This window comes from Pseudomonas sp. NFACC45 (assembly GCF_900113505.1).
Classification (GTDB): domain Bacteria; phylum Pseudomonadota; class Gammaproteobacteria; order Pseudomonadales; family Pseudomonadaceae; genus Aquipseudomonas; species Aquipseudomonas tehranensis.
In genome coordinates this window covers 1-87,823 of sequence record NZ_FOPO01000003.1, presented here as the reverse complement: position 1 = coordinate 87,823, position 87,823 = coordinate 1, and the positions used below count along the sequence as shown (strand labels likewise).

The window sequence follows — 87,823 nt, the reverse complement described above, 5'->3', positions numbered from 1 at the left end:
TGAACACCGCGATCAAAAACTGTGGGAGCGAGCCTGCTCGCGATAGCGGTCCGTCTGAAACGGTGATGTTGGATGGGCCGCCGTCTTCGCGAGCAGGCTCGCTCCCACAGGGGGATTTGTGGCTGGCATAGAATCTGTGAACACCGCTCCCACAGGGGATGTGTGGTGGGCTTTCGTTTATAGCGTTCCAATACAAAATCCGTATTCACTTACTTCAATCAGGTCTTGGCGACTGTCAGATATGACAGTGGTCCTCACTGCGGCTCACTTCTAACCTGATCCAGCCTCGCAAGTACGCGAAGCCAATCTTCGATGACCCGCAAGGAGTTCATGATGAACACTAAATACAGCCGCACCCAACCGACCCTGCTGACTCTTTCCCTATTATTGAGCGGCATGACTTTTCAAGCTTTCGCAGCGCAGGGCGAGCCTTGCAACGCGGACAAAGTCGCGCAAGCCAAGGAGTTGAAACCAGGGGGGATGAGTGAAACGGCTCTGTCCGAAGAAGACTACGTAAAGCAGCTGAACCTGGAAGCGGTCAGGGTCACCGGAGTGGCCATGAGCAAAGACACTAAAGATTTCCGTCTCACCGTCGTGACTGACGCAAACAAGAAAGTGATCAATATGTTCTGCGACTGAACGTCATGAATGGCCCACCACAGACCGCTCATTGGAGTGGTCTGTGTAAGTCACCTCGCCTATGGGCGAATGATCCAGTGCTCAACTCTCCAACTTCACCCTCCGAGTTTTCGTATTCATCCTGGGTCTGCTGACATCAGGTCAGGAGGTGTCTGGAGATCAGTTTGGAGATTTCAACAATGCCCGTCTTGCCGGTGAATTCGAACTTCACCTTGCCCAGGGATGAAAAGTAAATCTCCAGTTCCGAATCCAGGTCGAAGGTGCCGGAGGTTTCTACCGAGTAGGCCACGATGTTTTTATAAGGCAGAGAGGTGAAGTCCTTTTTGCTGCCGGTGATGCCTTGCACGTTCACCGCGATGATACGTTTGTTGGTGAAGACTACGCCGTCACGCATGGACTTATAGGCGTCGATGACCTGTTCGCCCTCCAGCAGCAGGGCTGTTACGCGTTCGGCGTACTCATCGTTTTGCTTGAGCTTGAAGAAGCCTTTGTTGTTGAAATCGATCATCCGTAAATCCTTGTGGGGTTGAAAAGCGCTCCAGGCTTCCTGGGCCCATATCAAGACTGGCGCAGGGATTCTGGCGCAGCCAGGAGTAACATCACAAGGCCATGACCGAGCATTTCGCCATCTCACCGGCTAAATCCTCCAGCACCCGATGCGAGACTAGCGAACAGGCCAGTAGCCATTATTTCGCTTTTATGGTTTCCTGACCCCGTTACGGTTGCAGGCTGAAACCTTTCGCCCTGTTTCGGTCCCGATGGTTGTCGCCCCAGCCCTGGAAGGCTCTAACGCACCCTTTTGAGGCGTTAGCCAATACTCGCGATTTTTCCCGCATTGACCGTCACAATCCCCCGGCAAACTGTTTTTCTGCCTAGACTTGCAACTGTCCGCCGTGCGCTGTGTTTTGAATGAGCCCGCACGATAAATACAAAAACAAAGAGGAAACCCCACAATGTTCAAACCTATCTGGAAAGCGCTCGCCTGTACGCTGGCACTCAGTGCGTTGAGCACGGCCATGGCGGCGGATCCTGTCGTCATCAAGTTCTCCCACGTGGTAGCCGAACAAACGCCCAAGGGCCAGGGCGCGCTGATGTTCAAGAAGCTCGTGGAAGAGCGTCTGCCAGGCAAAGTGAAGGTTGAGGTGTACCCCAACTCCTCGCTGTTCGGCGATGGCAAGGAAATGGAAGCGCTGCTGCTGGGTGACGTGCAGATGATTGCGCCGTCGCTGGCCAAGTTCGAGCACTACACCAAGTCCGTGCAACTGTTCGACTTGCCGTTTCTGTTCGATGACATCTCCGCCGTGGACCGCTTCCAGCTGAGCCCTGAAGGCCAGAAGCTGCTCAAGTCCATGGAAAGCAAGAACATCACCGGCCTGGCCTATTGGCACAACGGCATGAAGCAGTTGTCGGCCAACAAGCCGCTGCGTGAACCCAAGGATGCCCGTGGTCTGAAGTTCCGTGTGCAGGCCTCGGCCGTGCTGGAAGAGCAGTTCAAGGCGGTGAACGCCAACCCGCGCAAAATGAGTTTCGCCGAGGTGTACCAAGGCCTGCAGACTGGCGTGGTCAACGGTGCGGAAAACCCGTACTCGAACATCTACAGCCAGAAAATGCATGAAGTGCAGAAGTACATCACCGAGTCCAACCACGGTGTACTCGACTACATGCTGATCACCAACACCAAGTTCTGGAACGGTCTGTCACCCGACATTCGTACCGAGCTGGACAAGATCCTGGTTGAAGTCACCACCCACGTGAACAACGAGGCGGCGCAACTGAACCAGAAAGACAAACAGCGCATCCTCGATGCCAAGACCACCGAGATCATCACCCTCACGCCTGAAGAACGCGGCGAGTGGCGCGACAAGATGAAGCCGGTGTGGAAGAAGTTTGAAGGTGACATCGGTGCTGATCTGATCAAAGCCGCCGAAGCCTCCAACAAGGCTCAGTAATGGGTTGGCCGGTGCTGCCGCCCTGGCAGCGCCGGCCTGTCGTCCCCCCTGCAGGAGATGTCATCCATGAACGCCCTTCGGCGCATCTGGGAACACTTCGAGGAAGGTTTCATTGCCTTTCTTCTGGCCGCCATGACGCTGGTTACTTTCGTCTACGTGGTACTCAACAACCTCTACACCGTTTTCTACAGCCTCGGCGATAACTGGCCTGCCGCCAGCACGCCGGCGTTCGCCATTGGCGACAGCATCATGGGTATGGCCCAGGCCATGACCTGGAGCAGCTCGTTGACCAAGGCTCTGTTTGGCTGGCTGATCTTTTTTGGTTTGTCGTACGGCGTGCGCACGGCCGGGCACATCGGCGTGGATGCGCTGGTGAAACTGGCGAGCAAGCCGGTACAACGCATTATCGGCGTCATCGCTTGCCTGTGCTGCCTGACCTACGCCGGGCTGCTGGCCGTTGCTAGTTTTGAGTGGATCAACACCCTGATGATCGCGCAGATCGGCGCAGAGGACCTGGGCCACTTCGGCATCATGCAATGGCACATCGGCCTGATCGTGCCGGTGGGTTTTGCGTTGGTGTTTATCCGTTTCGCGGAAATTCTCGTGCGCATCCTGATGAATCGTCAGACCGGCCTGGGCCTGGCCGATGAAGCAGCCGAAGCCATCAAACTGACCGAACACGAGGAAGACAAGCCATGACCATTGCCTTCCTGTTCATCGCGCTGTTCGTGCTGATGTTCATCGGCGTGCCCATCGCCATTTCGTTGGGACTGGCCGGTTCGCTGACGATCATTTACTTCAGCCCGGACTCGGTGCGCTCCCTGGCGATCAAGCTGTTCGAAACCTCTGAACACTACACGCTGCTGGCGATTCCGTTCTTCCTGCTGGCCGGTGCGTTCATGACCACTGGCGGTGTGGCGCGACGGTTGATCGACTTTGCCAACGCTTGCGTCGGCCACATCCGTGGCGGCCTGGCGATTGCCGCAGTGCTGGCGTGCATGCTGTTTGCCGCGTTGTCGGGTTCAAGCCCCGCGACGGTAGCGGCCGTCGGCTCCATTGCCATTGCCGGTATGGTGCGCTCGGGTTATCCACAGGCGTTCGGCGCCGGCATCGTCTGCAACGCCGGTACCTTGGGCATCCTGATTCCGCCGTCGATCGTGATGGTGGTGTACGCCGCCGCGACCGAAACCTCGGTGGGCAAGCTGTTCATGGCCGGGGTAATCCCTGGCGTGTTGCTGGGGTTATCGTTGATGGTGGCGATCTACATCGTTGCCGTGAAGAAAAACCTGCCTGCACTGCCCCGGGCGACGTTTCGTGAATGGCTGTCCACGGCGCGCAAAGCCCTTTGGGGTCTGCTGCTGATGGTGATCATCCTCGGCGGGATTTACTCCGGGATGTTCACCCCCACTGAAGCGGCTGCCGTTGCGGCGGTGTATTCGGCATTCATCGCACTGTTCGTCTACAAGGACCTCACGTTCCGTGAGACGCCCAAGGTGCTGCTCGAATCGGCCAAGCTGAGCATCATGCTGATGTTCATCATCGCCAACGCCATGCTCTTCGCCCATGTGCTGACCACCGAGCAACTGCCGCAGCAAATCACCGCTTGGGTGATCGAGGCCGGGCTGACGCCGGTGACCTTCCTGCTGGTGGTGAACATCGTGCTGCTGATTGCCGGTGCGTTCATGGAGCCGTCGGCCATCATCCTGATCCTGGCGCCGATCCTGTTCCCTATTGCCATGCAACTGGGCATCGACCCGATCCACCTGGGCATCATCATGGTGGTGAACCTGGAGATCGGCCTGATCACGCCGCCGGTGGGGCTGAACCTGTTCGTCACCTCGGCGGTGACCGGCATGTCGCTGCCCGCCACCATCCGCGCAGCCATGCCATGGCTGATGATCCTGCTGACATTCCTGATGCTGATTACCTATGTGCCATGGATCTCGCTGGCCTTGCCGAACTGGCTGGGGATGAACTAGCCCGGTCAAGACATGCGCAGTGGCGAGGGCATTTGCTCCCTCGCCCCTGCGCTGTCGGGCTAAGCCTGCGTGTCGCACCGTCGACCAATAAAAGGGAAGCCTCACCATGCTAAAACCTCTTTGCAAAGCGCTCGTCTGTACCTTGAGCTTCAGCCTGCTGGGCTCAGCCATGGCGGCTGAACCGATCGTGATCAAGTTTTCCCATGTTGTGGCCGAGCAAACGCCCAAGGGCCAGGGCGCGTTGATGTTCAAGAAACTGGCGGATGAACGATTGCCAGGCCGGGTGAAGGTCGAGGTGTATCCCAACTCCACGTTGTTTGGCGATGACAAGGAGATGGAAGCGCTGCTGCTGGGTGACGTGCAGATCATTGCACGCTCGCTGGCCAAGTTCGATCAGTACACCCGATCCGTGCAGCTGTTCGACTTGCCGTTTCTGTTCAACGACATTGCTGCAGTGGACCGCTTCCAGCAGAGCCCGGAAGGCCAGAAACTGCTCAAATCCATGGAAAGCAAAAACATCACGGGGCTGGCTTATTGGCACAACGGCATGAAGCAGTTGTCGGCCAACAAACCCCTGCGTGTCCCCGAGGATGCCCGTGGCCTGAAGTTTCGGGTACAGAGCTCGGCCGTGCTGGAAGAACAATTCAAGGCGGTGGGCGCCAAGCCCCAACCGATGATTTTCTCTGTGGTGTACCAGGGCCTGCGCACCGGCTTGGTCAACGGTACGGAAAACACCTACTCAAACTTCTACAACCAGAAACAGCATCAAGTGCAGAAGTACATCACCGAATCCAACCACGGCATTCTCGACTACATGTTGATCGCCTCATCCGACTTCTGGAATGGCCTGCCGCCGGATATCCGTACCGAACTGGACAAGATCGTGACCGAGGCCACCGCCTATGCAAACAGTGAGGCGGACCGACTGAACCAACAGGACAAGCAGTTCATCCTCGACGCCGGGACCACCGAGATCATCAGCCTCACGCCCCAGCAGCGCAACGCCTGGCGCGACAGTATGAAACCGGTGTGGGCAAGGTTCGAAAAAGAGATTGGGCCGGATTTAATTAAAGCCGCTGAAGCGTCCAACCAGGCGCAGTGATGCAGCAAAGCCCAGTGAACTCCGTGGCGAGGGAGCTTGCTCCCGCTGGGGTGCGAAGCCCCCCAAAAATCTGACTCTGCGGTGTGTCAGGTTAAAGGTTGGGGCTGCTGCGCAGCCCAGCGGGAGCAAGCTCCCTCGCCACAAGAGCTGGAGTACATCGCCTTTTCAGCGAATCCCAGCTACGCAGCGCATTGCGTTATGATCCCCGCCTCCATCGGAGCCAGAGCTTTACCCGCGAATGTTGCCGTCCTCATCTGACATCTCCCGTGCCCTGCCCCCTGTCCTGGTCGGCCCGCTGCTGCGGCGGCTGGAGCCGACGCGGCTGGTGATGTGGCTGGTGGGTACACGCCCCCTCACGTTGACCCTGCGCGTAGACGGGCTGAGCGATCTGCCCCTGGACGCCCCGCGTTGCACCGTCGTGCCGGTGGGGCAGCAGGCTTTTGTGCACCTGATCGATGTACGACTCGACACCGCCCTGCCCCAGGACGTGGCGATTGACTACGACCTGCTGGTGGACGGCACCCCCATTGCCGAATGGGCGCCCCATCTGTTGTATGGCCAGGCGCAGTGTCCGAACTTCGTCCTGCATTCGCGTATCGATCAATTGGTTCATGGCTCCTGCCGCAAACCCCACTACCCGACCCACGACGGCTTGCTCTGCGTCGACCGGCTGTTGGCACAAGCCCCACAGCAGCGTCCTGCGCTGTTGATGATGAGCGGTGATCAGGTCTACGCCGATGATGTCGCCGGGCCGACACTGCGGGCGATTCATGCGTTGATCGAACGGCTGGGGCTGTTCGAGGAATGCCTGGACGGCGCGGTGGTGGAAGACAGCGCCAAGCTCTATGAACACCCAGCCAGTTACTACCACCGCGCCGATTTATTACCAGCGCTGGAAAGCAACGAAACCCTGCGCGAACGTTTTTTCGGCGGAGCCCGCAAGCCGATTTTCACCAGCAGCAGCGCCGACAATCATCTGGTGACCCTCGCTGAAGTCATGGCGATGTACCTGTTGGTGTGGTCACCTGTGCCGTGGACGCTGATCGACCCGCAACCGCCGCAACTGACCGCCGAGCGGCGCCAGCGCTACGACCTGGAACAGCAACGCATCGAGGGTTTCAAGACAGGTCTTGGGGGCGCGGCGCGGGTGTTTGCACACCTGTCGTGCCTGATGATTTTCGACGATCACGACATCACCGATGACTGGAATTTATCCGCGCAGTGGGAAGAAACGGCCTACGGCCACCCGTTCTCCAAGCGCATCATCGGCAACGCACTGATCGCCTACATGCTCTGCCAGGGCTGGGGCAACAACCCGGACGCGTTCGATGACGTAATCCAGCAAACCCTGGCCCTGAGCGACACCGCCCGGGACCGCTACCTGGACAGCGGCCCGCAGGACAAACTGATCGACACACTGCTGGGTTTCCAGCAATGGCACTATGTGCTGCCGACCACCCCGGCCCTGGTGGTGCTCGACACCCGCACCCGCCGCTGGCGCAGCGAGCGCAACCTCAAGCAGCCTTCGGGACTGCTCGATTGGGAAGCCCTGAGCGAACTTCAGCAGGAACTGCTGGATCATCCCTCGGCGATCATCGTTTCACCGGCGCCGATCTTCGGTGTGAAGTTGATCGAAACCGTGCAGCGGGTGTTCAGTTGGTGCGGTTATCCGCTGCTGGTGGACGCGGAAAACTGGATGGCCCATCGCGGCGCGGCGCAAGTGATCCTGAATATTTTCCGGCACTCGCGCACACCCGGCAATTACGTGGTGCTGTCCGGGGATGTGCATTATTCCTTCGTCTATGAGGTGCTGATCCCACACCGCAAGGGCGGCCCGCGCATCTGGCAGATCACCAGCAGCGGCATCAAGAATGAGTTCCCGCCGGCGCTGCTGGAATGGTTCGATCGCTTGAACCGTTGGCTCTACTCGCCCCGCTCGCCCCTGAACTGGTTCACCAAGCGGCGCAGCATGCGCATCATTCCTCACACCCCCGAACACGCCGAGGCTGGAGAGCGGTTGTGGAACTCGGCGGGGATCGGGCAGGTGTTCTTCAATGAACAGGGGCAGCCGACGCAGATATTCCAGCACAACGCCAACGGCAAACCGCCGACGCGCATGCGGGCGCCGCAAGAGCCTTCGGCCTGAACCGAGTGGGCACTGCACACAATTTGTGGGAGCGAGCCTGCTCGCGATGGCTCTGGTACAGCCAGCATTTTTGCAAGCTGACACTCCGCTATCGCGAGCAGGCTCGCTCCCACAGGGTTTAGTGGCGCTCCACAATTAAGCATTCAAAACACCAACTGCAGCGTCTGCTGACCTTCCAGGCTCAGGAGGAACTGTTTGGCCGCAAGGCCGCCCGCAAAGCCAGTGAGGCTGCCGGAGGTGCCGATGACGCGGTGGCAGGGGGCGATGATGGAGATGGGGTTGCGGCCGTTGGCGGCACCTACCGCCCGCACAGCCGTGGGCTGGCCGATCTGGATGGCGATGTCGCGGTAACTGCGGGTTTCACCAAAGGGAATCGTCAGCAGTGCCTGCCAGACCCGGACCTGGAATTCGGTGCCGGCAAAGTCCAGTTCCAGATCGAAGTGCCTTCGCTGGCCGGCGAAATACTCCATGAGCTGGCGTTCGGTTTCCTTGAGGATCGGGTGCTGACTGTCCTCTTCCAAAGGGCCCAGGCGCACGCGGTTGAGACGCTCGTTTTCCCAGAGGATGGCCGCCAACTTTCTATCCCGGGCGACGAGGATCAACTCGCCCACGGGGGATGGGATGGTTTTGTACAGGGGTAACATCAGGTATTGACCTCTGACTGGCTTTTTGTGGCGAGGGGATTTATCCCCTCTGGGCTGCGTAGCAGCCCTAAGACCTGCCGCCTCGATGTGTCAGACTGATTGGTTAACTGCTTTGGGGCTGCTGCGCACCCCAGCGGGGATAAATCCCCTCGCCACAGGGACCTCATGTCATGCCACTTTACCTCTAGCCCAATAACCCCAACACCTTCGCTCGCGCAACGGCCTGGGTGCGGCGCTCCACGCCAAGTTTACTGTTGATGTGGCTGGCGTGGGTCTTGACCGTGTGCAGCGAGATGAACAACTGTTCACTGATTTCCTGGTTCGAACAGCCTTGGGCAATCAATTGCAGTACCGCACGCTCGCGACTGCTGAGGGTTTCGACGGGGGCCGATGAATCGGCAGCCACCGTCGACGGCAGGCGCTCGAGCAGGTTCTGGCGCAAGGGACTGGGTGGTGCGCGCAACAGTTGCTCGCGCAGCCACTCCCGATGTTCGCCCAGCAACCATTCGAACGGCTGCAGCACACCGCCAGCGGCGGCTTCGAGGGCTTGGGCCAGGGTACTGCGGGCTTCGGGTTCGCGACCGACGCTCAGCAGCAAGGCGATCTTCTGGTTGAGCGCCATCACACTGAGCATCTGCCGGCCGGTTTGCTGGCCGTGTTCAAGCAAGGCATTGAGCCGTCCTTCGGCCAACATGGGCTGGCCCCGGATGGACTCCAGCACCGCCTGTTGCAGTTCGACATGCAGCGGCAGTTGCGGGTGGAATTCCGGCGGCGCGGCGGCCCGTTCACCGGTGTAGGTCTGCCCCAACCGCGCCAGCCAGGCTTCGGCCAGGTCGGTACGGCCCTGGGCCAGCCAGAGTTCGCATTTGACCAGGGTGATCATCGCCAGGTAATAAATCGGCGGAACGTCCCAGATATGCATCAGGCGCTCGGCTTCGGCCAGTTCGGCAAAGGCCCGGGCGAATTCGCGAGCGTGGCCTTCAATCCGCGCGATCACGCAGTGGCCGATCAACACGCTGATGTCGCGGCACGCCCGCGCTTCGGTGAGACCGGCCTGTAAGCGCGCCAATCCGGCCTGGGGCTGCATGCGCAAGGTCAGCAGGAACCCTTCGTACAGAATCAATCGCGCCCGCACGGCGTACAGCCGCTGCGGCGAGAGCGCGTGCAAACGTTGCAGGCCCTGATGCACTTCATCGAGCGCCCGCAGGATCTCCCCTCGCGCTTGCAAAACCCGAGCCCGGTCGTAATGGGCCAGAGCCTCGAACAACGGGTTACCAACGCGCTGCGCCAGCTCCAGGGAATCGCGGTTCAAGGCCCGGGCGCGCCACAGGTCACCGTCGGCAATCGCCAGGTTCGACAGCGTGGACAAGCACATCAGACGTTGGCCATAACGCTTTTGCGGCAGGCTCTCCAGGGCTTCGGTGCAGTAACGCACAGTGGCCTCGCGATCGCCACGGCCACGGGCAATGATCCCGCTCAGGGCCAGCCATTGGGCAAGCATGGATTTTTGCGCAGTGGCCGAAGGCGCCGGCAGGAACCGGCTCAGGTGGGCGGCCAGTTCTTCAGCGGCGTCCAACTGGCAGGCCAGCCCCAGCGCCCAGCTGTACAGCACGATCAAGCGCGGTGTGCTGATGAGCAGGCTGTCGGGCAAGTCCATTTTCCAGCGCAGCAACATGCCGACGTTCTGCTCGGCCAGCAATTGCTCCTCCGAGAGGTTCTGCACCAGGTTCGCCGCCACATCCAGATGCCCGGCCCGCAGCGCCTGTTCCACGGCCTCGTCGATCAGGCCCTGGGCATTGAACCAGCGGCAGGCCCGCAAGTGCAGGGTCGCAGCCGGCACCATGGCCGGCGCGCTGGGACGGCTGCGCAGCAAATCGGAAAACAGATGGTGGTAACGGTACCAGTGGCCATGCTCGTCCAGCGGCACCAGGAACACCTGGTGCGCCGCCAGATACTCCAGGATTTCGGCGCTGTCATGGGCTTCGCGCACGGCATCACACAGTTCGCTGCAGAAACGCTCCTGGGATGCGGTGTCGTAGAGAAACGCCTGCACTTCAGCGGGTAGACAGTCGATGACTTCCTCAAGCAGGTAATCGCGAATCAGCCCTTCGCCGCCATGCAGAGCCTGGGGCATGCGGCCCTCAGTCCCGGCCTCGGAAGCGGCCAGCAACCAAAAGCGCAGCCCGGCCACCCAGCCTTCACTGCGCTGGATCAGGCTCTCCAGGGCTTCCCCGCGCAACGAACTGCTGTGGTGCTGCAGCAGGGTCTGGGCTTCTTCATGAGTCAGGCGCAAGTCCTGCTCGTTCAGTTCGAGCAATTGGCGTGACAGACGCAGGCGCGCCAGATGCCAGTCCGGGCGCTGTCGACTGGTGACCAGCACCAGCAAACCTTCGGGCAGATGATTAAGGAAAAATTGCAGGCAACGGTCCAGCACCGGGCTTTGGGCCAAGTGGTAGTCGTCGAGCACCAGCAGCAAGGGTGTATCCGGCGACAGATGCGCGGACAGTTCATCCAGCAGGCCGTCGAGCCACTCTTCGAATGCGAAAGGTTGGTGGCGCTGGCGCATTTTCAGCAGCCCCAACGCCCGACCTCCCAACTGCGGGAAGAACGCCTGGAGCCCTTCGAGCAGCCGCTCCAGAAAGCGTCCCGGGTCGTTGTCCCTGGCACTGAGCCCCAGCCAGAGGCTTTGCCAATGGGCCGGCAGGCTCTGGCAGAACTCCACCGCCAGTGAACTTTTGCCGAACCCGGCCGGGGCGCTCACCAACAGCAAGCGGCCTCCCAACCCCGCACTCAAACGCTCGCACAACCGCGGCCGCACGACGTGACCATCGGGCAAGGGCGGGCGGTAGAAACGCCCGTCCTGAACCGCGACGGCAGTGCGGGCAGAACCCGGAAGTGAAGACAGATCAGTCATGGCCGGCTCTTGTTGGAGTGCGGGTGGCGGCGTTGCCGATGTCCGCAGACTAGCGGTAAACGAGGAGGTATTGAAGGGAGCTGCTACAAATGGCTACAAAAAGGCTACAAGCCGACCGACTCGAAAAATTCAGGCAGCCACCGCTCTTGTGGCGAGGGAGCTTGCTCCCGCCGCGCTTTCGCTTTGTAGGAGCTGGCGAAGCCTGCGATCTTTTGATCTTTCGCTTGGGATTCAAGCGTCAGGGGAAAGATCGCAGCCTCGTTGCACTCGACAGCTCCTACGCAGCTCCTAAAAGGCTCATTCAGCGGGAGCAAGCTTCCTCGCCACAGGGGATTTGTGTTGGTCAAAAAAAACGCCCCGAACCAGTCGGGGCGTTTTTCGAGGATGCGGCCTCGGGTGAAGCTGTTTAGCGGATACCCTCCTGGCGCAATGCGTTGGGAGTGAACTCGGCGGTGCTGGCAGTGAAGCCGAAGTCATAGGCCGATTTCTCTTCGTTCTTCATGCCCAGCGCCAGATAGCGGCCGGACTGCAGATCGTAGAGGGTTTCCAGGGCATACCACGGCACTTGCTTGTCGTAGTAGTTCTCGGCATGGGCCTCGGCAACGCGCCACAGTTGGCCACGACCGTCGTAATGGTCGATCACCGCGGCTTGCCAGGTGTCTTCGTCGATGTAGAAGTCACGCTTGGCGTAGATGTGGCGTTGGCCTTCCTTCAGGGTCGCGGTCACATGCCAGACACGACGCAGCTCGTAGCGAGCCAGGTCCTGGTTGATATGGCCGGCCTTGATGATGTCGGCGTACTTGAGCTGAGGCGAATCGATCTTGTAGCTGTTGGAGGCAATGTACAGTTCTTTCTTGCCCACCAGTTTCCAGTCGTAGCGATCCGGCGCGCCGTTGTACATGTCCAGGTTGTCGGAGGTACGCAGGCCGTCGGCGGCGGTGCCCGGGCCGTCATAGGAGACCTGTGGCGCACGGCGCACACGGCGCTGGCCGGCGTTGTAGACCCACGCAGAACGCGGTTCCTTCACCTGGTCGAGGGTTTCGTGCACCAGCAGTACACCACCGGCCAGACGCGCCGGTGCGGTGACTTGCTGCTTGAAGTAGAACAGGATGTTGCCAGGGTTGGCCGGATCGAAATCCTTCATTTTGTCGCGGAACACGAACTGGTCCCGGAAGTACACCAGGCTGTAGGAGCCGTTTGGCTGCGGCGTGGCCTGGGTCACCAGGCGGGTCACGCTGCCGCCGCGATAGCGGGTGATGTGGTTCCAGATCACTTCCACGCCGCTCTGGGGAATCGGGAACGGCACCGCCGTCTCGAAATTCTCCAGACCGTTACCGCCGGACACCAGCTTGGTGTTCACCGCGTTTTTCTTGATGGAGGCATACACGTCATCCGGCACGGTGGCGCCGCGATGGGATGGGTAGACCGGCATCTTGAAGGACTCCGGGTAACGCTTGAACATCGCGTACTGGCCCGGCGCGAGCTTGTCTTTGTACTGGTCGACGTTCTGCGCAGTGATTGTGAACAGCGGTTGTTCACTGGCAAACGGGTCGGACAGGAAACCCTTACTGTCCACGCTGCCGGCGTTCTTGGCCATGGGTTTCCAGGCCGGAATCGAACCGTCGGCATTGCCGGCCATTTCGGCGCCCATCGGCGTCAGGCTTTTGCCCAGTTTGTCGGCTTCGGCGGCAGGCACAGCCGCCATGACGCTGGCAGCCAGCAGGGATAGCCCCAGAACACCGACCTGCAACAGACTCTTTGTTATTTTCATAGTGTGTCGTCCTGAAATACTGTGCTTAGAAGGTCACGCCGACGCTGAGCGCCAGGAAGTCGCGATCGTCCACGGTGCTGAAGTCACCACCAAAGAAGTTGGTGTAGGCCAGGCTCGCGTTGTAGGTGTTCTGGTACTCGGCATCCAGTCCGAGGCTGACGGCTTTGCGGCCTTCTTCAAAGTTGGCGCCCGGGCCTGGCGAGTAGCCTTTGACGTCATGGGACCAAGCCACGTTGGGCTTGAGGTTCACGCCGGCGAACACGTCCGGGTATTCCCAGATGGCGCGGGCACGGTAGCCCCAGGAAGTGGAGGTGGTGAAGCCGTCGTTGTTGCAGTTGCTGTTCACATCGGCACTGGTCTGGCCGCCACCTGCCGCGGTCGAGCCATTGAGCACGTTACAGAAATTGTTAGGCAGTTCGCCTGGGCCAAACACCGGGTCGCGGCCATAACGAGCGTCGGATTTGCTTTCCAGGCCGCCCACGTAGGTCACGCCGACTTCGCCTACCAGGGTCAGACGGCTGGCGCCCATGACCTGATCCAGGAAGTGGGTGAACGTGGTCTGGAACTGAGTGATCTCTTTGCGGTTATAGCCATGCAGGTCCTGACCTGGGGAGCCAGGGAGTACCGAAGCATTGCCAAGACCGGGAAGTGGCGTCACACCGGCGAAAAGAATGTCCGTGGTGCTCAGTTGCACCGGGGCGTTCGGACGATAGCTCAGTTCACCGCTCCACGCCGTACCGGTAGGCAAGGTGGTGGAGAAACTCAAACCGTAGAGACGGATGTCTTCAGGGTATTCGATGAAGTAGTTCGAGTTACCCGCCACCAGCAGAGGTGACAGCGCGGCGAACGCAGGCGGCAAGCTGGCAGCCAGGTCAAAGATGGACTGCGGAGCACCGGTGGCACTGAAAATCGGCGCACGGCTGTGGTAGTTCATGAAGTAGGCACCGAACTCGGTGTCCAGCGGCTCGAACATGTACTTGAACGACACGCCCCATTGGCCGCTGTCGCGAGCATCGCGATCCGGACCGCGACGCACCAGCACGCCTTCTTCGTTGACGTCGACGCCGAGAGCCTCCGCTGGACCGAGTGCGGCCGCCGGCAGCGTAGAGCGCTTGTTCAGTACCCGCAGGTTATCGTTGCAACCATCGGCAACCACGTCCGGCTGCGAGAAGAACGTACCGCAGTTGTCCACCACGGTCTGGTCCCACTCCAACTGGTAGAACGCCTCGGCCGACAGGTTGTCGGTCAGGCTCTGGGACACATAGAACATGTTGACCGGAATCAGGCCTTCCTTGACCTCGGCACCAGGACGACGGAACGCCGACACGTCGACCGGGTTGATCGAGTTGATCCCGCCCTGGATGAAGGTGCTTTCACCCCAGCTGACCACCTGTTTGCCCAGGCGAACCGAACCTGGCTGATCGCCAATGGCGTAGTTGTGGTAGATGAAGGCATCGAGGATCTGCCCGCCGGAAGACTTGGCGCCTTCCTTGCGGTTGCTGTCGCTGATGTCCTTGTACAGGCGATGTTCGTCCTTGAGTTCGAAGTCGTACCAGTACTTGCCGCGCACAAACACGCCGGTATCGCCGTACTTGAGTTCCAGATCGTGGATACCCTTGAAGATCTTCGAAAAGGTTTCCCCGCGCTTGAAGTTCAAGTGACCGTCGTCGGAGGTCTGGGACAGGCCCTTGCCGCCGTTGTTGACGCCGATCAGGTCCCGGTTGGCCTTGGCCGTGGACCAGCTTGCGCCCACCGACAGGGACGAGTCGAACTGGCCCTCGATTTCACCGATGTTGAAACTGACGCCGAATGCTGGCCCGGCGAGCGAAGAGGCGAGACTGACCGCCAGAGGCAGTTTTGCCCGGCGCCAGAACGTGTTTGCTGAGGTCATCGACGCTACTCCATGTGCTTTTATTTTTATGGCAGTCAGTATTTTTCAAAAACACTTTCAACGGCTGGGAATGGCAACGTTCCCCCCCGTTCAAAGTCGCATCGCCCGTTTAGTGCGTGCGCCCCGTTCTTGAAAATCCTTAAACGGACTATAGCCAGCAGGTAGTACGGCTTGATCCCTCTAAAGTGTGATTTGCAGCCCGCGACCACTCTGGAACAGTCCTTTCGCCAGGCCGACAGATGTCGGCACGGCAAGGATGGCTGAAATTTTCGGTTTGACAAGGCAAGCGCTTGCTTGGTGGGGCTGCCGTGCCCTTTTGGGCACGGCAAAAACGTTTAAAGCGTCGACAGGAAGGTGCTGTTATTGCTCTGCCATTCGGTGATGTCGATGCGGATACGCTTCTTGTCGAGCTTGCCGACGCTGGTCTTGGGAATTTCCGTAACAAGGGCGATCTGGCTCGGGATCGCCCACTTGCTCAGGTGCCCCAATTCGACGAACGGCTTGAGATGTTCCTTGAGCTCGCGAGCCCCGATCTGATGCCCTTCGCGGATGACAAGCAAGGCAAATGGGCGCTCGCCCCACTGCGGATCGGGAATACCCACCACTGCTACTTCGCGTACCGCCACGTGACGGCTGATGAGGTCTTCCAGGTCCAGGGACGAAATCCATTCACCGCCAGTCTTGATCACGTCCTTGATGCGGTCACGAATATCGATCACGCCCATGCTGTCCAGCGTGGCGACATCGCCGGTGTGCAGCCAGCCGCCGGCCCAGAGCTCGGCGCCCTTCTGCGGCTCGTTGAAATAACCCTCGGTGAGCCACGGTGCGCGCAGCACCAGCTCGCCCTGGGTCTCGCCGTCAGCGGGCAGAAAACGCCCCTCGGAGTCGACAATTGCCGCTTCCACCAATGGCCCTGGTACGCCGGCCTTGATCCGGTAGGTGATGCGTTCGTCTTCGCTGCCGGCCATCAATTCGTCGTTGAGGTGGGCGCAAGACACCAGCGGGCCGGTTTCCGACATGCCATAGGCGGCGGTGAGCTGGATGCCCCTGGCCTTGGCCGCTTCGTAAAGACTTCGGTTCAGGGCGCTGCCGCCAATGACGATTTTCCAGCCGCCAAAATCGGTGTCCTGAGCGCCCTTGGCATTGAGGACCATTTGCAGAATGGTCGGCACGCAATGGGAAAAGGTGACTTTCTCCTTGCGCCACAACTGGACCAGGAATTCGGGGTCATAACGGCCGGGGTAGACCTGCTTGAGCCCGAGCATGGTCGCCACGTACGGCAGGCCCCAGGCATGGACATGGAACATCGGCGTGATCGGCATGTACACGTCGTTGGTGCCCAGCAGCCGCACGCTGTCGATGGCGCCCATGATGGTCGACACGCCCATGGTGTGCAGCACCAGTTGCCGATGAGTGAAATACACGCCCTTGGGGTTGCCGGTAGTGCCGGTGGTATAGAACGTGGTGGCGACCGAGTTTTCGTCGAAGTCCTGGAAATCGTAGGCGGGGCTGGCAGCGGCGAGCAGTTGTTCGTATTCGCCCACCAGGTTCGGCAGGTCGGCGGTTTTTTCAGGCAGGTCGGTCAGCAGGAGAGTTTTTTCTACGGTCGTCAGGTGCCCGGCAATCGCCTGGTACAAACCGACGAACTCGCTGTTGACCAGCACGAAGCGGTCTTCAGCATGATTCATGGTGTAGAGGATCTGTTCCGGTGACAGGCGCACGTTGATGGTGTGGATCACCGCGCCGATCATCGGGATCGCAAACATGCATTCCAGGTAACGGTGGCTGTCCCAGTCCATCACTGCCACGGTGTCACCGGCCTTGACTCCGGCCTCGGTCAACACGTTGGCCAACCGCGCGACGCGTTCGATCAGGGTCGGATAGCTGTAGCGCAACTGGTCGCGGTAGATGATCTCGCGGGTTTTCTCGTAACGCGCACCGGACATCAGCAGCCGCTTGATCAGCAGCGGGTATTGATAAGCGCCTTCGGCTGGAGGAATAACGCGAGTCTGCAACATAAGAGTCCCTTTTCTGACTGCACGGTCGTGGCTGGAAGTGAGCACTTTAGAGCGCTGTTACGCGGATCAAATCAGCCAAAGGAATGATTTGATCCGCCCGCAAATACTAGCCTTGAGCCACCTAACCGCAGGTTTTGCACGGTTTATGTGGGTTAAACCTTGTCAGAGTTGGATCCAGCAGCGAGCATAGGTGTCAACGTCGTTACAAAAGCCCGTGGGGAAGTGCTCTCACAGGCTCACCCGACTCCACCCGCTTTTTGCAGAGAATCATGAACACCGACCTGACTTCTTCCCCGGCCATCGCGCCACAGAGTGAGCCGCTCGTGTCGATCGTGGCCCCTTGCTACAACGCCGAGAAATACCTGGAAGAAGCGATCCACAGCATCTTTGCCCAGGATTATCCGAACATTGAGGTCATCGTGGTCGATGACGGCTCCACCGACAACAGCCTCGCCATGCTCCGGCAGTTGCAACAGACCTACGACTTCCAGCTGTACTCCCAGGAAAATCAGGGTGTCAGCGCGGCGCTCAACCACGGGCTGAAGTACGCCAAGGGCGATTACATCTCGACCCCGGACCTTGACGACATCATGTTGCCCCACTCCGTCGGGCTCCGTGTCCAGTACCTGAACGAGCATCCGCAGGTCGGTTGTGTCGGCGCGCTGATCATCTACATGGACAGCGAAGGCCAGACCATCAAGGAGCAACAGCGCGACCATATTCAGGTGCATACCTTCGACGATCTTCTACGCAGCGCTGCGGTAATCGGCGCGCCAACGGCGCTGTATCGCATGAGCGCACTGCGCGACGCCGGTTTTTATGATCCGCTGCTGCGGGTCCAGGATTTCCAGATCACTTTGCGGATCGCCCACAAAGGTTATGAAATTCATGAATTGCCGGTTTGTGTGACACGCTATCGACGCCACCCCAATAACCTGTCGAGAAAATACCGGTTGATGCTCAAGGCCGACCTGCAGGCTATCGAGCCCTATCGAGCCCACCCTGCCTACGGTGCAGCTCGCACGGTGCTGGTCCACAAAGCGCTGAAGTACGCGGTGGTCGAAGACCGCAAAGAAGCCTGGCGGCTGCTGCGCAGCATCCCGTGGCGCCACCTGAACGCAACCAGCCTGAAGCGCTTCAAGCGACTGGTCTTGCGACGCCCGACAGCGAGGCCTCGTCCTTGAATTTTTTGAAAAAACTCAAAGAGCGCAAAGTACGCAAGCATCTCAAGCGCCTGGAGAAACTCGAGAGAGCGCCGGAAAAAATCCGTTTGCGCTATCCGAAATACCAGATTGGTGTGGGCACATATGGCATTCCCGAAGTCATGGAGTTCGGCGACGACACGATCCTCAAAGTCGGCTCTTATACCTCGATCGCTCAAGGCGTGAAAATTCTGCTGGGTGGCGGGCATCGCACCGACTGGGTCAGCACCTTTCCGTTCCCGCTGATGATCGAACAGGCCCAGGGTATTCCGGGCTGCAACCCGACCAAGGGCGACGTGGTGATTGGCAGCGACTGCTGGATCTGCGCCGAAGCGATGATTCTGTCCGGGGTGACCATCGGCCATGGCGCCGTGGTCGCGGCCGGCGCCGTGGTGACGCGTGATGTCGCGCCATACGCCATCGTCGGCGGCAACCCGTGCCGGTTCATTCGCTGGCGCTTTGAGGAACCGGTGCGTCAGGCCTTGCTTGAATCAGCCTGGTGGGACTGGCCGATGGAGGAGGTCAAAGCGGTGTCGCCACTGCTGTGCAGTGACAACATCGACGCCTTTCTGGAGTACGTTCGTCAACGCCGTTGACCGTCCCCTGGCGGGTGTGGAGACGATCACATCAAAACCGATCAGTGAGACTCGGTAAACGCCAGCTTTACGCCAATGGCAATGAGGACAGCGCCCATGGTCCGGTCGAACCAGTGGCCCATGCGGGCAAACCCGGCGCGCACTCGCTGTTGGCTGAACAGCATGGCCACCAGGCAGAACCACACTGCCGTCGCCACCGCCAGGTACACGCCGTAGCCGGCCTGGACTGCCAGGGGCGTATGAGGGTTGATTACCACGGTGAACAGCGACAGGAAAAACAGCGTCGCCTTGGGGTTCAGGCCATTGGTGACGAAACCCGAGGTGAACGCGCCACGGGCGGTACGTTCACCAACCTCTTTGTGCAGATTGTCCGCCGTCGGCTTGACCGGTTGCGCTCGCAGGGCCTTGAAGCCGATGTACAGCAGGTAGGCGGCGGCAGCCCATTTCAGCGCGTTGAACAACACGATCGATTGCGACACGATCAGGCCAATACCCAGCAGCGAATACCCCACATGCAGGAAAATCGCCGTGCCCACACCCAGCGCCGTCCAGGTGCCGGCGCGGCGGCCATGGGTCACGCTCTCGCGCACCACCACGGCAAAATCCGGCCCGGGGCTGGCCACGGCCAGCAGGTGGATCAGGGCGACGGTGAGGAATTCGGTGAGGTACATGGGGGCTCCTGGAGAGTAGGCCTTTGTAAAATGAATACCGTGGCAAGGGTGCTTGCTCGCGCTGACGCTGTAGGAGCTGACGAGCGAAGCGAGGCTGCGAGCTTTTTACGGTCCATTGAGTCTTGAGCGAAAGATCAAGAGATCGCAGGCTTCGCCAGCTCCTACAGGTCCAGCGGGAGCAAGCTCCCTCGCCACGGGTGTTCGGCGCCTGGGCCGCCATTCATCTGATAGGCTCGCCACATTACGCCTTCGATTCCTCAGATAAAAGGTACAGCTGATGACAAACACCGGCCGCGCAGTTTTCCTCGATCACCCTTCCCTGGACCTCGGCGATCTGGACCTGGGACCGCTGCGCAACTGTTTCAGCGAACTGCAACTGTTCGCCCGCACGAGCCGGGATGAAGTGAGCGAGCGGCTCAAGGGCGCCACGGTGGCGATCACCAACAAGGTCGTGATCGATGCGACTGCCATGACCGCCAACCCCGAACTGAAATTGATCCTGATCAGCGCCACCGGTACCAACAATGTCGACTTGGAGGCGGCTCGGCGCCACGGCATCACGGTCTGCAACTGTCAGGGTTACGGCACGCCGTCGGTGGCCCAGCACACGATCATGCTGTTGCTGAATCTGGCGACCCGCCTGGGCGACTACCAAAAGGCGGTGGCCGAGGGCCGTTGGCAGCAGGCGTCGCAGTTTTGTCTGCTGGACTACCCCATCGTCGAACTGGAAGGCAAAACCATCGGGTTGCTGGGTCATGGCGAACTGGGCAGCGCCGTCGGGCGATTGGCCGAAGCCTTCGGCATGCGCGTGCTGTTGGGGCAGATCCCCGGCCGCCCTGCCCGTCCCGACCGCTTGCCGCTGGATCAACTGTTGCCGCAGATCGATGCCCTGACCTTGCACTGTCCGCTCAACGAACACACGCGCAATTTCATCGGCGCGCGGCAACTGGCGCTGCTCAAACCCGGCGCCTTTGTGCTCAACACCGCCCGCGGTGGCCTGATCGACGAACAGGCCCTGGCCGATGCCCTGCGCAGCGGTCATTTGGGCGGCGCGGCCACCGATGTGCTGAGCGTGGAGCCACCCACCCAGGGCAACCCGCTGCTGGCCGCCGACATTCCACGGTTGATCGTCACGCCCCACAACGCCTGGGGCAGCCGCGAGGCGCGGCAACGGATCGTCGGCCAACTGACGGAAAACGCCCTGGGCTTTTTCAGTGGTACAGCGCAGCGGGTCGTCAGTTGATAAACTGCCGCACTTTTTTTCAAGGAGCAGACCATGGATCCGCGCAGTGAAGTACTGCTTCGTCAGGCCGAGTTATTTCAGGGTTCAGTCTTGCTGGCCGGCTTGCCCGCCGACGATCTGCTCGGTCGCTTGCCCCAAGCCCATGGCTGGTGCTGGCACGCCGGTGATCAGGCCGCGCTGGATGCCCGTTTCCCCGAGCGCAGCCACTTTGGCGTGAACGTGCCGGCCCGTGAGTTCGAGACCGCCGTGGTCTTCCTGCCCAAGGCCAAGGACCTGACCGATTACATCCTCAATGCCGTGGCCTCGCGCCTGGCCGGTCGCGAGGTGTATCTGGTGGGGGAAAAGCGCAGCGGCATCGAAGGCGCGTCCAAGCAGCTCAACGCCTTCGGCAAACCGCGCAAGCTCGACAGCGCGCGCCATTGTCAGCTATGGCAGGTCACCGTCGCCGACGCCCCCGAGGCCAAACCTTTGGAAAGCCTGGCCCAAACCTACGAACTGCCCCTGGCCGAAGGCGCGCTGAAGGTCATCAGCCTGCCGGGGGTGTTCAGCCACGGTCGCCTGGATCGCGGCAGTGCGCTGTTGCTGGAACACCTGGACAAACTGCCCAGCGGCCACCTGCTGGACTTCGGTTGTGGCGCCGGCGTGCTGGGAGCAGTGGTCAAGCGTCGCTATCCGCACAACACCGTCACGCTGCTGGACGTGGATGCGTTCGCCGCCGCCAGCAGCCGCCTGACCCTGGCCGCCAATGGTCTGGAGGCCGAGGTGCTGACCGGCGACGGTATCGATGCCGCACCCATGGGATTAAGCGCGATTCTGAGTAACCCGCCGTTCCATGTCGGCGTGCACACCGACTACCACGCCACGGAAAATCTGCTGCGAAAAGCAGCAAAACATCTGAAAAACGGCGGCGAACTGCGCTTGGTGGCAAACAGTTTCCTCAAGTATCAGCCGCTGATCGAAGAGCATCTGGGCGTGTGCGCGATCAAGGCCGAAGGCCAGGGTTTCCGCATCTACCGGGCCAAGCGCGGCTGAAGCCAATTTAAGAAACAGCACTTGCCCAATCGGATTTGCCTAGGCAGAATCCGCTCCGTCCTAGGGGAGTAGTCTCCCGCGAGCGCCATGCTCGCCCGGCATACGTCAACATACTTGGTCAGCAGACCATGGCGTATGCGGCCCAAGCGTCCACGCAGATGGTCGCTGGGTTTGACAAGACCTATGACACGCACACCTTACCCGGGGCGGGAAGGCTGTACGTGTCATAGCCGTGTCGACCCGCCCCTCTAGGAATCACCTGATGCTGGACTCTTTCCTCGTACCTACCGCTATCGTTGCGCTGGCCGAAATCGGCGACAAGACGCAACTGCTCGCGCTTATTCTCGCGGCTCGCTTTCGCAAACCCTGGCCCATCATTGCCGGCATCGTTGCCGCGACCTTGGCCAACCATGCGGCAGCCGGAGCGGTGGGAGCCTGGGTCGGTAGTATTTTCTCGGACGCGGTCCTGCACTGGATCCTGGCGGTGAGCTTTGCCGCCACAGCGCTGTGGACGTTGGTGCCGGACAAACTGGACGATGATGAAGCCAGTACGGCCCGCAAGTTCGGACCTTTCCTGACCACGCTGATCGCGTTCTTCCTGGCGGAAATCGGCGACAAGACCCAGATCGCCACAGTGATGCTCGCCGCGCAGTACCCGGAACTGTGGCTGGTGATCATCGGCACCACCGTGGGCATGCTGATTGCCAACGTGCCGGTGGTATTGGCCGGTAACTTCGCCGCTGAAAAGCTCCCCCTGACGCTGATCCGCCGCCTAGCCGCCTCGGCATTTTTTGTCCTGGCAGTCGTGGCGGTCTATAAGGCGATGCAGAGCAGTGGGTGGGTTTGATCGGTAGGTGAGTAATACCGCGTTATCGTTCATCGCGAGCAGGCTCGCTCCCACACTGGCTGCGGGTGTTCACAAGAATATCGAACACGGCAAATCCCTTGTGGGAGCGAGCCTGCTCGCGATAAACGATGACGCGGTCTGGTTTAGACCTGCGTCGCCCCTGTCGCGAGCAAGCTTTGCTCCCACAACACTGCCTACTTCCTGGCCTACTTCTTGGCCTGCTGATAAAGCGGCATTACCTTCGGAATCGCCGCCTGCAACGAAGCGATCCGGCTGCTGGACGACGGGTGGGTGCTCATGAACTCCGGCGGCGCGCCTTCCGAAGCCTTGGCCATTTTGTTCCACAAGGTGATCGCGGCATTCGGGTCGTAGCCGGCACGAGCGGCCAGTTCCAGGCCGATCAGGTCGGCTTCGTTCTCATTGCCGCGACTGTTGGGCAGGGTCATGCCGTAGTTGGCCACGGTATCGGCCAGCGCTAGGCTGTCCTGGCCCAGACCGAACAATGCACCGGCGCCCTGCTTGGCCATTTCGATGCCGTAGGCCTTGGACATCGCTTCGCGGCCGTGCTCGCGCAGGGCGTGGGCGATTTCATGGCCGATGATCGCGGCGATTTCATCGTCAGTGAGCTTGAGCTTGTTGATCAAACCGGTATAGAAAATGATTTTGCCGCCGGGGCCGCAACTGGCGTTGAGCTCATCGCTTTTGATCAGGTTCACTTCCCAGTTCCATTGCGCCGAATCCGGGCGGAACACCGGTGCCTGAGCGATCAGCCGACTGGAAATGGCCTGGACGCGCTTGGCATCGCTACTCGTCTTGTCCAATACACCCTTGGCGCTCGCTTCGCCCATGGTCTTTTGGTAGGACTGGGCATACATCTGATTGACCTGGTCGGTGGACAGCATGCTGAACATGTATTGCTTGCGCTCCACGCCCACGGCTCCGCCGCTGGTGGTGTTGACCGACTGGCAACCGGCAAGCAGCAAGCCCACACTCAGTGCACTCACCATCAATATCTTGTTCATGTAAGAAGCTCCCTGGAAACGTGGGCGTATCCTAGGCGCTGATTTGTATCGGCGCCAGATACATAGCGTGGGATTACAGTTTTTTCAGACAGACCCTACTCCAGTCCATTTACGACACCCATAAAGCCAAAACAGTCATCCGACGAACAGCGCCTCATGCCGGGCCAAAGAAACGCCGATACAGGCTCAGACGTCATTCCCGCGTCCGGAGCCTTTATGAAATTCAAATCGATCCAGTTTTCCGTGGCCGCTCTGGCCGGCGCCATCATCCTCAGTGTGGTCGGCGCCCTGGTGCTGTACGCGCTGTTTGCCGGCGCCCGAACCCAGGAGATGGTGCAACAGCGGACCAAGGCGCAGTTCGAGCATCTGATCGAACAACGCCTCGACGCGCTGGCCCGCACCCAGGCGAGCCTGATCCAGCGGGAACTGGAGGCGCCGCTGTTGCTTGCCCGGGGCCTGGCGACCACCAATGCCTTGATGGGTATGAATGGCACGGACGGCAACGCGCAATTGAAGGTGCCGCGCGAGCAGATGATCAGCCTGCTGCGCGAAACCGTGGTGCGCAACCCGAAGATTCTCGGCGCCTACATCGCCTGGGAACCGAACGCTATTGACCACGATGACGCCAATTACGTGAACAGCCCGGTGCTGGGCATGGAAACCGATGGGCGCTTCCTGCCCTGGTGGTTTCGCAACCAGGACGGCACCCTGGGCCTGGAAAAGCTCGCCGATGTGACGGACCAGAAACTGCTGTCCACCGGTATTCGCGCCAGTGAGTACTACCTGTGCTCGCGGGACAGCAAGAAAGCCTGCGTGATCGACCCGGCGCCATATCGCGTCGGCGATACCATGACCATGCTCGCCTCGTTCATCGAGCCAATCATGGTCGATGGTCAGTTCCAGGGCATCGTCGGCGCCGATCTGTCGGTGAACTTCATCCAGGACATGCTCGTCGCTGCCGACCGCCAGCTGTATGAGGGCGCCGGGGAAATGGCGTTGCTCTCCAGCAATAACCGCTTGGTGGCCTTCACGAAGGACCCGTCCAAACTGGGAGAGAAGGCCAGCGACCTGCTGGACGCCAATGAGCTGGACAACCTGTCCAAGCTCAGCGTCGGCCAGGTGCGTTACGACGTCGATGAAGCCCATGGGCACATCGAGGTGTACATGCCGTTCGGCATCGGTGAGACCGAAGCCCGTTGGACGCTGATGCTGCAACTGCCGCTCAATGCGGTGATGGCCGAACTGCAAGCGTTGCAGAAAGACCTGGACGCGCAACGCCAGACCGACATCTTCGGCATGGCCATGGTGGGCCTGGTGATTGCCGGCATCGGCCTGCTGGTGATCTGGCTGGTGGCCCACGGCATTGCCCGTCCCCTCAAGCAAATGGTGGCGATGCTCGATGACATCGCCCAGGGCGAAGGCGACCTGACCCGTCGTCTGGTGAGCGACCGCGCGGATGAACTCGGCGCAATCGCCAAGGGCTTCAATACCTTCCTGAGCAAGTTGCAAGGGATGATCACCCAAGTCGTCACCTCGGTGCAGAGCGTCAGCGATTCCTCGGAGCACACTGCCGACATCGCCATCCGCACCAACCAGGGCGTGCACAAGCAAATGGTGGAGATCGATCAGGTCGCCACCGCCGTGCACGAGATGACCGCCACCGCCCAGGACGTGGCCCGCAACGCGACCCAGGCCGCCCAGGCTGCTGGTCACGCAGACCAGGCCGCCAGCCAGGGCATGCAGATCGTGCGGGACACTTCCACCTCCATCGGCGCCCTGGCCGTGGAAATCGGCAAGGCCGTGAGCGTGGTGCAGGCTCTGGCCAAGGACAGTGAGAACATCAACGCAATTCTCATCGCCATCCGCGGGATCGCCGAACAGACCAACCTGCTGGCCCTCAACGCGGCCATCGAAGCGGCTCGTGCCGGTGAACAGGGGCGTGGATTTGCGGTGGTGGCCGATGAGGTGCGCAACCTGGCGCAGAAAACGCAGCAGGCCACTGAAGAAATCCAGACGATGATCCAACAGTTGCAACAAGGCACCCGGGACGTGGTGCGGGTGATGGAAGACAGCCAGCACCGCACTGACGAAAGCGTGCAACATGCGGCGAAAGCGGCCCAGGCCCTGGAGACCATCACCCAGGCGGTGTCGGTGATCAACGACATGAACACCCAGATCGCCAGCGCCGCCGAGGAACAAAGCGCGGTGGCCGATGACATCAACCGTAACGTGATCAACATCGGGCAGGTGGCAAATGAAGTGGCGGGCGGCGCGGACGAATCCAGCGCGGCCAGTGCGGACTTGACCAAACTGGCGGAGCAGCAGCGGCGGTTGATCAATCAGTTCAAGGTCTGATCCAAAGGCCCCATCGCGAGCAGGCTCGCTCCCACAAGGAATTGGCGGTGAGCCCACTGTGGGAGCGAGCCTGCTCGCGATGAGGCCAGCACAGGCGCCTCAACACTCAAGCCGGCGTCAGGCACTCCGGTCCATTGAGCTTCGGATCATTGACCATGTTGGCCAGCACCCGCTCGCGCAACTGCGCCGGTTCGCTCGCCAGCAGCCCTTGCAAGGCATGCAGCGGCGTTTCGGGGTCTAGCCACAGGCGCTGCCCCTCTTCATCCAGAATCAACGGCCGGCGCTGCCCCGCCGCTGGCTGGGTGATGACGGCGGTGCTCAGCCACACCTGTTCCTGCACGGGATAGGCTTCCCAGATCGCGGCGAAAAACAACGAAGAGCCCTCACCCGGCGTCAACCAGTAAGGGCGTTTGCGCGTACCACCGCGCCATTCATAGAAGCCGTTGGCCGGCAGCAGGCAGCGGCGCAGGCGCAGGGCTTCACGAAACATGGGCTGCTCGGCCACGGTTTCGGCCCGGGCGTGAGCCGGAGTACGGGACAGGTCGGTCAGCCACGGCGGCGTGAGGCCCCAGCGGGCCCGGGCCAGTTCGCGCTGCCCCTCAGCGCCGGCGCGTAGCATCAGCACCGAATCGTTGGGCGAAATATTCCATTGGGCCTTCTGGTCGGCGGGGAAGCCGGGCAAGGCCGCAAAGGCGGGGTTCCAGCGAAACAGGGCATAACGTCCACACATGGGGTAACACGACTCTTGATCAAACGGTCGCCAGCCTAACAGACCAATGTGCCGGGGTAACTGTCCGGCTCATCGCCGGGCAATGGCAGCGCGGCATTGTAGGCGGCGATCAGCTCCCGGGCGTATTGCGCCTGGTCGTCCTCCACCGCCAGTCCCAGCAGGCCATGCATCGGCAACTCTCCCGCACCGCCCACCAGGTCACGGCCCACCAAATGGGCAGTGATGCCTTCACTGGCGAGCATGCCCTGGAGCAGTTCGCCTTCCATCAGGTTTTCCAGCTCGTAGATTCGCTGCATGGACGTCCCCCATCATTCGTTTTCACTGAAGACTTCCAGATGCCATTCTTCATCGTGGACCTGCAGGACGAAGGTTATCGGTCGGCAACAGACCTGACAGTCCTCGATATAGGTCTGATCACCGCCGGACAGGTCCACCAACGTTTCGACTTCCTCACCACAATACGGACATTCATACGGAGCGGTTTCCAGCATCGCGGTCTCCCGGGTGACTTGTGCGTATAATCGCCGGTCTATTTGCAGGGCTATTTTTGTCTGGCTGATCTTTCAGACCGTGCCCTGTCGTTTTTTTCGATCGAACCTTTACTTACCCTAGCCGTTTCCTACAAGAGAGCATGATGGGCGAATTCGATGCCATCCGACCTTACGACGACAGCGAAGTCCCAGCGGTGCTGGCACGGCTGCTCGGCGACAAGGCGTTTCTAGATATCCTCACCCACTTCCGCTTCCCACGCCTGGCCGGGGCTTTGGGCTGGATGCTCAAGCCTCTTATAGCGCAAAGGTTGCGCCGTGAGTTCGCCGGCGTGACGTCGGTCGCCACTTTGCAGGACAAAGTGGAGTTCTATGTCGACCACACGATCGAGCGTGCCACCGATGGCGTGACCTACACCGGGGTGGAGCAATTCAAATCCGGTAGCGCGTACCTGTTCATCGCCAACCACCGCGACATCGTGATGGACCCGGCTTTCGTCAACTACGCCGTGTACCACGCCGGCTTGCCGACGCCACGCATCGCCATCGGCGACAACCTGCTGCAGAAGCCCTTTGTCAGCGATCTGATGCGCCTGAACAAAAGCTTCATCGTGCACCGCTCCATCACCGGACGGCGGGAAAAAATGGCCGCGTACCAGTTGCTCTCGGCCTACATCAATCACTCGATCCGCAACGACTGCGCCTCGATCTGGATTGCCCAGGCCGAGGGCCGGGCCAAGGACGGTGACGACCGCACCGAATCGGCGATCCTCAAGATGTTCCACATGAGCCGCAAGGACGAACCGTTCGGCGAGGTCATCCAGTCGCTGAACCTCACGCCGGTCTCCATCAGCTACGAATACGACCCGTGCGACCAGGCCAAGGCTCGCGAGCTGTACATCCGCGCCACCACCGGCACCTACACCAAGGCACCGGGCGAGGACGACGTGAGCATTGCCAAGGGTATTACCGGCTACAAGGGTCGGGTCCACGTGAACTTCGCCGCGCCGATCACCGAGCTGTTCGAGGACACCAAGCAACTGGCTCAGGAAATGGATCGGCAGATTCTCGGCGGCTACCGTCTGTTCCCGGTGCATTACCTGGCTTACGCCCAATGGGCCGACGCCGACCCACAGTTGCAGGTGCCAACAGCGGCCCAGGTATTCGACGCCGACGAACTGGCCAAGGCCCAGGAGGAATGGCAACGCCGACTGGACGCTTGCCCGGCGGAGCACCGGCCATTCCTGGTGCTGCAATATGCGACGCCGGTGCGTAATCAGTATCGGGTCAAGGCGGGGTTGGCGCTTTAAGCGATGGACACCGGTTCCCTGTGACGAGGGCGCTTGCTCTCGCTGGGTTTGTGTAGTCGCTGCCGAAGGCTCGGGCCGCGTTCGGACGATCTTTTGATCTTTCGTTTGGGGTTCGTGCCTGGGGGAAGATCGCAGCCTCGTTGCACTCGTCAGCTCCTACAGGGCGCAGCCCAGCAGGAGCAAGCGCCCTCGCCACGGGCTATTTCATCAGAACTGCGTGCTGATCCAAGACACCAGCAGCGCCAGCGCCAGGCAAGCAAAACCAAAACGATAGAAAAACCGGTTCATGCGCTGGGTCGCCAGATCCAGCAGCGCTTCGAATCGCTCGTTGCCTTCGCGATTACGCGCTTCCAGGCAGGCCCGCGCCCGTTGCTCACGGCGGCGCGTGGCATGCAGCACCCAACCGCCCGGGCAGGCAAACAACAATGCCAGCAGGTTGATCAGTTTGGCGGGGTGAGCAGCGAACAACGAAAACAAATGCAGCGACATCACAAACCTCAAGCAATAAACGGACGGGACGCGCCCGGGACCTACGAACGGCGTGAATTCTACCGAAAGCCTGCGCCCCTACCGCACTTTTTCCGACCAATAACGATCAGTTGGGAGGATGGCGCGCAGACTTTGTGGCGAGGGGATTTATCCCCGCTCGAGTGCGCAGCGCTCGCAAACGCTTAAGCAAGGCAGACGTCCCAGGGGCCGCTTCGCGACCCAACGGGGATAAATCCCCTCGCCACAGATTCAATCCGGCTAATTTCAGGCGTCACGGTTTCGTCATCTGAATAGGCCACCCTGTCGCCCTTCAAACCTGCCCGGAACCCACCATGCTCCACGCCGAAAACCAGGATCGTCTCTATCTCATCAGCCCGAGCGACGAACAACAGAACCTCGTCGGCAGCCTGTCCTTCAACGTGCAGGATCGGCATTGGCTGGTGTATTGCGCCCTTGGCGGTCATCAACATGCCGACCTTCCGGAGACCGATCTGCTGACTGGGATCAGCGTGCTGGAGCTGTATTCCCAGGCTGCATGAAGGTTTCTTGCTCGCAAAAAAAAACCTGCTCGCGATAGCGGAGTGTCAGTCAACTGAATGTTGACTGATCCGTCATCGCGAGCAGGCTCGCTCCCACAGGATTATGGGTCGTACTACTTACTCAGCCAGCACCTGACCAATGGTCGGGTCCTTGAACAGGCGTGTCAGGGCATCGCTCAACACGTCGCTGACCAGCTTGGTGTTGGTGTCCTGGTTAGGCGCCATGCCGAAGCGCTGGTCCAGCGAAGCACCGTAACGACCGCTGTAGCGACGATTGGCGTTCTGCACCTCGGAACGGAAGGTCGCGCCGATGGTGGCTTCGGTCACATACATGCCTTCCTTGGGCGACTGGTACTTCAATTCGGCCAGGGTGACGGTCAGTTGCGGTGCATTCATCGCGTTGGCGGTAGGGGTGAAGCCCAGCAAACGTACCGCCGCTTCGGCCTGGGCCTGCAGCTTGGGCAGGATCTGCGCGCCCTGCACCGTGATCACACTGGTTTCCGGGTACAGCCCACCGCGGGTGCCGAGGGTTGGCGAGGGACGACCATCCACCACCCGCACCACCACCGGCTGGCCGCGGCCCACGGGCGCCAGCTGGGCGTTGAGCTTGGGCTCCGGGTTAAGTTGTTGCGGGCTGTGGGCGCAGCCGACGAGGGCCAGACTGGTCACAGCGATCAAACCGAACAACAGGCGTTGCAACATGCTCTTCTCTCCAGAATCGGGCACAAACAGGCCCGCAGTATAGCGGTGCGCCATGGCGGTGAACTAGCGCTGCACGATGAATACTCAAATGTCTGACACCCCATGGGAAAACCGCTTCGTGTCATGCCATTGTCATGCTCCTTACACCGGCATGTCATGGCCTCCTGTCAGCCTTGGCACAAGCTCCCCGACACGGTGTCCGACCATGCGTTTTCTCATTTCCCTGTTCACCCCGCGCCCACAGCACCGCTGCTTCGCCCTGCTGGACCGCAACGGCCGTTGCCAGGCATTCAAGCAATGCAGCCTGCAGCCCATGGGTGAAGGTTGGGTGGAAATCGAAGAGATTCGGCTGAACTGGCTGCACCAGCCATTGCCCGCCAGCGCCCGCGTGCAAACCCTTGGCGCTCGCCCACGCAACCGTCAACTGTTGGCCGTCTGACCGGATGGCTAATAAAAGTCATTAAACACGACCATTTCCCTGCGTTTCTTCGATACAATCTGCCCCCGATTATAAGGACGTCTCCTGATCGGGCCTCGCAACACCGCTAATGCGCTGGTATTGGCACCCCGCACCGCCCACAGAGAGCCGCCCACACAGATCGAGTGAAGCTGGCGCGCTTGCTGTTTTTCAAGCAAATCACCACTTTTCGCGAATCTGCAGAGCTGTCATTACGCTCGGTCACTGAGCTGTCTGCCCGTTTTGTCTGTCATGTATTACATGGGGGCAAACCAAACCGGGCGCGGTGCCAGGCTGGGACAGCCCTTTTTTGAGGTTCACGTCTTCAAAAGAGCGTGAAAAAACGGGTTTTCACAACTTCACGAGAGTGTGGCGAGCAAATGAATAGTTTTGCGTCTGAACAAGCACCATTAGCGTCTGAAACAGCCCAACGACACAGGACCGCCTATCGCTCAAGAAACGGCGCCTGAAGCCTGTCCGCTACGGATTTGGTTGCACGAACGGATGTCTCGGCCATAAGTCGAATTGCCTGCCCGGCGCTTAAATGAGTTCATGGGACTCTGAGGCCAGGCTGCATGCATCCGCGGTAGTTGCGAAAAATTGCGAAGATTCGGACATGGCGATCCTGGCCATGGATACCTGGGGCGCAACTGACCTGCCCCGCCACTCCCTGGCCGCCATGCCGACAATTTGGTGCTGCAGATTTTGGAGACGCGTTAAATGGCGCATAACGAAGCAGTCGATGTAGTTCTGGTAGGGGCCGGCATCATGAGTGCCACCCTGGCCGTGCTGCTCAAGGAACTCGACCCCGCGATCTCGCTGGAAGTCGTCGAGTTGATGGATTCCGGTGCCGCGGAGAGTTCCAACCCGTGGAACAACGCCGGCACCGGCCACGCCGGGCTGTGCGAGCTGAACTACACGCCCCAGGCGGCCGATGGCAGTGTCGACATCAAGAAAGCCGTGCACATCAACACCCAGTTCGAGGTGTCGAAGCAGTTCTGGACGTACCTGACCAAAAAAGGCACGTTCGGCTCATCCAAATCCTTCATTGCCCCCGTCCCGCACCTGAGCTTCGTGCAGGGTGAAAAAGGCGTGTCGTTCCTGAAAAAGCGCTTTGAACTGATGCGCCAGCATCACGCCTTCGCGGACATGGAATACACCGAGGACAAGGCCCTGATGGCCGAGTGGATGCCGCTGATGATGCCGGGCCGGCCAGCTGACGAAGTCATCGCCGCCACCCGCGTCATGAATGGCACCGACGTCAACTTCGGCGCCCTGACCAACCAGTTGCTCAAGCACCTGACCAGCGCCCCGGACACCCAGGTCAAGTATTGCAAGCGCGTCACCGGCCTCAAGCGCAATGGCGCTGGCTGGACCGTCAGCATCAAGGACGTCAATTCCGGCAGCAGCCGTGAAGTCGATGCCAAATTCGTCTTCCTGGGTGCCGGTGGTGCGGCGTTGCCGCTGCTGCAAGCGTCGGGTATCGAAGAAAGCAAAGGCTTCGGTGGCTTCCCGGTCAGCGGCCAGTGGCTGCGTTGCGACAACCCGGAAGTGGTCAAGCATCACCAGGCCAAGGTCTACAGCCAGGCCGCCGTGGGCTCGCCACCGATGTCCGTGCCGCATTTGGACACCCGCGTGGTCGATGGCAAGAAATCCCTGCTGTTTGGGCCATACGCCGGTTTCACCACCAAGTTCCTCAAGCATGGTTCGCTCATGGATCTGCCGCTGTCGGTACGTGCCGGCAACATCGGCCCGATGCTGGCCGTGGCCCGGGACAACATGGACCTGACCAAGTACCTGATCAGCGAAGTGATGCAGTCCATGGAGCAGCGCCTGGAATCCCTGCGTCGCTTCTATCCCGAGGCGAAAGCCGAGGACTGGCGCCTGGAAGTGGCCGGCCAACGGGTTCAGATCATCAAGAAAGACCCGAAGAAAGGCGGTGTCCTGCAGTTCGGCACCGAACTGGTGGCGGCCAAGGACGGCACCCTCGCCGCCTTGCTCGGCGCATCGCCCGGTGCTTCGGTGACCGTCTCGATCATGCTGGACCTGATCGAGCGCTGCTTCCCGGACAAAGCCAAGGGAGAATGGGCGAGCAAACTCGCAGAGATCTTCCCGGCGCGGGAAAAAGTGCTGGAAACCGACGCGGCGCTGTATCGCAAGGTCAATGCGCAGAACAACGTCGCCCTGGAACTGGTTGAACAAAGCAGCGAGACACCCAGCTTCGCTTGATTCCACCGCATAAAAAAACGCCCCGTTCTTTCTGAGAGCGGGGCGTTTTTGTTTAACAGATCGCAGGCTTCGCCAGCTCCTACAGGAAATCGCATGCCCCTGAAGGAGCTGGCGAAGCCTGCGATCTTTTGACCTAACCGCGAGCCTTGTTGATCAACTCGATGTATTCCTCGGCATTACGCTGGTCCTGGATCAGCGCCACGAAATCGTTGCCGTGCTCATCCTTGCCATTGAGGTCGTAGCCGGCCTCGACGAAAAACGTCAGAAAGCGCTCGAAGTCGTCGACCCGCAGGCCACGGTAGGCCTTGATCAGTTTGTGCAGCGACGGCGAAGTGGCATCGACCGGATCGAAATTGAGGAACAGCTTGATCTGCTCATCGCCAATCTCGTCACCAATCACTTGTTTCTTGTCTTTACGCATTGCCGGGCTCCAGCTCGCACAGTTCACGGGGGCGGGCAGTTTACCCCCGGCAGGCCTCGGGGCTCAACGCGGGCGTACAGCGCCGGTGTGCAGGTCGGCCCAGATATGGCCGTTGGCATAGCTGAGGAACTGCACGTACACCGTGTCGCTGCGCAGCAGATCGATCACCACTTGATACTGGGCCTGTGGATAAGACAGCGTCAGAGTCTTGCTCGCCTCGTCGAAGGCAGGTTTTTTCAGGCTTTTGCTTTCGCCATCGAAGTTCAGGATCACCTGGTTGAGAGTGGCGCCTTTATTCAGGGGTTTGCCTTTGAGGCGCACCAGCAACGGCGATGTAACGGGTATCGGTTGCTGGTTGGACTGACGCTGATTGCCCAGCACTACCGAATACTCGGTGACTTGGAGCAATTGCTGGTGTTCGGGTTGTTCCTGACGTACCGCCAGATCATCGGGGGGCAGAAATTGACTGTGCATCGGCGCGCCAACGGCTGCCCACGACAGGCTGGACATCAGCAGCAGAGCGGCGCAGCGGCGGGTCAGTACACTCATGACAGGCTCCAGGGGCTTGGCCCGGCACTCTAGCACGGGCCCAGGCGCTAAAAATAACGATCCAGGTCAATACATCCGCGCCACGAGCACGGCATACTCAAGGAGCCATCAGCCCTGGCATCACATGATGCCCCTTGTGGCGAGGGGATTTATCCCCGCTGGGCTGCGCAGCAGACCTGAACCGGATACTAGGTGAATCAGACAGATCACCCCACCCGACGGGGGCTGCTATGCAGCCCAACGGGAATAAATCCCCTCGCCACGGGTTAGGTGTTTGCCGTGAATTCGGTATTTGCCCCGCTCATTTCGTGGAGTGCCCATGTCTTTCTCCGCCCCACCCTTATTCGCTGCCTGGCGCCAAGCCTGGCGCGCCGGTTATACCCTTGAACGCCTGCGCGGCGATCTGGTGGCCGGGCTGACCGTCGGCATCATTGCCATCCCCTTGGCCATGGCCCTGGCCATTGCCGTCGGTGTCCCGCCGCAGCATGGCTTGTACACGGTGCTGGTGGCCGCCCCCCTGATCGCCCTCACTGGCGGCTCGCGTTTCAACGTGAGCGGGCCGACAGCGGCGTTCGTGGTGATCCTGCTGCCCATCACCCAGCAATACGGCCTGGGTGGCCTGCTGCTGTGCACGATGCTGGCGGGCATGATCCTGATCGCGCTCGGCCTGATGCGGGCCGGGCGGCTGATCCAGTACATTCCTTATCCGGTCATTCTCGGCTTTACCGCAGGCATCGGCGTGGTCATTGCCACCCTGCAACTCAAAGACCTGCTGGGCCTGACCACGGTCGGCAACGCCGAGCATTACATCGAGCAACTGGGCGCCTTGATCACGGCACTGCCCAGTGCCCGGCTCGGCGACGGCCTGATCGGCCTCATCTGCCTGGCGGTATTGATTATCTGGCCGCGCTTCGTCCCCCGCATTCCTGGTCATCTGGTAGCCCTGCTGGTGGGTGCGCTGTTGGGGCTGGCGCTGGAAAGGGGCGGATGGCAGATCGCGACACTGGGCGAACGTTTCAGCTACGTGGTCGACGGCATCAGTTACCCCGGCATCCCGCCATTTTTACCGAGTTTCGACTGGCCTTGGAACCTGGCGGACAGTCAGGGTCGCCCCTTGGGACTGTCCTACGATCTGATCCGCCAATTGCTGGCGCCAGCCTTCGCCATTGCCATGCTCGGCGCCATTGAATCGCTGTTGTGCGCGGTGGTGGCCGACGGCATGACCGGCAGCAAACACGACCCCAACGCCGAACTGATCGGCCAGGGCCTGGGCAATCTGGTGGCGCCACTGTTCGGCGGCATCACTGCCACGGCGGCGATTGCCCGCAGCGCCACCAATGTGCGCAGCGGCGCGTCTTCGCCATTGGCCGCGATCATTCACAGCCTCGTGGTGCTGGGAGCCATTGTGCTGCTGGCGCCGTTGTTCAGCTATCTGCCCATGGCAGCGCTGGCGGCGTTGCTGGTGATGGTGGCCTGGAACATGAGCGAAGCCGGACACGTGCTGCACACCTTGCGTATCGCCCCACGCAGTGACGTGCTGGTGCTACTGACCTGCCTGAGCCTGACCGTACTGTTCGACATGGTCCTGGCGGTCGCCGTAGGCCTGCTGCTGGCCGCCGGGCTGTTCATCAAACGCATGAGCGAGCTGACGGACACCGCCGAACTGCCGCGCCAGTTCCATCAGGCCTTGCTGGAGATGCCCGAGCACGTTCGCTGCTACGCCATTCGCGGACCGCTGTTTTTCGGCGCGGCAGAAAAGGCCCTGGATGTGCTGCGCAAATTCGATCCGGGGATTCGGGTGATGGTGGTGGAAATGAGCGCCGTGCCGATGCTGGACATGACTGCGCTGGCGGCTTTTGAAAGTATCCTCAAGGACTACCGCAAGCAGGGCATCGGCCTGATTCTGGTGGCAACCGCGCCACGGGTACGCCTGAAGTTGCGCCGCGCCGGCATCCATCGCGAGCAGCGTCAACTGGCGTATGTGCAGACCCTGGAGCAGGCACGGGTCAAGAGCGAGCAATGGCTGGCCGGTAGCCCAGCTCACTCGAGGCCGGCCTGATTGATCTGTGGCCTTGGAGCTTTTTGTGGCGAGGGAGCTTGCTCCCGCTTGGGTGCGTAGCACCCACCTGCAACTGGGGCTGCTGCGCAGCCCAGCGGGAGCAAGCTCCCTCGCCACAGAAGCCTCGCTACCGCACCGCTCAGTCGAACTGCGCGCGCATCCAGGCTTGATATTCAGCCACCCCCACCTCGCCTTCGCGGGGTGCCCAATGGGCCAGTTCACCGTCGCCTACCGGGCGGTAAGGGCCGGCCTTGCACTCGAACATCAGGCTGTCGGCTTCCAGCACCACTAAACCGTGGTACACGCCCGCCGGCAGGTCGACACCGAGGCAATCGCCACCGGCCTGCAGGATACGCTTGTCCACCACCGTGCCGGTTTCATCGAAGATCAACACACCGAGCCGGCCCTTGAGTACCAGCAAGGTTTCAGCCTTGTCGGCACTGAGGTGGCGATGAGGTGGAATGTAGGTGCAAGGCTGCAAGCCAACCGCCATGCGGTGGCAAGGCTCGTCCATCTGATGAAAGTTATGGTGTTGCCGCCCGCGAGGACTGGCCGTGGCTTTCTCGGCCAGTTCGTTGAACAGCGCTTGATCCAGAAAGCCCGGTTGGTTCATCGATTACATTCCTTTGACGGCGAAAATACCGTTGGCGTTGCGCCAGTAACCTTTGTAGTCCATGCCGTAGCCGAAGATGTAGCGGTCGATGCACGGCAGACCGACGAAATCGGCTTTCAGGTCCGGACGAGCCTTGCGGTCGTGGTCCTTGTCGATCAGCACGGCGGTGTGCACAGCGCGGGCACCGGCGTGTTTGCAGAAGTCGATGATGGCGCCCAGGGTGTGACCTTCGTCGAGGATGTCATCGATGATCAGCACGTCGCGGTCGATGAATGAAACTTCCGGTTTGGCTTTCCAGAACAGGTCGCCACCGCTGGTTTCGTTACGGTAACGGGTGGCGTGCAGGTAGGACGCTTCCAGCGGGAAGTTCAGGTAGGTCAGCAGCTTGCCGGAGAAAATCAGCCCACCGTTCATGACGCAGAACACCACCGGGTTGGAATCGGCCAACTGGTCGTTGATTTGCGCACCGACACGGGCGATGGCCGCTTCGACTTCGGCTTCGGTGTACAGGCAGTCAGCCTCTCGCATGATTTGACGGATATGCTCGAGATCAGCGGACATGGCGCTCTCCAGGGGAGGTTGAGGGAGGGACGGGTTCGGAAAAACGGGCAAAGGTACGCATCCCGCCCGGCCAGATCAAGCGTTTGTGGACTAACGTTCTGTATTGTCTATAGGACAACACCCTCGGATAGATTAATCTAGGCCGGTTTTTTTGCCCGCCGCCGGAGCTTTCCCCATGCCCATCCTCGAGATCCGCCACCCGCTGATCAGACATAAACTCGGCCTGATGCGCCGCGCCGACATTAGCACGAAGAACTTCCGCGAACTTGCCCAGGAAGTCGGTGCACTGCTCACCTATGAAGCCACCAAGGACCTGCCGCTGGAGTCCTATGAAATCGACGGTTGGGCCGGCACGGTCCAGGTGGAAAAAATCGCCGGCAAGAAGATTACCGTGGTGCCGATCCTGCGTGCTGGCATTGGCATGCTCGAAGGCGTGCTGAGCCTGATCCCGGGCGCCAAGGTCAGCGCCGTGGGCGTGGCCCGCAACGAGCAGACCCTGCAGGCTCACACCTACCTGGAAAAACTGGTGCCGGAAATCGACGAGCGCCTGGCGATGATCATCGACCCGATGCTCGCCACCGGCAGCTCCATGGTCGCCACCATCGACCTGCTGAAAAAAGCCGGTTGCCGTGACATCCGCGCCATGGTGCTGGTCGCGGCCCCCGAAGGCATCAAGGCGGTGGAAGACGCTCACCCCGACGTCACCATCTACACCGCTTCGATCGACCAGAAACTCAATGAACATGGCTACATCATCCCCGGCCTGGGCGATGCCGGCGACAAGATTTTCGGCACCAAGCAGAAGGACGCTTGAGCATGCAGGATGAGTTCAACGATCCGCTCTGGCGCCAGGTTTTGTCCGGCGCGCAGATGCTGTTCGTCGCCTTCGGCGCGCTGGTACTGATGCCGCTGATCACCGGGCTGGACCCTAACGTAGCGCTGTTCACGGCGGGCCTGGGGACAATCCTGTTCCAGATCGTCACCGGGCGTCAGGTGCCGGTATTTCTGGCATCGAGCTTTGCCTTCATCACCCCGATCATTCTCGCCAAGGGCCAGTTCGGCCTGGCCGCGACCATGGGCGGCGTGATGGCGGCCGGTTTCGTCTACACCTTCCTGGGCCTGGCGGTGAAGGTCAAGGGCACCGGGTTCATCGACCGCTTGCTGCCGCCGGTGGTGATTGGGCCGGTGATCATTTCCATCGGCCTGGCCATGGCACCGATTGCCGCCAACATGGCCATGGGCAAGGCCGGTGACGGTACCGAGCTGATTGCCTACCAGACGGCGATGCTGATATCGATGCCGGCGCTGCTCACCACCCTGATCGTCGCGGTGTTCGGCAAAGGCATTTTCCGCCTGGTGCCGATCATTTCCGGCGTGCTGGTGGGGTTTGCCATGGCGTTTTATTTTGGGGTGGTGGACACCGCCAAGATCGCCGCCGCACCGTGGTTCGCCCTGCCGGCCTTCACCGCGCCGGAATTCAACTGGCAAGCGATCCTGTTCATCGTACCGGTAGCCCTGGCGCCAGCCATCGAGCACATCGGTGGGGTCATCGCCGTGGGCAGCGTGACCGGTCGCGACTACCTGAAAAAACCCGGCCTGCACCGCACCCTGCTCGGCGATGGCGTCGCCACCACGGCAGCTGGCCTGTTCGGCGGCCCGCCCAACACCACTTACGCCGAAGTCACTGGCGCGGTGATGCTGACCAAAAACTACAACCCGAAAATCATGACCTGGGCGGCGATCTTCGCCATCAGCCTGGCCTTCATCGGCAAGTTCGGCGCGCTGCTGCAAAGCATCCCGGTGCCGGTGATGGGCGGGATCCTGTGCCTGTTGTTCGGTTCGATCGCGGCGGTGGGCATGAACACGCTGATCCGCCACAAGATCGACCTGAGCGAAGCGCGCAACCTGGTGATCGTTTCGGTGACGCTGGTGTTTGGTATCGGCGGTGTGCTGGTGGGCACCGGCACCGGCCCGGACGACTTCGGCCTCAAAGGCATCGCGTTATGCGCGGTGGTGGCGATCGCCCTGAACCTGATCCTGCCGGGCAATGACGGCTGGAAGCACAAGAAGGCGGATGAGCCGCTGCTATAAATCAGCCTGTACATAATGTGGCGAGGGAGCTTGCTCCCGCTCGAGTGCGAAGCGCTCGCTAAGTTTGGGGTCGCTGCGCAACCCAGCGGGAGCAAGCTCCCTCGCCACAGGCTGGTATTACAACGCGATCGGCGCCCGCTCACACAGGGTGCTCAACGCCTGCGCCCACTGCGCATCATCATTGAGACATGGCACCAGCACTAACTCCTCCCCGCCCGCCTCACGAAATTGCTCGCGCCCGCGATCACCGATTTCTTCCAGGGTTTCGATGCAGTCGGCCACGAACGCCGGGCACATCACCAACACTTTTTTCACGCCACTTTTAGCCAGTTCATCCAGGCGCGCTTCGGTGTAGGGTTCGATCCACTTGGCGCGCCCCAGGCGCGACTGGAACGACACCGACCACTGCCCATCCTTGAGCCCCATGCGCTGGGCGAACAGGTCGGCGGTGCGAATGCATTGTGCGCGGTAACACGTCGCCATGACCTCAGGCGGTGCATTTTTGCAGCACTCGGCGTCCTTGAAGCAATGGAAACCCGTGGGGTCGAGCTTGGTCAGGTGCCGCTCCGGCAAGCCATGGAAGCTCAACAGCAGATGGTCGTAATCCTGCATCAGATACGGCTTGGCGCTGGCAACCAGGGCGTCGAGGTATTCCGGCTGCTCGTAGAACGGCTGGAGAATCGAGAACTGCAGATCAAGCTTCTTCTCGCGCACCACCCGCTTGGCTTCTTCGATCACCGTGGTGACCGTGCTGTCGGCAAATTGCGGATACAACGGCGCCAACGTGATCTTCTTGTGACCCTGGCTTGCCAGGCGCACCAGGGTCGACTCAATGGACGGCTCGCCATAACGCATCGCCAACTCAACCGGCCCCTGGGTCCATTGCGCAGTCATGGCTTGTTGCAAGCGACGGCTGAGCACCACCAGCGGCGAGCCTTCGTCCCACCAGATCGACGCATAGGCATGGGCCGATTGCTCGGGGCGCTTGATCAGGATCAGCGATACCAGCAAGCGCCGCACCGGCCACGGCAGGTCGATGACGTAAGGGTCCATCAGAAACTGATTGAGGTAGCGGCGCACATCGGCCACCGAAGTAGAAGCAGGCGAACCCAGATTCACCAGAAGCAACGCGTGATCGGTCATGCAACGTCCTATTTCAAAGGCGGTCCGACAAATCGTCGAGAGCCGCATGCAAATCAGTGAACCGGAAAGTGAAACCCGCCGCCTGTAATCGGGCCGGCGTTGCGCGCTGGCCGCCCAGCAACAACAGTGACAATTCGCCGAGTGCAACCTTCAGCACCAGCTCCGGCATCGGCACCACGGCCGGCCGATGCAACACGCCCCCCAGGGCCTTGGCAAAATCGCGGTTACGCACCGGGTTCGGCGCGCAGGCATTATAAGGACCGCTGGCCTCATCGCGGTGCAGAAGAAAATCAATCAGAGCGATTTGATCGGCGATGTGAATCCACGGCATCCACTGCCGACCATTGCCAATACGCCCGCCCAGCGCCAGTTTGAACGGCGGCAGCAGGCGCGACAAAAAGCCGCCTTCGGCCGACAGGACCAGGCCAGTGCGAACCAGTACCACGCGTATACCCATGGCCTCGGCCCGCTGCGCGGTTTCCTCCCAGGCGATGCACAACTGGCTGGCAAAGTCCTCGCTCACCGGTCCCGAGTCTTCGGTCAGCTCACGCTCGCCACCGTCGCCGTACCACCCCACCGCAGAACCGGAAATCAATACCCCGGGTTTGTGCTCGCAACGCTCCAGCCATGCCAACAACACTTCTGTCAGGGTGATGCGACTGCTCCACAACAACATTTTGCGTTTGTGGCTCCAGGGTCGATCCGCTATCGGCGCCCCCGCGAGGTTGACCACCGCATCCACCGGCTCGGCAATCTCCTCGAGCCTGGCGATACCCCGCACTTGCGCGCCGCAGATCTTCGCCACTTCTTCGGGGCGACGACTCCACACCGTCAAGCGATGGCCCTGCTCCAACCAGTGGCGGCAGAGCTGACGTCCGATCAAACCAGTACCGCCGGTCAGCAATATGTGCATGAAGTGTTCCTCGCATCGCGTTTTACCCAGCCCATTAGTCTATTTTTATAAGCAGGGATTTTTCGTATCAGGCAGGGTCTGTGTTTAACAATAGGTCACCCTGTCAAAACGCGAACGGTAAAACTTATACCAAAAACCCTAATTGTACAGGTTTAAACGACGGCGTAGTCTGTACAGAAAGGTAAACGAGGCCCTCATGACTGTACCTATCGCAATCATCGGCACCGGCATCGCCGGACTTTCAGCCGCCCAGGCCCTGACGGAGGCCGGGCATGTCGTTCAACTCTTCGATAAAAGCCATGGCAGTGGCGGACGCATGTCCAGCAAGCGCAGTGATGCCGGCGCACTGGACATGGGCGCGCAGTATTTCACCGCCCGCGATCGCCGCTTCGTGATGGAAGTCCAGCGTTGGCAAGCCCAGGGCTGGGCGGCGGAATGGACACCTCAGCTTTATCATTTCAAGGATGGGCAACTGAGCCCGTCGCCGGATGAGCAGACCCGCTGGGTCGGCACCCCGCGCATGAGCGCCATCACCCGCGCCCTGCTTGGCGAGTTGCAGGTGCAGTTCTCCTGCCGCATCACCGAGGTGTACCGCGGTCAGGAACATTGGCACTTGCAGGACGCGGAAGGCTTCACCCACGGACCCTTCGGCCAGGTGGTGATCGCCACGCCCGCGCCCCAGGCCACTGCATTGCTGGCGGCTGTGCCAAAGCTGGCCGCAGTGGCGGCGGGCGTGAAGATGGACCCGACCTGGGCCGTGGCCCTGGCCTTCGAAACAGCGCTGGATACCTCCATGGAAGGCTGCTTCATCCAGGACAGCCCCCTCGACTGGCTGGCTCGCAACCGCAGCAAACCGGGGCGCGACAGCACGCTCGACACCTGGGTGCTGCACGCCACCAGCGACTGGAGTCGCCAACACATCGACATGGCCAAGGAGGCGGTGATCGAACACCTACATGGCGCGTTCGCCGAGCTGCTGCACAGTGCAATGCCTGCTCCCAGCTTCAGCGTGGCCCACCGTTGGCTTTACGCACGCCCCGCAGGCACCCACGAGTGGGGCGCCCTGGCCGATGCCGACCTGGGTATGTATGTCTGTGGCGACTGGTGCCTGTCCGGCCGTGTCGAAGGTGCTTGGCTAAGCGGTCAGGAAGCCGCCCGCCGTCTGCACGCCAGCCTGCAATAAAACCTGCGATCGCGCGTCACCCGCTGCTGTCGAACCAGGCAGCAGCCTGTCTGCGACAAAACCACATCGCCTCCACACGCAAAAGCGGTTGACTTGTGCTCGTTCGGATCTATGATGAAAATATTGTACACAAATGTTATTTTGTACAAGATTTGAAATCAGAGGTCGCCCATGTCCCAGGATGCCGTCGCCAAACCGAAAATCGCTATCAGCGCCTGCCTGATGGGCGCTGAAGTTCGCTTCAACGGCGGACACAAGCAATCGCAGCTATGCAGCCGCACCTTGGTTGAATACTTCGACTTCGTGCCGGTCTGCCCTGAAGTCGCCATTGGCCTGGGCATCCCTCGCGAGCCGATCCGACTGGTGGGCAATCCCGAACGACCCGACGCGGTTGGTACGGTCCGGCATGAGCTCAATGTAACCCGGCCATTGGCCGACTACGGACACCAGATGGCCGAGGAACTGGATGACATCTGCGGCTACATCTTCATGCAGAAGTCGCCGTCCTGCGGACTGGAGCGGGTCAAGGTCTACGATCACAACAGCGTGCCACAGGACGGCGGCGGACGCGGCATCTATGCCCAGGCGTTTTGCGAGCGCCATCCCGACTTGCCGGTGGAGGAAGACGGGCGCCTGAACGACCCGGTGCTGCGGGAAAATTTCCTGACCCGGGTATTTGCCTACGCGGCGTGGCAAGCGCTACGCCGCCAAGGCTTGACACGCCATGACCTGATCCACTTCCACTCGCGCTACAAGTATCTGTTGATGGCCCATAACCCGGTGCAATACAAGGCCTTGGGCAATCTGCTCGGTAATATGGGCAAGGCCGACCCTGACGAACTGGGCGCGCGCTACTTCAGCGCCCTGATGGCTGCCTTGAAGAAATGCGCCACCCGGCGCACTCACACCAATGTGCTGCAACACCTGAGCGGTTACCTCAAACGCGCCATTAACGCCGGGGACAAACAGGAAGTGCAGCACCTCATCGGGCAATACCGACTCGGCATCGTACCGTTGGTGGTGCCGCTGACCTTGCTCAAGCATCACTTGCGCCTGCATCCCGATCCCTATTTGGCGCAGCAAGTCTACCTGCAGCCGCACCCGGAAAACCTCAGTCTGCGAAATGCCATTTGATGAAAAGCGAACCTGATTCCAGCGCCAGCGAAGACCTGGGGGCCGACTTCGCCCAAGCCCTGGCGCAGGGCTGGCTGCCCATACGCGAAGTCGCCCGCCAAACCGGTGTCAATGCCGTCACGCTAAGAGCCTGGGAGCGCCGCTACGGCCTGATCGTGCCGCACCGAACCCCCAAGGGCCACCGGCTGTTCAACGCCGAACATGTGCAACGCATTTTGAGCATCCTCACCTGGATTGATCGCGGGGTGGCGGTGAGCAAGATAAAACCGCTGCTCGACATGCCGCAGCCACCCAGCGAACCGTTGGAAAACGATTGGCAGCGCCAGCGCCACGCCCTGTTGCTGGCAGTCACGCAACTGGCTGAGCGTCAGGTCGATGACTTGGTCAACCAGGCCATGGCGCTTTATCCACCCTGGACGGTTTGCGAACAGTTGCTGCTGCCGTTGCTGGCCGAGCTGCAATTGCGCTGGCAAGGCCAGTTCGGTGCGCAGTTGGAGCGGGTGTTTTTATACTCCTGGCTGCGCAGCAAATTCGGCAGTCGGATCTACCACAACAATCGTCAGTTGCGCGGTGCGCCATTGCTTCTGGTCAACCATTCGGACCTGCCCCTGGAGCCCCAATTGTGGCTTAGCGCCTGGCTGGCCAGCAGCGCTGATTGCCCCGTGGAAGTGTTCGATGGGCCGATACCCGCAGGCGAACTGGCCTTGGCCGTCGAACGCCTCAAAGCCCGCGGGGTGCTGCTGTATTCCAGTAACGCGCTGAACCTGTCCCAACTGCCCAAGCTGATCAGTGGGGTGGATTGCCCGATCATCATCGCCGGCCCGGCCGCATCGATCCATCACGCCCGGTTATCCACAGGCATCTCGACCGATAACCTGACGTGGGCCGAAGATCCGTTATCGGCTTACCGCGAACTGAGTCGCAGAGAACTTATTTGAATGAAAAACCCCACGCAACTGATCTGGCTGCGCAGCGACCTGCGCCTGCACGACAACACCGCCCTCGCCACCGCAGCGGCCTGCGGGGCATGTGTGGCGGTGTACCTGCCGAGCCCGGAACAATGGCGGGCCCATGACGATGCGCCATGCAAGATCGACTTTTGGCTGCGTAACCTCACCTCGTTGAGCACTGCCCTGGGGGCGTTGAACATCCCGCTGCTGATCCGCCACGCTACGCGCTGGGATCAGGCACCGCAGATTCTGCTCTCGCTGTGCCGCGAACTGAAAATCGACGCCGTCCATGTCAATGAAGAATACGGCTTGAACGAAACCCACCGAGATGCCGAAGTTGCCCGGACGTTACAGGGCCAGGGCATCGAATTTCATAGCCATCTCGACCAGTTGCTGTTCAAGCCCGGCAGTGTGCTGACCAAAACCGGCACCTATTTCCAGGTGTTCAGCCAGTTCCGCAAGGTCTGTTACAACCGCCTGCACGTGTCCCTGCCAAGCCTGGTCGCCAAACCGGCCCGGCAGGCACCCACCGGCATTGTCAGCGACCCGGTGCCCACGCAAGTCGAAGGCTTCTCGCCGGCGAGTGAAACGCTGCGCGCCCTCTGGCCAGCCGGTGAAAACGAAGCCCAGCGGCGCCTGGACACCTTCGCTGAGCAACACCTCGATGATTACCAGAGCGAGCGCGACTTTCCCGCCAGGCCTGGCACCAGCCAGCTCTCGGCGTACCTGGTGGCCGGCGTAATCTCGCCGCGCCAATGCCTGCATGCGGCGCTGCAGGCCAACCAGGGTGAATTCGAGAGCGGAAATGTCGGTGTTATGACATGGATCAATGAATTGCTCTGGCGTGAGTTCTATAAACACATTCTAGTGGGCTATCCACGTGTGTCTCGCCATCGCGCGTTCCGCCCGGAAACCGAAGCGCTGCCCTGGCGCAACGCCCCTGAAGAACTGGCGGCCTGGAAGCAGGCACGCACTGGCTTGCCGATCATCGACGCGGCCATGCGCCAATTGCTGGAAACCGGGTGGATGCACAACCGTTTGCGGATGGTGGTGGCGATGTTTCTGACCAAAAACCTGCTGATCGACTGGCGCGAGGGTGAGCGCTTTTTCATGCAACACCTGATCGACGGCGACCTGGCCGCCAACAACGGCGGCTGGCAGTGGAGCGCCTCGACCGGGACGGACGCGGCGCCCTGGTTCCGGATCTTCAACCCCTTGAGTCAATCGGAAAAATTCGACAGCCAGGGATTGTTCATCAAACGCTGGTTACCTGAACTGAACGATCTCGACAAGCAACAGGTCCATAACCCAAACATGCAGGGCGGATTGTTTGGTGTGGCGGATTATCCTCCCGCGATTGTCGACTTGAGTCAGTCCCGGGCGCGCGCACTGCAGGCGTTCAGGAACCTGCCAACTCGATAAGTGTAAAATCAAGAAACCGTGCGATCAGCGAACAGAAAAAAACTGACCGTGAGATGCAATTTCAACACTGCGGCCATACAGTCTTACACCACACTCGCGCACTCTGCTCGGTCGAAGGAAGTATGGAATGGGTCTAGAAGCTCGAAAACGATATTGGCTGACTGGTGCGGGCAACGGAATCGGCGTTTCGTTGGCCGAAGCGATACTCAAAACCGGCGCACACCTGGCCGTTAGCTCGCGCTCGTCGCGCTTGAGTGAAGACCTTTCGGCACGTTATCCGGGACAAGTACTGGCGGTGCCCGGCAACTTGACCGACAGCCAGACCGTCCGCGAGATCGGCGAACAGATTGCCCGGCAGTGGGGCTCGCTGGATACCGTGATTCTCAATGCCGGAACGGCCGAATACATCGATGGCCAGCCCGCCGCCCCTTTGATCATCGAACACATCGTGCGCAGCAACCTGATGGCGGCCAGCCTCTGCATTCGTACCGCCTTGCCACTGCTGCGCGCAGGCAACCTGTCCCATCTGGTGGGTATCGCCAGCCCGGTGACTTACCTGCCGCCGTCGTATACCGAAGCCGACGGCAAAGGGATGCGTTTTGTGTTCGAGTCGGCTCGCGTCGACCTGGCGGCCGAAGGCATCGACGTGACGCTGGTTCACCCCGGCTTCGACAGCCCTTCGCGCAGCCCCGACGACTGCTTTCCGGCCCCAGTCCAGTGGACGGCCGAAACAGCGGCACAGCACGTGCTGACACAACTGGTCGCGCGCCCCCCTGAGGTGGCGCTCGCCGTTTCGTCCATGACCGCACTCTGGCCGCTACCTTCATCGACCGAGTCGATGCCCACTGACGTCGACTCGCATAAAGCGGGTAACGGGTGCCCGATCAAGGGACAACCCTGAGGAGCCCGGTTGCCTTACACTGCGCGCCATGAAAACCATCCCAGTCCATCAAATCCCCCAGCCTGCCGTCACTTGTTCGACGTGCGCGGCGTGCTGTTGCCAGCTGGAAGTGATGCTGATCACTGACACTGGCGTGCCCGAACGCTTTATCGACACGGACGAATGGGGCGGGGAAGTGATGTTGCGGCTCGATGATGGCTGGTGCGCGGCGCTGGATCGCGACAGCATGATGTGCACGATCTACGAAAAGCGTCCGCTGATCTGCCGCGAGTTTGAGATGGGCGCACCGGAATGTATTGAGGAACGCAAAGGGATTGCGACGGCGTATCAGTAGCCAATCAAGGCACTGACTGTGGGAGCGGGCTTGCTCGCGAAAGCGTTGGGTCAGGCACGCTCCTATTGACTGACCCACCGCTTTCGCGAGCAAGCCCGCTCTCACAGGACCGAGGTGTTACAGCGGCATCGTGTAGTGCAGCGCGTAACTTTCGACACCGTCGTTGGTCGACTTGATGCCTGCGTTGGAGTAATGAGTGGCGCGAATACCCACTTCATGTCCACCGTTGAAGCGCAGGCCCAGGCCAATGCGATCCTCGAACTGGAAAGCAGTCCCCAGTTGGTTGTTTTCCACTTGGGTGTTCTCGAATAACGCCACACCGATACCCGCTTCGATGTAGGGTCTTACGTTCTGACCGGCAAACTCATACACAAACACGGGCGAGAATGAGAGGCTGTGGTTGCTGGACGCCTCATCCCCTTCCCAGTATGTATAGGCGCCACTCCAGTAGCCGGTCAGGCGACCGACGTCACTCTGCCACCAGCTCTTGTCCCAGTCGAACTGCATGCCCAAGCGATAGGTCATGGTCGACTCGCCGGTCTGCCCTACCCCAAACTCCACACCTGCCGCTTGTGCGGTGTAAGTGTGCCCCAACAATGCAGCCGCAAGTGCAGCCAAACAGAATAAACGCTTCATTAGAAACATCCTTTTCCGAACAGACTTAGTTAGTTTTGTTACAAACAGACAAAGCTATAGAAATCCGCGTTAAAACAGAAGTTCAGCCCGATTTAGGCATTTTTTATGTTTTTTTACAGACTGAAGCTTCGCACAATGCCAGACGAATTCCATAGCGCGGGTAGGATATTTCTTAAATGTATCGGATCAGCGCTACTCCAGAACCGCGTTTCGCTGGCGGGCCCGGCAGCCAGGAGCCCGCGCTCAGCGAGCAGGCGTTGAAGTTGCCGGGCAACGGCGGCACCGGTGTCGATCAGACTGATGTGCGCGGGGACCATTTGCTTGAGCAATGGCCTGAGGAAGGGATAGTGCGTACAACCCAGGATCAACGTGTCGCAGCCGGCGGCCAGCAACGGTTCGACATAGCCCAGCAGCAATTGACGCAGGGCCGGACTATCGAGATCGCCGGCTTCAATCAGCTCAACCAGCCCGGGACATGGTTGGGTGATCACCCGCACATCGGTGGCAAAGCGATCCAGTAATGCGGCGAATTTGGCGCTTTGTAATGTGCCGGTGGTTGCCAGCACCCCGACAATGCCGCTACGGGTGGCGGCGGCCGCCGGTTTGACCGCCGGCTCCATGCCGACAATGGGCCAGTGGGGATAATCGCGACGCAAATCGGCGACGCCGGCGACCGTCGCGGTATTACAAGCCACCACCAGCGCCTTGGCGCCTTGATGATGGAGAAAGTCGGCGATGATTGCACACCGCTGCCGGATGAACTCCGGGGTTTTCTCGCCGTAGGGAATATGCCCACAGTCTGCAACGTAGAGCAGTGACTCATTGGGTAACAACCGGCGGATCTCGCCCAGTACCGACAGGCCGCCGACACCCGAATCGAACACACCGACCGGCGCTTCACTCATGCTGGCTGCCACCACAGACGCTGCACCCCGGATCACGCTTGACCCTCAGCTCACGAAAACGGCTGCCCAGGGCGTCGATCAACAGCAGGCGGCCCACCAATGGCTCGCCGAAACCGGCCAACAGCTTCAAGGCTTCAAGGGCTTGCAGACTGCCTACCAACCCCACCAGCGGCCCGAGCACGCCGGCTTCGCTGCAGGTCAATTCGGCTTCACTGCCGTGGCCGTAGAGACAGTGATAGCAGGGGCTTTCCGAGCGGCGCGGATCAAACACGGATAACTGCCCTTCCAGGCGAATTGCCGCACCGCTGACCAGCGGTTTGCCCGCTGCGACACACGCCGCGTTTACCGCTTCGCGGGTGGAGAAATTGTCGGAACAGTCCAGCACCACATCCACCGCCGCGACGGTAGCAGACAGACTGTCTTCGTCCATCGCCTGCGGGTGAGGCACCAGCGTGATCTCGGGGTTGAGTGCCGTCAGGCGGCGCATCGCCGAATCGACCTTGCTCAGGCCCACACTGTCGGTGTCGTGGATGATCTGGCGTTGCAGGTTGGTCAGGTCGACCGTGTCGAAATCCGCCAGGTGCAATTCACCGACGCCAGCAGCAGCCAGGTACAGCGCCACCGGAGCCCCGAGTCCGCCGAGGCCGACGATCAATGCACGGCTGTGCTTGAGTCGCAGTTGCCCGTCGATGTCGACGTGCTGCAACAGAATCTGCCGGCTATAACGCAACAGCTCCTGATCGTTCAGCACGGCAGGCGCCCCAGGCTGATACGCTCATGCCCGCCCAGGTCCTTGCGGCTGTGGACTTCAGTAAACCCTTGGGTTTGCAGCAGATCACGCACCGCGTCGGCCTGATCGTAACCGTGCTCGAGCATCAACCAGCCACCCGCTTTTAGATGATCGGGGGCCTGGGCAATGATCGTGCGCAAATCATCAAGCCCGTCGTGTCCTGCCACCAGGGCACTGGCCGGCTCGAACCGCACGTCGCCCTCGGCCAGGTGAGGATCGGTCGCGGCTATATAGGGGGGGTTGCTGATGATCAGCTCAAAACGCTCGCCGTCCAAAGCGCTGAACCAATGGCTGCTCAGTACCGTGACGTTGCGCAGGTCCAGGCGCTGGCGATTGCGTTCGGCCAGGGCCACCGCCTCCAGCACACGGTCGACCGCGCTGACTGCCCAGGTTGGGCGCTCGCTGGCCAATGCCAGGGCAATCGCGCCGCTGCCGGTGCCCAAATCCAGAACCCTGGCCGGTGTAGCCGGCAGCAAGGCCAGCGCGGTTTCCACCAGCAGTTCGGTGTCGGGGCGCGGAATCAAGGTGTGGGGCGCCACTTCCAGGTCGAGGTTCCAGAAGCCTTGTTGCCCGAGGATATAAGCCACTGGCTCGCCAGAACGACGGCGGCGCAGATATTCAGAGAACAACAACGCCGCTTCGCTTGGTACGATTCGCTCGGGCCAGGTGTGCAGGAAGCTGCGGGACTTGCCCAGTGCCGCGGCCAGCAGCAATTCGGCATCCAGTCGGGACGTGGGCGAATCCGGCAGCTCGGCGGCGCGTAACAAACTGGCGATGATGGTCATATGTTCACCTGTGCTTACTCGCCAATCGCGGCCAATTGGTCGGCCTGGTATTCGGCCAGCAACGGTTCGATGACCGCATCGACGCCACCGGCGAGAATTTCGTCGAGCGAATACAACGTCAGGTTGACGCGATGGTCGGTGACCCGGCCCTGGGCAAAGTTGTAGGTACGAATCCGCTCCGAGCGATCTCCCGAGCCCACCAACAGCTTGCGTTCGCTGGCGATGGCGTTGGCCGCAGCGCTGGTCTGTTGATCGTTGAGCTTGGCCGACAACCAGGACATGGCGCGCGCACGGTTCTTGTGCTGGGAACGTTCTTCCTGGCACTCGACCACAATGCCCGAAGGCAGGTGAGTGATACGGATCGCCGAATCGGTCTTGTTGACGTGTTGACCGCCCGCCCCCGAGGAGCGGTAGGTGTCGACCCGCAGGTCCGCCGGGTTGATCTCGATGGCTTCCTGCTCGTCGGGCTCAGGCAAAACCGCCACGGTGCAGGCCGACGTGTGGATACGCCCTTGGGATTCAGTGGCCGGGACACGCTGCACGCGGTGGGCGCCGGATTCGAATTTCAGCTTGCCGTAGACGTTGTCACCTTCGACCCGGGCGATGACTTCTTTATAGCCGCCGTGTTCGCCTTCGTTCTCCGAGAGGATCTCCACCCGCCAACCGCGACGCTCGGCGTAACGCGAATACATGCGGAACAGGTCCCCGGAGAATATCGCCGCCTCGTCGCCGCCGGTGCCGGCACGGATCTCGAGAAACACATTGCGACCGTCATTCGGATCCTTGGGCAACAACATGCGTTGCAGGTTGCTTTCAAGCTCGAGCAACTGCTCCTTGGCTTCACGGACTTCCTCGACCGCCATTTCGCGCATGTCCGGATCGCTGTCCTTGAGCAACGCCTGGGCGCCTTCAAGGTCGTCCTGCACTTTGAGCAACTGTTTATAGGTGGCGACGATCGGCTCGACTTCGGCGTATTCCTTGGAATACGTACGGAACTTGTTCTGGTCGGAAATGACCTCACCATCGCCCAGCAAGGCGGTCAGTTCCTCGAAACGATCCTGGAGAATGTCCAGTTTATTGAGCAGTGACGCTTTCATTGCGATTTTTTATCCGAAAAGCTATCCGGTGAACCCTCACCGAGGGCAAAGAGTTCCTGGGCCATGGCCAACGCATCGAGGCGGCCTTCGGCGGTCAGCTTCTTGAGCTGGACACTGGGAGCGTGAAGCAATTTATTGGTCAAGCCACGAGCCAGCTGTACCAGCACCTCATCGGCACTGCCACCGTTTGCCAGCAGGCGCCGGGCCTTCTGCAGCTCTTCGTCGCGCAGGCGTTCGCTCTGCTGACGATAAGCCTTGAGCACGTCCACCGCCGCCAGCTCGCGCAGGCGGACCATGAAATCCTCGGCGCCGATGGTGATCATCTCTTCAGCTGCCTGGGCCGCGCCTTGCCGGCTCTTGAGGTTCTCGGCGACCACTTCGTGCAGGTCGTCGACACTGTAGAGATAAACATCGTCCAGCTCGCCCACTTCCGGCTCGATGTCTCGAGGAACGGCAATGTCCACCATGAAAATCGGTTTGTGCTTGCGCAGCTTCAAGGCGCTTTCCACCGCGCCTTTGCCCAGGATCGGCAACTGGCTGGCGGTGGAGCTGATGACGATGTCACTGTGCACCAGCTCGGCCGGGATGTCCGACAGCAGCACGGCATGGGCGCCGAACTGCTCGGCCAGGGTACTGGCGCGCTCCAGGGTACGGTTGGCGACGACGATACGCTTGACCCCCAGGTCGTGCAGGTGGCGGGCAACCAGGGTGATGGTCTCTCCCGCGCCGATCAACAGCGCCTGGCTGCGTTGCAGATCGCTGAAAATCTGTTTCGCCAGGCTGACCGCGGCAAATGCCACCGACACCGGGTTTTCGCCGATGGCCGTGTCGGTGCGCACCTGTTTGGCGGCATTGAACGTGGCCTGGAACAGGCGCCCCAGTAGGGGCCCGACCGTGCCGGCTTCGCGGGCCACGGCGTAGGCCGACTTCATCTGGCCGAGAATCTGCGGCTCGCCCAGCACCAGCGAATCGAGCCCGGAGGCAACACGCATCATGTGACGAACGGCCGCATCATCTTCATGCACATAGGCACTGGCGCGCAGCTCTTCAAGACTCAGATCGTGATATTCGGCCAGCCAGCGCAGCACGGTATCGGCCGAAATGTGATCCTGCTCTATATAAAGCTCGCTGCGATTGCAGGTGGAGAGGATGGCAGCCTCGCGGCTCTCGGTGAGTCGGCAAAGCTGCTGCAGGGCCTCAACCAGTTGCTCAGGCGTAAAGGCCACGCGCTCGCGGACGTCTACGGAAGCAGTCTTGTGGTTAATACCAAGTGCAAGGAAGGCCATTCAAGGTCGCTGATAGTGACGTGAAGCCGGCAATTGTCCTACTTCGCCAGATTCAGAACAACCACTCGATATCTATCGCCCTGCCCCGTGCCGTAAATCGACGGGCCGGTTATGTTTGACCGAAGGCTTGTGTCATGATGATCCGACCGCAGGTTAGTCGTCCTTTTCCTATATGAATAGATCTTCCGCGTTGCTCCTCGCTTTTGCCTTGCTCGGCGGCTGTCAGTCCATGGCCCCCGTGTCGACAGACGGTACGCCGCCGGTCGAAGACAGCACCCAGGCCCCTGAAAAGCCCAAGGTCTACAGCTCATTCAGCGAAGAAACCATTTTCAGCCTGTTGAGCGCCGAACTGGCAGGCCAGCGCAATCGCTTCGACATTGCGCTGGACAACTATGTCACCCAGGCCATCAACACGCAGGACCCGGGCATTTCCGAGCGGGCGTTTCGCATTGCCGAATACCTGGGTGCCGACCAGCCCGCCCTGGATACCGCACTGATCTGGGCCAAAAACGCCCCGCAAGACCTCGAAGCGCAACGCGCCGCCGCCGTGCAACTGGCGCGGGCCGGACGCTACGACGACTCCATGGTGTATATGGAGAAAGTCCTGCTGGGCAAGGGCGACACCCATTTCGACTTCCTTGCGCTATCAGCGGCCGATACTGACCAGGAAACCCGCGACGGCCTGACTAAAAGCTTCGATCGACTGCTGCAGCGCCATCCCGATAACGGTCAGCTGATTTTCGGCAAGGCCCTGCTGCTGCAACAGGATGGTGACATCCAGGGCGCCCTTACCCTGCTGGAAGACAACCCGCCGCAAGCGGGCGAAGTGGCGCCGATTCTGCTGCGCGCTCGCTTGCTGCAAGGCGCGAACCGCGGCGACGAAGCCCTGCCGTTGCTGGAAAAAGGCATCAGGCAATACCCGGACGACAAGCGCCTGCGTCTCACCTACGCGCGCATGCTGGTGGAAAACGACCGCATGGACGACGCCAAGGTGGAGTTTTCCAGCCTGGTCCAGCAGTACCCTGAAGACGATGAATTGCGCTATTCCCTGGCATTGGTATGCCTGGAAGCCAAAGCGTGGGAAGAAGCCAAGGGTCACCTGGAAGACCTGATTGCGCGGGGAACGCATGTCGACTCCGCCCACTTGAACCTGGGCCGCATCGCCGAAGAACGCAACGACCCCGAGAGTGCACTGCTCGAGTACGCCCAGGTCGGCCCAGGCAACGATTATCTGCCAGCCCAGTTGCGCCAGGCCGATATCCTGATGAGCAACGGCAAAACGGCCGAGGCCCAGAGTCGCCTCGCCGTGCAGCGGGACACCCAGCCGGACTACGGCATCCAGTTGTATCTGATCGAGGCAGAAACCCTGTCGGCCAATAATCAGGGCGACAAAGCCTGGACCGTGCTCGATCGGGCGTTGAAGCAGTACCCGGACGACCTGAACCTGTTGTATACCCGCGCCATGCTGGCGGAAAAACGCAATGACCTGGCCCAGATGGAGAAAGACCTGCGCCTGATCATCCAGCGCGATCCCAACAATGCCATGGCCCTCAATGCCCTGGGCTACACCTTGTCCGATCGCACCACCCGATACGCCGAAGCCAAGGTGCTGATCGAACAGGCCCACCAGCTCAACCCGGAAGACCCGGCGGTGCTCGACAGTCTTGGCTGGGTGCATTTTCGCCTGGGCAACCTCGACGAGGCCGAACGCCTGCTGCGCCAGGCCCTGGAGCGCTTCCCCGACCAGGAGGTCGCCGCGCACCTGGGCGAAGTCCTGTGGGCCAACGGCAAACAGCGCGAAGCCCGGCAGATCTGGAGCAAATTCCTCAAGGAACAGCCCGACAGCCCCATCCTGCGCAGCACCATCAAACGCCTGACCGGATCAGAGACCCTTTAAAATCATGTTTTTGCGCCACTTCATCGTTTTCAGCTTTATCGCCCTGCTCGCCGGTTGCGCCGGCTTCGGCGCCCGAGAATCCGTCCAGGGTCACGGCAACACGGCCCAATGGCGAGAGCACAAGGAACAACTGAGCGGTCTCGACGGCTGGCAGATCGACGGCAAGATCGGCATACGCGCCCCGAAAGACTCGGGCAGCGGCACGCTGTTCTGGCTGCAACGCCAGGACTACTACGACATTCGCCTGTCCGGCCCGCTGGGACGTGGCGCGGCGCGCCTGACCGGCCGCCCAGGCCAGGTTTCGCTGGAAGTGGCCAATCAGGGTCGCTACGAGTCACCCTCGCCGGAAGCCTTGCTGGAAGAACAACTGGGCTGGAAGCTGCCCGTATCCCATCTGACCTGGTGGGTTCGGGGCCTGCCGGCACCGGACAGCAAAAGCCGCCTGACCCTCGATGCCGACAGTCGCCTGTCCAACCTGGAGCAGGACGACTGGCAGATCGAATACTTAAGCTACGCCGAGCAAAACGGTTACTGGCTGCCCGAGCGCATCAAACTGCATGGCAGCAACCTGGACGTCACGCTGGTGATCAAGCAATGGCAGCCGCGCAAGCTGGGGCAATGACATGACCGCTGCGCGTCTGACCCTGCCCTCCCCGGCCAAGCTCAACCTGATGTTGCACATCCTGGGCCGTCGCCCGGACGGTTATCACGAGTTGCAGACGATTTTTCAGTTTCTCGACTACGGCGATGAAATCACCTTTGCCGTGCGTGACGACGGTGTGATTCATCTGCACACCGAGTTCGAAGGTGTTCCTCACGACAGCAACCTGATCGTCAAAGCCGCGAAAAAACTTCAGGAGCAATCCGGGTGTTCGCTGGGCATTGATATCTGGATCGAAAAAATCCTGCCCATGGGCGGCGGCATCGGCGGCGGCAGCTCAAACGCGGCGACGACTTTGCTGGGGCTCAACCATCTGTGGCAGCTGGGTTGGGACGCCGATCGCCTGGCCGCATTGGGCCTGACGCTGGGCGCCGACGTGCCGGTTTTCGTACGGGGCCACGCGGCTTTTGCCGAGGGCGTCGGGGAAAAACTCACACCGGTAGAGCCCGAGGAACCCTGGTACTTGGTGCTGGTGCCGCAAGTATCTGTAAGTACAGCAGAAATTTTTTCAGATCCACTGTTGACACGTAACTCTCCTCCCATTAAAGTGCGCCCCGTTCCCAAGGGAAACAGTCGAAATGACTGCTTACCGGTGGTAGCAAAGCGTTATCCAGATGTACGTAACGCTTTGAATTTGTTAGGTAAATTTACCGAAGCAAAACTCACCGGAACTGGAAGTTGTGTGTTTGGGGGCTTCCCAAGCAAAGCTGAAGCTGATAAAGTCTCGGCCCTTCTGACAGAGACCCTTACAGGGTTTGTAGCGAAAGGAAGCAACGTTTCGATGTTGCATCGCAAGCTGCAAAGTCTGCTCTAAAAGGAATCGAGTGCTGGGCACTCGCAGCAACAGATACAGGGGCGTCGCCAAGCGGTAAGGCAGCAGGTTTTGATCCTGCCATGCGTTGGTTCGAATCCAGCCGCCCCTGCCATTTTCCTATACTCATCCAGGTATACCCTCAGCCTTCAGGTACTGCGCGTGTCCAAGATGATGGTCTTTACGGGGAACGCTAACCCCGATCTGGCTCGGCGTGTTGTACGTCAGCTGCATATCCCTCTCGGTGACATCTCTGTCGGTAAGTTTTCCGACGGCGAAATCACTGCCGAGATCAATGAAAACGTTCGCGGTAAAGACGTCTTCATTATTCAGCCGACTTGCGCTCCGACCAACGATAACCTGATGGAACTCGTCGTGATGGCTGATGCCTTCCGTCGCTCCTCAGCTACTCGTATTACTGCTGTTATTCCTTACTTTGGTTATGCCCGTCAGGATCGCCGTCCGCGTTCCGCACGTGTGGCAATCAGCGCGAAAGTCGTGGCTGACATGCTTACCGTAGTCGGCATCGATCGTGTACTCACGGTCGATCTGCATGCTGACCAGATTCAGGGCTTCTTCGATATTCCCGTGGATAACATCTACGGCTCCCCGGTTCTGGTGGATGACATTGAAGATCAGCGCTTCGAAAACCTGATGATCGTGTCCCCGGACATTGGCGGCGTCGTGCGTGCACGGGCCGTTGCCAAATCCCTGGGCGTTGATCTGGGTATCATCGACAAACGCCGTGAGAAAGCCAATCACTCCGAAGTGATGCATATCATCGGCGACGTCGAAGGGCGTACCTGTATTCTGGTCGACGACATGGTCGATACCGCCGGCACCCTGTGCCACGCGGCCAAGGCCCTGAAAGAGCATGGCGCTGCCAAGGTCTTTGCCTACTGCACACACCCTGTGCTGTCGGGTCGAGCGATCGAAAACATTGAAAATTCCGTGCTGGACGAGCTGGTGGTCACTAACACCATCCCGCTGTCCGCTGCAGCACAAGCCTGTGCGCGTATCCGCCAACTGGATATCGCACCGGTTGTTGCCGAGGCGGTTCGCCGCATCAGCAATGAAGAATCGATCAGTGCGATGTTCCGTTAAGGGCCCTGCCCTTTCCATTACATCTCGTTGACGAAAAGCGCCCCGCCCCGACATTACCTGCCGGGGCGGGGCTTTTTTGCCCATATCGCCTTTAGCGCTGGTCGCAAACGCTGGGGCGAATGTGGTTATTTTGGAGATACAACATGAACGATTTTACTCTGAATGCTGAAGTGCGTTCCGACCTGGGGAAAGGTGCGAGCCGCCGCCTGCGTCGTCTCGCAAGCCTGGTTCCAGCTGTAGTCTACGGTGGCGACAAAGCCCCTGAGTCCATCAGCATGCTGGCCAAAGAAGTTGCCAAACTGCTCGAAAACGAAGCGGCCTACAGCCACATCATCGAGCTGAACGTTGGCGGCACCAAGCAAAACGTCGTGATCAAAGCCCTGCAGCGTCACCCGGCCAAAGGCCACGTGATGCACGCTGACTTCGTACGCGTTATTGCCGGTCAGAAGCTGACTGCTGTTGTTCCAGTGCACTTCATCAACGAAGCTGCTCCGGTCAAGAAAGGCGGCGAAATCTCGCACGTGACTTCCGAGCTGGAAGTTTCCTGCCTGCCGAAAGACCTGCCTGAATTCATCGAAGTCGACCTGGCTGACGCCGAAATCGGCACGATCATTCACCTGTCCGACCTCAAGGCTCCTAAAGGCGTTGAGTTTGTTGCCCTGGCGCACGGCGATGACAAGGCTGTTGCCAACGTCCACGCTCCACGTGTTGCTCCAGAAGCGACTGAAGAAGAAGCTGCAGAGTAATTTCACTCTGTCGCCGGAGTGACCGGAAACATCGCGGACTGGAACGTAGCGAGACAGCGGGCGAGAACGCGAAGTTTACTTAACGGTAGATCCGCCATTTTCGTCCCACTGTCGCCACACCGTTTGAGCGCGACGTTGTTATCCACACTCCAGGAAGGGCCCCTATCGTGACTGCCATTAAACTGATCGTTGGCCTGGGAAATCCAGGCGCTGAATACGAACAGACCCGGCATAACGCAGGGGCCCTTTTTGTTGAGCGCATCGCGCACGCCCAAGGCGTCAGCCTGGCGGCCGATCGCAAATATTTCGGCCTGACCGGGCGTTTTTCACATCAGGGTCAGGATGTTCGTCTGTTGATTCCCACCACCTACATGAACCGCAGCGGCCAGGCCGTGGCGGCGTTGGCCGGTTTCTTTCGCATCAAACCTGAAGAAATCCTGGTGGCCCACGACGAACTCGACCTGCCTCCGGGCGTCGCCAAACTCAAGCAGGGCGGCGGCCATGGCGGTCACAACGGGTTGCGCGACATCATCGCGCAACTGGGTAATCAGAATACCTTTCACCGCCTGCGGCTCGGCATCGGCCACCCGGGCGTTGCCAGCATGGTTTCAAATTTTGTCCTGGGTCGTGCGCCTCGCGCCGAACAGGAAAAACTCGATGCCAGCATCGACTTTGCCCTCGGCGTGCTGCCGGATATCCTCGCCGGTGAATGGAACCGCGCGATGAAAAACCTGCACAGCCAGAAGGCCTGACTCTACTCCGAGGGGAAACACCATGGGATTCAATTGCGGCATCGTCGGCCTGCCTAACGTCGGCAAGTCCACCCTGTTCAACGCCCTGACCAAGTCCGGTATCGCGGCCGAGAACTTCCCCTTCTGCACCATCGAGCCAAACACCGGCATCGTACCGATGCCCGACCCACGCCTGGATGCCCTGGCGGCCATCGTGATCCCGGAGCGCGTACTGCCGACCACCATGGAGTTCGTCGACATCGCCGGCCTGGTGGCCGGCGCATCGAAAGGTGAAGGCCTGGGCAACAAGTTCCTGGCCAACATCCGCGAAACCGATGCCATCGCCCACGTGGTGCGCTGCTTCGAAGACGAAAACGTGATTCACGTCTCCAACAGCGTCGATCCGAAACGCGATATCGAGATCATCGACCTGGAACTGATCTTTGCCGACCTCGACAGCTGCGAGAAGCAACTGCAAAAAGTCGCTCGCAATGCCAAGGGTGGTGACAAAGACGCCGTCGCCCAGAAAGCCTTGCTCGAGCAGTTGATCGCCCACTTCACCTTAGGCAAGCCGGCACGCAGCCTGATCAAGAACATGGGCGCCGATGAGAAGCAGATCATTCGCGGCTTCCACCTGCTGACCACCAAACCGGTCATGTACATCGCCAACGTGGCCGAAGATGGCTTCGAGAACAACCCGCTGCTGGACGTGGTAAAGGCCATCGCTGAAGAAGAAGGCGCAATGGTCGTACCGGTCTGCAACAAGATCGAAGCGGAAATCGCCGAGCTTGAAGACGGCGAAGAAAAGGACATGTTCCTGGAGGCCCTGGGCCTGGAAGAGCCTGGTCTGAACCGTGTAATCCGCGCGGGCTATGAAATGCTCAACTTGCAGACTTACTTCACCGCTGGCGTAAAAGAAGTCCGCGCCTGGACCGTTCGCGTCGGTGCCACCGCGCCGCAAGCCGCGGCCGTGATCCACACCGACTTCGAAAAAGGTTTCATCCGCGCCGAAGTCATTGCCTACGACGATTTCATCCAGTTCAAGGGCGAAGCCGGCGCCAAGGAAGCCGGTAAATGGCGCCTGGAAGGCAAGGAATACATCGTCAAGGATGGCGACGTGATGCACTTCCGCTTTAACGTCTAACGAATCCCACGGATCTCGACAGACAAAAAAATCCCCGTAATCATTAGCTGATACGGGGATTTTTTTCGTCTTGAGACCGGTGTTGCGCCGGCACTTTCTACGTTTGAGCTTTACGCAACAACACCCTCGTCACCCGACGCTCTTCAACCTCGACAACGGTCATGCTCCACTCCTGCCAATCGAGTTTGTCTCCGATGATCGGCAAGCGGTCCAGCAAGCTCATGACCAACCCGGCGAGCGTCTGATAGTCATCCGTCGCTTTTGCCTGGAAGCCGATGTGTTCGCGAACCTGGCTGAGATTCAGCGCACCGCTGACCAGAAAGCCGTCATCCTGGGCCACGATGTTCGGACCTTCTATTTCACTGGCATCGGGCAGTTCACCGGCGATGGATTCGAGAATATCGGTCATGGTGAGAAGACCAATGAAATCACCGAACTCGTTCACCACGAAGGCGATGTGGGTCGACTCTTTGCGCATCTGTTCCAGCGCGTTGAGAATGGTAAAGTTGTCCAGCAGGTTGATGGCCGTGCGCGCCATGGCTTCCAGATTCGGCTGGTTGCCCGCCAACAGCTCCTTGAGCAACTCCTTCTTGTGGATGAACCCCAAGGGTTCATCCACCCGGCCTTCGCGGATCAACGGCAACCTGGAATACGACGAGTGCATCAGCCGGGTGCGGATCTCGTCTGGGGAATCGGCCAGGTCGATGTGATCGATTTCTGCACGATGAGTCATGACGCTGCGTATTGGGCGCTCCGCCAACTGCAGCACGCCACTGATCATGACCCGTTCGCGTCGATGGAAGACCTGTTCGGCTTCATCGCCTGACAGCATGTCAGCGATCTCTTCACCGACTTCATCAGCCCCCAGCTTTTGGCCACCCAGCAAGCGCAAAACCGCATGGGCGGTACGCTCACGCATGGGTCGATGACCTTGCACGCTCTTCTTGCGGCGAGAGCGCGCCAGTTGGTTGAACAGTTCGATCAGGATCGAGAAACCGATCGCGGCATAGAGGTAGCCTTTCGGAATGTGGAAGCCCAGGCCCTCGGCCGTGAGGCTGAAGCCAATCATCATCAAAAAGCCCAGGCAGAGCATGATGACGGTGGGGTGCCCGTTGACGAAGTTGGTCAGAGGCTTGCTCGCGATGATCATCAAGCCGATGGAGAAGATCACCGCGATCATCATGACCGACAGGTGTTCCACCATGCCCACGGCAGTGATCACAGCGTCCAGCGAGAAGACCGCATCCAGCACCACAATCTGCGCGACGATCGGCCAGAACATCGCATAGGCCGCATTGCCCGAACGTTCTGTCACATGGCCCTCGAGTCGCTCATGCAACTCCATGGTGGCCTTGAACAACAGGAACACGCCACCGAACAGCATGATCAGGTCCCGGCCCGAGAACGTCTTGTCGAAGACCTCGAACAGCGGCTCGGTCAGGGTGACCATCCAGGAAATACTGGCCAACAGGCCAAGACGCATCAGTAACGCGAGGGACAGGCCAATGATACGGGCACGATCGCGCTGCTCCGGCGGCAGCTTGTCAGCCAGGATGGCGATGAACACAAGGTTATCAATGCCGAGCACCAGCTCCAGCACGATCAGGGTCAGCAGGCCGAGCCATGCCGTCGGATCAGCAATCCATTCCATAAGGTCATTTAACCTCTCGTAGAGTCGGAGCGAAAGGCGCGAGGGGGAAAAGCCCTATCGGGCGGGTGGCGCGAGGCATGACTTGGCAGAGCGGAGGGGTACAGGGCGCGGGAGGGGAAAAACGACTGGGAGGCTCCTGAAGGGTGTTCATATAGACCTGAAAATAATTGGGGAGGTGATCCTATAATGTTTCCGAACGCGTCATACAGATCGAATTATTACAGAATCTGACATCCCAGAACGGCCCCCGCCCGGAGCCGCATTCAGTCCTGGCACGAGAGGTCTTAGATGAACAGCGTGGCCGTCAATCCAGGGATATCGCTTGATCAAACTCCGGGCGGGCGCCTGACGCCGGCCCGCCCCCCCTTACCCCTTTACCCCTTTACCCCTTTACCCCCTTTTGACTTTGAAGCGCCCCAGCACGCGCTGCATCAAAGATGCTCGCTCCGAAAGATCCTTGGCCGCCACTGCGCACTCTTGTGAGTTGGACTGGTTTTTCTGCGTCACTTCATCGATCTGTTCCAACCCGATGCTGGCCTGTTGCAAGCCTGAGGCTTGCTCGCTGGAAGCTTGATAGATCAATGAAACCAGGTTGGATACCGCACTGGTTCCGCTGACGATGTTTTTCAGCGATTCGGCTGTCCGGCCTGCGATGATCATGCCGCGTTGCGTTTTGCTCGAAGAGTCGGCGATCAGTGCAGCCGTCTGCTGGGCGGCCTCGGCGCTGCGGGCGGCCAGGCTGCGTACCTCATCCGCCACCACAGCAAAACCACGCCCCAGCTCACCTGCCCTGGCGGCTTCGATAGCCGCGTTCAACGCCAACAGGTTGGTTTGTGCGGCGATGTTATCGATGGTGGTGATGATTGCAGTAATGTCCTTGCCCGAATTGTCGATTTCGGCCATGGCGGCAATCAGTTCACTCATCAATTTGTCGCTTTCCCCCGCGTCGGCCCGTGAGGCCTGGGATTGCTCGTCGGCTTTCTTGGCGTTTTCGGCGTTGTCCCGGGTCTGTGCGGCCATTTGCGTCATCACCGCGCTGATTTCAGTGATGGACGAGGCAGAATTGGAAGCCCCATCGGACAATGACTGGCTCAGGTCGGTAACCTGCGCCGAGCTGCCTGTGATCTGGGTGGCGCTGGCCTGAACTTCGCCAATCAGTTGGTTCAGATTACCCACCATCTTCTCCAGTGACTTGCCAAGGGTATCGTGGGGTGAGGACAACCGGACCTCCAGGTCCAGATCACCTTCGGAGATGCGCTCGGCTACCCTGACCTGCCGTTGCAGGCTTTCAGACATGTCGTTGAGCGCGGCAGACAACTGGCCCACTTCGTCCTCGGATTTCTGCACCAGGCGACGCGAGAAATCCCCCAGGCTGATGTTGGCTGCCAAGGCGGCGGCTTCGCGAATCGGCCCAACGATTTTTGCGGCGGCAAACCACAGGGCAACCAGCGCCAACAACGAAATGCCCAGGCCAACCGACACCTGCCAGATGCTGTTGCTGATACTGCGCGCCTGTAGCTCCTGCTCCAGGGCAATGGCCTGAGTCATGACCACAGCCTTTGGCAGACGAATCAGCACTGCCCAGGGTTTGCCTGTACGCCCCAGCTCAATGGGCATCAGCACTTCGATATGCTGGGTTTGTGGATTGAGCAGGCCGTCACCACGACCACTCTGGATATCGCGCAGCACTTTCTCCCAAGAGTCAGGCAACAAGGCCTTGATGGGCTGGCCAATCAGGTCGGTCCGCTGACTGTCCGCGACCACCAGCCCCTGGTTACTCAGGATCGATACCGTGCCCTTGCCACCGTAGAGATCGGCCGACATCTGCTCGCTGAGTTTCTGGATAAAGTCGATGTCGAAGTCAGCTCCGACCACACCGTAGAACTTGCCGTTGGATACGATCGGAACCGACAACGTGGTCAACCATACGTTTTTGCCCTGAACCACATAAGGAATGGGGTCCAGCACGCTTTCCTTCAGCGTGTCACGAGGGCCGCTGTACCACCCCCCTTTGGGTACACCGTTGGGATGACGATCCGGAGAGTCATACTCGACCAAGGGTTGTACCGCCACATGTCCGCCAGCGCTGCGCGTCCAGTAAGGCGTGAAGCGCCCGGTCAACGGATTACTGCCGTCCGGTACATTGCGGAACACAAGATCCTGGCCATCCAGCGCGTCCGGCTCCCAGCAGGAATAAGTGCCATTGAAGTCCGGGTTATCTTTGAGAACGCTGAGCAATACCGTGTTGATCTGTTCACGTCCCAACGCCAAAGGGCTTTGCGCGGCCTTGCTGGAGGCAAAGGTATTGGCCATGGTGCGGGCCGCATCCAGCGCATTTTGCAACTTGGCCTGAATGGCGTTGGCACGCGATTCGGCCAGGTTCTGAATCTCCCGGATCGTTGATTTTTCAACCAATGCCGAGACTTCGGTCGCCACATATTGCTCATTGGCCCTGGCGGTAAAGAGCCCGTAAATCACCAGGCTGGTTGATGAAACAAACAGGCATACGCCTGCCGTGACACAAATGCGTGCCTGCAACGACTTGAACTTCATATCTTCCCCTGCCTGATTCTTTTTATTGCCAACGTTTAAGACGACCGCCTCAAACTTGTGCACGACACGGCAAATAACAATCGATCACGGCTGTTTCCACCGTCCACGGGGCAATCGCCTTCACGGGCACGGCGATACAGCTACTTTTATAAGTATTTGAAGCGTGGCAGGTTGGGGCGTGAGTCACTTCACCAGAAGGGTGAAGGTCTTCAGATCAAGAGCCGAAGGCCTTATGTCCCAGGACAATAAGAGCGGCGGGTGGAAAGAATGTGGAAAGCTGCTTTCCGGTCACCCCAGCGGACTCCCTTGAAGATTGCCGCTGCGTCCATTCAATCCATCAACCACAGCAGCAAATTAACATGGCCGACTTTTATCCAAAATCAAACTTAAGACTTATACAAAACGCTACTTTAGTCGCGACTCCAAGCAACTGATCAAATCGCTCTGGTTGGCGGGTATTTTTCAATGCTTTGAAATTCAGTTGTTTTGCAACGACCGGCGGGGCGAACTCGCCTCCGCCGGCTGGGTACACGTCAGTTTTTTCTGCTTTTGGGCAGAAAAATCGCCAGGACCCCAAACAACGGCAAAAACGAGCACAACCAATACACATACTCGATGCCACGGATGTCGGCCAGGTGCCCCAGCAGCGCAGCGCCAATCCCGCCGAAGCCGAACATCAAACCAAAGAACACGCCGGCAATCATGCCGACGTTGCCCGGCACCAGTTCCTGGGCATACACCACGATGGCCGAGAATGCCGAAGCCAGGATGAAGCCGATGACCACGCTGAGAATGCTGGTCCACAGCAGGTCAACGTGAGGCAGGATCAGCGTGAACGGTGCCACGCCAAGGATCGAGAACCAGATCACCGCCTTACGCCCGATCCTGTCGCCTATCGGACCGCCAAAAAAGGTCCCCGCCGCCACAGCGCCGAGGAACAGGAACAGATACAACTGTGACGACGCCACCGACAGGTCGAACTTCTCGATCAGGTAGAAGGTGAAGTAGCTGGTGAAACTGGCCATGTAGAAATACTTGGAGAACACCAGCAAACCCAGCACCGCCAATGCACTCAAGACCCGGCCCCGGGATAAACCGTGAGTGGCCGCCTGGCCTTGCTTGAGCTTGAACAGGTTCAGGTGATTGGCGTACCAGCGGCTGATGCGGTACAGCACGAACAGCGCAAACAGTGCGAACAGCCCGAACCAGGCCACATGGCCTTGCCCGTAAGGAACGATGATCGCCGCCGCCAGCAACGGGCCGAAAGCAGAGCCGGCGTTACCGCCGACCTGGAACGTCGACTGCGCCAACCCATAACGCCCGCCCGACGCCAAACGTGCGACTCGCGAAGCTTCAGGGTGAAAGGTCGAGGAGCCAATACCGATCAGACCGGCGGCCAGCAGAATCATGGCGAAACTGCCAACCATCGACATCATCACGATCCCGATCAGCGTGCATACCGTACCGGCCGGCAACAGCCAGGGCTTGGGGTGTCGGTCCGTGTGATAACCCACCCAGGGCTGCAGCAGAGATGCCGTCAACTGGAAGGTCAGCGTAATCAAGCCAACCTGGGTGAAGGTCAGCCCATAACTGGCCTTGAGCATCGGGTAAATAGACGGCAGTACCGCCTGGATAAGGTCGTTGATCAAATGCGCCAACGCCACGGCACCGATGATGCGCATGACCAACGGACTGCTTTGGGGTGTGGCAGGGATAGACGCGGTATCGACCTGGGTATCGCTGATAGCCATGGGAGTTTCCATACGGGGTTTGCACGGGAAGCGGGTTCATCAATGTGCCATTTTTCGGTGCAGCAAGGCTATCCCCTTAGCTTGCTATCGACTTGAAATATTGTCAGCGGGCCCGGTAATAGCGCAAAGCCATGGTCTGAATCTTGCCTTGTTAACGGTCTACAACGCGGCCCCTTACAAAGGGGACCGAGAATGGGAAGTTTCGCTACAGAGCCAGCCTACAGAGCGGGCCTGGACAAACTTTCGAGGCCTTTTAAAAGGGCACCTGTTTCGGCATTGTGTCGAAACGCACAAAAATAGTGCAAGGGTGTTCAGGGGAGTATGGGCATGCAGGCTTTTCTATCACCGGGAATCAGGTTGCTGGGGCGTTTCGGCTTTGCCCGCAAATTTCAGTTGCTGTTCCTGCTTTTCATCCTGCCACTGATGGGCAGCCTGTGGATCATTGGCCAGGACTATCGCGACAAACTCAGCCTGATTTCCGAAGAACGCGCCGGGGTTCGCCAGTTGCTGGCCCTGGATAACCTGGACAACCTGCTCGCCGCCCAGCGCAACCGCGCGGCCCGTTGGCGAGCCACGGAAACCAATCGCCAGGCAACACCGGCGACGCTTGCCGCGATGGCGGCTTTCGATGCCGTGCAGCCGGCCCTCAACCAGGCCGCCAATGACCTGGGTAGCACCTTGCAAACCGAAGGTGCCGGAGCCGACACCCTCGCCCGCTTCCAAACGCTGCAAACCAGTCTCAATGGTCTTGATTCGAAAAGCCTGGGCACCGTCGGTTGGTGGCCGGACGGCTATGACCGCTTCACTGCGGCCTTAAGTGCCTTGCAAGCCTTGCGCGAACAAATCGTCATGGACAATCGCCTGACCCTCGCCTCCTGGCTGGAAACCTACCTGCTGATCCAGATCTCGACCCAGCAGACACCGGACCTGATCGAACGGGTCGCGCGCTTGACCAGCGTTGGCCAGGCCTCTGTTGTGTCGGGTCAATTCACCCTGCAAAGCCGCCTGCAATTGCGCGACCTGCGCAGCCGGATCGGCGATGCCCGGGATCAACTGGTCAAAACCGGCGGGGTGCTGCAAGCCCGCCTGCCCAGCGAACTGCAAACCTGGGCCGGGCAATTCCAGGACAGCCTCAAGCATCTGGATTCCGGCCTGAAAGTCTTGGATGAAGGGGTCTTCGCCGGCTCCATCAGCCTCAAGCCGGAAGAGTTCGAGAAACACATGGATGCGCTCCTGGCGGACTTGGCGACATTGCGCCAGCAGTCTCTGATGGCACTGGATGCGCGACTGGACCACTACCACTCCTCAGCCATCCGCCAGTTCACCCTGGTGGCCGCGGTGCTGGGTTGTCTGCTACTGGCCGCGCTTTACCTCTTCGTCTGCCTGCAAGCGTCCATCCGCCGCAGCGCCAGTGGTATCACATTACTGGCCGAAGCCCTGCGTGACGGCAACCTCAGCCTGCAAGTACCCGTGCAAGGACGCGACGAACTGGCGGCCATCAGTACCGCTCTCAACGTCGCGGTGGTGCAGTTGCGCAACAGCCTGTTGGGTGTGGACCACGAAACGTTGCAGTTGAGCAATGCCGTGCGCACCCTCAACACTCACTCCAGCGGCGCCCTGGGGGAAGTCGAAGCCCAACAGATGCAAATCAGCCAGATCGCGGCCGCCGCTACGCAACTGGCCGCCACCTCGCAAGGGGTCGCGAGAAGCTGTGAGCAGGCCTCTGACAGCGCCCAGCAGACCCGGCGTATCGCCGCCGACAGCAGCCGCGACAGTCAACGCACCACGGCGAGCATCCAGCAACTCAACCAGCGCCTCAACGAAACCGCCGCCGCATTGGGCCGGGTCAGCGAACAGGGGCAACAGATCCAGATGGTGGTCGACACCATCCGTGGCGTGGCCGAGCAGACCAACCTGCTGGCCCTCAATGCGGCCATCGAAGCCGCTCGCGCTGGGGAACAAGGCCGTGGTTTCGCGGTGGTGGCCGATGAGGTACGCAGCCTGTCGCAACGCACCCAGTCCTCCACCCAACAGATTGCTGGCACCGTCGACAGCCTGCGCGCTACGGTCAACGAAGCGGTCAGCCTGATGGAAGCCGCGTGCGGCCAGGCCCAGACCGACGCGCAAGCCGTCACCGGCCTTGGCGAGCGACTGGGAGAAATTGCCAGCGCCGTGCAGAGCGTCACCGACACCCTGGCACAAATCGCCACCGCGGTGGACGAACAAGCCAGCACCGCCGACGAGGTCAGCGGCAATATCCAACAGGTCGACCAGGCGGCCATGCGATTGCTTGAAGGGGCACGCGCGGTGAACCTCGCGGCGGATACGTTGAGCCAAGGCAGCCAGGCCCTGAGCGCCAACACAGGGAGATTTCAACTCGGTTGACGGGTATTTGCAGCGAGGATGGATAAGCGGTTGAAAGCGCTGAGAAATATTTCAGATTTACGCTTGACACATCTTCGTTACCGGCGAATAATGCGCGCCACTTGGCTACATAGCTCAGTTGGTTAGAGCATAGCATTCATAATGCTGGGGTCCGGGGTTCAAGTCCCTGTGTAGCCACCAAGTACTAAAAACGGCTTATCGAAAGATAAGCCGTTTTTTTATGCCTCGATAAAAGCCTTCTCTCAAGTCCGCGCTGATTTGCGCCAGACGCCTCGCATCGCTACAGTCGTTCCCTATCCCCTGGCCCACGGATGGAGCGACACATGCTTGCAGATCTGAAACCCAATCTTCATCGCCTGTCAGCCGTTTCGCTGCTGGCTGTCGCCCTGGCCCTGGTTGCCTGTAAAGCCCCGCCCTCCTCCACAACCCCAGCATTGCCCATTGCACCGGAGATCGCCTCCGGCTACCGCACCGACTTGCAGACCCGCCATGCCGACAAGCACATGGCCGCGGCGGCCAACCCGCTGGCAGCCGAAGCCGGACGGCAGATGTTGCGGCGCGGCGGTTCGGCCATCGACGCGGCGATTGCCATGCAGGCGGTGCTGACCCTGGTGGAACCGCAGTCCTCCGGGATCGGTGGCGGTGCATTCATTGTGTTGTGGGACGGCAAGGCAGTACGTACTTACGACGGTCGCGAAACGGCACCGGCCGGCGCCACCGAGAGACTTTTCCTGCAAGCAGATGGCAAACCCATGCCGTTTACCGCCGCGCAGATAGGCGGCCGTTCCGTGGGCACACCGGGCGTGTTGCGGGCGCTGGAGCTGGCCCATCGCAAACATGGCCGACTTGAATGGGCCACGCTGTTCGAACCGGCCATCGCGTTGGCCGAACAGGGTTTTGCGATCTCACCCAGGTTGCACTCGATGATTGCGGCCGACGCATCCTTACCGGGGTCGCCGGACATGGCCGCCTATTTCCTGAACGCCGATGGCAGCCCGAAAGCGGTCGGTACGCGGCTGAAAAATCCCGCTTTGGCCGACGTGCTCAAGCGCATCGCCAGCGAAGGCCCCGACGCCTTGTACAAAGGGCCGATTGCCGAAGAAATCGTCGCCAAGGTGCAGGAGCATGCCAACCCCGGCAGCCTGTCATTGAATGATCTCCAGGGCTACGCCGCTCGGGAACGTGCGCCGCTTTGCACTGACTACAAGCGCTGGCAAGTCTGTGGCATGGCGCCCCCGTCTTCGGGCGGGATCGCCGTGGCGCAGATCCTCGGAACCTTGCAGGCATTGGAGCAGCGCGACAGCCGCACCGCCCTAGCCCCCATGAAACCCGTCAAGACCGAGAAACCCGCCGGCATTGAGCCGACGCCCGAAGCAGTGCATCTGATCGCCGAAGCCGAACGCCTGACCTACGCCGACCGTGCGCTGTATGTTGCTGACTCGGACTTCGTCCCCGTGCCGGTCAAAGGGCTAATCGATCCCGGTTATCTGGCCAGCCGCGCGAGCCTGATCGGCCCACGCAGCATGGGCATCGCCAAACCCGGCACACCGCCGGGCGTCCAGGTGGCCTACGCCCCGGACCGTTCGCCCCTGCGCATCTCCACCTCGCAAGTGGTGGCAGTGGATGACCAGGGTGGCGCCGTGTCGATGACCACCACGGTGGAGTCAGCGTTCGGCTCACACCTTATGGTCCGGGGCTTCATGCTCAACAACCAGATGACCGACTTCTCGTTCATACCCGAAGAAAATGGGCAAAAGGTCGCCAACCGCGTCGAACCCGGCAAACGCCCCCGCTCGTCCATGGCGCCGACCCTGATCTTCGATCGCCAGAGCGGTGAACTGCTGGCCGCTGTCGGCTCACCGGGCGGCTCCCAAATCATCGAATACGTCGCCAAGTCAGTGATCGGCCTGCTGGACTGGGACTTGGACGCGCAAACCGCCATCAATCTTCCCAACTTCGGCAGCCGCAACGGCCCCACCGAACTGGAACAAGGTCAATTCAGCCCGACGCTGATCCAGGCGTTGAAAAACAAAGGCCATGCCGTGAGTGAAATCGACATGACCAGTGGGACCCAGGCGATCGTCCGAGTCCGTGATGCCCAGGGCAAAACCTCACTGGCCGGTGGAGCGGACCCGCGGCGTGAGGGCCAGGCGCTGGGGGATTGAGCGTCGCGGCTATCCGGACGGTCTGCGAAGTCGCGTCGCCGGCCATCGCGAGCAGGCTCGCTCCCCCAGGAGTCAGGCCTTGGGGGCGTCGCTCTGCGGTTGGTAAATCAGCAGATCGGCAGGCTGACATTGCAGATAGCTGCAAATCGCTTCGAGGGTAGCCAGGCGAATACCCTTGACCTTTCCTTGCTTCAATAAGGAAAGGTTGGCTTCAGTAATGCCTATCGCGGCGGCAAGGTCCTTGGATTTAACCTTGCGCGTCGCCAGCATCACATCAAGTTGAATAACGATAGGCATAGGGTTCTCAAACGAAAGTTCGGTTTTCTGAATCGACTTCACTGGCCCGGGACAATATCCGGGCAATGATTGCAATGCAGGCTGCAAGAAACAACGCGACAAACGACGGGGCGGTAACACTGAAGGTAAGCAAACGCTGACCGACCGGTGCGTTGATCGTCACCAGCAGGCTGAGAAACGGCTCACACAGGAAATCCAGCAGCACCCACAGCGCCACAGCGCGACCTACCTTCCCCAGGCAAACGGCTGCGTCGCTGGAAAAGTACTCGCCTTGGGCATATCGCTGGAACAACTGCCGCAAATGGCCCAGCCCGAACGCCAGTGCCAGCAGCGGTATGCTCGACAACAGCATTGCGCCAAGGCATTGCCAGCCAGTCAAGCGCATAGCCTCTGCTGACAAGCTCGACAGCTGTCGCTCGGTCAGGGCAAAGCCCAGACCGTATTCTGAAGCAACGTCAGGAAACAGCCAGACCCCGGCGTTGAGGACCATCATCGTGATAATGAAGAGAAGTGTGATGACAGCCATGCGCTGGCTGTACAGGGCGAGACGATTCGAAGACATAGGAGGCTCCACAGAACAAAGGAAGCGCGAACCATAGCGTCTAAATTATCGCCAAACAATAATTAATATGTAAAAAACGATAATATCGAACTCAAGTCGACAACTGATTGGCAAACTGGCTCACGGCATCGACCACCTTCTTCGCTCCATCCTGAATCTCGACGATCACCGTCCCCGCCTCCGCTGCCAGGGCCAGGCCCTGTTCGGCCTGGTGCTGGCCGTCGGTCATCAGTGCCACGGCGTTGCGGGCCATGTCCTGGTTCTGGCGAACCACGCCGACGATCTCATCAGTGGCCTGACTGGTACGCGACGCCAGTTGCCGCACTTCATCAGCCACCACCGCGAAGCCCCGGCCCTGCTCACCAGCCCGGGCGGCTTCGATGGCCGCATTGAGCGCCAGCAGGTTGGTCTGTTCGGCAATACCGCTGATGGTCTTGACGATGGTGCCGATCACCAGCGATTGCTCATTCAGGGCCTCGATGCCTTCGCCGGCGGATTGCATGTGCCGGGCCAGGTCGCGCATCACATCCACGGCCTGGGTCACCACGGTAGTGCCGCGCTGGGCGCTGCTGTCGGTTTGCAACGAGGTGCTGTAGGCAATGCTGGCCGCCTCGGCGACGGCTTTTTCCTGGTTGACCTGATCGGTGATGTCCGTGGCGAACTTGACCACTTTGTACAGTCGTTCGTTGGAGTCGAGCACCGGGTTGTAAGAGGCTTCCAACCAGACCTCACGGCCGTTGCTGTCCAGGCGTTTGAAGCGACCGGCCACAAACTCGCCGCTATTGAGACGCTGCCAGAACTGCTGGTAGGTGGCGCTGTTGTATTCCTCCGGCTCGCAAAACATTCGGTGATGCTTGCCCTTGATCTGCGCCAGGCTGTAACCCATGGCATTAAGGAAGCGATCATTGGCTGTCAGTATGTGACCGCCCAGGTCGAATTCGATCAGCGCCGTTGAACGCACCAGCGCACCAATGAGGTTTTCATGCTCGCGCGACGCCTCGATGGTACGAGTCAGGTCGCTGGAGTACATCGAGAAATAGCGGATTCGCCCATCAGTCGCCCGTACCGGTTGGAGAATCGAACGCAACCAGGCTTCCTTACCGTTGCCCCGGAGCAGCCGTACGGCGCCGGAGAAATGCTCGCCTCGAGTCAGCGCCGTCTTGAAACGCAACTGGAACTCATTGGACTTCAGGTAAGCCGGCACCAGCTCTTCGACAGACCGGCCGATGAGGTCCTGGGTCTTGTAGTGCATTTCGTCGAGGAAGTTCTGATTGACCGTTTGCACCCGCCCTTCGGCATCCAGCGTGAGGGCCAGCATCTCGCGGTCCAGACTCTCCTTCACCTGCACAAGGCTGGACAGTTCCTGGCGAAGAGCCGAAAGCTCCTGCTTCAAGCGTTTATTGAACATGGCATGCTCCGAGAGCAGGAGAGTTAGGTGGCCTGTTCTCTTGCCATCGGCTCGCCGATTTTTTTCTAAAGAGCGCCACAGGCCGCGTCTGAAAATAATCCTGCGCGCTCGCGAACCCGGATTAACCTCCATGGTCACTGGAGTGTTCCAGTGTTGGCGCCTGCACGCCAATACCATGCCGCACCCAATACCTATAACCATAAAAACCGAGGTAATTGCCGTGACCACCGACATACAAGACAGCCGTTCCGCCCGCTTCGCCCTGCGTTGCTCCAGTTTTGCCGAGCGCTGGTTCCCTGACTCCTGGGTGTTTGCCGCACTGGCGGTACTGGTGGTAGCGGTGGCGACACTGTTCATCGGCGCCAAGCCCACGGCCGCCGCCATGGCGTTCGGCGATGGCTTCTGGAGCCTGATACCGTTCACCATGCAAATGGCCTTCGTGGTGATCGGCGGTTACGTGGTCGCCAGCTCGCCGCCGGCTGTCAAACTGATCGATCGCCTGGCCCGCATCCCGAAGAATGGCCGCTCTGCGGTGGCCTGGGTCGCGCTGATCTCCATGGTCGCGTCGCTGCTCAACTGGGGTCTTTCCCTGGTATTTGGCGGTTTATTGGTACGTGCCCTGGCCCGTCGCACCGATCTGAAAATGGACTATCGTGCCGCCGGCGCCGCCGCTTACCTGGGCCTGGGCGCGGTTTGGGCACTGGGTTTGTCTTCGTCGGCGGCGCAATTGCAGGCCAACCCGGCCAGCCTGCCACCATCGATCCTGTCGATTACTGGGGTCATTCCATTCACCCAGACCATTTTTCTCTGGCAATCCGGGGTGATGTTGCTGGCGTTGATCGTGATCTCGCTGATCGTGGCCTATGCCACCGCTCCCGGCCCGAACAGTGCCCGTGACGCCGCCGCCTGCGGGATAGACCCTAGCTTCAGCATGCCAGCGTTGCAGCCTCGCACCCGCCCGGGAGAGTGGCTGGAACATAGCCCGCTGCTGACCATTGCCCTGGCGTTGCTGGCCGCCGGCTGGTTGTTCCACGAGTTCTCGACCAAACCTGCGATAAGCGCCATCTCCGGGCTTAACACTTACAATTTCCTGTTCCTGATGCTTGGCGCGTTGCTGCATTGGCGGCCGCGCAGCTTTCTCGATGCCGTGGCGCGCGCGGTGCCGACCACCACCGGCGTACTGATCCAGTTCCCGTTGTATGGCTCGATTGCCGCGCTGCTGACCACGGTCAAGGGTAGCGACGCCCAGACACTTGCCCATCACATATCCACCTTTTTCGTACAGATCGCGTCCCACGATACCTACGCCGTGTTGATGGGCGCCTACTCGGCGGTGCTGGGCTTTTTCATTCCATCGGGAGGCGGCAAATGGATCATCGAAGCCCCCTATGTCATGCAGGTGGCCAATGATCTGAACTATCACCTGGGGTGGGCGGTACAGATCTATAACGCCGCCGAAGCGCTGCCAAACCTGATCAATCCGTTCTACATGCTGCCGCTGCTGGGGGTGTTGGGGCTCAAGGCCCGGGACCTGATCGGTTTCTCCTTCGTGCAACTACTGGTTCACACGCCATTGGTGCTGGTGCTGCTGTGGGCACTGGGGACGACATTGTCTTATCTACCGCCTGTGATGCCATAAAGCCATAAAAAAGGGTCGATATTTTCGTCGGCCCACTTTTTCTTCGCTCCGGTCTGTTTCAGTATGGCTACACCCTGTTCGAGGGGTCCACACGCTGAAAAGGATCTGAGCATGTCCAAACTCGCCGTACTTTCTTTTGCCACCCTGGCCTTCAGTGCCGCCGCCCACGCCGCCGACATCGACGTATACCTTGGCAGTACCGAACGCGTCACCCGTCTCTTCGCTTATCCCAATAACTGCAACGTCATTTGCTTTCGCGACTGGACGCTGGAGCAGACCGTCGAGCATTACCTGAGCCAAAGTGTGCAACGCGATGGCTATAGCAAGGCCAAGGTCAGCGTCAAACGCGATAACGATAAAGTCTATGCCAGCATCAGCGGAGTGCCGAAGGGTTACGGTCAACCACTGACTGCGCTGCTCGACGCCGGTGACCTGGCATACAACGGGGCCAGCAAACTCAACAGCGATAACAAATGGGCCTACGACTGGTACCTGTTCCTGCCACTGGGCATGGCTCTGGAGAACCGCAAGAGCATCGAGTTGCTGCACTTCCCGCCGGATTACTCCCTGACCCAGGCGCAGGACTATCTGGAGTCGGCCACCACCGATCGCTGGGCCACGCTGCTGACCGCCAACGGCATCGCCGCCGAACAGACCCCGGCCTACCAGACCATCATCGACATCGCGCCCATCGCCGCCCCATCCGATGCCGGTCAGGCGCTGGGCGGGGTCTACGACTATTTCAACGATTACCAGACCACCATGGTCAAGGAGGTCAGTCAAAACACCAGCGGAGAAACGCTGCCGATGGTGGCCTTCGGCGCTCCCGTGCGGAACTGGATCAAGACACAGTACGGCCAGACCGTGAACGTGCTCGGCCTGGCAACCATTACTCCGTCTGCGGGCGTCAAGGTTCCGGTCCTGGGTTCCAACCACCCGAGCTACATCTGGTATGCCGCCGATCCTGACAGCTACGACGGTGACCAGGCCAAGGCGGATGCGGCCGGTTTGAAAGTCATGGGCCAGGACCTGAGCGCTGCATGCTGGCAAGCCGGCATGGGCAGCAAACCGGGCACCGATCCGACGGCGCAATTGAACCAATGCACACAGACCTGGCAGGTCACGCAAAAGGAAGAAACCTGTGAGCTGTTCTATACCTCGATCCGCAAGCTGTCTGCGGACGATGCCGCGAAAAAATGCGCGGAGCCGGCGATCAAATCACAACTTCCACAATTGAAAGTCCCTATGCCAGCGCTGCCTGACGCGGTGTAAACCCAAGGGCTTTCCCGCGTAAGCCTGCGCTCACGCGGGAAAGCGCCTTTGGCTCCTGTCAGAGTCGACAGTAGATGTCGTTTCAAGGTTGCGCGAAGCTAGGCAGGTTTCAACGACCGCTGGCAGGATCGCCAGCGCCAGAAGGCCGAGCGTCCTACGCGACAGGGACCGTCATGACCACCTTCCTTGCAGACAACGCTTTCTCAGCGAACCGGGACGGCATCTATCCCGAGAAACAACTCAGCACGCGCATGGGTTATCCATCCAGGCGCGATTTCGAAGTGCGCCAGACGACTAACGGCCGCGGCAATGGCATCGTCGCCCGCAGGCGGTTTGCGCCGTTGGAAAGGATGTGCAGGGTATCGGGGCTGATCGTGAGCCGACGACGCCTGCATACACTGCAGATCCTGCCGGACATCCACATGTATGACCCGCGCTTCGCCGGATTGCTGCAGCACTCCTGCAGCCCGAATGTTTTCCTGGACATGAGCGAACTGTGGTTATGGGCGCTGACCACCATCGAGGAAGGTGACTGCCTGACGATGGATTACGCCAGTACCGAACAGAAATTGTATCGACAGTTCGCCTGCCGGTGCGGTTCGTCCAACTGTCATGGCTGGATCACAGGCTATGACGAACCGCCCAACGAGCGAGGGATGAAATTTCTGCGGCACTGGCGTCGCCGCTGTCATCGCGACTGAATGAACCGAATCAGGGCGCGTCGACCGGACGCAACCGATACTGCGGCGGCAACTGCTCGAAACCGCTGATCGTCGTATCCAGGCTTTTCCAGCGGCCATCCTTGATCCCGTAGATACAGCCGTGGATCGACAGTTTCTGCCCGCGATGCCAAGCGTTCTGCACGATGCTGGTATGGCCGACGTTGGCCACCTGCTGGATCACGTTGAGCTCGCACAAACGATCCACGCGCTCTTCTTCGGTCGGCAATTGGGCCAACGTTTCGCGGTGCTCGTAGTAGAGGTCGCGAATCGAACGCAGCCAACCGTCGATCAGACCCAGTTGACGATCCTGCATCGAGGCACGCACGCCGCCACAGCCGTAATGCCCGGTGACCAGGATATGTTTGACCTTGAGCACGTCCACCGCGTATTGGATCACCGACAGGCAGTTGAGGTCGGTGTGCAGCACCACGTTGGCCACGTTACGGTGCACGAACAGATCGCCGGGCAGCATGCCGACGATCTCGTTGGCCGGCACCCGCGCATCGGAACAGCCGATCCACAGATACTCAGGGGTTTGCTGACGGGCCAGCTTGGAAAAGAAGTCAGGATCTTCCTGCTTGATCGCATCGGCCCAGCGTGCGTTGTTATCAATCAGATCTTGTAATTCGTTCATGCTATCTAGCCCTCGAGAATAGTGCGCAACTTTGACAGACGACCGCCTGTCGAGGTCACGTCCAGAATGCCGTTGGAATTCTCGCCACGGCTGTGGGTCCACCCAGTAAGCCCCACAGTATGAGGAATTGCCATGAATGATTCACGACGTCCTTTCGACGCGGTTCAACCGGAACCCATCGACGATAACGAAGACCGCATGGGCTCGATGCATGAACTGGAATTCGACGAACAAGAGCCCAGCGCGAAAATCGGTGACGAACTGCCGGAAAACGAACGCGAGCAGTTGATGCCTCGTGAACGCGTGCGTGAAGCCGGGCTGACAGGGGCCTCGATGGATGATCACGAAGCCACCGACGACGACATGAGCCCGGAAACACTGATCCGCGAAGACGGTGCCCGGGACGCCCATGAGGCCGGTGACGATGGGCAGGCCGACTGGGACCTCAGCGTTGTGGATGAAGATGATATTGGCGGGGGCGACGGGCTGGATGAAGCGGAAATGGCCGATATCGACCCGCTGGATGGCAAGCGCTGATCGCACCTGAGGGTCGTTAGCACTGTCACCATCGCGAGCAGGCTCGCTCCCACATTGATTTCTGTGTGGCCTCAAAATTTGTATCCACCGCCAATTCCCTGTGGGAGCGAGCCTGCTCGCGATGGCGGTGGTTCGGCCAGAAACGAACGAAGGGAAACTCAATCGACCAAAGTACAGGCCATGACCACCGCATCTTCACGTCCGCCCACCGCAGGGTAGTAGTCGCGCCGCCGGCCAATTTCATTGAAACCGTAGCGCTCATACAACCGGAAGGCCGTGCGATTACTGTCACGTACTTCTAGGAAACACTCCCGAGCCTCGGCTTTGTAGGCAATGGACATCAGGTGCTCCAGCAGCCGCAAACCCAAGCCACGCCCCTGGTTTTCCGGTTTGACGGTGATGTTGAGCAGGTGCGCTTCATCCAGGATGATCTGCACCACGCCGTGGCCCACTTGCTGCTGGCCTTCGAACATTAGCCAGATCTGGTATTTACCCAGCCCGTCGAGGAAGATCCCCCGGGTCCAGGGGTGGCTGTAGGCCGCGTATTCGATTTTCAGCACAGCGTCGAGGTCCGCCTCGGTCATCGGGCGGAACGATACAGCGTCACTCATTCGATTCTTTCCAGCGCGCCATCAGCCGGCGCATGGCTTGCCAGACATCAGCCTTGCGCTGTGGCGTTTCCATTAACAATTCCAGGCCGGGCAACGCCCAGGCCGAGCCCAGGCCTTCGACCTGCAGTTCGCGATTGAACGCTTGCGCATCCACCTCGCCAGCAAATTTCACCGCCGGCAGACCGATCAGCCACAGGCACGCGCAGGGCTCGTCTTCAAGCCGCGCCGAGACAAAACCCTGGACAAAATCGCGTGCCGCTTCCGGCCCCTGGTCCATGGTCCCGCGGGACAACAACGGCCAGCGCACCGGCTCGCCAATGATCTGTGGGCTGTCCGGCAGACCGGCGGCGCGCAGCATGTCCTTGAGCAACAGATACGCCGGATCGCGGCTTTGAAACGGTTCGCCCGTGGGCAGTTCCACCAGTAGCAGGCAACGCCCTGCCCGTAGCAGTTGCAGCGCGAAACGCGGCGGTGCGACGTAAGGTGCCTTGACCGGGGCCGGGGTCTCATCGGCGGCCTCTACCGGTTTGGCGTTGGTGCGGGTCGAAGCCAGGCTTGGGCGCGGGACCTCGATTTTCGGTCGCTCGACCACGGGCGCCACCGGCTCGGCAACCGTCCTGGCCACGGGCGCAGTCACGACTGGCTCGATCTCGATCGGCTCGGGCGTTTCCAGCAGCTCGGGCCGCGACGGGGCGGCGAACGGCAATTCGGTACGCGGCAGCCAGTTGACCACCTGCATGGCGGTCAGATAGGCGCGGCGGCGGGACTCGATAAGCAAGGGTCGGCCACTTGTGGATAACTGAAAGTGGGAGGGATTCTACCGCCCTTCGAGACAGATCGCTTCCCTGTTGAATCAATAGTTGAGCGATTCAACCGACAGTCCGTCTCAGGGGTGAATCGCAACCGGCCTGATGCAGTACAATCGCCCCTTTTAATTGCCAACCCGACGGCCATTGCGATGATCGAACCCAAGCGCGTCTTGCGCGCCCTCGCTGAACACTGGGCATTGCTGGAACCTTTGTGCGAGCACTTCGACCAGGGCACCCTGAGCCTCAACGAATTGCGTTCACAATTGGCCGCCCAACAACTGGACAGCACGCCCCAGGACATCACCAATCTGCTGGACGTGTGGATCCGCCTGGACATCCTCGTACCGGTGGCAAAAAGCCCGAACCGTTTCGAGCTCAACGCCCAGATCCATGACTTCCTCGCCTACCTGCGCCGCGAACACCGCCTCGGCCTGTGCCTGGAAATCGAAGCTTACCTGCGCCACCTCGAGCGTCTGGCCGGCTACATCCAGGACGCGTTCGACATTCGCGACGGCAACGACCTGGCCCGCCAGTTGCGCCTGCTCGACATGCGCGTGCGGGACGTCCTCAAGAAACTCGCCAACGACGAACAGGCCCTGGTAGCGGTGGCCGAACGGGCCAAGACCAGCGACCGGCAGATTCCGCTGCGCCAGCGTTACGCTGAAGTGCTGGCGACCTGGGACGAATACGTCGAGCCGATGATCCAACTGGTGAACGCCGACGGCGCGTTCGAGCAAGGCGTACGCAAGGTCGAGAATGTGCTGTTGCGCATGCTCACCGAACAGCAGCGCCTCGGGCACCTGGTGGACGACGACATGCTGCTGCGCACCCACGCGCGCATCCTCGAGATGCAGACCAGCGCCCAGTTGACCCTGCGCCATGCCCGTGAATTGCTGTTGCCGCTGCGCGAAGAGGCCCGCCGCCACAACGCCGTGACCCGTGGCGCCGCGTTGGCCCTGGCCGCCATTCGCCGCAAAGGCCTCGATGCCGTGCCGCAGGCCGCCATGCCGCTATTCACCCGGCCGCAAAGCACCTTCCTGGGCAGCGCCAGCCAGGTCGAAGCCTATGTCTATGCCCTGGCCCGTTTCGAACCGAAACCGGCGCGTTTCCCCAAATCCCACAAGACCCACAAGGGTGGCGAGGCACCTCGCGCGCCGCGCACCGTACGTGAGATGGTCGAGCGTTGCGAAGACGCGCTGCCAATGCCGGACCTGATGACCTGGTTGCTGGAGCAGGAGCCGGACGGCGCCACCGACGAATTGCTGTACTGGTTCTCGCGCCTGTCGCGGGAAAAACGCTTCAAGCGCGAGCGTCTGGAACGCCGCGACTATCACACTCACGAGCATCAGGTCAGCCTGCGCTCCTTCGCCCTGCTCTCGGCTGGCGACACCGCCGCCGAGGATTCTGCGAGCATCCCCCATGCATCTTGATCTATCCGAACTGTCCCAGCTGGCGCCGATCTTTCGCGAGCTGTTCAAGGGCTACCACGTCAGCCGCCGTGACCCGGAGCTGTACGCGCAACTGTCCAACTTCCAGGACCAGTACCGCACGCTGTTCAAGGCCCTGGGCTTCGAACTGGTGTGCGATACTCGCGGTTTCTACTACTTCGTGCCGGACCTGGCCGCCGCCGCGGTGAACAAGACTGCCCAACGCCTGGCGCTGTTCACCTTCATTCTCGTCGAGCACCTGGCCGACCAGGGCCGCGACCCGATTGCCGTGCTCGACGGTGGTAGCCTGGGCCGCGATGAATTGCCTTCGTTGCTGGAAAAGTACCGCGACCTGTTCCTTCAGGCCGAAGTGCAGACCCAGGAAGAGTTGGAAGAAAAAATCATGCGCCGCATGACCCAGCTGGGTTTTGCCGGCGAAGAGAACGGTGTCTACCGTTTCCTGCCACCGATGCACCGCTTCCTCGACGTCTGCCTGTCGGTCCAGCAGGACCGCGACCTGGCCGCCAGCCTGCACAGCGTGCTGCCGTTGCCGGCACCGGTATTGATCGACGAAGACAGCGACGAAAAACTGCTGCAGACCGACGATCCGCTGGACCTCAGCGAATTCGAAGGTGAAAGCGAAGAAGACGCACTGGCCCGCGCCATTGCCGAAGAACAGGAGACCGACGCATGAGCAAGGAACGCTACGGCATCCGCCGCTTTGCCCTTTTGAACACCGCCGGCTACAGCCTCGGCCTGTTCCCGCTGGAAGAACCGCTGTCGGTCTACGGCGCGAACAACCTTGGTAAATCCGCGTCGATCAACGCCCTGCAGTTCCCGATCCTGGCGCGCATGTCGGACATGAGCTTCGGCAAGTACAGCCTGGAGCAATCCCGGCGGTTCTACTTTGCCTCGGACACCAGCTACATCCTGGTGGAAGTCGCCCTGCCCCACGGCCCGCACGTGATCGGTGTGGTCGGGCGCGGCCCTGGCGGCGGTTTCGGCCACCAGTTCTTTGCCTACGCCGGCAAGCTGGACCTGGCCCATTATCAGAAAGACGACACCTGCCTGCGTCAGAAAGAGCTGTTCACCAATCTGGAGCGCGAAGGCCTCAAAGCCTACGAACTCAAGCCCGATGAATTGCGCCGCCTGCTGGTGGGCGGTCATACCTCGATTCCGCTGGACCTGACGCTGATCCCGCTGCGCTCCACCAGCGAGCAAAGCCTCAAGACCTTCCGCGCGCTGTTCATCAACCTGTTGCACATGCGCGAAATTACCGCGGCCAAGCTCAAGCAACTGTTCCTCGACGCGTTCGAGCACAGCCTGCGTTCCGGTAGCGTGGATTACATCGCCGCGTGCGAAGAAGCCTTCCGCGATGTACGACGCATGGAACAGGACTACAACTCCCTGGTGGCCGCCGGTCCATTGGTGGAAGCGCTGGCCAATGGCGTGAAGCAGCGCGATGTCCTACGCGGCAAACTGCATCGCCTGTCACCGTTGCTCGACTCGTTGCTGGGTACTTGGTCGGACTACGCCAGTGCGCGCAAGGAAGAGCTGACCATCCAGGCCGAACACTACCGCAACGAACAGGATTCGTTGCAGAACGACCAGCGCGGCGGCACTCAGGAACTGATGCGCCTGGAACGGGAAATCAGCGGCATCCAGCGCTGGATCGGCGAGCTGTCGGTGCTCAAGAACCGCTTCGCCCTGGTGGATGACGTCAAGGTCCTGGAGCAACAACTGCTCGCGGCCAAGGATGCCCACGATGAACTGGCCGGCGCCCTCGCCCAGTCCCGCCAGTTCAGCGCCGAAGACCTGGAGGAGCGTCTGCGGGATCTGGAAAAGCGCCTGAAGTCGGTCAAGCAGCAACTCGATCACGCTGACAACAACAGCTACGCCCGCCTGCGGGAAGAATTCTCGCAGCAGGACGTCGAACGCTTGATGCGCCTGTTCAACAGCGCCTTGTTCAGCCTGCCGCTGGGTGAGCACGGCATCGCGCTGGACGAGAACGGCGAGTGGGTCAAATCCATGGAACTGATCCTCGACGGCTTCAAAGGTGAGCGCTTCGAAGTACCGGGCCTGTCCATCGACCTGTCCCATATCGAACCGCCGGCCCTGCAAGCCTTGGCCGACCGCGCCGCACTGCGGGACCAGAAAGAACGCCTGGAAAAAGAACTCAAGCAGCTCAAGACCCAGCAAGCGGTGGCCGCCGACCGCGCCGCGAGCAAGACCCAGACCGAGGCGCTGTACCAGCAGGTGCTGGATGCGCAAAAAGCCTTGGAAGACTTCCGTCGCACGCAGACCCTGAGCGCCGAAGAAGGCGAAAAGCTCGAACAACTCGCGCAGATGGAAGCCGCCCAGGACGAACTCAAGCGCTCCAGCGATGCCTTCACCGAACGTGTCCAGCAGTTGTCCGCCAAGTTGCAACTGGTGGGCCGGCAGATCGCCGACATGGAAGCCAAGCAACGCACCCTCGACGATGCCCTGCGCCGTCGTCAATTGTTGCCGGCGGACCTGCCGTTTGGCACGCCGTTCATGGACCCGGTTGACGACTCCATGGATAACCTGCTGCCGCTGCTCAATGACTACCAGGACAGCTGGCAGGGCCTGTTGCGGGTCGATGGCCAGATCGAAGCGCTGTACGCCCAGGTCCGCCTCAAGGGCGTGGCCAAGTTCGACAGCGAAGATGACATGGAGCGCCGCCTGCAACTGTTGATCAACGCCTATGCCCACCGTACCGACGAAGCCTTGACCCTGGGCAAGGCACGGCGTGCGGCGGTGACTGACATTGCCCGGACCCTGCGCAACATCCGCAGCGACTACGACAGCCTCGAGCATCAACTGGCGCTGTTCAACCGCGAGATCAACAAACGCCAGGTGTCCAACCTGCAGAGTTTCCGGATCGTTCTGGCCCCCAACAAGGAAGCGCTCAAGCACATCGACCAGATCATCCACAGCGCCGGCCAGTACGAGGAAGGCGAGACCCTGTCGGTGTTCGACCTCAGCCAGAGCGCCGAGCAGGACAACAAGAACGAAGAGGCCAAGGAATACCTGGCCCGTCTGGTGGCGGCCAACCACAACCAGCTCGGCCTCAAGGACCTGTTCGAACTGGCCTTCGAGATCACCAAGGTCAACGGCCAGCCAGTGATCCACACCGATATCGATGGCGCGGCGTCCAACGGCACCACGATGACCATCAAGGCGCTGACCAACATGTATTTGTTGCTGCACCTGATGGATCGCGAACAGGCCGGTCGCGTGCGTCTGCCGTACTACCTTGACGAAGCGGCAGACATCGACGAGAAAAACCAGGCCGCGCTGCTGGAAACCAGTTTGCAGCTGGGTTTTGTGCCGATCCTGGCCAGTGTGAAGCCGCAAGTCTGCGCCAGCGTCGCCATCGACCTGGAAGGCGGCAGCGGCCCCAACGGCATCTACATCGACGAGGCGGACTGGAAGTACATACGCCGTCACGATGCGGTGAAAGCCACGGTGAACGTGCAGGCCGACGAGCCGGAGCTGGATCCGGTTTGAGGTGAATAGCCGGATACAAAAAAGGCCGCGATCCCATGGATCGCGGCCTTTTTCATTGCGGTGGGCTTTTCAGGATCATCGCGAGCAGGCTCGCTCCCACAGGTTTAGCGTCGTTCGTGACAATCCGGCAAGACACTCATTGGGTGGGGGCAAATCTGCTCGCGATGGCGGCAGAACAGCCTGACTTCCCCCATCACTTACCCAGCTTGATCTTCGGCGCCCAGGTCAGCCACTCCTCTTCAAACTGATCAAACAACGGGAACGTCTGCTCCGGTCGCGCCGGGTTGCCCATTCGCTCGCCATCCGGGGTGGCAAAAGCAATGCCGCCCTGGATCAGCGTCTCCAGCGACTCAGTCCGCACTGTCGCGCCTTTGAACAACCCGAAGTCCATGCCGAAGCCACTGGTGTTCCAGAACCGCGTGCCGCTGCGCACCAGTGGCGCGTACTTGGGTTCGATCAGGATATGGACCAGCACACGGTCCGCCGTCTGGCCCAATTCATAGCCGGTCACCTTGCCCACAGTAATCTCGCGATACGTCACCGGCACGCCGGTCTTCAACGAACCACGGCGAGCGGCGCTCAACACCAGGCTCAGACCGGCTTCAGGAACAACGTTTTGCGGTGGGCTGGCGAGGGCCACGAAGTTTTTCTGCGGCCCCAGGTTTTTCACCGGTGGCTGTACTTCGATGTACTGGCCGGTCACCAGCGTCTCCAGGTTCGAGGTCTTCATCAGCCCCAGTTCGGGCTTGACCACCCAGAACTGGGAGCCAACCCGAGCAATACGCTCCGGCACTTCGGTGATACGTGCGGTGAGCAGGATGGATTGCATGTCGGCGCTGAGGTCCACGTCCTCGATCTTGCCCACATCCAGCCCTTTGAAACGAATCGGCGTGCCGCTGCGCAAACCATCGGCACGATCGACTTTGATCGTCACTATTGTGCCTTTCTGTTGCGCGGCTTCGCGGTCCGCATGCAGGCGGAACCGTGGGATGCGCCTTTTCAACGGCACATTGGGTTCCGGCGTCTCGAAAGAAATGCCGCCGGCCATCAGGCTTTGCAGGGATTCGCTCTTGACCTGGATACCCCCCGTCAAACCACCCGTGAGCGTAATCCCACTGGCATTCCAGAACCGGGTCGATCCGTTGACCAGACCTTCGTATTCCTTCTCGATGTGCACACCAATGATCAACTGCTTTTTCTTGCGGGAGAACTGGTAGCTCTGCACCGATCCAACCTTGACCTGTTTGTAGAGAATCGGACTGCCGACCTCCAGTGAGCCCAGGTTTTCAGTGAGCAGGACCAGGTGCAGCCCGGGCGAGCGCAAGTCCAGCGGTGGCGCCTTTGGCCTGGCTTCAAATTCACGCTGCGGCGCACCACCTTTGTCACCGGGACGTATGGCGATGTAGTTACCTTTGACCAGTGCCTCAAGGCCCGTAATCCCTGCGAGGGAGATCGACGGCTTGACCACCCAGAACTGGGTGCCGGTCACCAGGTAATCTTCAGCCAGTGGGTCGAGGGTCAATTCAGCGGTAGCGCTGGACAGGTCCGGATCGACCTTGAGGTTCTTCAGGCTGCCCACCTGGATGCCTTTGTACATCACCGGGGTACGACCGGCCTGCAATCCTTCGAAGTCGCTGAGCTTGACCTTCACGCGGATGCCGGCAGCGGCTGCGTCGAAGTCTTCATAAAGACGGAACGGCAGGCTCGGGTCCGTGGGCGGACTGTCCTTGCGACTCTCCGGCGTGGCGAACGCGATACCACCGGCCACGATGCTCGCCAGGGATTCGCTGCGCACTTTGACGCCCGACAGGTTGGCATCGATGCTGATGCCGCTGGCATTCCAGAAACGCGTATGTTTACGCACCAGGCTGGCATAAGTCGGTTCGATGTAGATTTTGATCTCGACCGTGCCCTGGTCCTCGGACAGCAGGTAGCTTTTCACCTGTCCGACCTGGATCTGTTTATAGAACACCGGGCTGCCACGGTTCAGCGAGCCCAGGCGCTCGGCCTTGAGGGTCAGGTGCAAACCGGGCTTGGCGTCCGATAGCGGCGGTTCTTCGGCCAGGGCCTTGAATTTACGGATCGGCTCTCCTTCCCCCGGGCTGATAGCCACGTAGTTACCGGAAACCAGGGTTTCCAGGCCGGTGATCCCGGCCAGGGTCACGCTCGGCTTGACCAGCCAGAAACGTGTCCCGGTCTTGAGGTATTGCTCGACGTCCTTGTTCATCTCAATGGTCGCAACCACGCCCTTCGAGCTGCCTTCGTCATCGAGCTTGAGGGTCTTCACTTTACCGACCGGCATACCCTTGTAAACGACTTCAGTCTTGTTGACCTGAATGCCCTCGCCGCTTTCAAAGCGCACGTTGATCTCGATGCCGGTTTCGTTATAAGCCCGCCAGCCGAGCCAGCCACCAATAATCAAGGCAATCAGCGGCAAGACCCAAATCGCGGACCAGTTCGAAGCCGGTCGGGTTTTAGCGGTAGGCAAATCAGTCATGGTCGTCATCCGACTCCGTGTTATCCCAAATCAGTCGGGGATCGAAGGTTACTGCGGCAATCATTGTCAAAATCACTACGCTGGCAAAAGCAATTGCACCAAGACCGGCTTCGACACTGGCGAGTCGACCGAAATTCACTACCGCCACCAATATGGCGATCACAAAAATGTCCAGCATCGACCAGCGCCCAATGAACTCGATAAAACGGTACATAAGGATCCGTTGCCGCGCAGACATGGGCTGGTGCCGTTGCACGGAAAACAGCAACAAGGCAATGCCTACCAACTTGAAAGTTGGAACGACGATACTGGCGATAAACACCACGGCGGCAATCGGAATCATCCCGTGCTGAACCAGCTCGATGACCCCGGCCATGATGGTGCTCGGAGCCCCTTGCCCCAACGAGTTGATGGTCATGATCGGTAGCATGTTGGCCGGAATGTAGAGAATCGCGGCAGTGACCAATAACGCCCAGGTCCGCATCAAGCTGTTCGGGCGACGAGGATGAACCAGGGCGCCGCAACGGGTACAGGTTTGTGTATCAACGTCAGCTTCCTGCCGGTTTAGCTCGTGGCATTCTGTGCAGATCAAAATACCCGCATCAATCGCCCGCATGAGCGTCCTCTCCTGATAACGCTTGCCAGATCTGATGCGGCGACATCACCACCTCCAGCCAGACCTGAACGAGCAACAAACTGATAAAACACACCAGACCAAGCCCCACGGTAATGGCCGCCATGTCTGCCAACTTGACGATAGCGACCAGCACGCCCATGAGGTAAACCTCCAGCATGCCCCAGTCGCGTAAATGGTGATAAATGCGATAGAGCAATAAGCCGTAGCTACGGCCGATATTCCAGCGAATGGTCAGTAGCACAGCCAATTGGCAAAGCAGTTTAAGCAGTGGAATGCCCATGCTGCACAGAAAAACCACCACCGATACACCTTGCATGCCGGTATTGAACAGGCCGACCACACCACTCCAAACGGTGTCTTGGGAGGATTGGCCGAGCAAATTGAGCTGCATGATGGGTAAAAAGTTCGCTGGCACATACAACAGCAGAGCGGCAATGACCAAGGCAAGACTGCGTTCGACCACATTGTGTCGGTGAGCGTAGAGCTCATACCCACAGCGCGGGCATTCGGCTTTTTCGCCATGGGCCAGCTGGGGCTTGCGCATCAACAGGTCGCACTCATGGCACGCCACCAAGTCATCCAACGGCAGATCTGACAACCGAGGGGCGTCAAACGGATCGGGCATAAAGAGCTCTGGCTCAACTAAGGTGGAGGCTATTCTAGTGCGCTGGCTTGAAAATAACTGTGCAAATTTATTCGCAGCCTCGGCGCAATTTTATTGCGGGCAAAACAAAACCCCTACCTGCATCAGCAGATAGGGGTTTCGGAATTTAATCTTGACGATGACCTACTCTCACATGGGGAAACCCCACACTACCATCGGCGATGCATCGTTTCACTGCTGAGTTCGGGATGGGATCAGGTGGTTCCAATGCTCTATGGTCGTCAAGAAATTCGGTAGCC

At 60.2% G+C, this 87,823-nt stretch carries 77 protein-coding genes, 2 tRNA genes, 1 rRNA gene, 3 pseudogenes and 1 riboswitch; of the genes and pseudogenes, 44 read left to right on the top strand and 39 right to left on the bottom strand.

The features are described 5' to 3' along the window. Positions 1–333 precede the first annotated feature (333 nt). A complete protein-coding gene (locus BM132_RS05975; RefSeq protein WP_092402426.1) occupies positions 334–639 on the top strand; it encodes a hypothetical protein in 306 nt (101 codons plus the stop codon). Between the two features lie 136 nt (positions 640–775). Here BM132_RS05975 and BM132_RS05970 read toward each other — a convergent pair whose 3' ends face one another. Beyond that, positions 776–1,147, bottom strand: coding sequence for a PH domain-containing protein (locus BM132_RS05970; RefSeq protein WP_092402428.1), 372 nt, complete (start codon positions 1,145–1,147; stop codon positions 776–778). Positions 1,148–1,592: 445 nt separating this feature from the next. On the opposite strand from BM132_RS05970, the gene BM132_RS05965 reads away from it, so the two are divergent. The 5 genes from BM132_RS05965 (at position 1,593) to BM132_RS05945 (ending at position 7,815) form a co-directional block, all read left to right on the top strand. Continuing rightward, entirely contained in the window at positions 1,593–2,588 is a 996-nt protein-coding gene (locus BM132_RS05965; protein WP_092454001.1) for a TRAP transporter substrate-binding protein, read from the top strand. A gap of 66 nt (positions 2,589–2,654) precedes the next feature. Further along, positions 2,655–3,287, top strand: a complete 633-nt coding sequence (locus BM132_RS05960; protein WP_092453999.1) for a TRAP transporter small permease — start codon at positions 2,655–2,657, stop codon at positions 3,285–3,287. Continuing rightward, the gene (gene dctM / locus BM132_RS05955; protein WP_092453997.1) at positions 3,284–4,567 is read left to right on the top strand and encodes a C4-dicarboxylate TRAP transporter large permease protein DctM; all 1,284 of its coding nucleotides are present in this window, start codon (positions 3,284–3,286) and stop codon (positions 4,565–4,567) included. Before BM132_RS05960 ends, dctM begins: the two co-directional genes overlap by 4 nt. A gap of 106 nt (positions 4,568–4,673) precedes the next feature. Further along, the gene (locus BM132_RS05950) at positions 4,674–5,669 is read left to right on the top strand and encodes a TRAP transporter substrate-binding protein (protein ID WP_092453995.1); all 996 of its coding nucleotides are present in this window, start codon (positions 4,674–4,676) and stop codon (positions 5,667–5,669) included. Between the two features lie 238 nt (positions 5,670–5,907). Further along, complete coding sequence (locus tag BM132_RS05945; protein WP_092453993.1) at positions 5,908–7,815, top strand: alkaline phosphatase D family protein; 1,908 nt, start codon at positions 5,908–5,910, stop codon at positions 7,813–7,815. Between the two features lie 143 nt (positions 7,816–7,958). On the opposite strand, the gene BM132_RS05940 is transcribed toward BM132_RS05945, so the two are convergent. From BM132_RS05940 to BM132_RS05915, 5 genes are all read right to left on the bottom strand, one after another. Further along, positions 7,959–8,459, bottom strand: coding sequence for a methylated-DNA--[protein]-cysteine S-methyltransferase (locus BM132_RS05940; RefSeq protein WP_092453991.1), 501 nt, complete (start codon positions 8,457–8,459; stop codon positions 7,959–7,961). 184 nt (positions 8,460–8,643) lie between these two features. Continuing rightward, complete coding sequence (locus BM132_RS05935) at positions 8,644–11,373, bottom strand: winged helix-turn-helix domain-containing protein (RefSeq protein ID WP_092453989.1); 2,730 nt, start codon at positions 11,371–11,373, stop codon at positions 8,644–8,646. Between the two features lie 406 nt (positions 11,374–11,779). Continuing rightward, positions 11,780–13,144 (bottom strand): DUF1329 domain-containing protein, encoded by a 1,365-nt coding sequence (locus BM132_RS05925; RefSeq protein ID WP_092402444.1) that lies wholly within the window; start codon positions 13,142–13,144, stop codon positions 11,780–11,782. A gap of 25 nt (positions 13,145–13,169) precedes the next feature. Then, the gene (locus BM132_RS05920; protein ID WP_092453984.1) at positions 13,170–15,035 is read right to left on the bottom strand and encodes a DUF1302 domain-containing protein; all 1,866 of its coding nucleotides are present in this window, start codon (positions 15,033–15,035) and stop codon (positions 13,170–13,172) included. Positions 15,036–15,370: 335 nt separating this feature from the next. Then, complete coding sequence (locus BM132_RS05915; protein WP_092402448.1) at positions 15,371–17,053, bottom strand: fatty acid--CoA ligase; 1,683 nt, start codon at positions 17,051–17,053, stop codon at positions 15,371–15,373. A 269-nt stretch (positions 17,054–17,322) separates the two neighbouring features. Between BM132_RS05915 and BM132_RS05910 the strand changes: the two genes are divergently transcribed. Beyond that, complete coding sequence (locus tag BM132_RS05910) at positions 17,323–18,237, top strand: glycosyltransferase family 2 protein (RefSeq protein ID WP_092453981.1); 915 nt, start codon at positions 17,323–17,325, stop codon at positions 18,235–18,237. Then, complete coding sequence (locus BM132_RS05905; RefSeq protein ID WP_092402452.1) at positions 18,234–18,851, top strand: CatB-related O-acetyltransferase; 618 nt, start codon at positions 18,234–18,236, stop codon at positions 18,849–18,851. The genes BM132_RS05910 and BM132_RS05905 overlap by 4 nt, the downstream gene beginning before the upstream one ends. Positions 18,852–18,892: 41 nt before the next feature. Here BM132_RS05905 and BM132_RS05900 read toward each other — a convergent pair whose 3' ends face one another. Continuing rightward, positions 18,893–19,522: a LysE family translocator gene (locus BM132_RS05900; RefSeq protein ID WP_092402454.1), complete on the bottom strand. Its 630-nt coding sequence runs from the start codon at positions 19,520–19,522 to the stop codon at positions 18,893–18,895. A 277-nt stretch (positions 19,523–19,799) separates the two neighbouring features. Here BM132_RS05900 and BM132_RS05895 point away from each other — a divergent pair, with 277 nt between their 5' ends. From BM132_RS05895 to BM132_RS05885, 3 genes are all read left to right on the top strand, one after another. Next, complete coding sequence (locus tag BM132_RS05895; protein WP_092453978.1) at positions 19,800–20,765, top strand: 2-hydroxyacid dehydrogenase; 966 nt, start codon at positions 19,800–19,802, stop codon at positions 20,763–20,765. A gap of 33 nt (positions 20,766–20,798) precedes the next feature. Next, positions 20,799–21,797 (top strand): class I SAM-dependent methyltransferase, encoded by a 999-nt coding sequence (locus tag BM132_RS05890; protein ID WP_092402458.1) that lies wholly within the window; start codon positions 20,799–20,801, stop codon positions 21,795–21,797. Positions 21,798–21,848: 51 nt separating this feature from the next. Then, positions 21,849–21,969: riboswitch (yybP-ykoY riboswitch) on the top strand. A gap of 90 nt (positions 21,970–22,059) precedes the next feature. Further along, complete coding sequence (locus tag BM132_RS05885) at positions 22,060–22,644, top strand: TMEM165/GDT1 family protein (RefSeq protein WP_092453976.1); 585 nt, start codon at positions 22,060–22,062, stop codon at positions 22,642–22,644. 206 nt (positions 22,645–22,850) lie between these two features. Here the strand turns inward: BM132_RS05885 and BM132_RS05880 are convergent, their stop codons facing one another. Then, a complete protein-coding gene (locus tag BM132_RS05880; RefSeq protein WP_092453974.1) occupies positions 22,851–23,666 on the bottom strand; it encodes a M48 family metallopeptidase in 816 nt (271 codons plus the stop codon). A 156-nt stretch (positions 23,667–23,822) separates the two neighbouring features. On the opposite strand from BM132_RS05880, the pseudogene BM132_RS28860 reads away from it, so the two are divergent. Beyond that, positions 23,823–25,163 (top strand): annotated as a pseudogene (locus BM132_RS28860) (HAMP domain-containing protein); the annotation flags it as partial. A 15-nt stretch (positions 25,164–25,178) separates the two neighbouring features. Then, the gene (locus BM132_RS28855) at positions 25,179–26,021 is read left to right on the top strand and encodes a methyl-accepting chemotaxis protein (protein WP_371264109.1); all 843 of its coding nucleotides are present in this window, start codon (positions 25,179–25,181) and stop codon (positions 26,019–26,021) included. Positions 26,022–26,127: 106 nt separating this feature from the next. On the opposite strand, the gene BM132_RS05870 is transcribed toward BM132_RS28855, so the two are convergent. Genes BM132_RS05870 through BM132_RS05860 form a run of 3 tightly spaced genes read right to left on the bottom strand, consistent with a single transcriptional unit; the run spans position 26,128 to position 27,242 of the window. Beyond that, positions 26,128–26,751 carry an SOS response-associated peptidase gene (locus tag BM132_RS05870; protein ID WP_092453972.1) on the bottom strand — a complete coding sequence of 208 codons (624 nt, stop codon included), beginning with the start codon at positions 26,749–26,751 and terminating at the stop codon, positions 26,128–26,130. A gap of 35 nt (positions 26,752–26,786) precedes the next feature. Continuing rightward, positions 26,787–27,047: a putative signal transducing protein gene (locus tag BM132_RS05865; protein ID WP_092402466.1), complete on the bottom strand. Its 261-nt coding sequence runs from the start codon at positions 27,045–27,047 to the stop codon at positions 26,787–26,789. Positions 27,048–27,059: 12 nt separating this feature from the next. After that, on the bottom strand, positions 27,060–27,242 hold the full coding sequence (locus BM132_RS05860) for a CPXCG motif-containing cysteine-rich protein (protein ID WP_047229423.1): 183 nt from the start codon (positions 27,240–27,242) through the stop codon (positions 27,060–27,062). A 140-nt stretch (positions 27,243–27,382) separates the two neighbouring features. Between BM132_RS05860 and BM132_RS05855 the strand changes: the two genes are divergently transcribed. Further along, positions 27,383–28,549: a 1-acyl-sn-glycerol-3-phosphate acyltransferase gene (locus BM132_RS05855; protein WP_092453970.1), complete on the top strand. Its 1,167-nt coding sequence runs from the start codon at positions 27,383–27,385 to the stop codon at positions 28,547–28,549. A gap of 207 nt (positions 28,550–28,756) precedes the next feature. On the opposite strand, the gene BM132_RS05850 is transcribed toward BM132_RS05855, so the two are convergent. Beyond that, the gene (locus BM132_RS05850; protein ID WP_092453967.1) at positions 28,757–29,038 is read right to left on the bottom strand and encodes a hypothetical protein; all 282 of its coding nucleotides are present in this window, start codon (positions 29,036–29,038) and stop codon (positions 28,757–28,759) included. A gap of 332 nt (positions 29,039–29,370) precedes the next feature. Between BM132_RS05850 and BM132_RS05845 the strand changes: the two genes are divergently transcribed. Continuing rightward, on the top strand, positions 29,371–29,577 hold the full coding sequence (locus tag BM132_RS05845; protein WP_047229420.1) for a hypothetical protein: 207 nt from the start codon (positions 29,371–29,373) through the stop codon (positions 29,575–29,577). Between the two features lie 117 nt (positions 29,578–29,694). Here BM132_RS05845 and BM132_RS05840 read toward each other — a convergent pair whose 3' ends face one another. After that, the gene (locus BM132_RS05840; protein ID WP_047229419.1) at positions 29,695–30,279 is read right to left on the bottom strand and encodes a YajG family lipoprotein; all 585 of its coding nucleotides are present in this window, start codon (positions 30,277–30,279) and stop codon (positions 29,695–29,697) included. Between the two features lie 205 nt (positions 30,280–30,484). Here BM132_RS05840 and BM132_RS05835 point away from each other — a divergent pair, with 205 nt between their 5' ends. Together BM132_RS05835 and mqo are read left to right on the top strand one after the other, a co-directional pair. Further along, positions 30,485–30,718: a hypothetical protein gene (locus tag BM132_RS05835; protein WP_092402475.1), complete on the top strand. Its 234-nt coding sequence runs from the start codon at positions 30,485–30,487 to the stop codon at positions 30,716–30,718. A 738-nt stretch (positions 30,719–31,456) separates the two neighbouring features. Then, on the top strand, positions 31,457–32,965 hold the full coding sequence (gene mqo / locus BM132_RS05830) for a malate dehydrogenase (quinone) (RefSeq protein WP_092402477.1): 1,509 nt from the start codon (positions 31,457–31,459) through the stop codon (positions 32,963–32,965). Positions 32,966–33,098: 133 nt separating this feature from the next. Here the strand turns inward: mqo and BM132_RS05825 are convergent, their stop codons facing one another. Both BM132_RS05825 and BM132_RS05820 read right to left on the bottom strand, forming a co-directional pair. Next, positions 33,099–33,386 carry a PA4642 family protein gene (locus BM132_RS05825; RefSeq protein WP_047229416.1) on the bottom strand — a complete coding sequence of 96 codons (288 nt, stop codon included), beginning with the start codon at positions 33,384–33,386 and terminating at the stop codon, positions 33,099–33,101. Positions 33,387–33,449: 63 nt separating this feature from the next. Next, positions 33,450–33,935 (bottom strand): hypothetical protein, encoded by a 486-nt coding sequence (locus BM132_RS05820; protein ID WP_047229415.1) that lies wholly within the window; start codon positions 33,933–33,935, stop codon positions 33,450–33,452. A 319-nt stretch (positions 33,936–34,254) separates the two neighbouring features. Between BM132_RS05820 and dauA the strand changes: the two genes are divergently transcribed. Continuing rightward, entirely contained in the window at positions 34,255–35,994 is a 1,740-nt protein-coding gene (dauA, locus tag BM132_RS05815) for a C4-dicarboxylic acid transporter DauA (protein WP_092453965.1), read from the top strand. A 139-nt stretch (positions 35,995–36,133) separates the two neighbouring features. Here the strand turns inward: dauA and BM132_RS05810 are convergent, their stop codons facing one another. Together BM132_RS05810 and BM132_RS05805 are read right to left on the bottom strand one after the other, a co-directional pair. Then, on the bottom strand, positions 36,134–36,607 hold the full coding sequence (locus BM132_RS05810; protein WP_092453963.1) for a WbuC family cupin fold metalloprotein: 474 nt from the start codon (positions 36,605–36,607) through the stop codon (positions 36,134–36,136). 3 nt (positions 36,608–36,610) lie between these two features. Further along, complete coding sequence (locus BM132_RS05805; RefSeq protein WP_047229412.1) at positions 36,611–37,168, bottom strand: hypoxanthine-guanine phosphoribosyltransferase; 558 nt, start codon at positions 37,166–37,168, stop codon at positions 36,611–36,613. Positions 37,169–37,343: 175 nt separating this feature from the next. On the opposite strand from BM132_RS05805, the gene upp reads away from it, so the two are divergent. Both upp and BM132_RS05795 read left to right on the top strand, forming a co-directional pair. Further along, entirely contained in the window at positions 37,344–37,982 is a 639-nt protein-coding gene (upp, locus tag BM132_RS05800; protein ID WP_030138594.1) for a uracil phosphoribosyltransferase, read from the top strand. A gap of 2 nt (positions 37,983–37,984) precedes the next feature. Then, positions 37,985–39,259, top strand: coding sequence for a uracil-xanthine permease family protein (locus tag BM132_RS05795; RefSeq protein WP_092453960.1), 1,275 nt, complete (start codon positions 37,985–37,987; stop codon positions 39,257–39,259). Between the two features lie 117 nt (positions 39,260–39,376). Here BM132_RS05795 and hemH read toward each other — a convergent pair whose 3' ends face one another. Together hemH and BM132_RS05785 are read right to left on the bottom strand one after the other, a co-directional pair. After that, positions 39,377–40,402 carry a ferrochelatase gene (gene hemH, locus BM132_RS05790; RefSeq protein WP_092453958.1) on the bottom strand — a complete coding sequence of 342 codons (1,026 nt, stop codon included), beginning with the start codon at positions 40,400–40,402 and terminating at the stop codon, positions 39,377–39,379. A gap of 13 nt (positions 40,403–40,415) precedes the next feature. Continuing rightward, positions 40,416–41,315 carry a TIGR01777 family oxidoreductase gene (locus BM132_RS05785; RefSeq protein ID WP_092453956.1) on the bottom strand — a complete coding sequence of 300 codons (900 nt, stop codon included), beginning with the start codon at positions 41,313–41,315 and terminating at the stop codon, positions 40,416–40,418. A 196-nt stretch (positions 41,316–41,511) separates the two neighbouring features. Between BM132_RS05785 and BM132_RS05780 the strand changes: the two genes are divergently transcribed. From BM132_RS05780 to BM132_RS05755, 6 genes are all read left to right on the top strand, one after another. After that, positions 41,512–42,498, top strand: coding sequence for an NAD(P)/FAD-dependent oxidoreductase (locus BM132_RS05780; RefSeq protein WP_092453955.1), 987 nt, complete (start codon positions 41,512–41,514; stop codon positions 42,496–42,498). Positions 42,499–42,669: 171 nt separating this feature from the next. Next, the gene (locus tag BM132_RS05775) at positions 42,670–43,632 is read left to right on the top strand and encodes a YbgA family protein (protein WP_092453952.1); all 963 of its coding nucleotides are present in this window, start codon (positions 42,670–42,672) and stop codon (positions 43,630–43,632) included. Then, complete coding sequence (locus tag BM132_RS05770; protein WP_092402495.1) at positions 43,632–44,570, top strand: MerR family transcriptional regulator; 939 nt, start codon at positions 43,632–43,634, stop codon at positions 44,568–44,570. Before BM132_RS05775 ends, BM132_RS05770 begins: the two co-directional genes overlap by 1 nt. Further along, positions 44,571–46,004 (top strand): deoxyribodipyrimidine photo-lyase, encoded by a 1,434-nt coding sequence (phrB, locus tag BM132_RS05765; protein ID WP_092453950.1) that lies wholly within the window; start codon positions 44,571–44,573, stop codon positions 46,002–46,004. 127 nt (positions 46,005–46,131) lie between these two features. Then, complete coding sequence (locus BM132_RS05760; protein WP_092453948.1) at positions 46,132–46,905, top strand: SDR family NAD(P)-dependent oxidoreductase; 774 nt, start codon at positions 46,132–46,134, stop codon at positions 46,903–46,905. Positions 46,906–46,933: 28 nt separating this feature from the next. Next, on the top strand, positions 46,934–47,239 hold the full coding sequence (locus BM132_RS05755; protein ID WP_092402501.1) for a YkgJ family cysteine cluster protein: 306 nt from the start codon (positions 46,934–46,936) through the stop codon (positions 47,237–47,239). 117 nt (positions 47,240–47,356) lie between these two features. Here BM132_RS05755 and BM132_RS05750 read toward each other — a convergent pair whose 3' ends face one another. The 6 genes from BM132_RS05750 to hemA all read right to left on the bottom strand — a co-directional run bounded on the left by BM132_RS05750 (position 47,357) and on the right by hemA (position 52,738). After that, the gene (locus BM132_RS05750) at positions 47,357–47,875 is read right to left on the bottom strand and encodes an acyloxyacyl hydrolase (protein ID WP_092402503.1); all 519 of its coding nucleotides are present in this window, start codon (positions 47,873–47,875) and stop codon (positions 47,357–47,359) included. Positions 47,876–47,988: 113 nt separating this feature from the next. After that, the gene (gene murI, locus BM132_RS05745) at positions 47,989–48,780 is read right to left on the bottom strand and encodes a glutamate racemase (protein WP_092453946.1); all 792 of its coding nucleotides are present in this window, start codon (positions 48,778–48,780) and stop codon (positions 47,989–47,991) included. Continuing rightward, positions 48,773–49,531 (bottom strand): molybdopterin-synthase adenylyltransferase MoeB, encoded by a 759-nt coding sequence (locus BM132_RS05740; protein WP_092453944.1) that lies wholly within the window; start codon positions 49,529–49,531, stop codon positions 48,773–48,775. The genes murI and BM132_RS05740 overlap by 8 nt, the downstream gene beginning before the upstream one ends. Beyond that, positions 49,525–50,355 carry a peptide chain release factor N(5)-glutamine methyltransferase gene (gene prmC, locus BM132_RS05735; RefSeq protein WP_092453942.1) on the bottom strand — a complete coding sequence of 277 codons (831 nt, stop codon included), beginning with the start codon at positions 50,353–50,355 and terminating at the stop codon, positions 49,525–49,527. Before prmC ends, BM132_RS05740 begins: the two co-directional genes overlap by 7 nt. 14 nt (positions 50,356–50,369) lie before the next feature. Beyond that, entirely contained in the window at positions 50,370–51,452 is a 1,083-nt protein-coding gene (gene prfA, locus BM132_RS05730) for a peptide chain release factor 1 (protein ID WP_092453940.1), read from the bottom strand. Further along, entirely contained in the window at positions 51,449–52,738 is a 1,290-nt protein-coding gene (hemA, locus tag BM132_RS05725) for a glutamyl-tRNA reductase (RefSeq protein ID WP_092453938.1), read from the bottom strand. The genes prfA and hemA overlap by 4 nt, the downstream gene beginning before the upstream one ends. 172 nt (positions 52,739–52,910) lie before the next feature. On the opposite strand from hemA, the gene BM132_RS05720 reads away from it, so the two are divergent. The 8 genes from BM132_RS05720 to ychF all read left to right on the top strand — a co-directional run bounded on the left by BM132_RS05720 (position 52,911) and on the right by ychF (position 59,832). Further along, entirely contained in the window at positions 52,911–54,635 is a 1,725-nt protein-coding gene (locus tag BM132_RS05720) for a tetratricopeptide repeat protein (RefSeq protein ID WP_092453936.1), read from the top strand. Positions 54,636–54,639: 4 nt separating this feature from the next. Beyond that, complete coding sequence (gene lolB, locus BM132_RS05715; RefSeq protein WP_092402514.1) at positions 54,640–55,257, top strand: lipoprotein insertase outer membrane protein LolB; 618 nt, start codon at positions 54,640–54,642, stop codon at positions 55,255–55,257. A gap of 1 nt (position 55,258) precedes the next feature. Continuing rightward, entirely contained in the window at positions 55,259–56,110 is an 852-nt protein-coding gene (gene ispE / locus BM132_RS05710; RefSeq protein WP_092453934.1) for a 4-(cytidine 5'-diphospho)-2-C-methyl-D-erythritol kinase, read from the top strand. Positions 56,111–56,147: 37 nt separating this feature from the next. Further along, positions 56,148–56,222, top strand: a tRNA-Gln gene (locus BM132_RS05705). Positions 56,223–56,269: 47 nt separating this feature from the next. Next, positions 56,270–57,211 carry a ribose-phosphate pyrophosphokinase gene (locus tag BM132_RS05700; protein WP_003171603.1) on the top strand — a complete coding sequence of 314 codons (942 nt, stop codon included), beginning with the start codon at positions 56,270–56,272 and terminating at the stop codon, positions 57,209–57,211. Between the two features lie 143 nt (positions 57,212–57,354). Next, positions 57,355–57,957 (top strand): 50S ribosomal protein L25/general stress protein Ctc, encoded by a 603-nt coding sequence (locus BM132_RS05695; protein WP_092453932.1) that lies wholly within the window; start codon positions 57,355–57,357, stop codon positions 57,955–57,957. Positions 57,958–58,124: 167 nt separating this feature from the next. Further along, entirely contained in the window at positions 58,125–58,709 is a 585-nt protein-coding gene (gene pth, locus BM132_RS05690; RefSeq protein WP_003185374.1) for an aminoacyl-tRNA hydrolase, read from the top strand. 22 nt (positions 58,710–58,731) lie between these two features. After that, entirely contained in the window at positions 58,732–59,832 is a 1,101-nt protein-coding gene (gene ychF / locus BM132_RS05685; protein ID WP_092402520.1) for a redox-regulated ATPase YchF, read from the top strand. A gap of 97 nt (positions 59,833–59,929) precedes the next feature. On the opposite strand, the gene BM132_RS05680 is transcribed toward ychF, so the two are convergent. The 3 genes from BM132_RS05680 to BM132_RS05670 all read right to left on the bottom strand — a co-directional run bounded on the left by BM132_RS05680 (position 59,930) and on the right by BM132_RS05670 (position 65,787). After that, the gene (locus tag BM132_RS05680) at positions 59,930–61,483 is read right to left on the bottom strand and encodes a TerC family protein (RefSeq protein ID WP_092402522.1); all 1,554 of its coding nucleotides are present in this window, start codon (positions 61,481–61,483) and stop codon (positions 59,930–59,932) included. A gap of 390 nt (positions 61,484–61,873) precedes the next feature. Continuing rightward, complete coding sequence (locus tag BM132_RS05675; RefSeq protein WP_092453928.1) at positions 61,874–64,036, bottom strand: methyl-accepting chemotaxis protein; 2,163 nt, start codon at positions 64,034–64,036, stop codon at positions 61,874–61,876. Between the two features lie 533 nt (positions 64,037–64,569). Further along, positions 64,570–65,787 (bottom strand): MFS transporter, encoded by a 1,218-nt coding sequence (locus tag BM132_RS05670; protein WP_092402526.1) that lies wholly within the window; start codon positions 65,785–65,787, stop codon positions 64,570–64,572. A 327-nt stretch (positions 65,788–66,114) separates the two neighbouring features. On the opposite strand from BM132_RS05670, the gene BM132_RS05665 reads away from it, so the two are divergent. From BM132_RS05665 to ggt, 3 genes are all read left to right on the top strand, one after another. Further along, complete coding sequence (locus BM132_RS05665; protein ID WP_092453926.1) at positions 66,115–68,172, top strand: methyl-accepting chemotaxis protein; 2,058 nt, start codon at positions 66,115–66,117, stop codon at positions 68,170–68,172. Between the two features lie 103 nt (positions 68,173–68,275). Continuing rightward, a tRNA-Met gene (locus BM132_RS05660) sits at positions 68,276–68,352 on the top strand. Positions 68,353–68,495: 143 nt separating this feature from the next. Next, on the top strand, positions 68,496–70,337 hold the full coding sequence (ggt, locus tag BM132_RS05655; protein WP_092453923.1) for a gamma-glutamyltransferase: 1,842 nt from the start codon (positions 68,496–68,498) through the stop codon (positions 70,335–70,337). Positions 70,338–70,409: 72 nt separating this feature from the next. Here ggt and BM132_RS05650 read toward each other — a convergent pair whose 3' ends face one another. The 4 genes and pseudogenes from BM132_RS05650 to BM132_RS28845 all read right to left on the bottom strand — a co-directional run. Beyond that, positions 70,410–70,634: a helix-turn-helix domain-containing protein gene (locus BM132_RS05650; protein WP_092402532.1), complete on the bottom strand. Its 225-nt coding sequence runs from the start codon at positions 70,632–70,634 to the stop codon at positions 70,410–70,412. Between the two features lie 7 nt (positions 70,635–70,641). Next, positions 70,642–71,196, bottom strand: a complete 555-nt coding sequence (locus BM132_RS05645) for a DUF2975 domain-containing protein (RefSeq protein WP_092402534.1) — start codon at positions 71,194–71,196, stop codon at positions 70,642–70,644. Between the two features lie 91 nt (positions 71,197–71,287). Further along, positions 71,288–71,719 (bottom strand): annotated as a pseudogene (locus tag BM132_RS28850) (methyl-accepting chemotaxis protein); the annotation flags it as partial. 108 nt (positions 71,720–71,827) lie between these two features. Further along, positions 71,828–72,514 (bottom strand): annotated as a pseudogene (locus BM132_RS28845) (PAS domain-containing protein); the annotation flags it as partial. 310 nt (positions 72,515–72,824) lie between these two features. Between BM132_RS28845 and BM132_RS05635 the strand changes: the two are divergent. From BM132_RS05635 to BM132_RS05625, 3 genes are all read left to right on the top strand, one after another. Next, positions 72,825–74,243, top strand: a complete 1,419-nt coding sequence (locus BM132_RS05635; RefSeq protein ID WP_076386741.1) for a short-chain fatty acid transporter — start codon at positions 72,825–72,827, stop codon at positions 74,241–74,243. A gap of 111 nt (positions 74,244–74,354) precedes the next feature. Continuing rightward, entirely contained in the window at positions 74,355–75,515 is a 1,161-nt protein-coding gene (locus BM132_RS05630) for a hypothetical protein (RefSeq protein WP_092453919.1), read from the top strand. A gap of 173 nt (positions 75,516–75,688) precedes the next feature. Next, entirely contained in the window at positions 75,689–76,216 is a 528-nt protein-coding gene (locus BM132_RS05625; RefSeq protein WP_092402540.1) for an SET domain-containing protein, read from the top strand. Between the two features lie 10 nt (positions 76,217–76,226). Here the strand turns inward: BM132_RS05625 and can are convergent, their stop codons facing one another. Then, positions 76,227–76,871, bottom strand: coding sequence for a carbonate dehydratase (gene can, locus BM132_RS05620; RefSeq protein ID WP_092402542.1), 645 nt, complete (start codon positions 76,869–76,871; stop codon positions 76,227–76,229). Between the two features lie 132 nt (positions 76,872–77,003). Here can and BM132_RS05615 point away from each other — a divergent pair, with 132 nt between their 5' ends. Continuing rightward, complete coding sequence (locus BM132_RS05615; RefSeq protein WP_092402544.1) at positions 77,004–77,408, top strand: serine kinase/phosphatase; 405 nt, start codon at positions 77,004–77,006, stop codon at positions 77,406–77,408. Between the two features lie 158 nt (positions 77,409–77,566). Here the strand turns inward: BM132_RS05615 and rimI are convergent, their stop codons facing one another. Further along, positions 77,567–78,019 (bottom strand): ribosomal protein S18-alanine N-acetyltransferase, encoded by a 453-nt coding sequence (gene rimI, locus BM132_RS05610; RefSeq protein WP_003205585.1) that lies wholly within the window; start codon positions 78,017–78,019, stop codon positions 77,567–77,569. Beyond that, a complete protein-coding gene (locus tag BM132_RS05605) occupies positions 78,012–78,797 on the bottom strand; it encodes an energy transducer TonB (protein ID WP_092402546.1) in 786 nt (261 codons plus the stop codon). Before BM132_RS05605 ends, rimI begins: the two co-directional genes overlap by 8 nt. A gap of 180 nt (positions 78,798–78,977) precedes the next feature. Here BM132_RS05605 and mksB point away from each other — a divergent pair, with 180 nt between their 5' ends. The 3 genes from mksB to mksF are packed head-to-tail and all read left to right on the top strand — an operon-like array spanning position 78,978 to position 83,786. Beyond that, positions 78,978–80,258, top strand: a complete 1,281-nt coding sequence (gene mksB, locus BM132_RS05600) for an Mks condensin complex protein MksB (protein WP_092402547.1) — start codon at positions 78,978–78,980, stop codon at positions 80,256–80,258. After that, positions 80,248–80,949, top strand: a complete 702-nt coding sequence (mksE, locus tag BM132_RS05595) for an Mks condensin complex protein MksE (protein ID WP_047229373.1) — start codon at positions 80,248–80,250, stop codon at positions 80,947–80,949. Before mksB ends, mksE begins: the two co-directional genes overlap by 11 nt. Continuing rightward, positions 80,946–83,786, top strand: a complete 2,841-nt coding sequence (gene mksF, locus BM132_RS05590) for an Mks condensin complex protein MksF (RefSeq protein WP_092402549.1) — start codon at positions 80,946–80,948, stop codon at positions 83,784–83,786. The genes mksE and mksF overlap by 4 nt, the downstream gene beginning before the upstream one ends. A gap of 193 nt (positions 83,787–83,979) precedes the next feature. Here mksF and BM132_RS05585 read toward each other — a convergent pair whose 3' ends face one another. From BM132_RS05585 to rrf, 4 genes are all read right to left on the bottom strand, one after another. Then, positions 83,980–86,283 (bottom strand): PqiB family protein, encoded by a 2,304-nt coding sequence (locus BM132_RS05585; RefSeq protein ID WP_092454463.1) that lies wholly within the window; start codon positions 86,281–86,283, stop codon positions 83,980–83,982. Beyond that, positions 86,276–86,899, bottom strand: a complete 624-nt coding sequence (locus BM132_RS05580) for a paraquat-inducible protein A (protein ID WP_047229371.1) — start codon at positions 86,897–86,899, stop codon at positions 86,276–86,278. Before BM132_RS05580 ends, BM132_RS05585 begins: the two co-directional genes overlap by 8 nt. Continuing rightward, a complete protein-coding gene (locus tag BM132_RS05575; RefSeq protein ID WP_092402551.1) occupies positions 86,886–87,545 on the bottom strand; it encodes a paraquat-inducible protein A in 660 nt (219 codons plus the stop codon). The genes BM132_RS05580 and BM132_RS05575 overlap by 14 nt, the downstream gene beginning before the upstream one ends. Positions 87,546–87,694: 149 nt before the next feature. Beyond that, positions 87,695–87,810: ribosomal RNA gene (gene rrf, locus BM132_RS05570) — 5S ribosomal RNA — on the bottom strand. Positions 87,811–87,823 lie beyond the last annotated feature (13 nt).

Coding starts and splice junctions, on each gene's coding strand:
- BM132_RS05870 (WP_092453972.1), bottom strand. CDS start 26,751: ATGTGTGGACGTTATGCCCTGTTTCGCTGGAACCCCGCCTTTGCGGCC.
- BM132_RS05900 (WP_092402454.1), bottom strand. CDS start 19,522: ATGTACCTCACCGAATTCCTCACCGTCGCCCTGATCCACCTGCTGGCC.
- BM132_RS05845 (WP_047229420.1), top strand. CDS start 29,371: ATGCTCCACGCCGAAAACCAGGATCGTCTCTATCTCATCAGCCCGAGC.
- hemA (WP_092453938.1), bottom strand. CDS start 52,738: ATGGCCTTCCTTGCACTTGGTATTAACCACAAGACTGCTTCCGTAGAC.
- BM132_RS05670 (WP_092402526.1), bottom strand. CDS start 65,787: ATGGCTATCAGCGATACCCAGGTCGATACCGCGTCTATCCCTGCCACA.
- rimI (WP_003205585.1), bottom strand. CDS start 78,019: ATGAGTGACGCTGTATCGTTCCGCCCGATGACCGAGGCGGACCTCGAC.
- BM132_RS05960 (WP_092453999.1), top strand. CDS start 2,655: ATGAACGCCCTTCGGCGCATCTGGGAACACTTCGAGGAAGGTTTCATT.
- mksF (WP_092402549.1), top strand. CDS start 80,946: ATGAGCAAGGAACGCTACGGCATCCGCCGCTTTGCCCTTTTGAACACC.
- ggt (WP_092453923.1), top strand. CDS start 68,496: ATGCTTGCAGATCTGAAACCCAATCTTCATCGCCTGTCAGCCGTTTCG.
- BM132_RS05615 (WP_092402544.1), top strand. CDS start 77,004: ATGAATGATTCACGACGTCCTTTCGACGCGGTTCAACCGGAACCCATC.
- BM132_RS05720 (WP_092453936.1), top strand. CDS start 52,911: ATGAATAGATCTTCCGCGTTGCTCCTCGCTTTTGCCTTGCTCGGCGGC.
- BM132_RS05970 (WP_092402428.1), bottom strand. CDS start 1,147: ATGATCGATTTCAACAACAAAGGCTTCTTCAAGCTCAAGCAAAACGAT.
- BM132_RS05750 (WP_092402503.1), bottom strand. CDS start 47,875: ATGAAGCGTTTATTCTGTTTGGCTGCACTTGCGGCTGCATTGTTGGGG.
- BM132_RS05755 (WP_092402501.1), top strand. CDS start 46,934: ATGAAAACCATCCCAGTCCATCAAATCCCCCAGCCTGCCGTCACTTGT.
- BM132_RS05795 (WP_092453960.1), top strand. CDS start 37,985: ATGCAGGATGAGTTCAACGATCCGCTCTGGCGCCAGGTTTTGTCCGGC.
- BM132_RS28855 (WP_371264109.1), top strand. CDS start 25,179: ATGATCACCCAAGTCGTCACCTCGGTGCAGAGCGTCAGCGATTCCTCG.
- BM132_RS05645 (WP_092402534.1), bottom strand. CDS start 71,196: ATGTCTTCGAATCGTCTCGCCCTGTACAGCCAGCGCATGGCTGTCATC.
- BM132_RS05890 (WP_092402458.1), top strand. CDS start 20,799: ATGGATCCGCGCAGTGAAGTACTGCTTCGTCAGGCCGAGTTATTTCAG.
- BM132_RS05575 (WP_092402551.1), bottom strand. CDS start 87,545: ATGCCCGATCCGTTTGACGCCCCTCGGTTGTCAGATCTGCCGTTGGAT.
- BM132_RS05965 (WP_092454001.1), top strand. CDS start 1,593: ATGTTCAAACCTATCTGGAAAGCGCTCGCCTGTACGCTGGCACTCAGT.
- mksB (WP_092402547.1), top strand. CDS start 78,978: ATGATCGAACCCAAGCGCGTCTTGCGCGCCCTCGCTGAACACTGGGCA.
- BM132_RS05840 (WP_047229419.1), bottom strand. CDS start 30,279: ATGTTGCAACGCCTGTTGTTCGGTTTGATCGCTGTGACCAGTCTGGCC.
- BM132_RS05945 (WP_092453993.1), top strand. CDS start 5,908: ATGTTGCCGTCCTCATCTGACATCTCCCGTGCCCTGCCCCCTGTCCTG.
- BM132_RS05910 (WP_092453981.1), top strand. CDS start 17,323: ATGAACACCGACCTGACTTCTTCCCCGGCCATCGCGCCACAGAGTGAG.
- BM132_RS05695 (WP_092453932.1), top strand. CDS start 57,355: ATGAACGATTTTACTCTGAATGCTGAAGTGCGTTCCGACCTGGGGAAA.
- BM132_RS05675 (WP_092453928.1), bottom strand. CDS start 64,036: ATGAAGTTCAAGTCGTTGCAGGCACGCATTTGTGTCACGGCAGGCGTA.
- BM132_RS05975 (WP_092402426.1), top strand. CDS start 334: ATGAACACTAAATACAGCCGCACCCAACCGACCCTGCTGACTCTTTCC.
- BM132_RS05885 (WP_092453976.1), top strand. CDS start 22,060: ATGCTGGACTCTTTCCTCGTACCTACCGCTATCGTTGCGCTGGCCGAA.
- BM132_RS05630 (WP_092453919.1), top strand. CDS start 74,355: ATGTCCAAACTCGCCGTACTTTCTTTTGCCACCCTGGCCTTCAGTGCC.
- BM132_RS05780 (WP_092453955.1), top strand. CDS start 41,512: ATGACTGTACCTATCGCAATCATCGGCACCGGCATCGCCGGACTTTCA.
- BM132_RS05850 (WP_092453967.1), bottom strand. CDS start 29,038: ATGTCGCTGCATTTGTTTTCGTTGTTCGCTGCTCACCCCGCCAAACTG.
- hemH (WP_092453958.1), bottom strand. CDS start 40,402: ATGACCGATCACGCGTTGCTTCTGGTGAATCTGGGTTCGCCTGCTTCT.
- BM132_RS05825 (WP_047229416.1), bottom strand. CDS start 33,386: ATGCGTAAAGACAAGAAACAAGTGATTGGTGACGAGATTGGCGATGAG.
- BM132_RS05770 (WP_092402495.1), top strand. CDS start 43,632: ATGAAAAGCGAACCTGATTCCAGCGCCAGCGAAGACCTGGGGGCCGAC.
- BM132_RS05865 (WP_092402466.1), bottom strand. CDS start 27,047: ATGCAGCGAATCTACGAGCTGGAAAACCTGATGGAAGGCGAACTGCTC.
- ispE (WP_092453934.1), top strand. CDS start 55,259: ATGACCGCTGCGCGTCTGACCCTGCCCTCCCCGGCCAAGCTCAACCTG.
- BM132_RS05805 (WP_047229412.1), bottom strand. CDS start 37,168: ATGTCCGCTGATCTCGAGCATATCCGTCAAATCATGCGAGAGGCTGAC.
- BM132_RS05895 (WP_092453978.1), top strand. CDS start 19,800: ATGACAAACACCGGCCGCGCAGTTTTCCTCGATCACCCTTCCCTGGAC.
- BM132_RS05925 (WP_092402444.1), bottom strand. CDS start 13,144: ATGAAAATAACAAAGAGTCTGTTGCAGGTCGGTGTTCTGGGGCTATCC.
- phrB (WP_092453950.1), top strand. CDS start 44,571: ATGAAAAACCCCACGCAACTGATCTGGCTGCGCAGCGACCTGCGCCTG.
- BM132_RS05915 (WP_092402448.1), bottom strand. CDS start 17,053: ATGTTGCAGACTCGCGTTATTCCTCCAGCCGAAGGCGCTTATCAATAC.
- BM132_RS05950 (WP_092453995.1), top strand. CDS start 4,674: ATGCTAAAACCTCTTTGCAAAGCGCTCGTCTGTACCTTGAGCTTCAGC.
- BM132_RS05775 (WP_092453952.1), top strand. CDS start 42,670: ATGTCCCAGGATGCCGTCGCCAAACCGAAAATCGCTATCAGCGCCTGC.
- BM132_RS05680 (WP_092402522.1), bottom strand. CDS start 61,483: ATGGAATGGATTGCTGATCCGACGGCATGGCTCGGCCTGCTGACCCTG.
- dctM (WP_092453997.1), top strand. CDS start 3,284: ATGACCATTGCCTTCCTGTTCATCGCGCTGTTCGTGCTGATGTTCATC.
- BM132_RS05810 (WP_092453963.1), bottom strand. CDS start 36,607: ATGAACCAACCGGGCTTTCTGGATCAAGCGCTGTTCAACGAACTGGCC.
- BM132_RS05650 (WP_092402532.1), bottom strand. CDS start 70,634: ATGCCTATCGTTATTCAACTTGATGTGATGCTGGCGACGCGCAAGGTT.
- BM132_RS05920 (WP_092453984.1), bottom strand. CDS start 15,035: ATGACCTCAGCAAACACGTTCTGGCGCCGGGCAAAACTGCCTCTGGCG.
- BM132_RS05940 (WP_092453991.1), bottom strand. CDS start 8,459: ATGTTACCCCTGTACAAAACCATCCCATCCCCCGTGGGCGAGTTGATC.
- BM132_RS05580 (WP_047229371.1), bottom strand. CDS start 86,899: ATGCGGGCGATTGATGCGGGTATTTTGATCTGCACAGAATGCCACGAG.
- murI (WP_092453946.1), bottom strand. CDS start 48,780: ATGAGTGAAGCGCCGGTCGGTGTGTTCGATTCGGGTGTCGGCGGCCTG.
- prfA (WP_092453940.1), bottom strand. CDS start 51,452: ATGAAAGCGTCACTGCTCAATAAACTGGACATTCTCCAGGATCGTTTC.
- BM132_RS05820 (WP_047229415.1), bottom strand. CDS start 33,935: ATGAGTGTACTGACCCGCCGCTGCGCCGCTCTGCTGCTGATGTCCAGC.
- BM132_RS05625 (WP_092402540.1), top strand. CDS start 75,689: ATGACCACCTTCCTTGCAGACAACGCTTTCTCAGCGAACCGGGACGGC.
- mqo (WP_092402477.1), top strand. CDS start 31,457: ATGGCGCATAACGAAGCAGTCGATGTAGTTCTGGTAGGGGCCGGCATC.
- BM132_RS05935 (WP_092453989.1), bottom strand. CDS start 11,373: ATGACTGATCTGTCTTCACTTCCGGGTTCTGCCCGCACTGCCGTCGCG.
- BM132_RS05760 (WP_092453948.1), top strand. CDS start 46,132: ATGGGTCTAGAAGCTCGAAAACGATATTGGCTGACTGGTGCGGGCAAC.
- dauA (WP_092453965.1), top strand. CDS start 34,255: ATGTCTTTCTCCGCCCCACCCTTATTCGCTGCCTGGCGCCAAGCCTGG.
- BM132_RS05585 (WP_092454463.1), bottom strand. CDS start 86,283: ATGACTGATTTGCCTACCGCTAAAACCCGACCGGCTTCGAACTGGTCC.
- upp (WP_030138594.1), top strand. CDS start 37,344: ATGCCCATCCTCGAGATCCGCCACCCGCTGATCAGACATAAACTCGGC.
- ychF (WP_092402520.1), top strand. CDS start 58,732: ATGGGATTCAATTGCGGCATCGTCGGCCTGCCTAACGTCGGCAAGTCC.
- BM132_RS05665 (WP_092453926.1), top strand. CDS start 66,115: ATGCAGGCTTTTCTATCACCGGGAATCAGGTTGCTGGGGCGTTTCGGC.
- BM132_RS05855 (WP_092453970.1), top strand. CDS start 27,383: ATGATGGGCGAATTCGATGCCATCCGACCTTACGACGACAGCGAAGTC.
- lolB (WP_092402514.1), top strand. CDS start 54,640: ATGTTTTTGCGCCACTTCATCGTTTTCAGCTTTATCGCCCTGCTCGCC.
- BM132_RS05880 (WP_092453974.1), bottom strand. CDS start 23,666: ATGAACAAGATATTGATGGTGAGTGCACTGAGTGTGGGCTTGCTGCTT.
- BM132_RS05860 (WP_047229423.1), bottom strand. CDS start 27,242: ATGCTGGAAACCGCTCCGTATGAATGTCCGTATTGTGGTGAGGAAGTC.
- BM132_RS05835 (WP_092402475.1), top strand. CDS start 30,485: ATGCGTTTTCTCATTTCCCTGTTCACCCCGCGCCCACAGCACCGCTGC.
- prmC (WP_092453942.1), bottom strand. CDS start 50,355: ATGACCATCATCGCCAGTTTGTTACGCGCCGCCGAGCTGCCGGATTCG.
- can (WP_092402542.1), bottom strand. CDS start 76,871: ATGAACGAATTACAAGATCTGATTGATAACAACGCACGCTGGGCCGAT.
- mksE (WP_047229373.1), top strand. CDS start 80,248: ATGCATCTTGATCTATCCGAACTGTCCCAGCTGGCGCCGATCTTTCGC.
- BM132_RS05785 (WP_092453956.1), bottom strand. CDS start 41,315: ATGCACATATTGCTGACCGGCGGTACTGGTTTGATCGGACGTCAGCTC.